The following is a 111389-nucleotide window of genomic DNA, read 5'->3' on the forward strand; positions in this document are numbered from 1 at the left end:
GCCTGCTGGGCCTGATGTGGGTAACCGAAGTGCGGGCACAGGCGTCGTTCAACTATGCGCCGGCCTCCGGCGACCCGGTGGTCGACCGCTACCTTGCCGACATCAACGAATACGCCAGCCGCTATCCCGCCGCATTCGCCGACGAAATGGGCCGCTACTACATGGTGCCGCGGGCCTATGTGGAAGCGATGCAGGAGCAGCCGGACTGGGCGGCAGGCGATATCTACATGGCCTGCGCACTGGCGCAGGTGGCAGGGCAGCCCTGCCGCGCCGTGGTGCGCGAGTGGTCACGCGACCATGCGGGCGGATGGGAAGCGGTAGCCGAGCGCCTGCAGGTGCCGCCGGGCACGCCGCAATTCCGTCGCCTGCGCAAATCACTCGATGACACCTATCGCCGCTGGGAGCGACCCGCGCCGTCTCCCTGACGGACCGTCAGCCGTCGCCTGTTACCGGATCACGGCACCTTGCGCGCATACATGATCAGCAACACCAGATCGTCATCGCCATCCTGCCGGATGCCGTGCGTGCTGCCGGGACGCGTCAGCATGGCGTCGCCGGCTTGTACGACCTGTGCCGTGCCATCCAGCTCGTAGACGCCACGCCCGCTGAGCACGTAGTAGATCTCGTCCTTATGGTGCTGGTGCAGGCCGATGCCGGCGCCCTTGTGAAGCACGCGCTTGCGGAACTCGAACCCCATCGCGGGCGCATCGCGGAAGAAGGGGTAGGCCGTGGTGGTGCCGGCGCCACCGTGCGGGCCGGGCTGCTGGACCGCCAGGTCGCGTTCGTGCACGACCAGCGACGGGTGTGGCTGCGCCTTGCGGTCGGCAAGGGCCGTGGCCGGCGCCCCGCAATCCGTATCGCGCTTCACGTGGGCGCCCAGCGCGGGATCGACCTGCTTCCAGCCTGCCACCACCAGGCACGCCACCATCACCGCACCGCGCGTCTGGAAATGCGTGTCGTCGGTTTGCTGCTGCGCGGGTACGTGCATGAAATACGGCTTGGATGCCTCATCGCCCTGCGCGCGCAGCCAGTCCATGCTCAGCGCGGTCAGGTCGATCAGCGCGACGTGTTCGCGCGCTGCGAGGTCACGCACCGCCTGTGCATACACGCCGTGCGTGTCCAGCAGCTGGCCACGGTCGAACTTGCGGCGCGCCACCGGCGTGACCAGGATCGGCGTTGCCCCTTTCTTCCGCGCCAGCGCTAGATAGCGGCCCAGCCATTCGGGAAAGGCCTTCGCAGGCTCGTTGTAGCGCGTGGGGTCTTCGATCTTGGCGTCGTTGTGGCCGAACTGGATCAGCAGCACGTCGCCGGCACGCATGTCCTTCGCCATGCCGTCGAACCAGCCTTCATCCACGAAGCTGCGCGAACTGCGGCCGCTCCGGGCATGGTTGCGGACGACATAGCCGTCATCCAGGAAGGTCTGCAGCTGCTGGCCCCAGCCTTCACGCGGGGCACGTTCCGGCCCGTACTCGCTGGCGGTCGAATCACCGGCGATGAAGACCTGTCGGGGTGGCGGCGATGCTGCCTGCGCAAGAGTGGAGAAGGCGCAGGCCAGCAGGGCCAGGGACAGCGCGGGTCTGAGCATGCCGACCACCGGTTGTGGAAGAAAGATGACGCGGACCGCAAGGGAGAGGGAGCGCGCGGCCCGCGTCGTTGAAGCGATGGGTCAGCGCGCCAGCCAGCCGCCGTCCACGGGGATGATCGCGCCATTGACGTAGTCCGATGCACGCGAAGACAGGAAGACCGCGGTGCCGCCCAGGTCCGACGGCTCGCCCCAGCGCCCCGCCGGGATGCGGTCCAGGATCGCCTTGTTGCGGTCTTCGTCCGCGCGCAGCTGCGCGGTGTTGTCGGTGGCCATGTAGCCGGGCGCAATGGCGTTGATGTTGATGCCCTTGTTGCCCCACTCGTTGGCCAGCAGGCGCGTGATGCCGGCGATGCCCGACTTGCTGGCCGTGTACGACGGCACGCGGATGCCGCCCTGGAACGACAGCATCGAGGCGATGTTGATGATCTTGCCGCTGCCCTGCGCGATGAAGTGCCTGCCCGCCGCCTGCGACATGAAGAAGGCCGACTTGATGTTGACGTTCATCACGTCGTCCCAGTCCTTCTCGCTGAAATCGACCGCGTCGGCGCGACGGATCAGGCCGGCGTTGTTGACCAGGATGTCCAGCCCGCCCAGGCCGCTGACGGTCTCGGCGACGATGCGCTCCACCGGCTCGATGCTGATCAGGTTGGCGTCGATGTTGATGAAGCGGCGGCCAAGCGCCTTCACCTTGGTTTCGGTTTCGCTGGCCGGCACGATGCCGGCGGCGGCGATGTCCGCACCGGCTTCGGCCAATGCCAGCGCCACGCCCTGGCCCAGGCCGGTGTTGGCACCGGTGACCAGCGCGATCTTGCCTTCGAGACTGAACGGATTGCTTGCCATCGTGGTATTCCCTCGGGTGATGGTGGCGCCGGGTGCAACGTGTGGTGGCGCGGGTGGCGTTGCGGACGCTTACTTGAGCTGGCAGATGTCCAGCACGTGCATGTCGGTGTAGTCCAGGTTCTCGCCGCCCATCGCCCAGATGAAGCAGTAGTTGCTGGTGCCCGATCCCATGTGGATCGACCACGGCGGCGACACGACGGCTTCGTCGTTCTGCACGACGATGTGACGCTGCGCGTCCGGTTCGCCCATGAAGTGGTAGACGCGGTCGTTGTCGGCCAGGTCGAAGTAGAAGTACACCTCGCTGCGGCGGTCGTGCAGGTGCGGCGGCATGGTGTTCCAGACGCTGCCGGTCTTCAGCACGGTCAGGCCCAGCAGCAGCTGCGAGGACTGGCAGGTGGCCGGCACGATGTACTGGTAGATGGTGCGCTCGTTGCTGGTTTCCAGCGCGCCGCGCTCCAGCGCCACCGCATCCTTGATCGCCAGCGCCTTGGTCTCGAAGCGCGCATGCGCCGGCGTGGAGGTCAGGTAGAACTTGGCCGGGTTGGCGGCGTCGTCGGACTCGAACGCCACGTCGGCGCTGCCCATCGCCACGTACAGGCCGTCCTTCGGGCCCAGCGTGTAGACGGTGCCGTCGACGGTGACCTTGCCCGTGCCCTGGCCGACATTGATCACGCCCAGTTCGCGACGCTCCAGGAACGGCTTGCCGGCGGCGGATGCGGGCTCGGTCTGGCGCGGCAGGTCGACCTTCTTCGCCACGGGGGCGGCACCGCCGATCACGAAGCGCTCGTTGTGCGAGTAGTTCAGCTGCACCGTGTCGGCCACGAACAGGCTGCCGATCAGGTAACGGTCGCGCAGCTGGTCGTTGCTGGCGCCGGCCATCATGTCGGGGTGGGTGGCGTGGTAGGTCTTGCAGAACATGGTCAGGCTCCGTGGATGGCGGCGCCGACGGATCGGGCGCAGGCCGGATGGGGTGGGGCGATTCTAATGGCTTTGGTAACCGGTGTCATTTTGCGGTGCGGGATAAGGCTGTGATGGGTGATCGGTGATTTCAGGAAAGCGGCTTGCGCGGGCTTCTGGCGCCGGCCCTTACGAATCGCCCATCACCCATCACCTCACTCCGGCGGCTGCGAGGAGTCACGGATGATCAGGTGCGGGCGGATGCTGGCGGCGGCCAGCGCGGGCGCGCCTTCCGGCTGGATGAGCATGGCGGCGGCGATGCGACCGGTGTCGCGCGTGTGACGCCGCACCGACGTCAGCGACGGCCACAAGCGGGAAGCCAGCGGGCTGTCATCGAAGCCGACCACCGACAACTGGCGCGGAATGCTGATGCCCGCACGCAGGGCCACCTTGTAGACGCCGGCGGCCATTTCGTCGTTGCCGGTGAAGATGGCGGTGGGGCGGTTCTTGCCGGACAACAGTTTCTCCGCCGCCACCACGCCCGATTCGAACGTATAGCCGGCTTCGATGATGCGCGACTTGGGCAGTTCGATGCCGCGCTGGGCGAGCGCATCGACGAAGCCCGACGTGCGTTCGATCGCCGAGCGGTAGGCACTGGGGCCGGTGATCAGGGCGATGTCGGTGTGGCCCAGCGAAAGCAGGTATTCCGCGGCTTCCGCAGCCCCGTTGCGGTCGTGGGTCACCACCATGCGCGAAGGTTCGTCCATCGACACCGAGGCGATGCGGCTGTAGCGGCAGCCGATCTCGGCCAGCATGTCGGCCAGCGCCTGGTCTTCGGAGGCGCGCGGCACCAGCATCACGCCGTGCAGCTTCTGCTGCTGCACGAAGCGGCGCACGCCGTCGATGTAGCCGGGGCTGCGGCTGTCGCACGGATGCACGACCAGCTCGAAGCCGGAGTCGCGCAACGCGTCCAGCGCGCCGTACTGCATGTTGACGATGTACTGGGCGGTCGGGTTGTCGTAGACCATGCCGATCAGGAACGAGCGGCGGAAGGCCAGGCCGCGCGCCATCGGGTCCGGCACGTAGCCCACTTCCCGCATCAGGGCTTCCACCTTGTCGCGGGTGTCCTTACGGACCAGCGGCGAGTGGTTGATGATGCGGGAGACCGTCTTCTTCGAAACGCCCGAGAGCCGCGCGATGTCGTTGATGGTCGCCGCCTTGCCGCCGGTCGGGCGGGGGGCGGGGCTTTCGGGTTTGTTGCGCGCGGGCATGGGGCGGGAACGGCCTTGGACAGGGTGGCGTGACGGGATTCTAGCGGTTGGGGTCAGTCCAGCGCGCGGTAGCGGAAATTACGGAACTGCACCTGCCCTTGGCCCGCGGCATACAGCGACGGCTTCAAGGCCAGGAAGCCACCGGCCACGTTGTGGTGGTACCCCGAGACTTCCATCTGGACCGGATACTTGGTCCAGGCCTTGCCGTCGGTGCTGGTATGGAACGTGACGATATGGCGGTTGTGGGTGACCCGCAGCCACAGCTTCCCGCCCTTGGTGCTGGGTTTGAGGGTGCCGGGGCGTTCCAGTCCGTACCGGTGCATGACGAACTGCTCGCCATTGCTGCCCACGCCCGCGTACAGGCGGTCGTTGTAGAACAGCACGGCGCCGCCCTGCGCGCCCGGTTCGATGTCCATCTCCACTTCGAACTGGTAGGCCAGGTCCGCGGCGATGACGCCCAGCGGAGAGCTGTCGCGCGGCGCACTGCCCTTGCCGCGCAGGCTCAGTACGCCGTCCCCGACGGTGACGCGGGCGGCTTCCGTCGGGCCCGGATCGTAGAAGGCCCACTGCGGCCCGAGCTTGCCGGCGCGGAAATCATCCGACAGCGCCATGCCGTGCTGGCCCAATGACGCGCCCGCCGGCTTGCGCAGCGGCTGGCTCAGGTCGCCGCCCTTGGCAACGAACCAGCCATCGTCGGTCCATTCGATCGGATCCAGCAGCGCCTGCCTGCCCAGTGTCCAGAAATCCCGTTCGTAACCGTGGTAGATCATCCACCACTGGCCCGCCGCGTCTTCCACCAGCGTGGCGTGGCCGCGCGACCACCAGTACTGGTCGCGCGAGGTGGTACGCACGACCGGATTGTTCGGCGCGTTCTGCCACGGCCCGTGGATGGAACGCGAACGCGCGACGATCACCATGTGGCCGGTCGGCGGGCCGGCGGTGCCGCCCACGGCGGTGATCATGTAGTACCAGCCATTGCGGAAGGTGATCTTGGGGCCTTCCTGCGCGTAGCCCTCCACGTCCCACGACTCCGGATAGCGCCAGCCGTCATAGACATGCTTCACCTCGCCCACGGTGCTCAGGCCATCGGCGGCGAGCTGCACGTAGTCGCCGGCACTGAGGAACAGGTAACGCTTGCCGTCCTCGCCGACCGCATGGCCCGGATCGATGTGGCCCGGCAGGCCGATGTCGATCGGTTCGCTCCAGGGCCCGCGGATATCGTCGGCCCACACCACGAAGTTGCTGCGTCGCGGCGATTCCGTACCGCCCACGCGCGCGGGAAAATAGATGTAATAGCGACCCTTGTGCTTGACCAGGTCCGGCGCCCAGATCGAGCCGACGTTGCGGGTGATGGCATGGCCGATCGGTTGCCAGTTGACCAGGTCACGTGAGTGCCACAGTGGCAGGCCGGGGTAGGCGGTGAAGGACGACAGGGTGAGGTAGTAGTCCTCGCCGTCCTTCAGCACGGACGGATCGGGCCGGTCGCCGGCGAGCACGGGATTGAGGAACGTGCCATCGCCAAGGTCGGCCTGGCGCTGATGCTCGATGCCACGTTTCCACGCGGGCGCGGAGGCGCCTTCGGCCGCGCATGCCATGGCAGGGGCCAGCAGCCACAGCGCTGCGAACAAGAACGACTTGATGCCCATCCGGATTCCTCTACTTCGACGACGCGTACTGCGCCTTCCATTGCGGGTATTCCTTCGACAGCAGTCGCTTGGGCCAGCTGCCGTACCACTCGTATCCCGTGCGGCGTTCGCGCGGGATGTCTTCGTAGCGCGCCACGCGCTGGCTGTCGCGGGTCGCCAGCACCACGCTGTTGTCGGCCACGTCGTAGAAACGTGCCCACAGGCCGGTGGCGGCGGGGTCGGCGACCAGGCGACGATCCTTGCTGGTGCTGTGGTGCTGGAACTGCTCCGCCGGCGCCTCGAAGGTCTCGATGCGCCAGCCGGTGATCTCCACCTTGCGCAGCCATGCAACGGCGCCTTCCACCGAAGCCACCACCTCGGCCGACGGCTGCGGGATCGACATCAGGTAGCGCACCACGCCGACCGATTCCTGCGCGGCCATCGAGGGCAATTCGAACTTGCGGCCCTGCGCGGGCTGCAGCGTGCCGTCATCGTACTGGCCAGCCCAACCCGCAAGCTGGTCGCCCTGGCGCACCTGCAGCTTCAACAGACAGGCATCGCCACGCGCCACCGCCTGCTGTACGCGCACGCGCGTCGCGTCGTCCACGAAGGCATAGCGCCGCGTGTCGGTCAGCACCTTGCGCAGCATGCCCAGCACGCCGGCGGTGACGTCATCGGCGATGGTGATGTGCGGGTGATACGACTGCGTGGCGGGCACCGTGTGCGGCCAGCCCCCGCACGCCGGCAGCTGCTGCGCCAGCGTGAAGGCCAGGCCGCGCAGGCTGCCGTCGCGGTAACGCACGTCACCGGTCAGGGCAAACGCGGTGGCCAGGTAATCCAGCTGCGTGTAGATGTTGCGGTTGTCGAAGCTGCCGCCCGACTTGCGCGCCTCGGCCTCGAAACGCGCGCGCTCGGTGGCGTCCAGGATGCGTGCCGGGTCCTGGTTCTCGATCCAGCCGCCGTCCACGCGCTGGTAGAGCAGGATGTTGTCGGCGATCTGCGGCACCTGTTCCGGCGCGTAACGCGGGTAAGCGTCGCCGTGCACGTTGCGCCAGTGGTGGATGGCATCCTCGAAGCCGGAGAGCGATGGCGCTGTCGGGCTCTCCTGCGCCCATGCAGGCGTGCCGGTCGCCATCAACGCGCCGCACAGCAGGAGCGCACGCCGGTTGGCCATCACTTGATCGCCTTTGGCAGCCACAGGGACAGTTCGGGGAACAACGTCACGACCAGGAGCACCGCGAGCCCCGCCAGCCAGAACGGCCAGATGGTCCGCATGCTCTGCGCGATGGTGATCTTGCCGATTGCCGTGCCGATGAAGAGCACCGACCCCACGGGCGGCGTCACCAGACCGATGCCACCGGTCAGCACCAGCACCAGGCCGAAGTGGATCGGATCGATGCCATACGCCCTGGCTACCGGCAGGAAGATGGGCGTGCAGATCAGGATCATCGGGGCCAGATCCATGAACGTGCCCAGCAGCAGCAGGACCAGCACGATCAGCAACAGCACCGTGTACTTGCTGTGGGCGATGGACTGCAAGGCCTCGACGGCGGCGGCAGGCACCTGCAGGTAAGCCAGCAGCCAGCCGAACACGGCCGCCGTCGCGATGACGAACAGGATGACGCCGGTCGTGCGTGCGGCGTGGGTCACGGTGCCCAGGAATTCCTTCAGGTCCAGCTGCCTGTACAGCACGCTGGTCACCAGCAGCGCATACACCACGGCAATTGCCGCGCTCTCCACGGCGGTGAAGATGCCTGCGCGGATACCGAAGAAGATCAGTCCCACCAACCCGAGTCCCGGCAATGCCGATACCAGCCGGAGGAGTACCGCGCGCATGCCGGGAAACACTTCCACGCCATAACCGCGCCGGCAGGCGACGGCCCAGCCGGTGAACATCAGCACGACCGTCATGAGCAGCGCGGGGACGATGCCCGCGGCGAACAGGTCGGCGATGGAAAGCCCGCCGCCCGCCGCGGCCGAGAACAGGATCAGGTTGTGCGACGGCGGCACCAGCAGCGCGACCAGCGCGGCGGTGATGCTGACGTTGACCGCATAGTCCCGGTCATAGCCGCGCTTGATCATCTGCGGGATCATCGTGCCGCCCACGGCCGAGACGTCCGCGATCGCGGAGCCGGACACGCCGCCGAAGAACAGGGAGGACAGGATGCTCACCTGTCCCAGGCCGCCCCGCATGCGGCCGACCAGCGACGCCGCCAGGCTGATGAGCCGTTCGGAAATGCCGCCGCGCAGCATGATCTCGCCCGCGAAGATGAACAACGGAATGGCGATCAACGACGCCGAGCCCGTTCCCGAGGAAATCTGCTGCACCAGCACGATCGAGGGCAGGTCAAGATAAAGCAGCGTTGCCAGGGAAGCCGCGGCCAGCGCATAGGCCACCGGCACGCCGATCAGCAACAGGATGGCGAAGATCGAAAAGAGCAGTGTGATCGCCATGGGTCAGCGTGCCTCGTCGTGGGTCGGCGCCCGCAGCAGCAGGAGCAGGCGATTCAGCGCGAACACCACCATCAGCAGTCCGCCGACCGACAGGGGGAGATAGCCGATGCTTTGTGGCATCGGTGCGCCGGCAATGCGGATGTCCAGGCCATCGAGCAACAGCACCGCGCCCCAATAGGCCATCACGGCGCCGATGGCGGCGACCACCAGCGGCGAAATGGCGTGCAGCAGCGTGCGCATGCGCGGCCCCAGCGCATCGGCCAGCAGGAAGAACCCGAAGTGCCGGTTGGTATGCACCCCCGACGCAGCACCCAGGCTCATGGCCGTGGTCAACAGCAGCACCGTGACCGGCTCTGTCCAGCTGGGAGAATCGTTGATCACGTAACGGGCGATCACCTGCCAGCCCTGGACCACCACCAGACCCAGCAGGGCGGCAACGGCGACGGCGATGGCGGCGTTGGACAGGTACTCCATGCCGCGTTGCAGGGGAGTGGCAGGCAGCGTTGCGGTTTCTTCGGACATCGCAGTGTTCTCAGGCCAGGTCGCGGATACGGCGATACAGGGATTCGATGGCGGGCTCGCGCCGGTACTCGGCAAGCAGGGGTTGCGATGCGTGGGCGAAGGCGGCCAGGTCGGCGGTGTTGCTACGTACGCCGCCCGCCATCACCGCGGCGCGCGCCTTGGCTTCCGATTCGTCCCACAGCGTGCGCATCACGCCTACCGATTGACGCGCGGTTTCCCGTAGCAGTTCGCGATCCCCTGGCAGCAACGCATCCATCGTGCGTTGCGACACCAGCAGTACGTCCGGCGCATACGAATGGTTGGTCTGCGACCAGTACTGTGCGGCTTCGAAGTGGCGGCTGGAGTGGAAGCTCCGGATGTTGTTCTCCGCGCCATCGATCATGCGTGTTTCCAGGCCCGAAAAGACTTCGCCCAGCGACAGCGGCGTGGGATTGGCGCCGAACAGGCGCAGCATGCGGATGAAGATGTCCGATACCGGCACCCGGATCTTCATGCCGTGCAGGTCGGCAGGCGTCTGGATGGGGCGGCGTGCGTTGTAGAAACAGCGTGCGCCGGAATCGTAGATCGCCAGGCCGACCAGGCCACGCCGGGAGAAGCCGTCCAGCACGGCCTTGCCGACGCCCTCGTCCATCGCCCGGCGCATGTGCGCCACCGAATCGAACACGTAGGGCAGGCACAGCGCCTGCGTCAACGGGAAAGCGTTGTTCAGCGCGCCGGAATACACGCGCGTCATGTCGATGGCGCCGAAGCGGGCCATGTCGATGGCTTCCGACTCGCGACCCAACTGGCCCGAGTGGTATTGCCGCAGGGAGACGCGGCCGCCGGTCTCCCGGGCCATCGTCTCGCCTATCCAGCGCACCGCTTCAACGGTGGGGTAGTCCTTGACGTGCACGTCGGTGGCGGTCAGCACGTGCTGGCCCGTGTCTGCCACTACCTTGCTGCCCAGCAACGGTGCGGCGATGGCGGCGCCTACGCTGGCGCCCAGGAAACGACGGCGGTTCATCATGCGGCTGTGCTCATTCCGGTTGCGGTGAAGCGGCCACGGCGCGACACACGATATCGCCATGCCCGTTGAACTGGATGCGCGCGTGCTGGCCCGCGACGATGTCATGGATGCCGGTCGCGTTGCCGGTGGCGATCAGCTCGCCCGCCTTCAGCGGACGGCCGCGTCTGGCCGAGCGCGAGAGGGCGAAGGCGAAGGCGGCGCGCAGGCCACCCGGCAGCGTCGTGGCGCCGCCCTGGCCGACCTGGCGGTCATCGATGAAGGTCTGGCAGGTGAGCGATGTTTCCGCGATCGACGACCAGCGCGGGATCTCCGCACCCATGATCAACCCGTTGTTGTTGCCGAAATCGGACACGACCACGCGCGGACCCAGCTGGTTAATCGTCGCCAGCGGACTGCTGGCCACTTCCATGCCGATGAACAACGTGGAAGGGAAAGCGGCGGCTTCCTCCGGCGTCCAGTCGGTCTTGTCCGCAGGCGCATCGGCCTCCAGGCGCAGCACATACTCGGCCTCGACCGCGCCGAAGCCGCCGGAAAACACGGCGAACTCGTGCTGGCCACCGGTGGTCAACTGCAGCGCACGCGCGAAGATCGGGCCGAGCAGCCGCTCGTCTCCCGAGGCGTCGCGCTTTTCCGGTGCGATGTAACCCACCTTCCAGCCCACCACGCGATCCGGCCAGCGCGCGATCGCGATGTCCTGCACGCGGTAGGCGGTGACCAGGTCGGCGGGAATCTCGCCCGGGAATGCGGGCAGCGCCTGCCCCTGCCGCCGCGCACCGACGAATTGCGCGGCGATGGCCGCCAGTTCGGGCGCTTCCGCTGGGTCGCCGTCAACGGCGCGGTGATCAGTACTCAAGAGGGCTCTCCCCGGACGGGTTTTGTTGCACTGCCGAGTGACAGTGCAGGTTGATGGCCTGTATATGGTAAACCGGTGTCATTGACAATGTGCACTGCCGCAAAATCCATTTCCGGTGTCACGCTTCATCGGTCCACTCCTGGGAGGGAGCCAATGTTCCTTACTGCTTTTCCCCACTCGGCGGCGTCCCGCCGACTGCGCCGTTTCCTGCCCGCGCTGCTGCTGGTGATGGCCGCGTGCGTTGCGCAGGCGGCCGAGACAAGTCCACTGGCGTTCCCCGGTGCCCAGGGTTGGGCGGCGCATACGCCGGGCGGTCGCGGCGGCAAGATCCTCCGCGTGACGACGCTGGCCGCCGAAGGCCCCGGCTCCTTCAAGGAGGCGATCACTGCGAAAGGGCCGCGCACCGTCGTATTCGAGGTCGGCGGCGTCATCGACCTGGGCATGAAGGAGCTGCGCATCAGCGAGCCCTACCTGACCATCGCCGGGCAGACCGCACCGGCGCCCGGCATCACCCTGATCAAGGGCGGCCTGACCATCGCGGCCCATGACGTGGTCGTTCGCCATCTGCGCATCCGGCCGGGCGATGGCGGCCTGCCGAAACGCTCGGGCGACATCGACGCCATCTCGACCGTGCGCGGGGCGCGCGACGTGATCGTCGACCACTGCACGCTGACCTGGGCTACCGACGAAAACCTGTCGGCTTCCAGCACCCGCTTCCATGGCGAGAGCGAAGCCGACTGGATGGCCAATGCCTCGCGCCGCATCACCTTCAGCAACAACATCATCAGCGAAGGCTTGGCCAATTCCATCCATGCCAAGGGCGAGCATTCGAAAGGCTCGCTGATCCACGACCACGTCAACGACATCCTGATCGTCGGCAACCTGTATGCGCACAATTACGAGCGCAGTCCGTTGTTCAAGGGTGGCGCGCGTGGGCATGTGATCAACAACCTGATCTACAACCCGGGCCAGCGGGCGATCCACTACAACCTGATCGCCGAGGAATGGCTGGGGCATCCGTACTCGCGCGGCGCCATGGTCGTGCGCGGCAACGTATTGCGTGCCGGGCGCTCCACCGAACCGCTGGCCTTCGTCATGCTGGGCGGCTCCGGTGACCTCGATCTCTACATGCAGGACAACCTGATGGTGGACCGCATCGGCAAGCCGACCATCGAGTCGACCGGCCGCTACAGCACCGCGCCCGCCCGCATCAACGTGGTGAAGGCCGCGCCGGCGCTGCCGTTCGGCGTCGCCCTGTTGCCTGCCGCGCAGGTGCAGGATGCCGTGATCGCCACCGCCGGCGCCACGCCATGGAATCGTGATGCGCACGACCGACGCCTGGTCGCCGATGTCATCGAAGGCCGCGGTGAAATCATCGACAGCCAGGAACAGGTGGGTGGCTATCCCAAGCTTGCCGAAACCCGCAAGCCGTTCGTCGAAGCGGAATGGAACCTGGACACCATGGAACCGAAATCCGGCCAATACCCGCGCGGCGAACCGCTGCGCTGAATCCCCCATGCAATACCCACCCTGCCCGCCATGGGCAGGGTGCGGCCCGGCGTGCTGCGATACCCTGCCGCATGCGGCCACGCATCGGATGGCCGCGCGACCCAGCGGGTCGATGCCGTCCAACATCACGTCGCACTGAAGAGACACCGTCGCCTCGTCGTGGAACGGCGCTTCGCCGTGCGCACACACGAGCGCAGTGGCACGCAGGCCAGTGGGGTAGGGGGGCTGTGAGAAGGTCGGCATGTCCGGGTCACGGGACAAGGCGCCGGCTCCCGCCCGGGAGAGAGGATCGGGCGGGAGCGGCAGGGAGGGTGCGGCGGCGCAAGGCCGCCGCACCCGAAGCGATCAGAACGTGAAGCGGAAGCCGACGTAATACTGGCGCCCGGTGTGGTGGTAGACCGAGGCACGGTCGCCCACGGAGTCCACGTACTGGTCATTGAACTCGTCGGTCAGGTTGGTGCCTTCGAAGGTCAGCGAGAAGTTGTCGTCCAGCTTGTACGACACCGACAGGTCCACGCTGTAGGCGCTGCGCTTGCCTTCCACATCATTGTTGTTCTGGCCCGGCACGCGCTGCAGGTAGTCGTCGCGGAACGAGGTGGAGACACGCGCGCTGAACTTGTTGTTGTCGTAATACAGCGTGGCGTTGTACGACTTCGGCGACAGGTTGACCAGGTCGTCGGCGATGTAGGTGACCGGGAACGTGCCCGGCACCGCGTAGTCGATGTCCGACTTCACGTAGGTGTAGTTGAGGATGGCGCCGAAATCCTTGAACACGCCGGGCAGGAAGCTGAAGGGTTGCTGGTAGCTGACCTCGAAGCCTTTCAGCGGGCCGCCGGGCGTGTTGATGGGCGTGCGTACGTCGAACTCCACTTCCCAGAAGCTCGGCGGCACCCACTCCAGCGGCAGGCCGGTCTGGTTGTACGGAATGTTCTCGCGCAGCTCCTGGATGTAGGTCTCGATGTCCTTGTAGAACAGCGCGACGGACAGCAGCGACTCTTCGGCGAAGTACCACTCGGCGCTGAAATCGTAGGTGGTCGCGCGGAAGGGATCCAGGTAGGGATTGCCCACGCGGATGTTCGGCGTGCCGGTGGTGGTGACGCCGGCGCCGGGCGACAGGTTGCCCAGCTGCGGGCGCGCCATCACCTTCGCCGCGCCGAAGCGCAGCACCAGGTCGTCGGTGACGTCCCACGCCAGGTTCAACGACGGCAGCCAGTCCTTGTAGTCGTTGGTGACGGTCACCAGCGTGCCGCCGCCCGCCGAGGTGTAGCCGCTCGCTTCGATGTCGGTGGTGGCATAGCGGACACCGACGTTGCCGCGCAGCGGACGCCCGGCCAGGTCGGCATTGAAGTCCAGCTGCAGGTATGCGCCCAGGTCTTCTTCCTCGATCTGGCGATTGTTGCCACGCGCATTGCCGTTGGTGATGCTGGTCAGCGTGAAGTCGCCGCCGGGGACGCCCGTATTGCAGTTGCAGTAGATGTTGAACAGGGTGGCGATGGCGTCGAGGTCGGGGATCACCCACGAAGCCGGCGATGCCCCGTTGAGGCCACGTCCAAAACCGCGGATGCTGGTCGCCACGTCCGCCAGCGTCGTACCCGTCGGAAGTGCCGGCACCGAGGTCTCGCTGCTGCGGCGGAACTCCCACGTGTCCATGTCGAACTTCTTGTACGACAGGCCGCCGCGCAGGGTGAAGGTCTCGTTGATCAGGAAATCCAGGTCGAGCTTGCCGGTGTCGAACGTGTTGTCGACGCCCTGCGGCCGGATGCGAATCTCCGAGCCTGTCGTGTTGGCCGCTGGGCTGCTGATCCAGCGCCAGCTGTTGGGGTTGTTGACGTCCAGGTTGCCGTAGGTGATGACCGGCAGGCGGTCGTTGCCGCGGTAGTCCCAGCTGTAGCCATCCAGATTCTGGATGTCGAAGGTCACCGTGGTCTGCACCGGATTAGTGAACTCGGACTTCGACGTGCCGACCATCGCGTTGAGCTTCAAGCGGTCGGTGATGTCCTGTTCCAGGCTGAGGCTGTACTGGGCGAATTCCGTCGTGAGCTCATCGAAGCGCGACTCGGAACGCACGTCCACATTGTCGAAGACACCGTAGACCAGGTTGCCGCGATCGTTGACCTCGGCCTGCAGCACGTGCGTTTCGTACTTGCCGCCCTGCGCATTGGACCGGCTGAAGGAGATCGTCTCCAGGAAGTCCTCCTGGCGGGTGGCATCCAGCTTGGAATACAGCGCATCGAAACTCAGCAGCGTGCGGTCGGTCGGCTTGAACTGCAGTGACGCCGTCACGCCCAACCGCTCCTGGTCATGGGTCAGGCGACCGTAGCGGGGCAGTCGCGGGTGGAACGTGGTCGCGGCGGACGCCAGCCGGTACGCATCGTTGTTGGAGGGCGTATTGGCGGGGCGGGGATTGCCGGTGGAGCAGTTCAACGCGGTGGTGCCGCGACCGCTGTTGTTGGTGTTGTTCTGCGGCGTGAACCCGACCGGGCTGCAGAAGCCGTTGGTCGCCGGCCCGTTGTCCCAGCGCACGGCGCTGTAGCCCTCTTCGTAGAGGTGGCGTTCGCTGTACGACGCCGACACCAGTGCGCCGAAGCGCCCGTCCGCCCAGGTGTTGCTGATCAGCGTGGAGAAGCGCGGATCCCACTGTTCCGACAACTCGTTGTAGCCCATCTTCGAGGTGACCGTGGCGGTGAACCCCTCGTAGTCGAACGGGCGCGCGGCGCGCAGGTCCACCGTGGCGCCGAGCGAGCCCTCATCGACCTGCGCCGACTGCGTCTTGCGCACCGTCAGCTTGCTGAAGAGTTCCGACGCGAACACGTTGAAGTCGAAACCGCGGCCGCGGTTCGCGCCACCCGAACTGTCGGTGCCGCCCGTGGTGGCGAGTGCTTCCAGCCCGTTGATGCGCACGCGGGTGAAGTCCTGGCCCAGGCCGCGCACGGTGATCGAACGGCCTTCGCCGGCATCACGATCAATGGCGACACCGGGGATGCGCTGCAGCGATTCCGCAAGGTTCAGATCGGGGAACTTGCCGATGTCTTCGGCGACCACCGCATCGATCTGTTCCGCGCTGTAGCGTTTGTCTTCCAGTGCCTTCTCCAGGCTCGCGCGGAACGACGCGACCACTTCCACGCGGTCCAGGTCGGTGACCGGATCCGTGGCTGCTGGCGGGGTGGCGGGTGCCGGGGTTTCCTGGGCCTGCGCATTGAAGTGCAGTGCAAGGCCGATTGAAAACGCGAGCAAGGTAACCGGTGTCTTGCGATGGCTGATACGAGTCTGCATGGCGTCCCCTCCCAAGGGCTCATGTCGCTCTGAGGTGCGGTTTGCGAACTGGCAGGTGTCAGGAATCCCCCGATTCCGATGTGGCGTATCGCCTGGATGACACCGCTGGCCAAAAACGCTAACAGAGTGTGCGGTGCAACAACAAATGCCTGATTCCGCTGGAGAAAATGGCTTGGGGACAATCGCCTTGCGTAACCGATTACATTCGCTTTCAGGCGGCCGATCGGCGACCAACATGGCGCATTTTCCGCCGATATCCACCACGCGGGCGTAGCGCTGATTACTTTCGTTCGTTTGCCACGCGAGCACTGGAAGCGTGCATCCGCTTGCATCGTGCACGACGAAAAAAAAGCCCGGCCAATGGCCGGGCTCCGGAGTGCCGCTGCGGCGTGGCCGCAGCGTATTCCATGGTGCGATCAGAACTTGTAGCGCAGGCCCAGCAGGTACTGGCGACCGGTTTCGCTGTAGTCCAGCGGCAGTTGGCCGGCGGAATTGGTCACCCACGATTCCTGCACCTCGTCGGTCAGGTTGATGCCTTCCAGGCTCAGTTCCAGATTCTCGTTGAGCTTCCAGCGCACGGATGCGTCCACCGTGGTGGTACCGGTCTGGCCGTGCGCATCGAAGCCCGCCTCGGTGCCCGGCACCTGCAGCAGGTAGTCGTCGCGGTTGGTGGCCGAGACGCGGCCGGAGAAACGCTCGCCTTCGTAGTACAGCGTCGCATTCCACGAGTGCTTGGACAGGCCGGTCAGATCGGTCTTGAACGAGTTGGCACCGGTCGAGGTCAGGTACTGGATCTGCGAATCCACGTAGGTGTAGTTCATCTGCACGCCGAGGTTGGCGAACTTGCCCGGCAGGAAGGTGAACGGCTGCGTGTAGTTCGCTTCCAGGCCCGTCAGCTCGCCGCCCGGCGTGTTGAGCGGTGCGGTGAAGGTGAAGTCATCGTTGACGGTGGCGCCGGTGCCATCCAGCAGGCTGGCGGGCAGGCCGCTGGCCGAGTAGGGCTGCACGAAGCGCGTGTTCTGGATGAAGCTCTCGATGTCCTTGTAGAACAGGCCCAAGCCCAGCATCGCGCCTTCGTCGAAGTACCACTCCACGCCCAGGTCGACCGTCTCGGCGCGGATCGGATCCAGGTTCGGATTGCCACCGGTGACCGTGCGTGCCCCACCGCTGACGTTGACGGTCACGCCGGGGGTCAGGAAGCCCAGGCCCGGACGCGTCATGACCTTGGCCGCACCCAGGCGGATCAGCAGGTCCGGCGTGATCTCAGCCACCAGGTTCATCGACGGCAGCGTGTCGCTGTATTCGCGCTCCGCCGTCGCCGCCACAGGCGTGCCGCTGGCGGTCGCGATACCGACGGAGGACTGCTTGGTACGCACGTAACGCACGCCGACGTTGCCTGAGAGCGGGATCGGCCCGAGATCGACCGAGAACTCACCCATCAGGTAGACGCCGCGGTCCTCTTCCTCGACGTTGCGCGTGTTCACGGCGCGCTCGGTCAGGGCAAAGGTGCCCGTGTTGCTGTAGATGTCGAACACGTTGGCGAATGACAGGTAGTTCGGGATCACCCAGGTGCCGGGTGAGCCGTTGACGCTGCTCAGGCTGGCGAGCATGGTCATGTCAGACGGCACGATCGTGCCGCCACCGGGGAACGCGGGCACGGACACTTCCGAGGCGCGGCGCAGCTCGCGTGTCGAGAACGAGTAGTCCTTCGCCTGCACGCCGCCCTTCAGCCGGAAGCCGGGGCTGATGTTCCAGTTGAAATCCAGCTGCCCGATGTCGAAGTCGTTGCGGACGTACTGCGGGCGGAGGCGGATCTCGGCCAGCGTCCAGCCGGTGCCGCTGGTCGGATCGATGCCGTAGTTGAGTACCGGCTTGTACGGGTCGCCGCGGTAGTCGTAGCTGTAGTTGTCGACGTTGTTCTTGTCCATGATGATCGTGGTCTGGATCGGATTCTCATGCTTGGAGCTCGAGGTGCCGACCTTGCCGGACAGTTTGAAGTTGTCGGTGAACTCGTGCTCGCCTTCCAGCCCGATCTGGGTGAAGACCGTGTTCCATTCGTCATGGCGGCTTTCCGAGCGGATGTCGACATCGTCGAACAGCCCGTAGACCAGTGCCCCGTTCTCGACCACGCCATCACGGACGATCGTTTGGGGCTTTCCACTGCCGCCACGGCTGAACGAGATCGCCTCGATGTACTTCTCGTCACGCACGGCGTCGATCTTGGAATACAGCGCGTCCAGCGAGAACTGGGTCCGGTCCGTCGGCTTGAACTGCAGCGAGCCGGTCACGCCCAGGCGCTGCTGGTCATGTTCCATCAGCGTGTAGCGCGGGAAGCGCGGGTGGTTGGTCGTGGCCAGGCGCGCGGGTGCGAAGGGAGAGGCCGGGTTGAAATTGCCGTTGCTGGTGCCACCGGCCCAGCGCCCGCTGCCGCTGCCTTCTTCCAGCGTGCGACGCTCGGAGAACGCGACCGACATCAGCGCGCCCACCTTGCCATCGGCCCAGGTGTTGGAGACCAGGGCGGCAAGGCGCGGATCGGTCTTGCTGCCGATATCGCCATGGGTCAGCTGCGTGCTGGCCGCGAAGGTGAAGCCGTCGTAGTCGAACGGGCGCGCGGTGCGCAGGTCGACCGTGGCGCCCAGCGACCCTTCTTCGACGTCCGCCTGCGCGGTCTTGCGCACGATCAGCTGCGAGAACAGGTCCGAGGCGAAGACGTTGAAGTCGAAACCGCGGCCGCGGTTGGAGCCGCCGTTCTGGTCGGAAGAACCGACGGTGGTCAGCGCTTCCATGCCATTGATGCGCACGCGGGTGAAGTTGGAATCCAGGCCGCGGACGGAGATGTTGCGGCCTTCGCCGGCATCACGGGTGATGACCACGCCCGGGATGCGCTGCAGCGATTCGGCCAGGTTGAGGTCCGGGAACTTGCCGATGTCCTCGGCGACGATGGCATCGACGATGCCGGCCTCGCCACGCTTGATGTCCAGTGCCTTCTCGACGCTGGCGCGGTAGCCGGTGACGCTGACGGTATCCAGCGTATCGACCGGGGCGGGGGTGCTGGCGGGTTCGGTGGCCTGCGCGGGCGCCGTGGCAGCGTCCTGCGCGAACGCAGCGGCATTCATCTGCAGTGCGAGACCGATCGAAACGGCAAGCAAGGTAACCGGTGTCTTCCGGTTGGTATGACGGACTGGCATGTTTTCCCCTCCTCAAGGGACCATGGCCGCTCTCTGGCGACTGATTTGACTGCGAAATCGTGCTGGGGCACCTTCTTCTGTGGGCCAACCGGTAAAATGACACCGCTGGTCAAAACGAACGCTAACAGAGTGTGCGGTGCAGCAACAACTGTCATTCGGACCGGCTTATCGTGTCTCCCGGGACAAGGTGATCGGCCTGTCCGGGGACATCCATTCGGGTCATCACGGGAGCTAGGTCATGGTGGGGAAGGTCATCTGTTTCGGCGAACTGTTGCTGCGCCTGGGCGCGCCGGGTCGCCAGCTGCTGCTGCAGTCGCCCGTGCTGGACGTGCATGTGGGCGGCGCGGAAGCGAATGTCGCGGTGTCGCTTGCCCGCTTCGGCCACCAGGCCGGCATGGTCGGCCTGGTGGCGGACAACGCCCTGGGCGAAGCCGCGCTGGGCGAACTGCGGCGGCACCGCATCGATGTGTCCGGCGTGCAGAGCGCGCCGGGACGCATGGGTCTGTACTTCCTGACACCGGGCGCCATCCAGCGTCCTAGCGAAGTGCTTTATGACCGCGCCGACTCCGCGTTCGCACGCGACGGCGGCGGGAAACACGACTGGCCCGCGCTGCTGCAGGGCGCTGACTGGCTGCACGTGTCCGGCGTGACGCCGGCGCTGGGCCAGCAGGCCGCCGACGGCACGCTGATGGCGGTGCGTGCCGCACGTGCCGCAGGCGTCAAGGTCTCGTTCGATGGCAACTTCCGCCCGAAGTTGTGGGAGGCCTGGGGCGGCGACGCCCCGACCATCCTGCGTGGACTGATGGCCGAAGCGGACGTGCTGTTCGCCAGCCATCGCGACCTGCAGGTGGTGCTGGGCCTGGAGTTCCCCCAGGCCACGCCGCAGGAACGCTTCGCTGCGGGCGCGGCGGCGGCATTCCATGCGTTCCCGCACCTGCGGCAGATGGCCGCCACCGTGCGCGTGCAGCGCAGCGTGGACCATCACGCGCTGTCCGCGATCACCGCGCTGCGCGACGGCTCGCTGCACACGACGCCGGCCTATGAGGTATCGCCGATCGTCGACCGCATCGGCACCGGTGATGCCTTCGCTGCCGGTGTGCTGCACGGTGATCTCACCGGCATGCCGGCGGCGGACGCGCTGCATTTCGGCGTGGCGGCGGCCTGCCTCAAGCATTCCATCCCCGGCGATTTCAATCTGGTGGGCGCGGCCGAAGTGCAGGCCTTCCTTGGGGAAAACAGCTTGGACGTGAAGCGCTGAGCGTCTCTGTCTTTACGCAGTATTTACGGCGGCGGCGCGGGCCGGAATAGCGACTTTACGCGGGGGAAGACCAGACTTTCGCGGTCGGCGGAACTCCTCCCGCCAGGATCGCATCCATGTCTTTCTCGTCGTTCCACCCGCGCAGCGCGTCGCCTGCGCGTCCCGTCGTTTCCGCGGTCGCCACCGGCCTGCTGCTGGCGGTGGCGTGCACCGCGCAGGCCGCGACCTTCAACGGTTCCGGCGCGCTCACCACCGACTATGTCTGGCGCGGCACCTCCCAGACCCAGGGCGACCCGGCCGTGCAGGCCGGCTTCAAGGCCTCGGCCGTCAATGGTCTCTACGGCGCGGTGTGGGGCTCGAATGTCGAGTTCGCACCGGAAACCAAGGCCAGCAGCGAAATCGACGTCACCGTCGGCTGGGGCGGCACGCTGACCGACGACTGGGCGCTCGACGTCAACCTGACCCACTACCGCTACCCGTCCACCACCGTCGACCTCGACTGGACCGAGGCCATCGGCACGCTGACCTGGAAGCAGAACTACTGGGCGCAGCTGGGCTACTCCACCGAAGCATTGGCCACCGACGAAGCCGGCGCCTACGCGCAGCTCGGCGCGAAGCTTCCGCTGGGCGAACAGGTCCGCTTGGAAGCCGCTGCCGGCTACTACTGGCTGGAAGACGCCTACGACGACAGCTACACGCACGCACAGCTGGGCGCCGTGTGGGCATTCAGGGCCCCGTTCGAACTGCGCGTCACCGCGCACGCCACCGACAGCAGCGCCAAGACGCTGTTCCCCGGGCTGGCGGGCTCGCGCGTGGAAGCAGCACTGCAAGCCGCGTTCTGAGCACCGCCATGGTCACCGACTTCCTTCACCTGCTGCTGGCCCTGGTGGGCGTGCTCGCCGGCGCCGGCCTCCTGTTCCTGATGATCACGCGGCGTGCGCGCATGCCGATGGATGACTCCCATGACTGAATTCCTCCTCGTCTTTGCGCTGGCCATCGCGCTGGGTTGGCCACTGGGCCGCTACCTCGCCGCGGTGATGCGCGGTGCGCCGATGCGCGGCGACCGTCTGTTCGGGGTGATCGAGCGCCCCGTCTATCGCATGCTCGGCGTCGATCCGGCGCAGGGCATGGGCTGGAAGGCGTATGCGAAGGCCTTCCTGCTGAGCAACCTGGTGCTGGGCCTGCTGGCCTGGGGCGTCTTCATGACCCAGGCCTGGTTGCCGCTAAACCCCAACGACGCGCCGAACATGCGCTGGGACCTGGCGCTGCACACCATGGTGTCGTTCCTCACCAACACCAACCAGCAGCACTATTCCGGCCAGGCGCAGCTGTCGTACCTGGCGCAGATGACGGGCATCGTCGGCCTGCAGGTGGTCACGCCGATGATGGGCCTGGCGTTGGTGGTGGCGACGTTGCGTGGGCTGTTCGGCGGGCGCGGCAAGGACGCTGTCGGCACCGCGGCGAACAACGAACCCGACGTCGGCAACTACTGGGCCGACGTCATCCGCCCGGCCGTGCGCGTCATGCTGCCGCTGTGCCTGCTGTGGTCGCTGCTGCTGACCTGGCAGGGCGTGCCGTCGACGCTGCAGGGCGGGCCGGTCGCGACGCCGATCGATGCCTCGGCGCAGATGGCCGAACAGAAGATCCCGCTGGGCCCGGTCGCACCGATGGTGGCCATCAAGCAACTGGGCACGAATGGCGGTGGCTGGTACGGCCCCAACAGCGCGGTGCCGCTGGAAAACCCCACGCCGTTCTCCAACCTGCTGGAAACGCTGGCCATCATCCTGATTCCGGTCAGCATCGCCTTCATGGTGGGCGGCTTCACCGGCCGCCGGAAGTTCACCGCGCTCGTTTTCGGCACCATGCTGACGATGTCGCTGGTCTCGACGGGCGCGGCGCTCTGGTCCGAAAGCCTGTCCGGCAGCTCCGGCGACATCGCGCTGATGGAAGGCAAGGAAGTGCGCTTCGGCGCCGCGCCGTCCGCACTGTGGGCCGCCGTCACCACGCAGACATCGAACGGCTCCGTCAATTCCATGCACGACTCGCTGGCACCGCTGACCGGCCTGGTGACGCTCGGCAACATGCTGGTGAACGCCATCTGGGGCGGCATCGGCTGCGGCCTGCAGCAGTTCCTCGTCTACCTGCTGCTCAGCGTGTTCCTCGCCGGCCTGATGACCGGCCGCACGCCGGAACTGTTCGGCCGCAAGATCGAAGCGCACGAAGTGAAGCTGCTGGCCGCGCTGGTGCTGCTGCAGCCGCTGGCGCTGCTGGCCTTCACCGCCATCACGCTGGCCGTACCGTCGCTCACCGGCAACTCCAATCCGTCCTTCCATGGCATCAGCCAGGTGTTCTACGAGTACACCTCGGCGTTCGCCAACAACGGTTCCGGTTTCGAAGGGCTGGGCGATGCGACCTATTGGTGGAACCTCAGCACCACGCTGATGCTGCTGCTCGGCCGCTACCCGGCGCTGATCATCCCGCTGGCCATCGCCGCTTCGCTCGCGCGCAAGCGCGCCACGCCCGAAGGCCCCGGCACCCTCCAGGTGGAAACGCCGACCTTCGCGCTCACCCTGATCGCCGTGGTCGTCATCCTGACCCTGCTGCAGTTCATGCCCGTGCTGGTCCTCGGCCCGATCGCCGACCACCTGGCCCTGAGCGCGCTCTGAGAACATCGACATGACCCCTTCAACCGTTTCCCCGCGCCACGCCCGTGCAACGGCCCTGCTCGACCGCGCAGGTCTCCGCGCCGCCGTCTTCGGTGCCTTCACCAAGCTGGCCCCGCAGCACGCCTTCAAGAACCCGGTCATGGCCGTGGTCTGGCTGGGCACGCTGCTCACCGCCGGCCTGACCCTGGCCGGCACCACCACGCCCGGCATCGGCTGGGCGGTGACCGCGTTGCTGTTCGTCACCGTGCTGTTCGCCAACTTCGCCGAAGCCATCGCCGAAGCGCGCGGCCGCGGCCAGGCCGCCTCGCTGCGGCGGGCCCGCAAGGACCTGGTCGCGCGTCGCGTCGACACGCCCCTCGGCGGTGCGGAACGGCGCATGCCCGCGGCGGACCTGAGGCCCGGCGACTACGTCATCGTCTCGGCGGGCGAACAGATTCCCGCCGACGGCGAGATCATCAGAGGGTTGGCGACGATCAACGAATCCGCGGTCACCGGCGAATCCGCCCCCGTGCTGCGCGAGGCCGGCACCGATCGCAGCGGCGTGATCGGCGGCACCAAGGTGCTGTCCGACGAGATCGTGGTGAAGATCACCGCCGAGCCCGGGCACAGCTTCCTCGACCGCATGATCGCGCTGGTCGAAGGCGCCAACCGGCAGAAGACGCCGAACGAGATCGCGCTGGGCCTGCTGCTCATGACGATGACGCTGACGTTCCTGATCGTCGTGGTCACGCTGCCCTTCATCGCCGGTTTCGTCGGCGCGAAGCTCGACCCGCTGCTGCTCGTCGCGCTGCTGGTCTGCCTCATCCCGACCACCATCGGCGGCCTGCTGCCGGCCATCGGCATCGCCGGCATGAACCGTGCGCTGGCCGCCAACGTGCTGGCCAAGTCGGGCAAGGCGGTGGAAGTGGCCGGCGATGTCGACGTGCTGCTGCTCGACAAGACCGGCACCATCACCCATGGCGACCGCCAGGCCACGCTGTTCCATCCCTTGGCCGGCATCGACCGCGAGCAACTGCGCGATGCGGCCATGCTCGGCTCGTTGGCCGACCCCACGCCCGAGGGCAAGTCGATCGTGAAGCTGGCGCGCGAGCAGGGCGCCACGCTGGCCGATCCCGAACGTGCGCAGTTCGTCGCCTTCACCGCGCAGACCCGCATGTCCGGCGTGGACCTGCCGGACGATGGCCGCGGCCACGCGCGCGTCATCCGCAAGGGTGCGTCGGACGCGATCCTCGCGCACGTGAAGGCGGGCGGCGGCAGCGCGCCGGCCGAACTCACCGCCCGCGTCGAGCAGGTCGCCCGCAACGGTGCTACGCCGCTGGTGGTCAGCGACGGCAACCACGTGCTCGGCGTGGTCGAACTCTCCGACGTGGTCAAGCACGGCATCAAGGAGAAGTTCGCCCACATGCGCGCCATGGGCATCCGCACGGTGATGATCACCGGCGACAACCCGCTGACCGCCGCCGCCATCGCCGCCGAAGCCGGCGTGGACGACTACATCGCCGAGGCGCGTCCCGAGGACAAGCTGGCGCGCATCCGCCAGGAACAGGCCGGCGGCCGCCTGGTCGCCATGGTCGGCGACGGCACCAACGACGCCCCCGCGCTGGCGCAGGCCGACGTCGGCCTGGCGATGAACTCCGGCACGCAGGCGGCGAAGGAGGCCGGCAACATGGTCGACCTGGACTCCGATCCGGCCAAGTTGCTGGAGGTGGTGGAAGTCGGCAAGCAGCAGCTGATCACGCGTGGCGCGCTGACCACGTTTTCGCTGGCCAACGACGTGTCGAAGTATTTCGCGATCCTGCCGGCGCTGTTCGCCGCCGCCATCCCGTCGATGAGCGCGCTCGACGTGATGCAGCTGTCCAGCCCGACGAACGCGGTGCTGGCCGCGTTGATCTTCAACGCCATCATCATCCCGCTGCTGATCCCGCTGGCGTTGCGCGGCGTGCGCTTCCGCCCGGCCGGCGCCACCGCGCTGCTGCGCCGGAACATGCTGGTCTACGGCGTGGGCGGCGTGCTGCTGCCGTTCGCCGCGATCAAGCTCATCGACCTGTTGCTGGCCGCCGTCATTGGCGCCTGAGGAACTCCCATGAACGTTTCAACGACTGCTTCCACCCCGGTATGGCGCGCCTCGCTGGTGCTGGCGCTGGTCACGCTGCTCGGCTTCGGCCTGCTGTACTCGCTGGCCGGCACCGGCCTGGGCCGCATGCTGTTCCCGCACCAGGCCACCGGCAGCCTGATCGAACGCGAGGGCAGGGTGGTCGGCTCGTCGCTGGTCGCCCAGCCGTTCGCCGATGACCGCTACTTCCAGTCGCGCCCGTCCGCCGCAAGCTACGACGTGATGGCGCTGGCCGGCAGCAACCAGGCCCGCACGAATCCGGATCTGCGCCGCCGCATCGACGAGGCACGCGCCGCCGTCGCCGCACGCGAGGGGGTGGCGCCGGCCGACGTGCCCGGCGACCTGGTCACCCAGTCCGGCGGCGGCATTGATCCGCACCTGTCGCCGGCGGCGGTGCGCATCCAGATCGCCCGCGTCGCGCGTGCGCGCGGCATCGAGGCGGCGGAAGTCGAACGCCTCGTCGCCGCGCATACCGAGGCTCCGCAGTTCGGCGTGCTGGGCGCGCCGCGGATCAACGTGCTGGAACTGAATCTGGCGCTGGATGCGCGCTGATCCGCGCGAGGGGATGGCGGTGGGAGCGACGTAGGTCGCGACGACATCGTCGCAGAATCCCTCGCGACTTGCGTCGCTCCCACAGAGCGGGTTTCGTGTTTTGACCCGCTGCAGCCTGCGTAGCCCGGATAAGGCCAGCGGCCGCCTCCGGGGGACCGGGGTGCCGACAGGTCCCGGTGCCCCGGGGGTGCTGTGCTTGCCCGGGCTGCGCCGCTCCACGCAAGTGGAGAGAAGGTGTTTCGTGGCGATGTGGATCGGCAGTTTCCCTCTCCCCGCCTGCGGGGAGAGGGTGCCGAAGGCGGGTGAGGGGGTGGACGGAGCCGCGGTCGTTGGCATTGCAAGGCGGATCGAGTGTCGGGAAACGACACGCACGCACGTGGAGATGCTTCGTGACCGCACAGATCCCAGCCTCCGCTCGCCCCTCATCCGCCCGCTGGGCACCTTCTCCCCACAGGCGGGGAGAAGGCATGGGTGTGCTTGCTACGAGCAAGGGTGATGCGACGAGGAGAATCGCCCTGCTTGCGAGCTTCTTCGGTGAGACAACACAGGAAGAACCCTCGCGCGTGAACCAGAAAGGTGTGGCATCGAGGCAGAAAGGTGAGGTGACGGAGCAGATTTCCCTGGCGTCGAGGTTCAAAGCGTCGGCGACGAGGAAAATTTCCTCGCTCGCGGACCAGAAAGGTGCGGCATCGAGGCGGATATGTGAGACGACGAGGCATATTTCTGCCCACGCAACGTTTTCGGGTGAGTTGACGAGGAAAAAAAGCCCGCCACCGAACCAGAAAGGTGCGACGCCGAGGCAGATAGGTGAGACGACGAAGCACGAAGGTTCTTCATGGAACATGAAAGCCTCACGGCCAAGGAAAATTGCCTTGACGTCGGGGAAAATTTCCTCGGCGGCGATGTCCGGCGCCAAGGGGCGAAGGCGCTGATGCCAACGGCGGCTCCCGGGTCGCGACGGACGTCGCTCGCCCGCCTGCGTTTCTGTTTTCACATAACAGTTGAGAGCACACTATCCCCATGACCGACCCCCGCCATCGCCAGGCCGATGCCCTGATCGACCATCTGCAGCGCGAGCAGGGCGGGCGGCTGACGATCTTCCTGGGCGCGGCGCCGGGGGTGGGCAAGACCTACACCATGCTGTCGCGCGCGCGCGAACTGCGCCGCCAGGGCCGTGACGTGGTGGTGGGCATCGTGGAGACGCACGGCCGGGGCGAGACCGCCGCGCTGACCGAAGGGTTGGACATCCTGCCCCGCAAGCGCGTGGCCTACCAAGGCCGCTGGCTGGAAGAGATGGACCTGGACGCGCTGCTCGCGCGCCGCCCGCAGGTCGCGCTGGTGGACGAGCTGGCGCATCGCAACGCCCCCGGCAGCCGCCACGAGCGCCGCTGGCAGGACGTGATCGAACTGCTCGACGCCGGCATCGACGTGCACACCACGATCAACATCCAGCACCTCGAAAGCCTCAATGATGTCGTCCACCGGATCACCGGCGTGCGCGTCAGCGAAACCGTGCCGGACGCCGTGTTTGATCGCCTGCGCGACATCGTGCTGGTGGACCTGCCACCGCGCGAGCTGATCGAACGGCTGCACCAGGGCAAGGTCTACCTGCCGGAACAGGCCTCGCAGGCGCTGCAGGCGTTCTTTTCGCCGTCCAACCTGATCGCGCTGCGCGAACTGGCCATGCAGACCGCGGCCGACCGCGTCGACGCCGACCTGCGCGAAGACCAGGCGGCACGCGGCCTGCCCGGCATGCCGCTGCGGCGGCGTGTGCTGGTGGCGATCGACGGCCGTGGCCAGTCCGAATACCTGGTGCGCGCCGCGCGCCGCATCGCCGAACGCCGCGATGCGCCGTGGAGCGTGGTGACGGTGCAGGTCTCCGATGCCGTGGACGAGGCCCGCCAGCGCGAGATCGACCAGGCATTCGCGCTGGCGCGCCGGCTGGGTGCGGACACCGATGTGCTGCGCGGCACGCGCATCGCCGATGCGCTGCTCGACCACGCCACCCAGGGCGGCGTTTCCACGCTGGTACTGGGGCGCACGCGCGAGCGGCCGGTGGCGCGCATGTTCAACCGCACGCTGACCCAGCAGCTGCTGCAACGCGGCGCGCACTACGAACTGGTCATCATCAGCACCCCGGAGGCGCGTGCGCGCTCGCGTCGCGGCGGGGCCCGCCTGTCGGAGCTGCTGGGCCGGCACGACCTGGCCTTCGCCGCGGTGGCCTCGGTGCTGGCCGTCGGCGTGGCCGCGCTGGCCGAACGCTGGGTGGGGCTGGACGACCTGTCGATGGTGTTCATCGTGGCGGTGGTGCTGGTGGCCGCGCGCACGCGCATGACCGCCGCGGTGGTGGCCGCGCTGCTGAGCTTCCTGGCCTACAACTTCTTCTTCATCGAGCCGCGCTTCACCTTCAACATCGGCGCGCGCCAGGGCGTGACCACGGTGTTCCTGTTCCTGGTGGCCGCGCTGGTCGCCGGGCGCCTGGCCTCGCGGCTGCGCATGCAGGTGGTCGCGTTGCGCGCGGCGAACGCGCAGGCCATCGCGCTGCAGGCGCTGGCCCGCGACCTGGCCGGCGCGGCGGACCTGGGCCAGGTGCTGGCCGCGGGTCGCAAGGCGCTGGCGCGCGCGTTGTCCGCCGAGGCGTGGCTGCGCGTGCAGGGGCGTGAGGCGCCGGATGGCATCGCGCTGAGCGAGATCGACCGCGCCGCGGCCGACTGGGCGCAGCAGCATGGCCAGCCCACCGGGCGCCACACCGACACGCTGGCCGGCGCGGGACGCTGGTTCCTGCCGCTGCGGGGCGATCGGGGCAGCCTGGGGGTGCTGGGCCTGCGCTTCGACGACGACGTGCGCCTGCTGCCGGAGCAGCGCCGCCTGGCCGAGGCGATGGCCGACGACATCGCCCAGGCGGTCGTGCGCACGCGGCTGGTGGCCGAACTGGAAGACGCGCGCGTCGGGGGCGAGACCGAGCGCCTGCGATCGGCGCTGCTGTCGTCGGTCTCGCACGACCTGCGCTCGCCATTGGCCTCGATGATCGGCTCGGCCAGCAGCCTGGCCAGTTACTGGGACGCGATGGGCGGCGACGACCGGCGCGCGCTGCTGGACACCATCCAGCAGGAAGGCGAGCGGCTGGACCGCTACATCCAGAACCTGCTCGACATGACGCGGCTGGGCCACAGCGGCCTCACCCTCAACCGCGACTGGATCGGCGTGGACGAACTGCTGGGCTCGGCGGTATCGCGCCTGCAGCGTTACCAGCCGGACGTACGCGTGCAGACCACGGTCGCCGCGGACGTGCCGGCGATCTGGGTGCACCCGGCGCTGATCGAGCAGGCGGTGTTCAACGTGCTGGAGAACGCGGCGAAGTTCTCGCCGCCCGGCGAACCGGTGCAGCTCGACGCGAAGCTCGTCGATGGTGCGCTGCGCATCGATGTGCGCGACCGTGGCCCGGGCATTCCGGAAGAGGAACGCGCGCGCATCTTCGACATGTTCTACAGCGTGGAACGTGGCGACCGCGGCCGCCACGGCACCGGGCTTGGCCTGGCGATCTGCCAGGGCATGGTGGGCGCGCATGGCGGCAGCGTGCAGGCGCTGCCGGGGCTGGATGGCCGCGGCACGGTGATCCGGATTACCCTGCCGCTGCTGACGCCCACGCCGCAGGAACCGGTTTGACCTACACCGCACCACCGCCCACTGCTTCCGCGCCGCCGGCGCGCGTGCTGGTCATCGACGACGAACCGCAGATCCGCCGGTTCCTCGACATCAGCCTGCGTGCGCAGGGCTACCGCGTGGCGCTGGCCGACAGTGGGCACGCCGGGCTGGCGGAACTGGCCGCGCACGGCGCCGACCTGGTCGTGCTGGACATCGGCCTGCCCGACCTGGATGGCCATGAGGTGCTGCGCGAACTCCGTCAGTGGTCGCAGGTGCCGGTGATCATGCTGACCGTGCGCAGCGGCGAAGGCGAGAAAGTCGCCGCGCTGGATGGCGGTGCCAACGACTACGTCACCAAGCCGTTCGGCGTGCAGGAACTGATGGCGCGCATCCGCGGCCTGCTGCGCACGCACGCCACCGCGGCCGACGCCGGCATGCCGCGGTTCGACGACGGCCACCTGCATGTGGATCTGGGCCGCCGCGAAGTGACGCTGGACGGCGAACCGGTGGTGCTGAGTCGCAAGGAGTTCGCCCTGCTGGCGCTGCTGCTTCAGCATGCCGGCCGCGTGGTGACGCAACCGCAGATCCTGCGCGAACTGTGGGGCCCCAGCCACCAGCACGACACCCACTACCTGCGCATCCTGGTGGGCAAGCTGCGGCAGAAACTGCATGACGATGCGACGGCGCCGCGGTACATCGCGACGGAGCCGGGGGTTGGGTTGAGGTTCGTCCCCGGCGGCTAGCGACCGCCGCGCCGGACGGGAAGCGAAAGCCGCCACGCTACAATGGCCGCATGACGTCCCCCGCGATTCCCCACGAAGCCCTGCGCCTGTCCGTCGCCCCGATGATGGACTGGACCGATTCGCACTGCCGGGTGTTCCACCGTCAGCTGGCGCCGCATGCGCGGTTGTATACCGAGATGGTGCATGCGCAGGCGGTGATCCATGGGGATCGCGATCGGCTGCTGGGGTTCGACACGGTCGAGCATCCGGTGGCGGTGCAGCTGGGTGGCAGCGAACCGCAGGACCTGGCGCAGGCCGCGCGCATCGCGCAGGACTGGGGCTACGACGAAGTCAATCTCAATGTGGGGTGTCCGTCGGACCGGGTGCAGGCGGGCCGCTTCGGCGCGTGCCTGATGAAGGAGCCCGCGCTGGTCGCCGACTGCGTGGCGGCGATGATCGCCGCCGTCGACGTGCCGGTGACGGTGAAGTGCCGGCTGGGCGTGGACGAACAGGAAGACTATGACCTGTTCCATGCCTTCATCGACCAGGTCTCCGCCGCCGGTTGCCGGGTGTTCTTCGTGCATGCACGCAAGGCCTGGCTGCAGGGCCTGTCGCCGAAGGAGAACCGCGAGATCCCGCCGCTGCGCTACGACTGGGCCTACCGGCTCAAGCGCGAGCGCCCGGAACTGACCGTGGCCATCAACGGTGGCATCACCACGGCGGAACAGGTGCGCGAGCACCTGCAGCACACCGACGGCGCGATGATCGGCCGCACCGCCTACCACGAGCCCTACGAGCTGCACCGCATGGATGTCGCCATGTTCGGCGGCGAGCTGCGCGCGCGCGCCGACCTGCTGCGCGGCTGGCGTCCGTATGTGGAAGCGCAGCTGGGCAGGGGCGTGGCGCTGAAGCACCTGACCCGCCATGTGCTGGGTCTCTTCCATGCGCAGCCGGGCGGCCGCGCCTTCCGCCAGATCCTCAGCGAGGGCGCACACAAGCCCGGCGCCGACTGGTCGCTGGTGGAACGGGCGCTGGATGCCACCTCCCGCGAACTGCGACCGGCTGCCTGAGGCGCGCATGCTGACGCGCGACCCGCAGCAGTTCCTTGCCTGCGCCCGCACGCTGGCGCCGGATTTCGGCCCGGCCACCGCGCGCGCGGCTTTCCTGGTGTCGCCGGATGGCTTCCTGCGGGCCGAGCAGTCGGCGCAGGACAACCACTATATGGCGGACGCGGAGGCCTTCGATGGCGACGCGGCATTGCGCGAACACCACGAGCTGCATCGCGCGCTGGCGGCGCACCTGCCGGTGATCTGCTTCCCCGGCCGCGAAGACACGCCGGATGCGGTGTTTCCGAACAACGTGTTCGCGACCGTGGCGGGCCGGCTGATCGTGGGCCGCATGCGCCACGAGGTGCGTCAGCGCGAGGCGCGGCGACCGGACATCCGTGGTTTTTTCCGCGACGTGCTGGGTTACGCCGAAGTCGACCTCTCAGCACAGCACCATCCTTGCGAGCTGACCGGCGCGCTGGTCATCGACCGCGCACGCGGGCTGGGTTTCTGCGGGCTGTCGGAGCGGTGCGACGAGGCCGGTGCGGCACTGATGCACGCGGCCTTCGGCCTGCGCGCCACGTTGATGTTCGACCTCGCGCCCGGCGAGTACCACACCAATGTGGTGCTGGCGGTGCTTGCCGGTCGCGCGGCACTCGTCTGTGCGGGGGGCTTCGCCGATCCCGCCGTGGTCGACATGCTGGGCGCGCTGTACGGGCCACAGGCGGTGATGCTGTCCGCCGCGGAACATGCCGCCTTCGCCGGCAATGCCATCGCCCTGGCTGGCGACGCGGTCTGGATGAGCCGGCGGGCCGACCAGGCGCTGTCGGCCGCCACCCGCCACGCCCTGGAACACACAGCCGGGCTGCGCGTGCACAGCATGCCCCTGCAGGCCATCGAAGCGGGCGGGGGTTCGCTAAGGTGTTGTGTGGCCGAGGTTTTCTAGCTGTTCAGCAGCCTGAACTGGCGGCATCATGCTGTGGATAAGTTCAGATCGGATTCACTGCGCCGGGCCAAGACTTCGCTTCCATTCCCAGCAGGTGGTTTGGGGCTACGTTCAGTTTCGCGCCCCCAGATCCGTTACGATTCCGTTATGCCGAGCCTTCGTTCATTTTCCCGTTTCATGGTCCTCGCGGGCCTGCTCGCCTGCATGGGGGGCATCGCCACCGTGCACGCCCAGGACGGGCAGGAACGCAGCGATGCACCACCGCCGCGCGACCGCGGTTTCCCGCGTAATGAAGACCGGGGGCACCGCAGCTCGATGTCCGATTCGGTGCGCCGCGTGCGCAACGAAACCGGTGGCCAGGTGCTGAGCGTCGAGCGCATGCAGTACGACGGCCGCGACGTGAACCGGGTCAAGTACGTGGACGAGAATGGCCGCGTGCGCACGATGGATGATGCCGCGGGTGTCCGGCGCAGCGATTCACGCATCCGGCCGTCGCGCGAGTTCCCGCGTTCCCAGCCTGCACGCGGTGATAACCCCTCCCGCCCGTAGTCTTACGTAGAATCCCGGTCGACGTTTTACCGGGTCACGTTGAATAGCCGCGGCACGCGCCGCCTGCATCATCAAGGAGATTCCATGCGTATCCTGCTGGTCGAAGACGAAGCCCCCCTGCGCGAAACCCTGGCCGCGCGCCTGAAGCGCGAAGGCTTTGCGGTGGATGCAGCGCAGGACGGCGAGGAAGGCCTGTACATGGGGCGCGAAGTGCCGTTCGACGTCGGCATCATCGATCTCGGCCTGCCCAAGATGTCGGGCATGGAGCTGATCAAGGCCCTGCGCGACGAGGGCAAGAAGTTTCCGGTGCTGATCCTGACTGCCCGTTCCAGCTGGCAGGACAAGGTGGAAGGCCTGAAGCAGGGCGCCGACGATTACCTGGTCAAGCCTTTCCACGTGGAAGAGCTGCTGGCCCGCGTCAACGCGCTGCTGCGCCGCGCCGCCGGCTGGAGCAAGCCCACGCTGGAGTGCGGACCGGTCGCACTGGACCTGGCGGCGCAGACGGTCAGCGTCAACGGCAGCAATGTCGACCTGACCAGCTACGAGTACAAGGTGCTCGAGTACCTGATGATGCACGCCGGCGAGCTGGTCTCTAAAGCCGACCTTACCGAGCACATCTACCAGCAGGATTTCGACCGCGATTCCAACGTGCTGGAAGTCTTCATCGGCCGCCTGCGCAAGAAGCTGGATCCCGAAGGCGAACTCAAGCCCATCGAGACCGTGCGCGGACGCGGCTACCGCTTCGCCATCCCGCGCACCGGCGACGCCTGATGCGCGGCCCCGGCTGCATTGAACGCTGATGCCCGCGCCGGGTGCCGGCGCGGCGACGCCCTCCCACACCGGGCACGCGCCGGCCGGCCGTGACCGCTTCGACGGCTGGCGCCCGCGCTCGTTGCGCGCGCGCCAGCTGCTTGCCGCGAGCCTGGCCCTGCTGGCCTTCCTCGCACTGGCCGGCTACGCGCTGGACCGCGCCTTCGTGGATACCGCGCAGGACAACCTGCGCCAGCGCCTGAAAAGCTACGCGCTGAAGTACACCGACGACGTCGAGTTCACCCGCAACGGCCTGCTGGTGCCGCCGTACAACACACCCGATCCGCGTTTCGACATGCCCGACAGTGGCCTGTATGCGCAGGTGCTGTTGCCCGGGGGACCCTGGGGTTCCAACTCCACGCTCGGTCCCCGGCTGCCGGAGCCGCCCATGCTCGGCGCCCTGCAGGAATCGTTCGAAGGCCCCTTGCCGATCACCCGCGCCGACGGCACGCCGGCCGAGGTCTATCGCTATGGCGTCGGCTACGTCTGGCCGGGTACCAGCCAGCATGCGGAGATTCCCTACAGCATCTATGTGCTGGAAGACGCGCAGTCGCTGACCACGCAGATCCGCGTGTTCCGCGGCTCGCTGTGGGTCTACCTGGGCGGCGCGGGACTGATCCTGCTGCTGCTGCAGATGCTGGTGCTCCGCTGGAGCCTGCGTCCGTTGCGCCGGGTGATCTCGGAACTGACGCGCGTGCAGCGCGGCGAGCTGTCGGGCATGACCGAGCGCCATCCGCGCGAACTCGAACCGCTGACCGACAGCATCAATGCCTTCATCGAAAGCGAGCGCGAAAACCTGGAGCGCCAGCGCAACACCTTGGCGGACCTGGCGCACAGCCTGAAGACCCCGCTGGCCGTGCTGCGCACCCAGCTTGACCACCAGAACGACCCGACCGAAATGCGCGAGGAGCTGGACGTGCAGCTCAAGCGCATGAACAACCTGGTGTCGTACCAGCTGGCGCGCGCGGCCTCCAGCGGCCACAAGCTGTTCTCCGCGCCGGTGGCGATCGAGCCGCATGCGGAAGAGATCGTGCGCGGGCTGGAGAAGGTCTACGCCGCCAAGGGCGTGCTGTGCGAATTCGAGATCGATCCCCGGGCGCGCTTCCACGGTGAGCCGGGCGACCTGCAGGAGCTGATGGGCAACCTGCTGGAAAATGCCTTCAAGTGGGCGCGTTCGCGCGTGCTGCTGACGGTCAGGCTCGGCGCCACTGCGCCGCAGCGCAGGCCCGGGCTGTACCTGGCGGTGGACGACGACGGCCCCGGCATCGCGGAAGAGGATGTCGCCAAGGTGCTCCAGCGTGGCGTGCGCGGCGACGAGCGCGTGCAGGGCCATGGCATCGGCCTGTCCATCGTGCAGGACCTGATCCGCGACTACCGCGGCGAACTGCAGGTACTGCGTTCGGAAGAACTGGGCGGTGCACGCTTTGAAGTGACGTTGCCGCCGGGCCTGTAGCGGCCAGTACTGCCGCTACGGCGATGGCGCGAAGGGCGAAACCCCGTAGAAGCGGCGAAGGTGGCCCGCGACGATGGGCATCGCGTCGGCAAGCAGGTCCGGTGCGGAAAAGTGGTATTCCGTGGTCACCGCGAAGAATTCCTCCGGCGCCTCCGCGGCATACGGATCGATCGCCGTTTCCGTTTCCAGGTCCACCTGCATGCAGAAGTCGTCGTAGGCGCGCTGGAAGTCGCGCGCCCACTGGCGGTGCCAGTCGCGTGGCAGCGGCGGCGTGCCATCCATTTCGCCGTCCAGCACGTCCAGCTTGTGCGCCATCTCGTGCACGGCCACGCAGAAGCCGGCATCGGGCTCGGCCAGGTCCGCCTGCACGTCCGCCCACGACAGGATCAGCGGGCCCGCACCCCAGGCTTCGCCGGCCAGTTCGTCATCCCATTCGTGCAGCACGCCGGCGGCATCGGTGTGCGTGCGATGCACGCGGAACGCATCGGGGTACACGATCAACTGCGACCAGCCACGCAGGCCACCTTCACCGAACTCCAGCAGCGGCAGGCAGCACAGCGCCGCCAGCTGCACGCGCTGTGCATCGTCCAGCGCCAGGCCGGCGACGGGGGTGATGGTCTTCTGGTGCAGGAAGCGGGCTGTCAGTGCACGCAATGCCTGCGCGCGCGGTGGCGCAAGCCTGTCTACCCACGGCGTCGTCGCACTGGCGGTTTGCCACAGGGCGTCTTCAACGAACGGAGCGGGGCGACGGAACCGTCGCAGCAGCCCTATCACCGGACAAGGAGCGGTTGGATCACGGCCCGTGGTTCAACGGAACATGCCGGGCAGGAAGCTGTGCCACTTCGAGCCGCGGCTGCGCGGCAACGGGGAATCGTCGTCGTCCCCTCCGCCGCGCGAGGTCGACGGCAACCCCGTCGCCTGGCCGGCGTACTTGCTGCGTACGGCCGTGGCGCGTGCGCGGCGGCCCTCGGTGACCGCGGGCACCGCATCGCCGGCACGATCAGGGACGACGCGGTCGGCACTGATCCTGTCCGCGATGTCCTGGCAGGTCGTGGCATTGCCCGGGGCAGTGCGCCCGTTCTGGGCAAGCACGGCGGCCGAGGCACCGAGGAGGAGCAGGGCAAGGCTGGCGCGAAGCATCGGAAGACTCCTGTCTGTCGGGGTACAGCGGCCAGGGAACGCAGCGGACTATAGCGGGAAAGCGCCCCGCAGGGCTGAATGGGCAGGCCTTCTGCGACGAAACGCCCGCAGGCGGCGACGGATCGTGGGGAAGCCCGGCATGGCTGCTGCGGCGCAGCAGGCCTGCGCCCCGGGTTGCGGCAGACTCGTTCCATGCCGACCGTGCCCGAGCGTCCCCTGACCGCCCCCGCCCTGCGCCTGGCGCTGATCGCCGGCGCCCGCCGGGTCATTGCCGCCCGCGACGGTCTGAACCGCATCAACGTGTTCCCGGTGGCCGACGGCGACACCGGCAACAATCTCGCATCCACGCTGGGCAGCGTGCTCAACGGCGCACTCAGCCAGCCCAGCCGCCATGCCGGCGACCTGCTCAAGCGCGTCGGCAACGACGCCATCGATGGCGCACGCGGCAACTCCGGCGCGATCCTGGCGCAGTTCCTCTACGGCGTGGCCGAACACGTCCGCAACCTGCCGGAACTCGACGCGCGCTCGCTGGCGGCGGCCGTCCGCCAAGGTGCCACCAGCGCGCGCCTGGCCCTGGCGCAACCGGTCGAAGGCACCATCCTCAGCGTCATCAGCGCATTCGCCGACGAACTGGAAGCCACCGCGGCCCCGGGTACCGCCTCTGCCGATGCGCGCAGCGGCTTTGCGCGCGCGCTGTTACGCGCGCGGCGCGCCCTGGCCGATACGCCACGACAGATGGCATTGCTGCAACGCGCGGGCGTGGTGGACGCCGGTGCGCAGGGATTCGTCGACCTGCTGGAGGGCATCGCCGAGTTCGTCGAAGGCGGACCGCGCGCGGTGCGCATGCGCGGCAACGTGCCGGCCGCGGCAAACGAAGCCGTCGAGCTGGACGCGCACGGCCACGACATCGATCCGCATCGGCGCTGGTGCACCGAATGCCTGCTGCTGGGCGAAGGGCTTGATCGCGCGCGACTGCGCGCCGCACTGGAAGCCGAGGGCGCCGATTCCATCGTCATCGCGGGCGGACCCACCCGGCTGCGCGTGCACGCGCATACCGGCAGTCCGCAGGCGCTGTTCGATGCATGCGCGCGGCAAGGCCAGGTCGAAGGCATGAAGGCGGACGACATGGTGCGACAGCAGCACAGCGCCAGCCTGCCGCAGAAGCTGGTCATCGTGACGGACAGCGCCGCCGACCTGCCCGATGAGATCGGTGAGCGCTACGGCATCGGCGTGGTGCCGGCCCGCGTGGACCTGGACGGCCGCGATTACCTGGACAAGGTGGGCCTGTCGACGGCGGAGTTCTACCGGCGCATGGCCGTGTCGAAGCAGTTGCCGCGCACCAGCCAGCCGCCGCCGGGGGATTTCCGCCGGCAGTTCGAGTTGTCGCTGGCACACCATGCGCGCGTGATGTACGTGGGCCTGTCGCGGGCCCTGTCGGGCACGCTGCAGTCGGGCGAACACGCCGCCGCGCGTGACGAAGGCCGGCGCGTGCACGTGTTCGACACCATCAACGCCGCCTGCGGACAGGCACTGCTGGTCTGGCGCGCGGCCGAGCTGGCGGAACAGGGACGCAGTGAAGCCGACGTGGTCGCCGAACTGGAACGCCTGCGCCCGCTGACACGCATGTGGGCCACCGCGCCGGATATTTCCCATGCGGTGCGCGGCGGTCGCATTCCGCGCTGGGCCGCCCCCATCGCGCGCTTCACCGCGCTGACGCCGATGGCACGCATGAATGCCGAAGGCCGCATGGCGGTGGCGGGCGTGCTGTTCACCCGTGAGCGGGCGCCGGAAGCGTTCGCGCGGCGGGTGGCCGGCAAGCTGGCGGCAGGCACGCGCTGGCGCGTGATCGTGGGGCATTGCGATGCGCGACCGCAGGCCGAACGCCTGCTGGCCGCGTTGCGCCAGCGTGTGTCCATCCACGAGGACCATCTGGTCGAAACCGGTGCGGCGATCGGTGCACATGCAGGGCCCGGTGCATTGATCGTGGCGGTGCAGCCGGCACCGGAAGGCTGAGGCGCGCGCGGCCTGGCCCATAATGGCGCCATGCCGACCACGCTCGTCCTGCTGCTCTTCGCCTACCTGCTGGGTTCCGTCTCCGGCAGCCTGCTGCTGGGCCGGTTCCGTGGCGTCGACATCCGTACCCGGGGCAGTGGCAATGCCGGCGGCACGAATGCGTTGCGCACGCTGGGCTGGAAGTTCGCGCTGGGCGTGGTGGTCATCGACATCGGCAAGGGGGTGCTGGCCACCTGGCTGGCGTTGACGTTCGCGCCGGCGGACGGCCCCTGGGCACCACGCGCGCTGGGTTTCGCGGCGGCATTCGTGGCGGCGATGGGCCATGTATGGCCGTTGTGGCACGGCTTCCGCGGCGGCAAGGGGGTCGGCACCTTGCTGGGCGGCCTGGTGGTGTTGTGGCCGCTGGCGTTGCTGCCGCTGTTCCTCGTGTGGGTCTGCGTGCTGGTGGCCAGCGGGTATGTCGGGCTGGCCTCCATCATCGCCACCGCATGCCTGGTTCCGTTGGCCGTGTGGACGAAGGTGGACCTGCCAGCCCAGGTGTTTTCCGTCGCGGCCCCGCTGCTGGTGGTCTTCACCCATCGCGCCAACGTGCGGCGCCTGCTTGCCGGCACCGAGTCGCGTTTCGAGCGCGTGCGCTTCTGGCGCCGTCGCGCATGAGCGGGGAGCGCGAACTGCTGCAGCGGCTGATCGAGGGGCCGGTCTCCGGGGATGCGCTGGCGCGTGATGCCGGATTGACGCGCGCCGCGATGTGGAAGCGCATCGAGGCGCTTCGCGACGGCGGCGTGCAGATCGAGGCACGTCCGGGACGGGGCTACGCGCTTGCGACGCCGATTGAACTGCTGGACCCGGCCGACATCCGCGCACGCATCGATGCGGCCGCGCGCGTTCACCTGGCTCGACTCGATGTCGCGTGGTCGCTGGATTCGACCAACAGCGAACTGCTGCGCCGCGCCGCGCCCGATGCCGGGGTCGCGGTGCTGCTGGCGGAACAGCAGACCGTCGGCCGTGGCCGGCGGGGACGGCAGTGGGCCTCCCCGATGGCGACCAACCTGTACGTCTCGTTCTCCCGGCAATTCTCGGGAGGCCTGGCGCGACTGGGTGGCCTGAGTCTGGTGGCCGGCATCGCCGTTGCCGAGGCCCTGCACCAGGCCGGCTATCCGCAGGTGGCGTTGAAGTGGCCGAACGACCTGGTGGTGGATGGACGCAAACTGGGTGGCGTGCTGGTGGAAGGGGGGGGCGAGCACGGAGGGCCGGTGCGCGCGGTCGTGGGCATCGGCGTGAATGTCCGCATGCCTGCCACGACGGCCGCGCAGATCGACCAGCCCTGGGTGGATCTGGCGACGCTGTCACCGGCTGCGCTGTCGCGCAATGCGATCGCGGCACAGCTGGTGTCCGCGCTGCTGCCGGCGCTGGACCAATTCGACCGCGACGGACTGGCGCCCTTCCTGCCGCGCTTCGCCGCGCTGGATGCGCTAGCCGGGTGCGACGTTACGTTGCATGCCACCGCGGGCGGCGAAACACATGGCATGGCGGAAGGCATCGGCGGTGACGGGGCGCTGCGCGTGCGCGTCGGCGATGCCATGCAGTACGTGCATGCAGGGGAAGTGAGCGTGAGGACTCCATGAGCCACTGGCTGTTCGATCTGGGAAATTCGCGACTGAAGTTCGCCCACCTGCGCGAGGACGGCTCGCTGGGCGAGGTGGTCGCACTGGACCATGGCGACCGTGATCTGGTCGCTGCACTGGAGACGGCACTGCCGTCCCGCGGGGAACTTGCAGCGGCATCGGCCTGCCTGGCCAGTGTTGCTTCGCCGGCGTTGACCGCGGGCGTGGTGGACGCACTGACCACGCGCTTCGCCTGCATTTCCCTGGCACGCACGCAATCGGCGATGGCGGGCGTGCGGATCGCCTATGCCGCACCGGAACGCCTGGGGGTGGACCGCTTCCTCGCGTTGCTGGCGGCGCATGCGCGTGCGCGCCACGCGTGGCTGGTGGTGGGCGTGGGGACCGCAGTGACCATCGACCTGCTGGCGGCGGATGGCCAGCATCGGGGTGGGCGCATCGGCCCTTCTCCCCGATTGATGCGGGACGCGCTGCATCGCGCCGCCGTGCAGCTTCCGGCGAGCGGCGGCGACTACCTGGAGTTCGCGACCGATACGGCCGACGCGCTCGCATCCGGTTGCGAGGGCGCGGCGGCAGGTCTGATCGAGCGCAGCCTGCAGCAGGCGCGCACGCAATTGGGCGAGACGCCAGCGCTGCTGCTGCATGGGGGCGGGGCCGCCGCACTGCAGTCCCTGTTGCCGGAAAGCGTGATGGCGTCCGCGCTGGTGCTGGAAGGGCTCGCGCTCTGGGCCCGCGCCGGTATCCGCGCATGAAGGCCTGTGGCTAGAATCCCCGCATGCTGATCCGCGCCTTGATTGTCCTGTTGATCGTGTTGAACCTCGGGGTCGCCGCCTGGTGGCTGACACGGCAGGAACCACTGCCCCCGCCTCCGCCGGAACTCCCTTCGGGCGTCGCCCGCCTGCAACTGGTGGACGAGCCAGCGCCGGCCACTGCTGCCTCCACCCCATCGACCGGTGCGGTAGCCGAGCCGTCGGCACCGGCGTCGCTTCCCGCCGGCAGTGTGGAGCCCGCCCGATGCTTCAGCCTGGGGCCTTTCACCAGTGAGGCCAGCGCCATCCTGGCGCAGAACGGCTTGCAGCCGCAGTTGCTGCGCGCGCGGTTGCGCGAGGTGCCAGCGCCCAGCGCCAGCGGCTACGAGGTGCTGATGCCGCCCGCACCCAGCCGCGAGGAAGCGCAGGCGACGGCCGCGCGGATCGGTGCGGCCGGCTTCGACGATTTCCTGGTGATCAACCAAGGAGAAAACACCCACGGCATCGCGTTGGGCCGCTATCGCAGCCGCGAGGCGGCGGAACGCCGCCAGTCCGCGTTGCAGGCCGCGGGATTCCCGGCACGGCTGGCGCCGGTGGGCCGCATCGCCGCACCGCGCCTTCGCAGTGGTGGATCGATGCGGGCGTCGCCGAGGGCGTGGATCTCGCGGGATTGGCGCGCACGGCCTCCACCGGCAGCCCGCTCGCGCTGGAATGCACGGCACTGCGGTAGAATTGCCGTTGCGCCGGCCACCGCCGGTCCGCCTCGTGCCGCTTTAGCTCAGCTGGTAGAGCAACCGCCTTGTAAGCGGTAGGTCATCCGTTCGATTCGGATAAGCGGCACCATTTCCCTCCCGTGCTGCAACGCCATAACGTCATCACCTTGGCGGGGATAGACTGCCGGTCCTGTTTCCGCATCTGGACCTGCCATGAGTCGTGCGTTTCCTCCCGTTTCCCTGATCGGCGTACCCACGGACGTGGGTGCGGGCCACCGCGGTGCGCGCATGGGACCGGATGCGCTGCGTATCGCCGGCCTGGGCGAGGCGCTGGCGGCGCGCGGCGTGGACGTGGTGGACACGGGCAACGTGGATGGCCCGCGCAATCCCTGGACCGATCCGGTGAAGGGCTACCGCCACCTGGATGAAGTCGTGGCCTGGAACCGCGCCGTCATGGAGGCGACTGCCGCCGAGCTGCAGAAGGGCCGGCTGCCGATCATGATGGGCGGCGACCATTGCCTGGCGGTCGGTTCCATCACCGCGGTCGCGCGCCACTGCCGACAAGCCGGCAAGAAGCTGCGGGTGCTCTGGCTGGACGCGCATTCGGACTTCAACACCAGCGACGTGACGCCTTCCGGCAACATCCACGGCATGCCGGTGGCATGCCTGTGCGGCATCGGGCCGGAGGCACTGACCCGGCTGGGCGGCGACGCACCGGCCATCACGCCGGCCATGGTCCGGCAGATCGGCATCCGTTCCGTGGATCCGGAAGAGAAGAAGCTCATCAAGGACCACGCAGTCGATGTCTACGACATGCGCTACATCGACGAGGTCGGCATGAAGCGCACGCTGGAAGCCGCGCTGGAAGGCCTGGATGCCGACACCCACCTGCATGTCAGCTTCGACGTCGACTTCCTGGACCCCAGCATCGCGCCGGGCGTGGGCACCACGGTGCCGGGTGGCCCCAACTACCGCGAGGCGCAGCTGGTGATGGAAATGATCGCCGATACGCGCCTGATGGGCTCGCTGGACATCGTGGAACTGAACCCCGTGCTGGACCGCCGCAACCGGACCGCCAAGCTGACGGTGGACCTGGTGGAAAGCCTGTTCGGCAAGTCCACGCTGATGCGTGACTGAACGGGTCCCCGGGGGTTTCACGCGTTCTATACGTCGCGCCGTCGAAGGTGGTGCCACCCGCCACCGCAGCGTCTCCCGTACCTTGCGGCGGCCCATTCCAGACGAGGAGCGACACATGAAGCGTACGATGGCCCTGTTGATGTTGGCGATGTTTTCCACTGCCGTTCTGTCGGGCTGCAACACCATGGCCGGTGCCGGCCAGGATGTGCAGAAGGTCGGCGAAAAGGTCGAAGACAAGGCCCAGGACTGCAAGGACGGCAAGTGCTGATGCGCTTCACCCGCTGAGCACCCTCCGTGGTGTGAGCTGAAGGAAGGGCCGGGCGACCGGCCCTTCCTGCTTTCCGGTGCCTTGGTCAGGCGCCAGCCAGCGTGCTTAAATCAGACTGTTGGGGTGGGAAGCAGGACGGACCTCGCCGGTCCGGGATGCCTTCCCGGCAATGGGAACCGTCCACAGGAGTCGTGTATGAAGCGTGTCGTCGCATTGATGTTGTTGTCCCTGTTCTCCATCGGCGTGCTGTCCGGCTGCAACACCGTCAAGGGGTTCGGCAAGGACGTGCAGAAGGTGGGCGAAAAGGTCGAGGATTCTTCGGGCAAGTAAGTCCGGAGATGCCAGGGCATGAAGAACGGGCCGCCGGAATGCGGCCCGTTTTTCTTTGCGGAAGGCGGACAGCAAGTTGATACCAACTTGGCGCGATAGAGGTGGCTGCGCGAAGAGCATGCACGCATTCATCCGTGCGAACGGATCCTCATGCCACTGAACGATTCAGCATTTCCTAATGGCGTGTTGACGCGCGCTTGATCGGATGGGAACGCATCGCCTGCGATGCTGTTCCCGCGGCGCCCCCTGCCGCTCAATTAGCGAGGAAATACCATGAATCAGGACATCATCGCCGGCAACTGGAAGCAGCTGAAGGGCAAGATGCAGGCCAAATGGGGCGACCTGACCGACGACGATTTCAAGGTCGCGCAGGGCAATGCCGAATACCTCGAAGGCAAGTTGCAGGAACGCTACGGCTACGACCGCGACCGCGCGCACAGCGAAGTCGAGGACTTCCAGCGCACGCTGCGCTCCGACAGCAGCTTCAGGCACTGATCGAAGGAATCAGCGACACCACGCGGGCCGTCCTTGGGGCGGCCCGCTTCTAGTTGTGACGGCGGAACCTGCGCGCTGACCTTGCAGCTCGCGCCCGACCTTAGCGGTAACCCGGCGGATCGGCGACGAACCCATCCGGGAAGGCACGCGGCGATGTCTCCCGCCAGTGGGGCCCCTGATGGCGTGGCAGCACGCCCATCGCGACCAGACGGCGGCGTTCGTCATAGCGCAGTTCGCTGACCTGCTCCGGCTGCCGGCTCGCGCGCTGGAAGCCGGTGTGCGTGGTGGGCGCCCATTCGCGCTGGCCGTGGCCTGTGCCGATGCTCTGCTGCCGCGCTGTGCTGTCCGCCATGGCTTCACTCGCGGCGGCCGCCGGCGCGCCCGCTTCGCTGCGACGCTTCTCCGCATGGGGACGCGTGATCGGGGGCGGCGAATATCGTGGCCCGTGGTGGTAGGGCGCCTGGCGGAACACGGCAACACCGATCACGCCCACGTTGCGGGGACGTCCCGTGCGCGCGGCGTAACTATCGCCCAGATCGGTGAAGACGAACTGGGCCACGTCATCCATCGACTTCCGCCAACCGGAAATCTCGGTGCTCTGCCACGGCTCCAGCACGTACCCTGCCTGGCTTGGATGCGCGGTCTGCCCGGTGATCGCGTTCACGCCATCCACCGACAGCACCACCAGCACGCGTTCGCCGGTGGTGTTGGCCAGGCGAACGCTGTAGCGATGCCCGGGGGTTCCCGCCACCCAGGTGTCGCCGCGGTGCGGGTGGCGGGGCAGCCATTCGCCGGTGTCGCGGTCGACCACGCTGACGTCCACCAGCGGACGGGCGTCGAGAGGTACGCACGCGGCCAGCAGGCCGAGCAGCGCGAAAGAGGCAAGGATTCGTTGCAGCATGGCCGTTCTCCGGGTTGGGACGATGCCAGAAACGGGCGAGCCGGCAATGCGGGGTCGTGGGTTGCCGGACGGCGCCGCCCCGGTTCATGCGGCAGACGGGATCGGCGCCTGCGACGCCGTGTCGCAGGGGCGCCGGCAGCAGTCGATGGCCCCAGCCGGTAGACTGGCGGTCTTTCCGCATTCCCTGCCGCACACGCATGACCACCCGCATCCTGACCGGCATCACCACTTCCGGCACGCCCCACCTGGGCAACTATGTCGGCGCGATCCGCCCGGCCGTGGCGGCCAGCCGCGCCGCCGGCGTGGAGAGCTTCTATTTCCTGGCCGACTACCATGCGCTGATCAAGGTGCAGGAGCCCGCGCGCGTGCAGCGCTCCACGCTGGAGATCGCCGCGACGTGGCTGGCCTGCGGGCTGGAGCCGGACAAGGTGTGGTTCTACCGCCAGAGCGACATTCCCGAGATCCCGGAGCTGACCTGGCTGCTGACCTGCGTGGCCGGCAAGGGCATCCTCAACCGCGCGCATGCCTACAAGGCGGCCGTGGACAAGAACCGCGCCGACGGCGAGGACGATGACGCGGGCATCACCGCGGGCCTCTTCATGTACCCGGTGCTGATGGCGGCGGACATCCTGATCTTCAACGCCGACAAGGTGCCGGTGGGGCGCGACCAGATCCAGCACATCGAGATGGCGCGCGACTTCGGCCAGCGCTTCAACCATCTGTTCGGCAAGGAGTACTTCGCGCTGCCGGAAGCGGCCATCGAAGAGAACGTGGCGACCTTGCCCGGCCTGGATGGCCGCAAGATGAGCAAGAGCTACGACAACACGATCCCGCTGTTCGCGCCCCGCAACGAGCTGAAGAAGCTCATCGCCTCCATCGTCACCGACTCGAAGGCGCCGGGTGAGGCGAAGGACGCGGATGGCTCGCACGTCTTCCAGCTGTACCAGGCTTTCGCCTCGCAGGAAGAAACCAGCCGCATGCGCCAGGCCTTCGCCGACGGCATCGGCTGGGGTGACGCCAAGCAGGCGTTGTTCGACCGCATCGATGCCGAGGTCGCGCCGCTGCGCGAGAAGTACGAAGCATTGATGGCCAGGCCAGCCGAGATCGAGGCGATCCTGCGCGACGGCGCGCAGCGGCTGCGTGCGCGCTATGCCACGCCCTTCGTCGCCGAGTTGCGCCACGCCGTCGGCCTGCGCGATCTCTCGCAGCAGGCCACGGTGGAGAAGGCGAGCGCCGGCAAGGCCGCGCTACCGCAGTTCAAGCAGTACCGCGAGACCGACGGGCGCTTCTACTTCAAGCTGGTCGATGCGGACGGCAACGTACTGGTGCAGAGCAACGGGTTCGACTCCCCGAAGGATGCGGGCAAGCTGATCGGCGTGCTGAAACAGGCCGAACATGCCGATGCGATGGCAACGCCGGAGATCGTCCTGCAGGTGCCGGCCGACGAGGTGCTGTCGGCGCTGGCCGCACTGCGCGAGGTCGATGCCTGATGCCGTACCTCGCCGTCATCCTTTTCCTGCCGTGGTTCCTGCTGCTGGGGTCGCTGTTCTGGCTGTTCCCGCGCCAGCCCCGCAACGCACGTCGCAAGGCCTTCGATATCGCCACGCTCGCCGTCGCCTTCGTGCTGAGTTTCGTCGGCATGCAGTGGGGCTATGCGCTGGGCCTGGCGGACGCGGGCACCGGTGCGATCTGGAAGCAGGTACTGGCTACCTTGGTGGCCTACGGTGCCTTCCTGTTCGTGCTGACGATGGCCGTGCCGCTGCGTGGCTGGTGGCTGTCGCGCCGTTGAGGCCGCCCCCGCGGCGCGCATCCGACCAAAGACGGGTCGTGCGGTATGCGTGGCCCGCATAGAATCGGGTATCCGCAGCGACGAGGCCACCGGATGAACGCGCACGGCATCCACACCATCGATACCGCTTTCCAGCGTGACCATTTCGATGCGGCGTACCTGATCGTCGAGAACGGGCGTGGTGCCTTCGTCGATTGCGGCACCAACCACTCGGTACCGCATCTCATGGCCGCGTTGCAGGCGGCGGGATTGCAACCCGCCGATGTCGACTGGCTGATCGTCACCCACGTGCACCTGGATCATGCCGGCGGCGCCGGCCTGCTGATGCAGCAGCTGCCGACGGCCACGCTGGTGGCGCACCCGCGCGCCGCGCCGCATCTGGTGGATCCCGCCAAGCTGATCGCCGGCGCGACCGCCGTGTATGGCGAAGCGGAAATGCAGCGCAGCTACGGCCAGATCCTGCCGGTGCCCGAGGCGCGCGTGCGCGTGATGCAGGATCGCGAGGTCATCGCGCTGGCGGGGCGGCGGCTGGAATGCATCGATACGCCGGGCCACGCGCGCCACCACCATTGCATCTGGGATGAACGCAGCCGCAGCTGGTTCACCGGCGACACCTTCGGCCTGTCCTACCGGGAGCTGGATGGTCCGCAGGGTGCATACATCCTGCCCACCTCCACGCCCGTGCAGTTCGAGCCGGAGGCCCTGAAAGCCAGCATCACGCGGATGCTGACGTACGCGCCCGATGCGATGTACCTGACGCATTACGGGCGTGTGGGCGACGTCACGCGCCTGGCGCAGGCGCTGCATGAGCAGATCGATGCGATGGTGGCCATCGCGGATGCCTGCGACGGTCGTCCCGATCGCCACCGCTGCCTGGTCACAGGGCTGACGGCGCTGTACCTGGAACGCGCGCATGCGCTTGGCGTGCCGCAATCCGACGAGGACGTGCAGCGGATACTGGCGATGGATATCGAGCTGAACGCACAGGGCCTGGGCGTGTGGCTGGATCGCGGCCGGCCCTGAGCGGCGTCACCTTCTTTCTGACGGTGGGGGCGACGTGAGTCGCGACAGCGGACGGTAGATCCTCCTGCACAGCCCACCATCCAGGCGCGATCGCGTCTCACGTCGCCCCGGCGGGAATCCCGTAGACTCCCGCCGTCATGTCGAGTGAAGCAGGCTGTGCGATGAAATACGCGATTCCGTTGCTGTGGATGTCCTTGTACGGGTTGCCTGCAGCGGCCGCCGACCTGCCGGGTGGCGGCATCAGCGCGGAGCATCTTTCGCGCCATGTGCAGGTGCTGGCCTCGGATGCGTTCGAGGGCCGCGCACCGGCCACGCCGGGCGAAGAGAAGACGGTCGCCTATCTGATCGACGCACTGAAGACCGCGGGCGTCCAGCCCGGCGGCGACAATGGCGGATGGACGCAGGCGGTGCCGTTGGTGCGCGCGCAGGTCGAGGGTCCGGTACAGGCGACGCTGCGCGTGGGTGGCAAGTCGCAGTCGCTGGTGAATGGCGAAGACCTGGTGCTGCAGAGCCTGGTGCCGGTGGAGCGCGTGCAGGTGGAGGCGGCACCGCTGGTGTTCGTCGGCTATGGCGTGAGCGCGCCCGAGCGCGGCTGGGATGATTACAAGGGCGCCGACCTGCGCGGCAAGATCGCGGTGGTGCTGGTCAACGACCCGGATTTCGAGACACCGCAGCCGGGTGCGTTCGATGGGCGCGCAGTGACGTATTACGGCCGGTGGACCTACAAGTACGAGGAGCTTGCGCGACAGGGCGCCACCGGCGTGCTGATCGTGCACGAGACCGCGCCGGCCGCGTACGGCTGGGCCACGGTGAAGAGTTCGGGGCTTTCTCCGTTGTTCGATATCCCGCGCAAGGATGCGGCGCGCCATCACACGCTGCTGCGCGGATGGATGCAGCGCGAACTGGCGGTGTCGCTGTTCCAGCGCGCTGGCCTGGATTTCGAGGCCGAGAAGAAGAAGGCGCAGACCGCGCAGTTCAAGCCCGTGCCGCTGGGCGACGCGACGCTGTCGGCGGCCTTCGGCGTGAAGCGCGACCAGGTGGTCACGCACAACGTCATCGGCAAGCTGGAAGGCACCGAACGGCCGGACGAGACGGTCATCTATTCCGCGCACTGGGATGCGTTCGGCGTGGGCCAGCCGGCCGCTGACGGCGATCGCATCCGCCATGGCGCCGTGGACAACGCCACCGGCGTGGCCGCGGTGCTGGAACTGGCGCGCGTGTTCGCCGCCGGACCTCGCCCCCGGCGCAGCCTGCTGTTCATGGCGTTGACGGCGGAAGAGAAGGGGCTGCAGGGGGCCACCTACTTCGCCGCCAATCCGTCGGTTTCGCTGGACAAAACGGCCGCTGTCATCAACATCGAGATGCTGAGCCCGGACGGCCCGAACCGCGACATTGCCTCGTGGGGCAACGGTCGTGTCTCGCTGGAGCAGGACCTGAAGCGCGTGGCCGAAGCGCGCGGACGCACGTATTCGCCCGACCCCAACCTGGAAGCGGGTTTCTTCTACCGCGCGGACCACTTCGCGTTCGCGCGCGTCGGCGTGCCGGCGATCACCGCCGGGGCCGGCCTGGACCGTCGCGACGGTGGGCTGCAGCGCGGCAAGGCGCTGCGCGACACCTACTTCGCCAACTGCTACCACCAGCCGTGCGATGCATGGACGCCGGCGTGGAATGCCACCGGGCAGGCACAGGACGTGACGTTGCTGTACGACCTGGGCCACGGCATCGCCAACGACGCGGGCTGGCCCGAGTGGCAGGAGGGGTCGGAGTTCAAGGCGGTGCGCGAACAAAGCGAGGCTGCGCGGCGGTTGCCACGGAACTGACGATTACGGCCGCTCTCTTCGCCGCGGATGCCGCGCGTGAAGGCTTCGCCTTTACGCGGCGCGGCACGGGGAACGGTAAGCTGGGCGCCCGAAGGAGCAGGACACCCCATGGAAACGCTGGTTTCACTGGTCTATCGCAGCCGGGCGACGCGCCCGCTCGACACGGGTGATATGGATGCCCTGCTGCTCGATGCCCGCGCGAACAACCAGATGGTGGACGTGACCGGTGCGCTGCTCCATCACGGGCAGGCCTTCCTCCAGTATCTGGAGGGGCCGTCGCATGGCGTGGCGCATGTCTTCGCCCGCATCCAGCGCGCAAACCAGCACGCAGGGATCGAAACGCTGCAGCACGGTCCCACGCCCCTCCGTCATTTCCAGCGTTGGCACATGGGCTTCGCGCGGGCACCGGACAGCCTGCTGCAGAAACTGAGCCACGAACAATGGACGCGCACCGTGCCCTGGCTCGAGGACGAAGAAGCAGCATCGCCCGGCCTGGGACACCTGCTGGCATTCTGGAACCAGGCCACGCATACCGCCGCCTGACGTCGTCGCCGGGTCACGCCCAGCGGTTCGGTTTCCCGCGCTTGCTCGATTCGTCCATCGGCACCACGCAGAAGCGGTGGCCGGTGGGGGCTTCCATCACCCACCAGCGGTCGCGCACGTGCTGGATGCGCTTGGCGCCCAGCGCTTCCAGGCGGGCCACCTCGGCCTCGATGTCGTCGGTCTCGATGTCCAGGTGCAGGCGTGATGCGTGCGCCACCTTCTGCACCTCGATGTGCAGCCCGCCGGGGCCGGGTTCGAACTTGTCGTAGATGCCCAGACCGCCGTCGTCGGGATGGGTGACCTTCAACCCGAGCGCGGCGCTCCAGAACGCGGAAGCGGCGGGCAGGTCGTCGACCTGGCTGTCGATGATGAAACCGGCAAGGCGGCTGCGATGGGCCATGGTGTGCTCCGGGCAGTGGAAAGGTGCGGTCAGTCCCAGACGTTGGGTTCGGCGGCGCCGGCACGGTCACGCAGGCGCACGATGCAGAAACGGTGCCCTGTCGGGGCTTCCATCACCCACCAGCGCTTGACGAAGCCGATGCGCTTCGCGCCCAGCGCTTCGAGGCGGTCCGCTTCGGCATCGATATCATCGCTTTCGATGTCCAGGTGCACGCGCGAGGCATGGCTGACGCGCTGGACTTCGACATGCAGGCCGCCCGGTGCGTTTTCCAGTTCGGCGTAGCGTGCCTCACCGTCCTCGTAGGTCTCGCCCTGCGCCAGGCCGAGTGCGCGGCTCCAGAACGTGGCGGCGGCATCGTGGTCATCACCCTGGCAGTCGATGATGAAACCCGCCAATCGGCTGCGATGGGTCATGGGACACCTTGCGGGCGGGTGTCACCCGCCGTTCTCCGGATGCATCCAGCATAGCCGTGCCTGCGGTCAGCGCGCAGGCGACGGCGCCCGCGATCACGCCGGCAGGGCGAGATCGTCGATCAAGGCCTTCAGGAAGCGCGCGGCTTCGCCACCCGTGCAGGCCCGGTGGTCGAAGGTCACCGACAGCGGGACCACCTTGTGCGATTCGAACCCGCCCATCACCGGGGTGACCTGGTGGCGCGCGCGGCCCGCGGCCACGATGGCCACGCACGGCGGCACCACCACGGGCGTCGCGTAACGCCCGGCGAACATGCCGAAGTTGGACAGCGAAATGGTGTAGCCGCTCAGCTCCGAGGCGGGAATGCTGCGGTCGGCCACCTGCGTGCGCAGCCGGTTGATGCCTTCGCGCACGCCTTGTGCGTCCATGATGTCGGCATTACGCAGCGCCGGCACGAACAGGCCGTCGTCGGTGTCCACGGCGACGCCGATGTCCACCTGCGGGTGCAGCGTGCGGGTGAGCTTGTCGCCGTCGAACCACGCGTTCATCGCGGGCACCGCCTTGCAGGCGCGCACGATGGCGCGCACCAGGCGCACGGTCATGTCGTTGCCGGGCTGCCAGGCATGCACGTCGGCGTCGTCGCTCAACGTGGTGGGCACCACCTTGGCATGCGCGTCGGCCATCACCCGCGCCATGTTGCGGCGGACGCCCTTGAGCTGTTCCGGCTGGCCGCTGGCGGATACGCCCGGGGGCTGTGTGCGCATCGGCTTGCCGGAGGCCGACAGCGCGGTGCGCTGTGGCGCCACGGCCGACGCGGTGTCAGCGTTCGCCGCGCGCACCGACACCTGCGCACTGGACACACCGGCGCGCGCAGAACCCTGGGCTGCCGCCTGTTTCACGTCCTGCATCGTCACCGCGCCGTCGGCACCGGTGGCGCGCACGCGGGTCAGGTCCACGCCCAGCTTTTTCGCCGTCGCGCGCACCGCCGGCATCGCCTTGATGCCGCCGACTGCGACCGCCTGCTCGGTGTGGATGGCGTTGGAAGACTGCATGGCGCCGACCACGGTGCCGGCGTCATCGCGTTCGGTCTCGGCCTTGGCGGGCGTGGCCTCGACGGCCACCGCCGACACCGGTGCCGCGGTGTCCTTCGGCGGTCCGTGGTGGTGGCCGGTGTCCTGGCCTTCCGCGCGCTGCGGCAGGGTGGGGTCGGGTTCGAACACGGCCAACATGCTGCCGGTGACGACCACGTCACCCGCGCCACCCGCGAGCCTCACCACCTTGCCGGAGACAGGCGAAGGCACTTCGACGACGGCCTTGGCGGTTTCCATCGACACCAGCGGTTCGTCGAGCCGGATCACGTCGCCCTCCTTGACGAACCATTCGACGATGGTCGCGTCCGGGAGGCCTTCACCCAGGTCGGGAAGATGGAAGGTCTTGCTGTCGCTCATGCGGGTTTCTCTTCTGAAGGCGGTTCTGTAGGGGATTCTGCGGGAGGGGATGCCGTGAAGGGTTCCAGGTTGCGCGCGGGGATCCAGCCGGTGGTGCCCAGGACATTCTCGGCCCACCACCAGTGCGCGATCTCGTGGTGCAGCACCAGCACTTCGCCGGCCTCCGCATCCAGCTCGCGCGTGTCGTAATCGTCACGGGCTCTGGCCGCGCCACGTTCGGCATCGAACATCGCCGCCGGCATCCAGCCGCCCAGTCCGCTGGCCAACGTGGCCCAGACGAAATGCGGCCAGTCGATGTCGCGGTCGCCCAGCGTCACCGTGTCGCCGGCCACGACGCGGATGGCCGGGCGGTCCGGCGCGCGGTGCGTCACGATGACCCGCGCGCGTTTCATCACCCGTTGGCCAGTGCGCGCTTGGCCGCCGCGACGATCTTGTCGACGCTGGGCAGGTACTTCATCTCCAGGCGGAACAGCGGGATGTGGGTGTCGAAGCCGGTCACGCGCTCGACCGGCGAGAGCAGGTCGTACATCGAATGTTCGGCCAGGCGCGCGGCGATCTCGGCGCCGAAGCCCGCGGTGCGCGGCGCTTCGTGCACGATCACGCAGCGCCCGGTCTTGCTGACCGACTCGGCGATGGTGTCGAAGTCCAGCGGCTTGAGCGTGGCCACGTCGATCACTTCCGCGCTGATACCGTCGGCGGCCAGCTTGTCCGCCGCTTCCAGCGTTTCCTTGACCTGCGCACCCCAGGTGACCAAGGTCACGTCGGTGCCGTCGCGCAACACGAAGCACACGTCCAGCGGCAGCGCTTCGCCGTCGTCGGCCACCACTTCCTTGTACTGGCGGTAGATGCGCTTGGGCTCCATGTAGATGACCGGATCCGGATCGCGGATCGCCGCCAGCAACAGACCGTAGGCGCGCTGCGGCGAGGACGGCATCACCACGCGCAGGCCGGGCACGTTGGTGAAGATGGATTCGTTGGCTTCGGAATGGTGTTCCGGCGCGCGGATGCCGCCACCCCACGGCACGCGCAGCACCATCGGGCAGTGCAGACGGCCGCGCGTGCGGTAGCGCATGCGCGCGGCATGGCAGATGATGTGGTCGACCATCGGATAGACGAAACCGTCGAACTGCGCTTCGGCCACCGGCTTCATGCCCTGCACGGCCAGGCCGACGGTAAGGCCGGCGATGGTGGTCTCGTCCAGCGGCGTGTCCAGCACGCGGTCGGCGCCGAAGCGCTGCTGCAGGCCGGCGGTGGCGCGGAACACGCCACCGTTCACGCCCACGTCCTCGCCCAGCACCATCACGGTGTCATCGTGCGCGATCTCCCAGGCCAGCGCCTGGGTGATGGCCTCGATCAGGGTGATGGCGGTCGGGGTGGCGACGGCATCGGTGGCCTTGTGGGTTGCCACGGTCTTGTTCTCCATCACGGCACTCATGAGCGGCCCTCCGCGGCCAGCGCGGCGGCGCGCTGCTGCAGCAGTTCCGGTGGCGGATCGGCGTAGAGATAGTCGAACATCGCTTCGACCGGCTGCACCGGCGTATTGAGGTAGGCGTTGACTTCCTCGTCCACGCGCAGGCCGCATTCTTCCTTCCAGGCGGCTTCCTCGGTTTCGCTCCATGCGCCCTGCGCGGTCAGCCAGGTGCGCAGGCGCGTCACCGGTTCCCGCTCCCAGCCTGCCTTCACTTCGGCATCGTCGCGGTAGCGGCGCGCATCGTCCGCGGTCGTATGGTCGGACAGGCGATAGGTGACGAACTCGATCACCGTGCCGCCCTGGCCCTTGCGGGCGCGCTCGGCGGCGCGGCGCATGCCTTCCAGCACGGCGATCAGGTCGTTGCCGTCCACCTGCAGGCAGTGCAGCCCGCCCGCCAGGCCTTTCTGCGCGAGCGTCTGCGCGCCGGTCTGCGCCTTGCGCGGCACGGAAATGGCCCAGCCGTTGTTGATCACGCACAGCACCAGCGGCAGTTCGTACGCACCGGCGGAATTGAGCGCGGCGTAGAAGTCCGTCTTCGACGAACCGCCATCGCCACAGGTGGTCACCGCCATGTAAGGCTGCTTGCGCAGCTTGAATGCCAGCGCCGCCCCGGCCGCATGCAGGCACTGGGTGGAGATCGGCACGCTCCAGGCGAAGTCGTGCCTGGCCACCTTGAAGTCGTTGCCGCGTTCGTCACCGCCCCAGTACATCAGCACGTCACGCGGCTCCACGCCGCGCATGAACTGCGCGCCGTACTCGCGGTAACTGGGGGCGAAGACGTCTTCCGGCTTCATCGACGCGCCGATGCCGACGTGGGTGGCCTCGTGGCCCAGGCAACTGGCATAGGTGCCCAGCTTGCCGGTGCGCTGCAGCGCGATGGCCTTGGTGTCGAAGGTGCGCACGAACAGCATCTGCTTGAACAGCTCGCGCAGGCGCGGGATGTCGCGCCCGGATTCGGGCAGGTCGTTGCGCACGAGGGTGCCGTCCGGCCCCAGGTACTGCAGGTATTCGATCTCGAAGGTTGCGGCGATGGTCATCGGGTACGGTTCGCTTGTCGGCCGTCGGAAATGGTTTCAGATGTAATTTTAGGGAATGCCGGCGTCGCAGCCTTCGTGCATTGCAGCAAGACGATGGCGCATGGCATACCCGTCCACGGGAAAATGGCGTGAAAACAGACGCTTGCCATGTGTCGTGCGGTGTCAGCGCCGCGGACGTGAACAGGGCAGGGAGCGTGATGCGCATCCCGCGCTGCGCCGTGGGCACGCGCGGAAACGAACAAGGGCGCGGATGACCGCGCCCTTGTCGACCGCATCCTGCGGTGGACGTTCAGCGGATGCGCTGTGTCAGCCGGTCGCGGTTGTTGCCTGCGTCCGGGTCGGGCGTGTTGCTGCTGACGACGGCTTCGAACTCGAACATCGTCCCGCGTTTGGGCTTGCCAGGTACCACCATGGCGAACGCCAGGGTCTGCACGCTGCGCGGCATCGCGCCGCGACGCGTGCATTCCGCCGTCGATCCCTCGGGAGTGTCGCGTACCCGCGTGCAGCTCCAGCCCGTGGGTGCGGCGACGGCGGCGTAGCTGGCATCCACGTTGCTGGTCAGTACCACCTTGACCTGTTCGGCTGCATCCGGCCCGGCATTGCGCACCGGGACCAGCAGCGTCGCCATGGTGCCGCGGCGCAGCGGCAGCGCGCCGCCCAGCAGTTGCACCGACAGGTCCGCCTTGCTGACCGGCAGTGCCGCCACGTCGATGGCCACCGCCGTGGTGTTGTCGGCGTTGGCCGGGTCCAGCACCGGCGAGTTCGCCGATACACCCAGCCCCAGCGTGGCGCCGGCCGTGCTGGCGGGGACGATGGCGTCGACGGCGAACAGGGCGTCCGCATTGACGGCCAGCGATGGGGTGGTGCAGGTGATGCGGGTGGTGCCTGCCGACTGTGCAGGTGCGTCGCAGGTCCAGCCCGGCGCGATGGTCGTCATCACCGGCAGCAGTTCCGCCGCGAACACGAACGCCACCGCGGCCGGCGCGGCATTGCCCGGACCGGCGTTGCGCACCGTGGCGGTGTAACGCACGGTATCGCCGACGCTGGCGCTGCTGCGGTCGGCCGAGGCCACCACCGACAGGTCGGCGCGGGCGAAGCCGGGCACGCGGATGCTCAGGCGCACCGGGTCGTGGTCGGACGAGCGTACCGGGATGGTCGCATCGCCGAAGTTGTCCACGCCGAAGTCCGCGTTGATGCGCGCGTGGTCCACGCGCAGCGCCGCGTCCATCACCAGCGCCTCGTTGACCAGCACGTGGTCCAGCGTCTGCGCATTGCCCTCGAAAACGTACGAGTAGCGTTGCGCGGGATCGGCGATCAGCTGCGATCCGTCCACCAGCGGCGTGGTCAGCGGACTGTCGATGAAGGTCAGCACCTGGTCCGCGGGCGCTTCGTCGCCGCGGATCACGCCCATCACGTCAACGTAGCCGTCGTTGAACTCGAAGGCGTTGAAGTCGCCGACCAGCACGATCTTCTCGCCCGGGTTCGCCACCTGCATCTGCTCCACCAGGCCGGCCAGGTAGGCCGCCTGCACGCCGCGCTTCACCCGGACGCGTTCGCCACCGGTGGCCCAGCCGCTGCTGCCGGGCAGGGTGTCGTTGATGTCGTTGAGCGAACGCAGGTGGTTGACGATGACGGTGACGGGGTAGCTGCTGCTGGCGTCCTGGTGCACGCGGGCGCGCAGGCGCAGCGGCGGACGATCGTTCAACAGGCTGGTGCTGCCATCCGGGTTGTCCAGCGTGGTGGTCTTGCCGAACTGCGCCACGTCCAGCACTTCGACGCGGGCGACGCCGCCGGCGGTGGCGCGTGTGCTGACCAGGAAACCCACGTTGATGCCGCCGACGTCGTTGCCGGGCTCCAGGTACGGGACATAGCCGGGACGGCGGGCGCAGGTGGCGTCGATGCGCTCGGACAGCAACTGCAGCACGCGCAGGTTTTCAACTTCCACCACGCCCAGGATGTCGGGCGCCTTCAGCGAGTCGCAGATCGCCAGCGAAGCCTTGGCAAGACGCTTGTCCAGCGCCTGCGGCGTCAGCGTCACCGCACCGTTGCTGTCGTTGATCTCGTCGAACAGCCGCAGCAGGTTGAAGCTGCCGATGGTGACTTCGTCGTAACGCGCGTCTTCGACGGCGCGCGGCGCGATGCCGCCACTGACCGACGGCGGCGTGGCCGTGTCGGGCAGCAACGCCCAGGTGCCCGCGAAGTAATCCAGCGCACCGACCAGGCCGGCCACGTTGGCGCCGGTGTCCACCGGGATCGGGAGTGCACCCACCTGGCCGCGGCTGCGCACCATCAGGCGTTCCTGGTTGGTGTCGAAGCGCGGCGGGTTCTTGCCCGCGGGGATCGGCGTGACATCCAGTACGCCGATGCCGGTTTCGCGGAACGGGCGCGCCACGTCCGGCAGTGCGACGTGGAAGACGCCATCGGTGGAAGCATTGGCGTCGTTCTCGTCGATGCTGCCACCCGACGGCGCGATCACCACCGCCCGGGCCACGCTGACGCGCATGCCTTCCAACCGTTCCAGCGTGCCGGGCAGCGCGCCGGCGCCGAGGTCGGCGGCGGTCAGTTCGACCGATGCCGGCAGGGCCACGCCGGTTTCCAGCAGTTCCACGCTCGGCGTGACGATCTCGGTGATCGCCAGCTGGTGCGGGTTGGAGGAGGGCGTGAACTCGTCCACGGTGCCGGTGACGCGCACGCGGTTGCCCACGGCGGCCGTGGCCGGGGGCGCGCTGCTGGTGAAGACGAAGATGCCTTCCGACGTGGCGGGGTTGCCGTCATCGTTGGCGGCCTGCAGGAAGAAGCCGTTGTTGAACTTCAACGCGGTGACGATGCCTTCGGTGACCACGCGCTTGCCGTCATGCGGCGACAGCAGGCCAATGCCCTGGATCTGCGCGATGGTCAGCGCCAGCGGCGGATCCGGCGGATCCGGCGGCGCGGCGCCGCTGTTGCGCGGGTTCGGCGCACCGACGGCGAAGTCGGCGCCGTTGACGTTGGTGTCGATGCTGCCGTCGCCATTGCGCAGCGCGGCGGTGGTGTTGCTGAGCGTGGCGGTCGGCACGTTGCCTTCGGAACAGTTGGCCGCGCTGCCGAAGCCGACGAAGTCGGCGACATTCGCATCGGCGGTGGGGCAGGTGCCGGTCAGCGCGGTGGTGCTGCGGCTCAACGCGACCTTGCCCGCCGTGCCCGCCATGGCGATCGTGCCCGTGGCGTCGGGCGTGGGAAGGTCGACGGTGCCGCCGGCGCCCTGCGCCTGCTGGATCAGATAGAAGCCGCCGGCCGGGATGGTCCCGCTCAGGTTGGTGCGGCTCCAGGTGCTGCCGGCGGACGAGGCGTACTGCACGCTCCAGCCGCCCAGGTCGACGGCGGTCGGCCCGTTGTTGCGCAGTTCGATGAAGTCATTCCTGAGGGTGGCGCCCGAGTTTCCGCCGCCGCCATAGACCTGGCTGATGACGACCTGCGCGTGCGCCGATGTGGCCGCAAGCAGGCTCGCCAGGGAAAAGAGCAAGGCCGCGATGCGGCCGCGTGGCATTTCCATGGAACAGACTCTCCCTCTGTGGTGTGGACGCCGCCCCCTGTCGATGGCGAACCCGCCACCGGCCGACGCACTGTAGCCGAAGGGTCGGCCCGGTGCATTGCAGGGCCATGACATACGTGGCGGTTTTTGTTGGGCTTTGCCGGCAAGCAGGAAGCCCGCCGAGCGCAATCGGTTACGCTTCGGCCATTGCTGCGACCGCAGCGCTCCCCCGAACCGCCTGATGCCTGTCGAGAAGAACGAACGCCCGCTGGAAGCCGGCATCCACACCGATCTTTCTGGCCGGATGAGCTACGGCGGCTACCTGCGGCTGGACCAGCTGCTGTCCGCGCAGCAGCCGGTGTCGGACCCGATGCACCACGACGAGATGCTGTTCATCGTGCAGCACCAGGTGTCCGAGCTGTGGATGAAGCTGATGATCCACGAGCTGCGCGCGGCCATCGACTTCCTGCAGCGCGACCAGGTCTGGCAATGCCGCAAGGTGCTGGCGCGCAGCAAGCAGGTGCTGCGCCAGCTGACCGAGCAATGGTCGGTGCTGGAAACGCTGACGCCTTCGGAATACATGGGCTTCCGCGACCTGCTGGGCCCGTCCTCCGGCTTCCAGTCGCTGCAGTACCGCACCATCGAGTTTCTGCTGGGCAACAAGAACGCCGCCATGCTCAAGGTGTTCTCGCACGACCCGGCGGGGCACGCGGGACTGGAAGCGGTGCTGGACGCGCCCAGCCTGTACGACGAATTCCTGAAGTACCTGGCGCGCTTCGGCCACGCCATCCCCGCGCAGCACCTGCAACGCGACTGGCGGCAGGCGCATGCGTCCGACGCGGCGCTGCTGCCGGTGTTCGAAGCCATCTACGAGGACACCGACCGCTACTGGCGCGAGTATTCGCTTTGCGAAGACCTGGTGGACCTGGAAACGCAGTTCCAGCTGTGGCGCTTCCGCCACATGCGCACGGTGATGCGCATCATCGGTTTCAAGCGCGGCACCGGGGGCTCCAGTGGCGTGGGCTTCCTGCGGCAGGCGCTGGAACTGACCTTCTTCCCGGAATTGTTCGAGGTGCGCACCACCATCGACGGCCAGCCGGGGTCTTCGCAGGCCTATTGAGGCCGCCCTGTTCAGCCCGGGAAATCCCGGCGAATTCAGCGGGTTACCGGGTGGCCGCCCTGCGCCGGACGCCAGCACAACGATGTTTCAGCCATTTGACGCGGCCCCGGCGGGTCGGTAATCCTCCCGGGTCCCGTGCGTTTCGCACGGTCTTGTCATTCCTGAATCATTTGAAGGGGGAGCCCGCATGAGCGGAGCCGTCGATACGCAAACGCCGGGGCACGTGCCCGAATACGCCCAGGTCATGGGCCACCCGCGTCCGCTCTGGATGCTGTTCATGACCGAGTTCTGGGAACGCTTCGCCTTCTACGGCATCCGCTGGGCGCTGGTGCTGTACATCGTCGCGCAGTTCCATGGCGGCAGCGGCACGGGCGAAGCCCCGGCCAACCAGATCTACGGCGCCTACCTGGCGCTGGTGTATGCCGCGGCGATCTTCGGCGGCTACGTGGCGGACCGCGTGATCGGCTATCAGCGCTCCATCCTGGTGGGCGCGGTGATCATGGCAGCGGGTCTGTTCATGATCGCGGTGCCCGACGAGAACATCTTCCAGCTGGGCCTGGCCACGATCATCGCCGGCAACGGCCTGTTCAAGCCCAACATCTCGACGATGGTCGGCAAGCTCTACACCGTCACCGACGAACGTCGCGATTCCGGCTTCACCCTGTTCTACATGGGCATCAACCTGGGTGCGATGGTCTCGCCGCTGCTGACCGGCTGGTTGGCCGAGAAGGTCTTCGGCGCGGAAGGCATGCCGGCGTACAAGGTGGTGTTCATCACCTCGGGCATCGGCATGCTGGTGAGCCTGGTGTGGTTCTGGTTCGGTCGCACCCAGCTCAAGGGCGTGGGCGCGCCGCCTGCCGGCGGTGAAGGCAAGGGTCGCGTGCTGATGACCGCGATCGGCGCGGTGCTGGCCATCCCGGTCATCTACTTCCTGCTGCGCCTTGGCGCGAGCACGCTGCAGTGGGTGCTGACGGCGATGTTCGTCGGCCTGGGCATCCTGTTGCTGGTGGAAGGCATCCGCAACGGACCCAAGCAGCGCGACATGGTCATCGCCATGCTGATCATCTTCGCGTTCAACGTGCTGTTCTGGTGTTTCTTCGAACAGGCGGGCAGCTCCTTCAGCTTCCTGGCGGACAAGATCGTCAACCGCGATTTCGGCGGCTGGATCTTCCCGGTGGGCTGGTTCCAGTCCGTCAACTCGGTGGCCATCATCACGCTGGCGCCGATCATGGCGTGGCTGTGGGTGAAGATGGGACGCGCCAATCCGTCGATCCCGCGCAAGTTCGGCCTGGGCCTGATCTTCAATGGCCTGGCGTTCCTGCTGCTGATGTTCGCGCTGTCCACGCTGGTGGACGGCTTCGGCAAGATCCCGTTCTGGACGCTGTTCGCGGTGTACTGGATCCAGTCCATCGGTGAGCTGTGCCTGTCGCCGATCGGCCTGTCGATGGTCACCAAGCTGGCACCGCTGCGCCTGGTCGGCTTCGGCATGGGTGGCTGGTTCCTGTCCACCGGCATCGGCAACAACCTGTCCGGCATCTTCGCCAGCCACGTGAGTGGCGAGGGCGGCATGAACGTGCAGTCGGCGCTGTCCGGTTACACCTTCGGCTTCTGGGCGCTGGTGATCCCGGGCGTGCTGCTGTTCCTGATCGCGCCGCTGATCCAGAAGCTGATGCACGGCGTGAAGTGACGCCAGGCGTCCCGGCACCGGCCGGGATTCACAGGAAAAACGGCGGCCCATGGCCGCCGTTTTTCGTTGCAGATGGGCGCGTCAGCCCTCGATGCGCTTGACGCCTTCCCCGGCCAGCTTGTCGATCAGCTGGTCCAGCATCGCGCGCTCTTCACTGGTGAGCGGCTCCAGCATGCGCTGGTGGTATTCGATGACCATCGGCGCAACCTCGTCGTAGACGCGGTAGCCCTCGTCGGTCAGCGCCAGCACCGAGCGGCGGCGGTCGTCGCCGTGGATCTCGCGCTGGATCAGCGCGCGTTCCAGCAGGCGGGCCACCGCCCGGCTGACTGCCACCTTGTCCATCGCGGTACGCGTGGCGACCTCACCCGCGGACAGGCCCGGGAAGCGCCCCAGCACCGCCATCACCCGCCATTCGGTGATGGCCAGGCCGAAGCGACGGTGGTATTCCCGGGAGATCGCGCTGCTGATCCGGTTGGACAGCACGCTGAGCCGGTAGGAGAAAAGCCGGTCGAGGTCGAATTCGGCATGGAGGGCGGGGCTGGCTGGCTGGCTCATGCTGCGTTGCTACTTGTGGTTGGTTTCAATTGAAACTATAAAGGGAGGCGCGACATCCGTTCGCTGTGCCGGCTTCCCGGCGGACCGCCCACGATTGTAGGAGAACCTCCATGAGCGCATATCCCCAGCAGGGCATGCAAGCCGTCACCTTCGACAACCCGATGGGCATCGACGGCTTCGAGTTCGTCGAGTTTGCCGCACCGGCAGGCCAGGCCGGCCACCTGCACGATTATTTCGCCAAGCTCGGTTTCGTCCAGGTCGCGCGCCACAAGACCCGCGCCATCAGCACGTACCGGCAGGGCGACTGCACGTTCCTGATCAACGAAGACCCCGACTCCTTCGCGGCGCGTTTCGCCGCCGAGCACGGCCCCAGCGCCTGCGGTTTCGCGATCCGCGTCAACAAGCTGGCCGAATGGGCCCGCGTGCAGGCGCTGAAGAACGGTGCCGAATCGTTCGAGACCGCCGACGAACTGACCAAGGCCGTGGCCGCCCCGGTCATCAAGGGCATCGGTGGCTGCATGCTGTACATCGTCGACCGCTACGACGACAAGGGCACCATCCACGACCCGGACTACGAGTACCTGCCGGGTGTGGACCTGCTGCCGAAGGGCTTCGGCCTGACCTTCATCGACCACCTGACCCACAACCTCTACCACGGCAACATGGCCAAGTGGGCGGACTACTACGAGCGGCTGTTCAACTTCCGCGAGATCCGCTATTTCGACATCAAGGGCGCGAAAACCGGCCTGCTCTCCAAGGCGATGACGGCGCCGGACGGCATGGTGCGCATCCCGCTGAACGAGTCCAGCGATCCGAAATCGCAGATCAACGAATACCTGGACGCCTACAAGGGTGAAGGCATCCAGCACATCGCCTGCTTCACCGACGACATCTACACCACGGTGGAAAAGATGCGCGAAGCCGGCGTCGCCTTCCTGGATACGCCCGAGACCTACTTCGAAGTGATCGACCAGCGCATCCCCGACCATGGCGAGGACGTCGCGCGTCTGGCCAAGAATGGCATCCTGATCGATGCCGACGTGGAGACCAAGCAGCGCAAGCTGTTGCAGATCTTCACCCAGAATGCGCTGGGCCCGATCTTCTTCGAGATCATCCAGCGCAAGGGCAACGAAGGCTTCGGCGAGGGCAACTTCCAGGCGCTGTTCGAGAGCATCGAACGCGACCAGATGAAGCGCGGGGTGCTGTAGGCTCGTGCCTGAAGCCCCTCTCCCGGCGGGAGAGGGGGTTGGGGTGAGGGGCAGGAGCATCACGATGACGAACCACCGCAGACCTCCCATGGCGACCCGATCCCTCGATCGTGCGCGGGAACTGCGCGGCGGTTCGACGGATGCAGAGCGCAAGCTCTGGTCTGTCCTGCGTGGAGGCAACATCGACGGGCTGAAATTCCGCCGACAGCATCCCATCCCGCCCTACACGGTCGACTTCTGCTGTTTGTCGGCCGATCTGGTGGTTGAAGTCGACGGATCGCAACACTCGGAAGAATCTGATCGCGCGCGGACCCGGTTTCTTGAGTCGAAGGGTTTCACTGTCCTGCGCTTCTGGGACAACGACGTACTGATGCAGATTGAAGCGGTGGTCGAGGCGATCTGCCGGACCGTCTCACCATCGCCCCTTACCCCAACCCCTCTCCCGTCGGGAGAGGGGCTTTAAAGGCATTCGAGAATGAAGACCTCCACAGACTACGGTTACATGACCGGCTTCGCCAACCACTTCGCCACCGAGGCGATCCCCGGCACGCTGCCGGAGGGCCGCAACTCGCCGCAGCGCGTGGCGCATGGGCTGTATGCCGAACAGTTGAGCGGCACCGCGTTCACCGCGCCGCGCAGCGAGAACCGGCGCAGCTGGCTGTACCGCATCCGTCCGGCGGCGATGCACGGTACGTTCGCCCCGTACGGGCAGCAGCGGCTGCACAGCGACTTCAGCGCAGGCCCGGTATCGCCCGACCAGATGCGCTGGTCGCCGCTGCCGGTGCCGGAGGCGCCGACGGACTTCGTCGATGGCCTGTACACGATGGCCGGCAACGGGGCGCCGGAAGCCATGCATGGCGTGGGCATCCACCTGTACGCGGCCAACCGGTCCATGCAAGGCCGCTACTTCTACGATGCCGATGGCGAATTGCTGATCGTGCCCCAGCAGGGGCGGCTGCACATCGCGACCGAACTGGGCGTGCTGGACATCGAACCGCAGCAGATCGCGGTGATCCCGCGGGGCGTGCGTTTCCGCGTCGACCTGCCGGACGGGGCCTCACGCGGTTATGTGTGCGAGAACTTCGGCGCACCGCTGCGCCTGCCTGACCTGGGGCCGATCGGCTCCAACGGCCTGGCCAATCCGCGCGACTTCGAGACGCCGGTCGCCGCCTACGAAGACCTTGAAGGCGCGTTCGAACTGGTGGCGAAATTCCAGGGCCACCTGTGGCGCGCCGACATCGGGCATTCGCCGCTGGACGTGGTGGGCTGGCATGGCAATTACGCGCCGTACCGTTACGACCTGCGCCGTTTCAACACGATCGGCTCGATCAGCCACGACCACCCGGATCCGTCGATCTTCCTGGTGCTGACCTCGCCCAGCGATACGCCGGGCGTGGGCAACATGGATTTCGTGATCTTCCCGCCGCGCTGGCTGGTGGCGCAGGACACCTTCCGGCCGCCGTGGTTCCACCGCAACATCGCCAGTGAATTCATGGGGCTCATCCATGGCGTCTACGATGCCAAGGCCGAAGGCTTCGCGCCCGGCGGTGCCTCCCTGCACAACTGCATGACCGGCCATGGCCCGGACGCGGCGACCTTCGAGAAAGCGTCGGCCGCCGACCTGTCGAAGCCCGACGTCATCACCGGCACGATGGCCTTCATGTTCGAGACGCGAGCGGTGATCCGGCCCACGGCACAAGCCGTCCAGGCCGCGCACCGGCAGCGCGATTACCAGGCCTGCTGGTCGGGCCTGCGCAAGCACTTCGTGCCGCCGGCCGGCTGAGCGGCGCACGCGGCGTTCAATCGAGCGCCGCTTCGGTTTCCGCCGGCGCGCTCGCACCCAACGCGTGCAGGTATTCCTGCGGCAGCACCTCGCCCAGGCGTTCGCGGATGCGGTGTGCCAGCGAGACCGCGACACGCGACTGCAGGAACTGCAGCGCCGCGGCCAGTGCCGACACCGTGGTGGCGTCATCGGGACAGGACTGCAGCTGCCGGCGATAGGCGGCGGCCTCGTCGTCGCGTTGCAGTTCCAGCATGCCGGCCAGATAGACGCGCGCGGCAACCAGCGAGCGGCGGGGCGTGCTGGGGGGCGCCTTCGGTTCCGGCGGCGCGGGGGCGGGTGCAGGGATGGTGCCGGTCAGGTAGCCGCCTTCTTCAAGACGCTGCAGCAGCGTCGCCGCGTCGGCGCCCAGCATGCCGACCAGTTCCGCCACATCGCGCTGGCCGTCGCACAGGATCAGTGCACGGCGTTCGCGCATGCCCAGCGAGCCGCGATGCGACTGCAGCGTCTGTCGGGCCAGGTCGGTCTTTTGCGGTCGCATGGGGGCGTGCCAGCGGGATCGGCCGCCCACGCTAGCGGCAGCGGATGAAACCCCGGTGACAGGCCGCAACATGGGGGCGGGCCGCTTCGCAAAGGGTTAACGCCGTGTCGTTAGTCTTCCCGGTTACCCCTACGGAGAGATGCCCATGAAGTCGATGCTGCCGATGGTGTTGGTGATGACCAGTGCGTTGCTCGTGACCGCGTGCAAGCAGCCGGAGGCGCCGGTGGAACCGGTGACCGCCCCGCTGTCCACGGCCGCCAGTTCGCCGGTCGCCGCCACGCCTGCGCCGGCACCGGCGGCCACGGACACCGCCGCTCCGGCCGGTCCGGTCAGCCAGGCCAGCTTCCTGGGCTACGGCGACATGAAGCTGGGCAGCACCATCGAGGAGGCGCGCACCGCGTGGGGCGGCGAATTGAACGGGGCACCGATGGAAGGCACCACCTGCCATTACCTGTGGCCGAAATGGATCAGCCGTCCTTCCGAATTCGCTTTCATGATGGAAGAAGGCAAGTTCGTCCGCTACGACGTCGGCACCGACAAGGAAACCGCACCCGGTGGCGGCAAGGTCGGCATGAGCGCCGACGAGTTGAAGAAGCTCTACGGCGATGCGCTGAAGTCAGCGCCGCACAAGTACACGCAGGGTGGCCAGTACCTGTCGCTCGACGCGGGCGACGTGGCGCCGACGCGGCTGGTGTTCGAAGCCGATGCCGTGGGCAAGATCACGTCGTGGCGGGTCGGCCTGTCGCCCCAGGTGGACTACGTGGAAGGCTGCTCCTGAGCCGATCCGCCGTTGGCGACCAGGCAGGGCGCTGGCCCTGCCGTCGCACGCGGGCATAGAATCGCCGCACACCACACGGGAAGGGGACGGCGATGACGGAAGCCTGGGGATACTTCGCACTGGGCCTGCTGCTGCTGGCGTTGGGCGGCGATTCCATCGTCAAGGGCGCATCCGGGCTGGCGCAGCGCGTCGGCGCCTCGCCGTTCGTGGCGGGCCTGCTGCTGATCGCCTTCGGCACCTCGCTGCCCGAGCTCGCGGTCAACGCGCGCGCGGCCTGGGTGGGCGCGCAGGAACTGGCGCTGGGCAATGCGGTGGGCAGCAACATCGTCAACCTCGGCCTGACCCTGGGGCTGGCCGCGCTGGTGGCGCCGGTGCTGATCCGCATGCGCGTGCTGTCGCCGCTACTGGTGCTGCTGGCGGTGGCGACGCTGGCGCTGATCGTGTTCGGCCTGGACGGCGTGGTCAGCCGGGGCGAGGGCGCCGCATTGCTGCTGGGTTTCGTGGCGATGCTGGCGTTCGTGCTGGCGCGCGCACCGCGTGAGTCGCAGGAGATCCGTGCCGAAGTCGAAGCGTTCGCCAACACCCGCGTGGTGTTGTGGATGAACCTGCTGCGCTTCGTGGTGGCCGCGGTCCTGCTGTATTACGGCGCACGCTACGTGGTGCAGGGTGCACCGATGATCGGCGCGCACTGGGGTCTGTCGCCGCTGCTGACCGGCCTGCTGCCCGTCGCGATCGGCACGGCGCTGCCGGAAGTGGCGGCGGCGGTGATGGCCGCGCGGCGCGGGCAGGGCGACATGGTGGCCGGGCATGTCATCGGCTCGAGCCTGTTCAATCTGCTGGTCGTGGTCGGTGGCATGGCGGCCTTCCGGCCGTTGCCGCTTCCGGAGTCGTTCGTGCGGCTGGAACTTCCCGCCGCCATCGCCTTCGTGCTGGTGCTGTATCCCATGTTGCGTGGCGACCTGAAGGTCAGTCGCGCCGAGGGCGGGATCCTCGTGGCGGCGTTCGTCGGCTGGGTGCTGCTGGAGATCGCGCTGCTGCGCTGATCGCAACGTCGTGTGGCCTTGATCGCCCGATGCGGGCAGGGAGGCGTGCGGGCCTGTTAAACTCGGGCATTGCTCGCGAATGACGAATTCCCTGCAACGCAAGGCGGTTGATGATCCCTTTCCTTGAAATCCTGCTGGCCCTGCCGTTCGTGTTGGCGCTGGTGGTGGCGTTGGCGCGCGGCGTATCGCGTGGCACGACAGCCTGGCTGGCGGCGTCCGCGCCGGTGCTGGGCCTGCTGATCCTGGCCTGGCTGACGCCTGCCGTGCTGGCCGACCACACGGTCCGGGGCGAGCATGCATGGCTGCCGCAGATCGGCCTGGCCTTCTCGTTGCGGCTCGACGGGCTGGCATGGATGTTCGCCGGCATGGTGCTGGCCATCGGTGCGCTGGTGGTGATGTACGCGCACTACTACCTGGGCCGCAACGACAGCGCGCCACGCTTCTACGCCTACCTGCTGCTGTTCATGGGCGCGATGCTGGGCATGGTGCTGGCGGGCAACCTGCTGCTGCTGGTGGTGTTCTGGGAACTGACCAGCATCAGCTCGTTCCTGCTGATCGGGTTCTGGTCGCACCAGAAGGAAGCGCGCGAAGGCGCACGCATGGCGCTGGTCATCACGGGGGGCGGCGGGCTGGCCCTGCTGGGTGGCGTGGTGCTGATCGGTCGCATCGTGGGCAGCTACGAGATCGATGCGGTCTACGCGGCCGCCGACCAGATCCGCGCGAGCGCGCTCTACCCGTGGGCGTTGGTCCTGGTGCTGGCGGGCGTGTTCACCAAGAGCGCGCAGTTCCCGTTCCACTTCTGGCTGCCGCATGCGATGGCGGCGCCCACGCCGGTGTCGGCCTACCTGCATTCGGCGACGATGGTGAAGGCGGGCGTATTCCTGCTGGCACGGCTGCATCCCGCGCTGGCCGGCACGGATCTGTTCTTCTACGTGGTCAGCACGGTGGGCGCGCTGACGTTGCTGATCGGCGCGTGGAACGCGATCTTCCAGCACGACCTGAAGGGCATGCTGGCGTATTCCACCATCTCGCACCTGGGGCTGATCACGCTGCTGTTCGGCCTGTCCAAGCCGATGGCGGTGGTGGCGGCGCTGTTCCACATCCTCAACCACGCCACGTTCAAGGCGTCGTTGTTCATGGCCGCGGGCATCATCGACCACGAGACCGGCACCCGCGACATCCGCCGGCTGGGCAACCTGCGTCGTTCGATGCCGTTCACCAGCGCGCTGGCGATCATCGCGTCGCTCGCGATGGCCGGCATTCCGCTGCTCAACGGCTTCCTGTCGAAAGAGATGTTCTTCGCCGAAGCGCTGGAGATCGACCAGCAGGGCCCCGTGCGCGTGGCGATGATCGTCGCCGCCTTCCTGGCCGGCGTGTTCGGCGTGGCGTACAGCCTTCGCTTCGTCTACGAGACGTTCTTCGGCACGGGGCCGCGCGCGCTGGACCGCGTTCCGCATGAGCCGCCGCGCTGGATGAAGATTCCGGTGGAAGTGCTGGTGGTGGCGTGCCTGGCGGTAGGCGTCGTGCCGGCCTGGACCATCGCGCCCGCGCTGCACGCCGCCGCGCTGTCGTTGCTGGGCGAGCGCATGCCGGCGTACAGCCTGGCGGTGTGGCACGGCTTCAACCTGCCGCTGCTGATGAGCGTGGGCGGCATGATCGGTGGCGTCGCGCTGTATTTCGGCTTGCGCAGGTTGCTGGACCTGCATGCGCTGATGCGGCGATCGGTCGGGCGTGCGCTCTTCCAGTTCAACCTGGAGGCGGCCTTCCGGTTGGCGGCGCGCTTCACCGGCATGTTGGCCAACGGCAGCCAGCAGCGCAGCCTCGTGTGGCTGGTGGTGGCCGCGCTGGTGGCGGGAACGCTGCCGTTCGCGGCCGACCTTCGCCTCCCCACGCCTCGACTGCATGCGATGCCGGCCTTCGGCTGGCTGCTCTGGCTGGGCCTGGTGGCCGCCACGGTCATGACCGTCGTGCTGTACCGGCAGCGCCTGCTGGCAGTGATCGTGGTCGGCGTGGCCGGGCTGATGGTGAGCCTGGCGTTCGCATTCCTGTCGGCGCCGGACCTGGCACTGACGCAGCTGCTGGTGGAAATGGTGACGCTGGCGCTGATCCTGCTGGCGATGAACTACCTGCCTTCCGCATCACCGGTCGAACGCAGCACCCTGCGTCGCGTCCGCGATGCCGCCATCGCACTGGTGGCGGGCACGGGGGTGGCGGTGCTGGCCTATGCGGTGATGACCCGGCCGGCCGACACGATCGCCGGCGAGCTGCTGGCGCGGTCGTTGCCGGAGGCTTACGGCAGCAACGTGGTCAACGTGATCCTGGTGGACTTCCGTGGCTTCGATACCTTCGGCGAGATCACCGTGTTCGGCATCGCCGCGCTGGTGGTGCACGCGCTGCTGCGAAAGGTACGGATGGCGCCGGAGAAGCGCATGCCCGGCGGTCCGGTGGACCTGCCGGTGCCTGCCGACCTGACCCAGCTGCTGTTCCCGATGGCGCTGACGGTGTCCGTTTACCTGTTCCTGCGCGGGCACAACGCACCCGGCGGCGGCTTCATCGCCGGTCTCGTGCTGGCGGTCCCGTTGCTGATGCAGTACGTGGTGCAGGGCGCGGCGTCGGTGGAATCGCGCTTCGGTTTCAACTACGTGGCCTGCATCGGCATCGGCCTGCTCGCGGCCGGGATCACCGGCGTGGTGCCGATGCTGTCCGGCCTGCCGTTCCTGACCAGTGGCCATGCCGAACCGGTGCTGCCGTGGATCGGCGAGGTCGCGCTGGCCAGCGCCATCGGCTTCGACATCGGCGTGTACCTGGTGGTCTTCGGTGGGGCCATGCTCATCCTGTCCATGATGGGCACCATCGAACCCGCCCGCCGTCGCGCGTCGCGTCGCGGCACCATCGATCCGGCGAAGCGTTCGCCCCTGACCGCGGAGCTGCGCTGATGGAAATCGCACTGGCCAGCGCCATCGGCATCCTGACCGCCGCCGGCATCTACCTGCTGCTGCGCGCGCGCAGCTTCGACGTCATTCTCGGCCTGACGCTGCTTTCCTACGCCACCAACCTGCTGATCTTTTCCGGTGGTCGCCTGTCGGTGGGGCGTGCCCCGGTGCTGCGCGATGGCGTGCCGGCCACGCTGCAGAACTACATCGATCCGCTCCCCCAGGCGCTGGTGCTGACCGCGATCGTCATCGCTTTCGCGATGACGGCGGTGACCATCGTGGTCGCGATGCGCAGCCGTTCGGACAACCATAGCGACCACGTCGACGCCAGGCTGGACGCCGAACCCTTGCCGACACCCCCGGATGGACGGGAAGCGCATCGGCAGGAGGACGCGGCGTGACGCACCTGCCTGTCCTGCCGGTCCTGCTGCCGCTGTTCACCGGTGCGCTGATCCTGCTGCTGGAGCGTCGCGGCCGTGGCGTGCAGCGTGCGTTGTCGGGCGCGGGGATGGTGGCTCTGCTGGTGGTGGTCTGGCTGCTGCTGTCGCGGGCGTCGGCCGGTGAAGTGCCGGTCTATCTGCTGGGCGACTGGCCGGCCCGTCTGGGCATCGCGCTGGTCGCGGACCGGCTGGCCGTGCTGATGCTGGTGGCCAGCAACCTGCTGGCGGCGGCATGTCTGCTGTACGCCAGTGCCGGCTGGGACCGTCGTGCACCGCACTTCCATGCGCTGTTCCAGTTCCAGCTGATGGGCCTGAATGGCGCTTTCCTGACCGGCGACGTGTTCAACCTGTTCGTGTTCTTCGAGGTCATGCTGATCGCGTCGTACGGCCTGATGCTCAGTGGCGGGCGCGATGAGCGCATGCGCGCGGGCCTGCATTACGTCACCTTCAACATCGCGGCGTCCACGTTGTTCCTGATTTCCCTCGGCCTGCTGTACGGGCTGCTGGGGACCTTGAACATGGCCGAGATGGCATTGCGCATCGGCAGCCTGCCCGCGGAGAACGTGCGGCTGGTGCAGGCGGCCGGCGGCCTGATGCTGGTGGTCTTCTGTGCGAAGGCGGCCCTGCTGCCGTTGTACTTCTGGCTGCCCGATGCGTACGCACGCACCCCTGCGGCGGTGGCGGCGCTGTTCGCCATCATGACCAAGGTGGGCCTGTATGCCGTGCTGCGGGTCGGCACGCTGCTGTTCGGCAGTGCGGCCGGTGCACTGGCTGGCTTCGCGTGGGACGGCCTGCTCTACCTGGGGCTGGCCACGCTGCTGCTCGCCGCGCTCGGCGTGCTGGCGGCGGTGCGGCTGCGCATGATGGTGGCGTACCTGGTGCTGGTGTCGGCGGCCACGCTGTTCATCGCATTCTCGCTGGACAGCGCGAACGCGATCGGCGCGGGCCTGTACTACCTGGTGCACAGCACGCTGGTGGGCGCCGCGCTGTTCCTGATCGCCGACCTGATCGGCCGCCGGCGTGGCGAGGCAGGCGACCGCCTCGACCTGGTCGCGCCGATGCCGCGCAGGACCGGGTTGGGCATCCTGTTCCTGCTGGCGGCGATTTCCGTGGCCGGGCTGCCGCCGCTGCCGGGCTTCCTGGGCAAGGTCATGCTGATGCAGGTGGTGCCGCCGGGGCGCACCGCGCTGGTGTGGACGGTGCTGCTGCTGAGCAGTTTCATGGTGCTGGTGGGGCTGGCGCGTGCGGGCAGCCGCATCTTCTGGCGGATCGACGAGGTGTCGGTGCTCGAGCCCGCGCCCATCCGCCGGATCGAGACGGCGGCCGTCGTCGTGCTGCTGGCGCTGGGCGTGGTGCTGATGGTCAGGGCCGACACGGTGATGGGCTACGTGCAGGCCGCGGCGAAGCAGCTGAGGGAACCCGCCGCGGCGATCGAACACGTGCGCGGTACCACGCCGGTGAAGCGGAGCCCATCGCCATGAGTTCGTTCGCACGCAAGCTGTTCCCGTCGGTGCCGTTCGCCGTGCTGATCTTCCTGTTCTGGCTGCTGATGGCCGACAGCGTGACACCGGGCAACCTGGTGATGGCGGCGCTGCTCGGCGTGGTGGTGCCCCTCTTCGGCGCACGCCTGGACCGCGAGTTCGCCCGCATCGGCACGTTGAAGCCGGTGCCGCGCATGCTGTGGGTGGTGGCGTGGGACATCGTGCTGTCCAACGTGGAGGTGGCGCGCCGCATCCTGGGCCCCGAATCCGCGATCACGCCGGGCTTCATCTGGGTGCCGCTGGACATCCGCAACATCCACGGCATCGCGGTGCTGACCAGCATCATCACGCTGACGCCGGGGACGGTCTCGGCGGAACTGTCGCCTGACCGCCGCTACCTGCTGGTGCACTGCTTCAACCTGAAGGACGCGCAGGCGACGATCGATGAGATCAAGCGTCGCTACGAGGCCCCGCTGATGGAGATATTCCCATGATCGAGTACGCGATCACCGGTTCGATGATGGTGGTGGGCGTGTCCATGCTGATGGCGCTGTACCGCGTGCTGCGTGGCCCCACCGTCCCCGACCGCATCCTGGCGCTGGACACGCTGAACATCGCGGCCATCGCGGAGCTGATGCTGTTCGGCATGCACCTGGGCACCGCGATCTATTTCGAGGCGGCCCTGATCATCGCGCTGCTGGGTTTCGTCAGCACGGTGGTACTGAGCAAGTACGTGATCCGGCGGGATATCGTGGAATGAACCTGGTGATCGAGATCATGCTGGTGGCGTTGCTGGCGGTGGCCAGCTTCTTCATCTTCGTCGGTTCCCTGGGCCTGCTGAAGCTGAAGGATTTCTTCAAGCGCCTGCATGGGCCCACCAAGGCCAGCACGCTGGGCGTGGGCTGCGTGCTGATCGCATCGATCGGCTACCACGCCTACACCGGTACCGACCCGCAGCCGCGCGAGCTGCTGATCACCGCGTTCGTCTTCATCACGGCGCCGATCAGCGCGCACCTCATGGCGAAGGCCGCGCTGTCGCTGATGATGGAAGACCGCCCGTCGCTGCCCGAAACGACGGACACGCCCGGCACCGACACGCGCGACGCCGGCCGGGAGCCTTGAGTTGACGCGTACCGCACTGGTCTTCGGCGGCACCGGGCAGATCGGTGCGCCGCTGTTGCCGCTTCTGCACGACGCGGGCTGGCAGGTGGTGGCCGTCTCGCGCGAGCCAAGGCCCGATCAGCCGGGCGTACGCTGGCTGACCGGAGGCTTTGACCACTGCGACGATCTGCCAACGCACGTGGATGCGATCTTCAGCCTGGGACCGCTGGATCGCTTCGCCGCGTGGTATGCGCGTGGCGACGTGCAGACGCCGCGCGTGATCGCGTTCGGATCGACCAGTGTCGATACCAAGATCGCTTCGGCAGACGCCTACGAACGCGACCTGGTCCACCGCCTGCAGGCGGGCGAGGCGTCGGTGCTGGCGACGGCCCGCGAACGCGGTGCCGCGGCGACGCTGTTGCGGCCCACGCTGGTCTACGGCGCGGGGCGCGACCAGACGCTGACGCGCATCGCGGCCATTGCCGGGAAGCTGGGGTTCTTCGTGTTGCCGGGCGGCGCCACCGGACGGCGCCAGCCCGTGCATGTCGAAGACCTGGCCAGCGCGGCCTTGGCGGTGGTGGATGCGCAGGCGACCGCGGGACGTGCATACGCTTTGCCCGGTGGCGAAACCTTGTCGTACCGGGACATGGTTGCCCGCACCCTGGCGGCGATGGCGCCACCGGCGCGGCTGATCGAAGTGCCGTCGGCAGTGTTCCGTGGTGCGCTTTGGCTGGCGCGGCTGGCAGGCCGCATGGGCGGCCTGAGCGATGCCGCGATCGATCGCATGCGGCAGGACCTGGTGTTCGACGCGGCGCCGGCGCGCACCGATTTCGGCTACGCGCCGCGCCCTTTCACGCCCGACGCGCATGCGCTGGGCAGCACGCGTGCGTCGTGAAACGCGACGCTCAGTATTTCCAGCCCATCTTCCGGTAGAACTTGCTGAGCACCCATGCCGGGCCGATCAGCAGGTAGGTGAGGTCGGTCAGGAAGCTGGGCTTCTTGCCCTCGATCTTGTGGCCGATGAACTGCGCGATCCACGCGACCACGAACACGCCCAGCGCCAGGAAGAACAGGTTCTGGATGCCGAGCGCGGCCTCCAGCCAGCGGGTCAGCCACGCCATGACGATGAAGATGGCCAGCATGCCGAAGCCCAGCGGGCGCGACAGCTTGTAGTAGTACATCCACGCGCCGAACATCGCCAGCGCGGCCCAGGCGCCGGACTTGATCCAGGTGCCGAACACGGGGATGCACCACAGCAGCGCGATCACCGTCCACAGGATGGCGGGCACGGCGAACACGTGGATCAGCTGGTTGGTGTCGTTGCGATGGTCGCCGGAGTAACTGGCGAACCAGCGGTCGACCGGGCGTTGCGCGGTTGCGTTCATTCATCCCTCCCGAGGATGGCAATGCGGCAGGGTATGGAGCATACCCCAGCCCGGCCGGACGTGTCGGGCCGGCGGTCAAGCCGCGCGTATTCAGTGTGCGGCGGTCGTGGAGAACAGCTGGATCACGGCCACGCCGGCGACGATCAGCCCCATGCCCAGGATGGCCGGCAGGTCCAGCGGCTGTTTCAGCACCAGCCAGCCCACCAGGCCGATCAGCACGATGCCCGCGCCCGACCAGATCGCGTATGCCACGCCGACCGGCACACTCTTCAGTACCAGCGACAGGAAATAGAACGCGGTGACGTAACCGGCGGCCACGATGAGCGAGGGCAGGGGGCGTGTGAAGCCCTCCGAGGCCTTCAGTGCGCTGGTGGCGATGACTTCGGCCACGATGGCGATGCCCAGATACAGGTAGCCGGTGTTCATGGTGCGGGCCTCGACGCTACGGGGTGGGCCGCGATGCTACTGCATCGTGGGGTGAACCCTGCCCGGATCCATTGACGCCGGTGCGCTTGCCCATGCCGATGCGCTGTGCGCACGCAGGATGGCTTCGCTGGCGTGGCACCGGGCTCCCGGTGCCACGCCAGCGACGTGCGTGTCAGTCGACCACGATGCCGGCGAGCTTCTGCAAGGCTTCGGCGTATTTGGCGCGGGTGCGTTCGATGACCTCGGCAGGCAGTGCGGGGCCGGGCGCGGTCTTGTCCCAGTCCAGCGTTTCCAGATAGTCGCGCACGAACTGCTTGTCGTAGCTGGGCGGGCTGGTGCCCACCTGGTATTCATCGGCCGGCCAGTAGCGCGACGAATCCGGCGTCAGCATCTCGTCCATGATGTACAGGCGGCCGTCTTCGTCGGTGCCGAACTCGAACTTGGTATCCGCCAGCAGGATGCCGCGTTCGGCGGCATAGTCCGCGGCAAAGCGGTAGATGCGCAGGGTGGCGTCACGCACCCGCTCGGCCAGTTCGGCGCCGACGGTCTTCACCATGGCGTCGAAATCGATGTTCTCGTCGTGGTCGCCGACGGCGGCCTTGGTCGACGGGGTGAAGATCGGCTCGGCCAGCTGTTCGGCCTGGCGCAGGCCGTCGGGCAGTTCGATGCCGCTGACCTTGCCGGTGCGCTGGTAGTCCTTCCAGCCACTGCCGATCAGGTAACCGCGTGCGATGGCCTCCACCGGGACGGGCTTCAGCTTCTTGGTCACCACCGCGCGCTTGGCGTACAACGTCGCATCGACGCCGGCGGGCAGCACGCTGGCCACGTCGATGCCGGTCAGGTGGTTGGGCAGCAGGTGTGCGGTCTTGGCGAACCAGAAGTTCGAGATCTGGCAGAGCATCTCGCCCTTGCCGGGAATCGGATCGGGCAGCACCACGTCGAACGCGCTGAGGCGATCGGTGGCGACCATCAGCAGGTAGTCACCGGTGAAGGACGAGGCGGGATCGACGGGCAGGCGGTCGCGGGGCAGGTCGAACACATCGCGGACCTTGCCGCGGTGGCGCAGCGTCAGACCGGGCAGATCGGATTGGAGCAACGTCGTGGGCACAAACACTCCTTGGGGAGTCCGGAAACCATCGAGGTACAGCGGCATCCTCGGGGGACCGGCAGGCCGGTCGTCCCGTGCCCCGGGGCGGCCGTTCTTCCGCCATGGCGGGGCCAGGTACCGGACCGGGCCGCGTAGTGTACGGCGCTTGGGGCCGTCGTGTGCCGTAAAATGCCCCGATTGCTGAAGAAGGCGGGCCGGATGAAGCGTTGGTACGGGAAACTGCTGGGATTCGTGGCCGGCTGGCTGCTGATGCGTCATCCCTTGGGCGGCCTGGTGGGACTGATCATCGGCCATGCCTTCGACGAGGACTGGTTCAAGCTCAGCCGCGACAACCCGTATCGCGTGTTCAACCTGACCAGTGACGCCAGCGATGCCGAGATCGACCAGGCGTACCGTCGCCTGATTTCCCAGTACCACCCCGACAAGATGGCAGGCGCGGCGGACGACCTGCGCCGCCAGGCCGAACTGAAGGCGGGCGAGATCAACGCCGCCTACGACCGCATCAAGACCCTGCGCAAACGCTGAGAGCCCCCATGTCCAACTGCATCATCGCCCCGTCCATCCTCTCCGCCGATTTCGCCCGCCTGGGCGAGGAAGTGGACAACGTGCTGAAGGCGGGCGCCGACTGGGTGCACTTCGACGTGATGGACAACCACTACGTCCCCAACCTGACAATCGGCCCGATGGTCTGCAGTGCGCTGCGCAAGCATGGCGTCACCGCGCCCATCGACGTGCACCTGATGGTGGAGCCCGTAGACCGCATCGTGCCGGATTTCGCCGAGGCCGGCGCCAGCATCATCAGCTTCCACCCGGAAGCCTCCAGGCACGTGCACCGCACCATCCAGCTGATCAAGTCGCACGGGTGCAAGGCAGGCCTGGTGCTGAATCCGGGCACGCCGGTCGACGTGCTGGACTGGGTGCTGGAAGAACTCGACCTGGTGCTGCTGATGTCGGTGAACCCCGGCTTCGGCGGCCAGGCGTTCATTCCGTCGGCACTGGACAAGCTGCGTGCCGTGCGCAGCAGGATCGACGCGACCGGCAAGGACATCCGCCTGGAGATCGATGGTGGCGTGAAGGCAGACAACATCGGCCGGATCGCGGCAGCGGGCGCGGACGCGTTCGTCGCGGGTTCGGCGATCTTCAATGCGCCGGACTACGCGGATGTCATCGGCCGCATGCGCCAGGCCGTCGCGGAAGCGCGCGGTGCCTGAAAAGCAGAAGGGCGATGGCCTGCGCCACCGCCCCGGAACATTGGAGGCTGATCCCGCCTCCGCCCGTCATCCCTGCTATGGCCTTCCACGCTACGGATGGTCTGTGACGGGAAGATGACGATGCGGTAGTCGTTGGTTGTGGGAGCGACGCAAGTCGCGAGCTTTCCAGCCAGCCAGCGCGATCGCATCAGCGGCCCAGGGATCTCGAGGACGATGTTCGCGACTCACGTCGCTCCCACAGTCGACCGGGTATGCTCAGGCGACCTGCAAGGAACCCCCATGCCCCCACCCCGCTGGCGCCTGATCCTCAACGGAAAATCCGCCGGCGATGACGACCTGCGCGAGGCAGTAGGCGCCTTGCGCGAGGCGGGCATCGCACTCGACGTGCGGGTCACCTGGGAAGGCGGCGACGCCCAACGCTACGTGGACGAAGCCCTCCGCGATGGCGTGGACACCGTGGTCGCTGCCGGCGGCGACGGCACGCTCAGCGAAGTGGCCACCGCGCTGGCGCAACGGGCCGAACTGGCCGCGCAGCTGCCTTCGCTGGGGCTGGTGCCGCTGGGCACGGCCAACGATTTCGCCAGCGCCGCCGGCCTCCCCGACACACCCCTCGAAGCCCTGCAGCGGATCCGCGACAGCAGGGCCGTGCCGATGGACCTGCTGCGCATCGACGCCGACGACGACACGCACTGGTGCGCCAACCTCGCCAGCGGCGGGTTCGGTACCGAGGTGACCGTGGAAACCGATGAGGGCCTGAAGAAGATGCTGGGTGGCCTGGCGTACCTGATCACCGGCATCGCCAAGCTTGGCCGCATCGAGCCGCTAACCGCACGCGTGAACGGGCCGGATTTCAGCTGGCAGGGCGACTTCATCGCATTGGGGCTCGGCAACGGCCGGCAGGCCGGTGGCGGCCAGGCCTTGTGTCCGGACGCAGTGGCGGATGATGGCCTGCTCGACCTTACCCTCGTGCGCGAGCTGTCGGGAGAGGTGGCGTCCACCATCGGCACGCTGGTCAAGGACGGCAAGCACGCAGCGCTGGATCGTGTCGCGGTGCGTGCGCGACTGCCCTGGGTGGAACTGGTCGCCGATGAGCCGCTGACGCTCAATCTGGATGGTGAACCGGTGGCGTCGCGTCGTTTCCGGGTGAGCTGCGTGCCGGGCCGCATCCGCATGCATCTGCCCCCGGAGTCACCGCTGCTGACCCCCCGGTAGGGCGAGGGCTGCACGGCCGCCGGGCGAGGAGCGGCAGCGTGCGGCGCACGCCCGTATCTGCGCCCCGGCAGGCTGGCCCGTCCGCCCGGCCATCGGGTAAAGTACGGCCGTGTCCCACCATACGATCCCGCTTTCCAGACATTCCGCTCGCCGTTGCTGGCGATGGTGGCCCGTTGCCGTCGCCCACCCCGCACCCGCGCCCCGGAAGGAAAGCCCGCTTGATCTCGCACGACCAGTTCCAGCAGCACGCTGCTGAAGGCCACACACGTATTCCCGTTGTCCGTGAGGTGCTGTCCGACCTGGACACGCCGCTTTCGGTCTACCTGAAACTCGCCGACGCCCCGCACACCTACCTGTTCGAATCGGTGGAAGGGGGTGAGCGTTTCGGCCGCTACTCCATCATCGGCCTGCCGGTGCGACGCGTGGCGACCTTCCGCGGGCACACGCTGCAGGTCCACGACAACGGGCAGTTGGTCGAGACACGCGAAGTGCAGGACCCCTTCGCCGAGGTCGAGGCGCTGCGCGCCGCGTATTCCGTGCCCCGCCTGGAAGGCCTGCCGGGTTTCACCGGGGGACTGGTGGGCTGGTTCGGGTTCGAGTGCATCGGCTACATCGAGCCGCGATTGGCGAAGGGCGAGAAACCCGACGAGCTGGAGACCCCCGACATCCTGCTGATGCAGTCGGAGGAAGTCGCCGTCTTCGACAACCTGAAGGGCCGTCTTTACCTGATCGTGCATGCCGACCCCCGCGAGCCCGATGCGTGGGAGCACGCGCAGGCGCGCCTGGACGAACTGACCCGCAAGCTGCGCCAGCCCGGTTCGTACCCCACGCCGATCACCCGCGACGTGCTGGACGAAAGCCACTTCGTGTCCGGCTTCACCCATGACGGTTTCATCGCGGCGGTGGAGAAATCCAAGGAATACATCCGCGCCGGCGACATTTTCCAGGTCGTGCTGAGCCAGCGCCTGAGCGTGCCGTTCAACGCGCGGCCGGTGGATGTCTACCGCGCGCTGCGGGCATTGAATCCCTCGCCGTACATGTACTTCCTGGATGTGGGCGACGTGCAGGTGGTAGGTTCGTCGCCCGAAATCCTGGTACGCCTGGAGCAGGGCGACGTCACCGTGCGCCCCATCGCCGGCACGCGTCCGCGCGGCAGGACGCACGACGAAGATCTTGCGCTGGAGGCCGAACTGCTGGCCGACCCGAAGGAGCGCGCCGAGCACCTGATGCTGATCGACCTGGGCCGCAACGACGCTGGGCGTGTATCGGAAGCCGGCACCGTGCAGGTGGGCGAGCAGTTCGTCATCGAGCGCTACAGCCACGTCATGCACATCGTCAGCGAGGTCACCGGCAGGCTGCTGCCCGGCCTGAGCTACGCCGACGTGCTGCGCGCGACATTCCCTGCCGGTACCGTCAGCGGCGCACCGAAGATCCGCGCGCTGGAAGTGATCCGCGAGCTGGAACCGATCAAGCGGAATGTCTATGCCGGCAGCATCGGCTACATCGGCTGGCATGGCGATGCCGATACCGCCATCGCCATCCGCACCGCCGTCATCAAGGACGGTCGCCTGCATGTGCAGGCCGGTGCCGGCATCGTCTACGACTCCGATCCCGAGAAGGAATGGGACGAGACGATGAACAAGGGCCGTGCGCTGTTCCGCGCGGTGGCGGAAGCGGCGAAGGGGTTGTGATGCAAATTGGCACCGACAACGCCAGGATCAGCCTGCGCAACGACTACAGCGAGGGCGCGCACCCGCGCCTGCTGCAGGCACTGGCCGTGGCCAGCGCCGAAACCAATCGCGGCTACGGCATGGACACCCACAGTGCGCGTGCCGCGGCGCTGATCCGTGACCGCCTTGGCCGGGACGCCGACGTGCATTTCCTCGCTGGCGGCACCCAGACCAACATGGTCGCGCTGGCGGCTTTCCTGCGCCCTCATGAAGCCGTGATCGCACCGGCAAGCGGCCACATCGCCACCCACGAAGCCGGCGCCATCGAAGCCAGTGGTCACAAGGTGCTGACCGTTCCCACTGCGGACGGCAAGCTGACTCCCGCGTCGGTCCAGTCCTGCGTGGAGGGCCACCACAGCGAACATATGGTGAAGCCGCGTCTGGTCTATATCTCCAATACGACCGAATGGGGCACGGTCTACCGTGCCGCGGAACTGCAGGCGCTGGGCGCGTTCTGCCGCAGCCGGGACCTTCTGCTCTACGTCGACGGTGCGCGCCTCGGATCGGCGCTGACGACGCCGGGCAATAACGTGGATCTTGCGATCCTGTCGAAGGAGGCCGATGCCTTCTACATCGGCGGCACCAAGAACGGCGCGCTGCTGGGCGAAGCCCTTGTGATCGTGAACGCTGCGCTGCGTGCCGACTTCCGCCACGTCATCAAGCAGCGCGGTGCCATGCTGGCCAAAGGCATGGTGGTCGGCGCGCAGTTCGAAGCGCTGTTCGATGACGGCCTTTACTTCGTGCTGGCGACACATGCGAACGTCATGGCTGCTCGCCTGCGCGACGTCCTGCAGCAGGTCGGTGTGCCGCTGGCTGTGGACTCGCCGAGCAATCAGCTGTTTCCGGTGCTGCCTGACTCGGTCGTCGAGCGTCTGCAGCAGCACGTGGAGTTTGAGGTATGGGAGCGGCGGGGTGATGGCACCACGGTGATCCGGTTGATGACGTCGTGGGCGACCCCCCAATCTGCCATCGATGCGTTCTCCGCGATCTTTCCCGCGCTTTTCCAGGACGGCCAGGCCGTGATGGCTGCCTCGCAGGCACAAGGAGCCTGACCCATGCTGTTGATGATCGACAACTACGACAGCTTCACCTACAACCTGGTGCAGTACCTGCAGTCGCTGGGTGCCGAGGTGAAGGTGGTGCGCAACGATGCGCTGACCGTCGACGAGATCGCGAAGCTCGCACCCGAGCGCATCGTCATTTCGCCCGGTCCCTGCACGCCGAATGAAGCGGGCGTATCGCTTGAGATCATCGAACGCCTGGGTGCCAGCACGCCGATCCTGGGCGTCTGCCTGGGCCACCAGAGCCTCGGCCAGGCCTACGGCGGCAACGTCATCCGCGCCGGGCAGATCATGCATGGCAAGACCTCACGCATCCGCCATGAAGGCAAGGGCGTCTTCGCCGGTCTTCCGGATGCCTACGAGGCTACCCGCTACCACTCGCTGGTGGTCGAGCGAAGCAGCCTGCCCGACGCGCTGGAGATCACCGCGTGGACGGAGAACCCCGACGGCAGCTTCGAGGAGATCATGGGCTTGCGGCACCGGGAGTATCCGGTGGAAGGCGTGCAGTTCCATCCCGAATCCATCCTCACCGAGCATGGCCACGCCCTGCTGAAGAACTTCCTAGAACGATGACGCTGCGCTTTATGGGAGCGACGTCGGTCGCGAACACCCGAACCACGGAATCCAGTCGCGACTCACGTCGCTCCCACGGGAACTCCCTATGCCACTGACCCCCCAAGAAGCCCTGCAGCGCACCATCGAGCATCGCGAGATCTTCCACGACGAGATGGTCGATCTGATGCGCCAGATCATGCGCGGCGACGTGTCGCCGACCATGACATCGGCCATCCTGACCGGCCTCCGCGTCAAGAAGGAAACCGTCGGTGAAATCGCCGGCGCCGCCACCGTGATGCGGGAGTTCTCGCGTACCGTCGACGTGGCCGACCGCACGCACCTGGTCGACATCGTCGGCACCGGTGGCGATGGGTCGCATACCTTCAACATTTCCACGTGCTCGATGTTCGTCGCCGCGGCGGCGGGCGCGCGCATCGCAAAGCACGGCAACCGCAGTGTGTCGTCCAAGTCCGGCAGCGCGGACGTACTGGAGGCGCTGGGCGCCAACATCGAACTGCAGCCGGAGCAGGTGGCGCAGTCCATTGCGCAGGCAGGCATCGGCTTCATGTTCGCCCCCGTGCATCACCCGGCGATGAAGGTGGTCGCACCAGTGCGCCGTGAAATGGGCGTGCGCACCATCTTCAACATCCTCGGTCCGCTGACCAATCCGGCCGGCGCGCCCGGCATCCTGATGGGCGTGTTCCATCCCGACCTGGTCGGCATCCAAGCCCGCGTGCTGCAGGAGCTGGGCGCCGATCGCGCGCTGGTGGTGTGGGGCCGCGACGGCATGGACGAACTCTCGCTCGGTGCCGGTACCCTGGTGGGTGAGCTGCGCGATGGACAGGTGCGGGAATACGAATTGCACCCGGAGGACTTCGGTATCGCCATGTCGGCCAGCCGCAACCTGCGCGTGGCCGATGCCGCGGAATCCAAGACCATGTTGCTGGGCGTGCTGGACAACAAGCCCGGCCCCGCCCGCGAGATCGTCGTGCTGAACGCCGGCGCGGCCCTGTATGTGGCCGGCGTGGCGGAGAGCATCGAGGACGGCATCGCCCTTTCGCGCGACGCCATCGCCAGCGGCAAGGCACTGGAGCGCCTGCAGCAGTTCGTCGCCACCACGCAGGCCCTGGGCCTGCCACGCAAGGAGGCATGACATGGCCGGCGGAGGATTCGCGGCGCTGCCCAAGCCGCCCTATTACGCAGTGATCTTCTCCTCGCAGCGTAATGCCGACGACGACGCCGGCTATGGTGCGATGGCGGAGCGGATGGTGGAACTGGCGGCACAGCAGCCGGGTTTCCTGGGCGTGGAGTCCACGCGCGGCGCCGACGGCTTCGGCATCACCGTGGCGTACTGGGACAGCGAGGCCTCCATCCGCGCCTGGCGGCAGCATGCCGAACATACCGCCGCCCGCGAGCAGGGGCGGCGTGACTGGTACGACCATTTCGAGCTCCGGGTGGCGAAGGTCGAGCGGGCATACGGCTGGGACCGCGCCGACACCCTGTAGGGGCTTTTACCTGCCGGAGCGCGGAGCACGCGACCGTGGCAGGGCGCGTCCTTGTCCCCGGCGGATGCGACAATACGACGCCCGCCCACCCGTGCGGGACACGACACAAGGTTTCGATGAGCGACATCCTCACCACCATCCTCGCCCGCAAGGCGGAAGAAGTTGCCGCACGCAGCGCCCGGGTTTCGCTGGCGGACCTGCGCGCGCTGGTCGACGACGCACCACCGACGCGGGGGTTCGCCGATGCGCTGAATGCGATGGTCGCGCAGGGTGATCCGGCGGTGATCGCCGAAGTGAAGAAGGCCAGCCCGTCCAAGGGCGTGATCCGCCAGGATTTCCGTCCGGCCGATATCGCGGTGAGCTACGAGTTCGGCGGCGCAGCCTGCCTGTCGGTGCTCACCGACGTGGATTTCTTCCAGGGCGCCGACGATTACCTGAAGCAGGCACGCGAGGCATGCACGTTGCCGGTGCTGCGCAAGGACTTCACCGTCGACCCGTACCAGGTGTACGAGGCGCGCGTGCTGGGCGCGGATTGCATTCTGTTGATCGTCGCCGCGCTGGACGATGCACGGCTGGTGGACCTGTCCGGGCTGGCCATGCAGCTGGGCATGGACGTGCTGGTGGAAGTGCACGATATCGACGAACTGGAGCGGGCCCTGCAGGTACCCGTGCCGCTGGTGGGCATCAACAACCGCAACCTGCGCACGTTCGACGTCTCGCTGGAGACCACGCTGGCAATGAAGGATGCCGTGCCGAAGGACCGCCTGCTGGTGACCGAGAGCGGCATCCTGGTGCCGCAGGACGTGGCCACGATGCGTGCCGCCGGCGTCAACGCCTTCCTGGTGGGCGAGACGTTCATGCGGGCCGAGGAGCCGGGCGAGGCCCTGCGTCAGCTATTCTTTGCCGCATGAGCACGCCTGCCTACCCGATCCCACGCGCGGAAGCGCCGCTGGTGGTGTTCGACTTCGACCACACGCTGTACGACGGCGATTCCGGCGGCCACCTGGTCAAATGGCTGATCAAGCGCAACCCGCTGCGCATGCTGGTGGCGCTGGCCGCGACGGTGGTGCTGGGGCCGATGGTGGCCTTTCTGCCCACGCGGCGCCGCGGCATCTCCGGCTACATCTGGATCGGCACGTTCGGCCTGCATGGCAGAAGGAGTTTCGATGCGCTGATCGACCAGTACGTGGCCACGCATCGCGAGGAAGTGCAGGGACGCCTGCTGCCGCAGGCGCTGGACGTCTTCCGCGACCACCGGGCCACCGGTGACCGGGTGGTCGTGGCTACCGGTGCACCGCCGGAACTGGCGCGCGCGATCCTGAGCTTCGTGGCGCACGAGGACGTGCCGGTGATCGGCACCGCCGTGGGCCCGCGCCTGGGCGCCGTGGTCGCCACGCGTCACTGCCACAGTGAAGAGAAGATGCGCATGCTGCGCGAACGCGGTTACGGTGATATCGCGGTGGCGTACTCGGACAGCAGTGCCGACCTGCCGCTGCTGAAAGCGGCGCATGCTCCCGTGGTGGTGAATCCCAAGCCGTCGCGCGTGGCGATGTTCCGCCGCGTGCTGCCGCCAGGCACGCCCATCCTCAACTGGGGCTGCAAGGAGCGGGGCGGCACACCCGTCGCGTAGCCGGGCGAGCAGGAGCCCGCCCTGGAGTCACAGCCTTTCCGGCGCGTTCCAGTCCCGGATCAGGTCGGCGAATTCGATCTCGGCGAAGTCCTGGTACTCACCGGCGTCGTAGAAACGCCCGTAGCAGTTCTTGCAGCTCTCGAACCAGATGTGCGGCTGCTGCGGGTCGACCATGCGGATCAGGTCCCAGTTGCCGATGCACACCGGGCATTTGATGCGGTCCACCTTGTTGCATTCCTCGCCGTGGGCCGGATCACCGGTATCGATCTCCTCGGCCCGGTGCTTCAGCGTCTCGTGCGCCATCATCTCGAACCAGAGGCCTTTGCATCGCGTGCAGCGGTGAGCGCTCGCTTCGGGTTCCACGATCAGTTCCATCGTGCCATGGCATTTCGGGCATTGCATGGGGGTTTCTCGGCTGGGATGGCGTAAGAATTCTACCCCTTAACCCGACCCTGTCGGGACATCCCCATGTCAGATCCGCAGCGGGTCGACCACAACTTTCGGCAGCAACCGACGGGTGAAGTAGCTGTCCTCATAGTAGCGGACCTTCCGGCAGAGGGCACGCTGACCAAGTATTTCCACCTCGACGAATTCAGCGTGCGCAACGGGCAGCGCGTTGAAGCCGGGCAGCAGGTCGGCACCATGGGACGCACCGGCAATACCCCGGCCCAAGGCGATACGCACCTGCATTTCGAGATGTGGCGCGATGGTCGGCAGGTCGATCCGCTGCCGCATCTGCATGGCGCCGAACGCGATGCCGCCGTTCCCGCACGGACGGGGTCGCCGGAGGTGCTGCGCGATGGCTCATCGGGTGCCTCAGTGCGCGAGTTGCAGCAGCAACTCAACAAGCTGGGCTATCGCGGCGCCGATGGTCATCCGCTGGAAACCATGTCAGGCAAGTTCGGTCCGCAGACCGAGCACGCCTTGCGGGCATTCCAGGCGGATCGTGGGCTCAAGGTGGATGGCGAGTACGGTGACCGCTCCCGCGAGGCGTTGAGGGTGGCCACGCGCGATGCGACGCGCGAGACGACTTCCGCGGAGACCACACCCCATAATGCACGGGGCGAGGATGCGCAGCGCTCGTTCGTTGACCGCATGTTTGCCGCGATGCACGGGGGCGACGATCGGGCCATGCGACAGGCACTGGATGACTACCTCAAGACGCCTGCCGGCCAGGGATGGCAGCAGAAGGAGCAGCCCGTCGCCGACCACCAGGTCGCGCAGCCGCGTGACCAGTCGGGTGTTTCGCGCTGACGGCGCGATCAAGCGCATGGGCCGGGATACCGGCCCATGCGCTACGAAGCGGTAGCGAGGCTGCTCGGGCGCGCTTGCTCAGGTCAGCCAGGCGCGTCCGATCTGGTACAGGCTGATGCACAGCACCAGTACGCCGACCACCTTCAGCACGATGCGCTCGGACACGTGCCGTACGAACCAGGCGGCCAGAGGCGCGGCGATGGCGCCGCCGATCAGCAGGCCCAGCACGATTTCCAGGTGTTGCAGGCCGATGGTCTTCAGGAATGTCAGTGACACCACCAGCGTGATGACGAACTCCGAGGCGCTGACAGTGCCGATGGTGGTGCGCGCCTGGCCACCGCGCGCCAGCAGCGTGGAGGTGGCCAGCGGACCCCACCCACCGCCGCCGGTGGCATCCAGCAGGCCGGCGACGAAGCCCAGCATCGGCACGCGCTTCACCTCCTTGCGCGGCATCCAGCGCCCGAACGACCGGACCAGGATCAGGATCGCCAGCGCCAGCAGGTAGAGATAGACGAACGGACGGATCGCGTCGCCGGGCAGCCGCGTGAGGACATAGGCGCCAATGGCCCCGCCGATGGAGCCTGAAAGCGTCAGGCGCCAGAACAGGCGTTTGTCGATATTGCGGAAATAGGCGTGCGAGGCACCCGACACGCCGGTGGTGACGACTTCGGCCGCGTGCACGCTGGCGCTGACCGCAGCCGGCGGCAGGCCCATGCTCAGCAGGATTGATGAACAGACCAGACCGAACGCCATGCCGAGTGCGCCATCCACCAACTGGGCACCCAGGCCGATCAGGATGAACCAGTAGAACTCGTTGCCAAACTCCATCCCGATGGTTCCGCCCGGTGTGGGATGCCGTGGGTCATCGCGTGAGGATACAGGCTGCCAGGGTTCAGGCCTCGCCGAGCGCCTTGCTGAAGCGCAGCGAGGTCTCGGCGAACCCGCACGCCCGGTAGAACGCATGTGCCTCGCTGCGATGCAGGGCCGTGGTCAGTTCCAGGCGCGCGCAACCGGCATGACGCGCACGCGCGGTGGCGTGGTGCAGCAGTTGCCGGCCGATGCCACGACGTTGCGCATCCGGCGCCACCACTAAGGTAGTGATCCGGCAGATGGGGGCGCCCAGAGGCAGGTAGTAGAGAAAGTGCAGGCCCAGCAGGCCGCAGGCGCGTCCTTCCTGGCGTGCCAGCACCAGTACCTGGGAGGCATCGGCGGACAACGCATGGACGCGGTCGCCGGCGTCGCCGGGCGTGCAGGGATACCCCAGGTGGGTCAACAGCCACGCGACGTCATCGGCGTCGCCGGGCTGGGCATTGCGAAGGTCGAGCAGGTCAGCGGCGGGAATGCCGGCGGCGGCGGGCCTCAAGGGACCAGCCGCACGCCCCATCCGCTCAGCGGGTGCCGTACAGCACGACCGTCTTGCCGCGGGCGTGCAGCGAGCCGTCAGCCTGCAGCTTCTTCAGCACGCGGCCGGCCATCTCGCGGGAGCAGCCCACCAGGCGGGCCAGTTCCTGCCGCGACACGCGCAGCTGCGTGCCCTGCGGGTGGCTCATGGCCTCCGGCTCGCGGGCCAGATCGTGCAGGGTGCGGACGATGCGGTCGGTGACGTCCAGGAATGCCAGGCGGCTGGCCTTCCTGCTGGTATCCAGCAGGCGGCGGGACAACTGCGCGCCGATCGCGTACAGCAGCTTGGGGGCGTCGGCGGACAGCGAGCCCAGGAACAGCTGGTGGAGGCGTTCGTAGCTGACTTCTGCAAGCTCGCACTGGGTGCGGGTGCGCAGGATCACTTCACGGCGGTCGGACTCGATGAACAGGCCCATCTCGCCGACGAACTCGCCATTGCCGAAGTAGCCGAGCACCAGCTCACGCTCATCGTCTTCCTCGGTGATGATGCTGACCGAGCCACTGACCACGTAATAAAGGGTGCCGGCGGGGTCCCCTGGGCGGAATACGTCCGCACGGGCGGGGTAACGCCTCCGGTGGCTATGTGCCAGGAAGCGGTCGATCGCGGCGGAATCCGGCGTCAGGGGACTGGCGGCGGGACGAGCGGGGGCTGATAGGGGGATGCCTGGGCTCATGATCGTGGTGGCGTCGAATTCGGGAAGCTTAGTCCGAATACGTAGCCGACGGCAAACGCAGGCCATGCAAGGGGTGGGCCAGTCCGGCGCCGGCCGGCCGACGACCGGTGCCGGACATTCCGCTGTCACCCCGTATGCCGCATAATTCCGGCCCCCATCCGCTTCCCCCAGAGGGACCCCCGCCGTGGTTAAACCACTGCCGCGCCTCAGGCTGCAAGGCTTCAACAACCTTACCAAGGCGCTGAGCTTCAATATCTATGACGTGTGCTACGCCGTCTCCGAGGACGAGCGCCAGCGCTACATCGAATACATCGACGAGGAGTACAACGCCGATCGCCTGACCCAGATCCTGACGGATGTGGCGGAGATCATCGGCGCCAACATCCTGAACGTCGCGCGCCAGGATTACGATCCCCAGGGCGCCTCGGTGACCATCCTCATTTCCGAGGAGCCGGTGATCGACAAGAAGCAGGCGGGCAAGGAAATCATTTCCGACGCCGTGGTGGCCCACATGGACAAGAGCCACATCACCGTCCATACCTACCCGGAAACCCACCCGCAGCACGGCATCGCGACGTTCCGCGCGGACATCGACGTGGCCACCTGCGGCGTCATTTCGCCGCTGAAGGCGCTCAACTACCTGATCGAAAGCCTGGAATCCGACATCGTCATCATGGATTACCGGGTACGCGGCTTCACCCGCGACGTGAAGGGCAAGAAGCACTACATCGACCACAAGATCAACTCGATCCAGAACTTCCTGGCCAACAACATCAAGTCGCGCTACGAGATGTTCGACGTCAACGTCTACCAGGAGAACATCTTCCACACGAAGATGCACCTGAAGGACTTCGACCTGGACCAGTACCTGTTCGAAGAGAAAGCCAAGAACCTGTCGTTCAAGGAGCGCATGAAGATCGAAGCGCTGCTCAAGCGCGAGATCGAAGAATTGTTCCACGGCCGCAACCTGTCCGAGTGACGGGTGGCCTGCCGCCGTGCCGGGTCACATTCGGTTCGGGTGCGCGGGATTAGGCTGGCACCACAATCCTGGCGGGACGACCCGCCCGCGGCGCGAGCCGCGTATCAGGACCGACGGCGGTCCGGAACGAACGTTCCGGGCCGTTTCGCGTTTTGGCCCGGGCAAACCCTGTGGAGGTGGCGTATGGCGTGGGTATATCTGGTGTTGGCAGGCGTGCTGGAAGTGGTCTGGGCGGTCGGCCTGAAGTTTTCCGAGGGCTTCACCCGCCCGCTTCCCAGCGTGATCACGGCAGTCGCCACGGTGGCCAGCTTCTGGTTGCTGGCGGTGTCGCTGAAGCACATTCCGCTGGGCACGGGCTACGCCGTATGGGTGGGCATCGGCGCCGTGGGCACCACGTTCGTCGGCATGTGGCTGTTCAAGGAGCCCGCCACCGTAGCGCGGCTGGTCTGCGTGGGGTTGATCGTGGCCGGCATCATCGGCCTGAAGCTGACGTCGACCTCATAGGGCCGGAGGCGCCGCCCGGCAATGGTCGGCGCTCTACAGGCGGTAAGCGACCGCCTTCATCAGCTGGGAAGCGCCCTTCATGAGGGACGGGATGGGGGCCGGCAGTTCCCGTGCGCCCGCCTCGCGTGCATGTTCGGCGTGCCGGGCCTCGTCGGCCTTCATGACGGTGAGGATCTCGCGGCTGCGCAGATCGGCGGGGGGCAGGGTCTCCAGGTGCTCATCCAGATGGGCTTCCACCTGGCGCTCGGTTTCCACCACGAAGCCCAGACTCCAGTCATCCCCGCGCAAGGCCGCCAGGGCGCCCAGGGCATAACCGCCGGCGTACCACAGCGGGTTGAACAGGCTGGGGCGGCTGTCCAGTTCGCGCAGGCGGTCGGCGCACCAGGCCAGGTGGTCGGTCTCCTCCTGGGCGGCGTCCAGCAGGTGGGCGCGGGTGGTGGCGTCCCGCGCGACCGCGGCCTGGCCGAAGTAGAGGCCCTGCGCGCACACCTCGCCCACGTGGTTGATCCGCATCAGGCCCGCGGCGTGGCGCATTTCGCCGGCATCCAGTTGGACTTCCGGGGTATCGCCGGCCGGATTTGCCCGGTGTGCCGGGGGATTGCCGAAAACCGTGTCCAGCCCGCGCTGGGCTTCCACCAGCCAGTGGTCCAGCGGAGAGAATGTCCGAGTCCGTGTGCTCATGCCCGCCATTGTGCCGCCTCGCGTCCCCGGCGTCAGGTGGGGACGGCCGGGCTTGCAAGTGCGGGACCGGATCCGTAGAATGCCGCCCCTCACGTTGCACCCTTCACATCGCGTGGCAAAGTTCCGCCGGTTCAACCGCGGAATCCGCCCGACCAACACAGAGTTTGTCATGACCACCTTTACCGCCAAGTCCGAGACCGTCCAGCGCGACTGGTTCCTCGTTGACGCCACCGGCAAGACGCTCGGCCGTCTGTCCACCGAACTGGCCCGCCGCCTGCGTGGCAAGCACAAGCCCGTCTACACCCCTCACGTTGATACCGGCGACTACCTGGTCGTCATCAACGCCGAGAAGATCGCCGTGACCGGCAACAAGCTGGCGGACAAGAAGTATCACCGCTTCACCGGCTACATCGGCAACCTGAAGACCGAGACCCTGGCGCAGGCCCTGGAACGTCATCCGGAACGCGTCATCGAGACCGCCGTCAAGGGCATGCTGCCGAAGGGCCCGCTGGGCCGCGACATGTACCGCAAGCTGAAGGTCTACGCTGGCCCCAACCATCCGCACGCCGCTCAGCAGCCGCAGGTCCTGGACATCTAATCATGGCTATCACTCAGAACTACGGCACCGGCCGTCGCAAGTCCTCCACTGCCCGCGTGTTCCTGCGCAAGGGCACCGGCAACATCACGGTCAACGATCGTCCGCTGGACGAATTCTTCGGCCGAGAGACCGCGCGCATGATCGTGCGCCAGCCGCTGGAGCTGACCAAGAACACCGAAAGCTTCGACATCAAGGTCACCACGACCGGCGGCGGCACCACCGGCCAGGCCGGCGCCATCCGCCTGGGCATCGCCCGCGCGCTGGTGGAGTATGATGAAACCCTGAAGTCGGAACTGCGCAAGGCAGGCTTCATGACCCGTGACGCCCGCGAAGTCGAGCGCAAGAAGGTCGGTCTGCACAAGGCACGTCGTGCCACGCAGTTCTCGAAGCGCTAATATAGGCTTCACTGGTTATACAGCCCCGTCGCCAAGCGGTAAGGCACCTGACTCTGACTCAGGCATTCGGTGGTTCGAATCCATCCGGGGCTGCCAACTTGACGTCCACTGGACATCCGCCAAAGCCCGCCTCGTGCGGGTTTTTGCGTTGAAGGGTCATGCCGATGGTTGCCACGTTCCAACCTCCTTTCTCTTCGCCTGAGCAGGTGCTGCCGCGCATCGGCGAGCGGGGCTATGCCGTGCTAGCGCCGGATGCCGTCGGCCGCCTGTGCGGCTTCGCACCGGGCGACCTGCAGGCCCTGTGGCCCAGTTGGGACCGGCTGGCGCCCGATGAATACCTGAAGGACGGCGGACGCTACCGCCGCCGCCGCCACTCCTGTTTCGTGATCGAGGGCGGTGTGCTCCGGCAGTCCCCGCACCGCGCCCACTGGCAATCGCTGGATTACAACGCGCTGCACGGCGGCATGGAGCGCTGGTTCCAGCCCATCGAACCTGCCGTGGTCGCGCAGCCGGTCTGGCAGGCGCTGCTGGTGTCGATGGGCCAATGGTGCTCGACGTTGAAAGGGGAGCGCGCGTGGTACGTGGAAGCGCACCAGTTCCGCATCGACACCACCGACGGCATCGGCCGTCCCACACCCGAAGGCGCGCACCGTGACGGCGTGGATTTCGTGGCGGTGATGCTGATCGACCGGGCCGGCATCAAGGGCGGCGAGACGCGGGTGTTCGAAGCGACCGGCCCGGATGGGCAGCGCTTCACGCTGGAAGCGCCGGGGTCGCTGATCTTCCTTGACGATGCGCGGGTGATCCACGAGTCCACGCCCATCCAGCCCGCCGCCGACACGGGCCATCGCGATACGCTGGTGCTGACATACCGGGCAGGCGGCTTCCAGGGCGACCCGGGACACCGATGATCGGTGGGTGGCTGACGCAGGAGTCGTCCATCTAGTTACAATTGAAACCATGGCGCATGGGCGCTGGCATTCTGGAGTTCCGATGAAGCTTGGTTCGCTGAAAGAAGGCGGTCGTGACGGCACCCTGATCGTGGTGTCCCGTGATCTGGCCCGCGCCGTGCGCGCCACCGGCATTGCCGCCACGCTGCAGCAGGCGCTGGAAGACTGGTCCAACCTGGCGCCGCGCCTCAACGCGCTGTCGGAGTCGCTCAATGAAGGCAGCGCCGACGGCGTCTTCGACGTGGACATGCAGGCGCTCGCCGCGCCGCTGCCGCGCGCCTATGAATTCGTCGACGGCAGCGCGTACCTGCCGCACGTGGAGCGCGTGCGCCGCGCCCGCAATGCCGAAGTGCCGGCGAGCTTCTACACCGATCCGCTGATGTACCAGGCCACCAGCGCGGCCTTCTACGGGCCGCGCGACCCGGTGCGCGTGGTCAGCGAGGACTACGGCATCGATCTGGAAGCCGAACTGGTCGTCATCACCGACGACGTGCCGATGGCGGTCACGCCCGGACAGGCGGCCGGCCACATCCAGCTGATCGGACTGGTCAACGACGTGTCGCTGCGCAACCTGATTCCGCCGGAACTGGCCAAGGGGTTCGGCTTCCTGCAATCCAAGCCGCGCTCGGCGCTGTCGCCGGTCTTCGTGACGCCCGACGAGCTGGGCGAGGCCTGGCGCGACAACAAGGTGCACCTGCCGCTGCTGACGCACATCAACGGCGAGTGGTTCGGAGCGCCGGAAGCCGGCGTGGACATGCAGTTCGACTTTTCCCAGCTGGTGGCGCATGCCGCCCGCACCCGTCCGCTGTCGGCAGGCACCATCGTCGGCTCCGGCACCATCGCCAACGAGGACACCTCCAAGGGCGCGTCGTGCTTCGCCGAGAAGCGCACGGTCGAGACCCTGCGCGATGGCAAGCCGTCCACGCCCTTCATGAAGTTCGGCGACGTCGTCCGCATTGAAATGCAGGACCGTGACGGACATTCCATTTTTGGTGTGATCGAGCAACGGATCGAGCGCCAGCCCTTGCCTTGATGGGGGGCCGGGTCCCAGTCTGAACGGATGGAGACCGAGGCACGGACATGGATGACACTCACACGCTTGGAATGACGCAATCCGCGGGGAGCGGCTTGCATGGCTGAACAACTGCGGTTGTATTCCTACTGGCGCTCGAGCGCCGCCTACCGCGTGCGCATCGGGTTGAACCTCAAGGGCCTGGCGTACGAAACCGTGCCCGTCCACCTGGTACGCGACGGGGGCCAGCAGCACAAACCCGACTACGTCGCGAAGAACCCGCAGCACATGGTGCCCACGCTGCAGCATGGCGTACGGGTGATCCGGCAGTCGCTCGCCATCTTGGAATACCTGGACGAAGCATGGCCGTCGCCGCGGCTGCTGCCGATGACGGCCCGCGACCGCGCCCGCGTGCGCGCGCTGGCGCAGATGGTGGCGTCGGACATCCATCCGCTGAACAACCTGCGCGTGCTGCAGTACTTCGACACTACGTGGAACGTGCCGCAGGCCGAGCGCGACGACTGGATCAAGCACTGGATCGTCGAGGGGTTCACCGCGATGGAGACACTGCTGGCGGGCGATTCCGCCACCGGCAGCTATTGCCACGGGCAAACGCCGGGACTGGCGGACTGCTGCCTGGTGCCGCAGGTCTTCAATGCGCGCCGGTTTGGCGTGGAGGTGGAGGATTTCCCCACCATTGCCCGCATCGAGCAGGCCTGCCTGGCGCTGCCGGCGTTCGACCAGGCGCGTCCCGAGAAGCAACCCGACGCGCAGGCGTGAACGAAAACGGGCGGGGATGTCCCCGCCCGTCGCAACGGTCCCGCAGGTGGGTCGTACTCAGCCGAAGCCGTGGGTGATCCGCGGCGAGCTTCCCGAGCTGTCGTAATCGGCGTAAGGGTCATGCTCGCCCTTGCTGCCTTCGGACAGGCGGAACTTCAGCGCCAGGCCATCGCGCGAATCGGCGGCGCGCAGCGCTTCCTCCTGCTCGATCTGGCCTTCCTTGACCATGCGGAACAGGCACTGGTCGAAGGTTTCCATGCCTTCCTCCAGCGATTCCTCCATGGCCTGTTTCATCTCGTGCACCTGGCCGCGGCGCAACAGGTCGCGGATCATCGGCGTGTTGATCAGCACCTCGGCCGCCGGCAGCCGGCGCCCGTCGATGCCCTTCACCAGGCGCTGCGACACCACGGCGCGCAGGTTCAGCGCCAGGTTCATCAGTACGTTCTTGTGCGCGCTTTCGGGGAAGAAGTTGAGGATGCGCTCTATGGTCTGGTCGGCGTTGTTCGAGTGCAGCGTCGCCAGGCACAGGTGACCGGTCTCGGCGAAGGCGATGGCGGCTTCCATCGTGGTGGCGTCAAGGATTTCGCCGATCAGGATGACGTCCGGCGCCTCGCGCATCGCGTTCTTCAGCGCGTTGTGGAAGGCGTGGGTATCCAGGCCCACTTCACGCTGGTTGACGATGGATTGCTTGTGCCGGTGCAGGTACTCGATGGGGTCCTCGATGGTGAGGATGTGCCCCGTGCTGGTGCTGTTGCGGTAGTCGATCATCGACGCCAGCGAGGTGGACTTGCCCGAGCCGGTGGAGCCGACCAGCAGCACCAGCCCGCGCGGGGTCATGATGATGTCCTTCAGCACCTGCGGCAGGTTCAGTTCCTCGATCGAGGGGATCACGCTGCGGATCGCACGGATCACCATGCCGACTTCGCCGCGCTGCTTGAACACGTTGACGCGGAAGCGGCCGGCGTCCTGCAGGGCAATGGCCATGTTGAGCTCCAGTTCGCGCTCGAACACGGGCACCTGGCCCTCGTCCATCAGCGAATAGGCGATCTTCTTGACCATGCCGGGCGGCAGCCCGGTGTTGCCCAAGGGATAGAGTTTGCCTTCAATCTTGATGTAGACCGGCGCCCCGGTCGTAAGGAACATGTCCGAGGCGTTCTTCTCGGTCATCAGCTTCAGGAAATAGCCGATGTCCATGTGCAATGCTCCCCACGATACGCGGCACCACGTTGCAACGGCGCCAAAGGCTTCCGACAATGGCCGCGCGCACCCCTCAACGCCACGGCACCCCAATGACTGTTAGCTTCGCACACTTCCGCTTCTTCCTGCATGTGATGGCCACCGCAGTAGTGCTATCGGCCATCGGGTCAGCGCCACTGCGCGCCCAGGTCGCGATGACGCCCGAACTGGAAGCGGCCGTGCAGGCCGTGCAGCGTGCCGACCAGGCCGATGCGGACCAGTACGCGCCCGAACCCCTCAACGCCGCCCGCCAGGCGCTCGCCCAGGCGCAGGCCGCGCACGCGGGGCGCGAAAAGAAGCTGGCGGCCGACCTGGCGCTGCGGGCCACGGTGGATGCGGACCTGGCGCGCGCGCGCAGCCAGGAAGCCGTGGCGGCCGCCGAAGTCCAGCAGCGCCGCGCGGAGATCGCCGAGCTGCAACGCACGCTGGGCGGGGAGGGCGGTCGATGAGCGCCCGTCATCTGGCACTGGCGGTGCTGTTCTCGGTGGCCGTGGCGCCGGCCTGGGCGGCGGACAATCCGCTGGTGGTGCAGTTGAACCAGCGGCTGTCCGCGCTGCAGGCCGATCCGGCACTGGCCGATCTGGCGTCCTACGAGAAGTTGCAGGCGCAGCACGCCATTGCGGCGTTTGACGACGCCCGCCGGAGCCAACGCGACACCGCGCAGTACATCGCCGAGCGCCGGGTGGAGATCGCCGAAGTGGCCGCCCGTGCGCAAGCGGCGCGCCGCGAGGCCGACCGCCTGGACCGCACCCGCAGCGAGCTGCTGGTGGAAGCCAGCCGCCGTGAGGCCGAGCGCGCCCGTCGCGAGGCCGAGCGCCTGCGGGTACAGGCCCAGATCCAGGCCGAAGAAGCCGAACGCCTGCGACTGGCCGCCGAAGCCGAGACGATCGCCCGCCAGGAGGCCGAGAGCACGCTGGATACGGTGGCCGGCCAGCAGGCCAACCGCCTGAGTGCGGCCCGCCAGCGCGAACTGAAACTGGCGCGCGAAGAGGCGGAACTGATGTCCGGTGCCAAGCTGCCCGCCTCCAGGTTCGACAGCCGGGGCGAGGTCTTCACTCTGGGGTCGGACAGTTTCGCGGCCGGCTCGGCGAAGTTGTCGGGTGGTGGTTCGTCCAGTGCCAGCGCGCTGGCGGCGTACCTGCAGGCCAACCCGAAGGCGAAGGCGCGCATCGACGGGTATGGCGACAGCCAGACCCCGGGCCAGCGGCGCGCCGACGCGGTGCGCGACGCGCTGACGGCCGGTGGCGTGGCCCGCAACCGGCTGCAGAGCAGTGGCAAGGGGACGGGTACCCGCAGCAAGGCCGTGGAACTGGTCATCACGCACTGATTTCCCTTTATTTAATAAAAGCTTGCCCCCGGGCGCCCCGGCTCCCGACGCCTGGACGGGAGACGGTCTTCACATGGCTGTCCCTGGTCGATAGGGCGGTTGCTCCGGCCCTTGCCGGTCCGGTTTTCGAGGAGTAGGGTCGTATACCCAAGCGGCCTCCCGTCGCTTGGCTCACCGGAGAATCGCGCCGATGACGCCCGTACCCATCCCGCAGGAGACCGCCGCAGGCAACCAGGCTGCAGCGGGCATTCCGGTGGGAAGTGCCCGCGACACCCGCAAGATGCTCCGCTCCCAAGCCAACGCCCCGTGCCTGTGAAGGCCGGGGCGTTCGTATTTCCGCTGAAGGAGGTAACGACCATGTTCGAAGGACAACCGCAGACCGAAATCGACGCACTCATCAAGGCCGATCCGGAGTTCAAGCAGCTGTACCAGCGCCACCGCGAGCTGGACAAGAAGGTCACCGACGCCGAACTGGGCGTGCTGCCCATCGACGACACCCTGCTGGGCCAGATGAAGCGCGAGAAGCTCCACGCCAAGGAGCGATTGCTCCGGATCTACGACGCCAAGCCGCACTAGCCTCCCCCAGGACGCTTTCATTGCCGCGGGCGGCGGCGACTCCCTCGTCTGTCGTCGCCGTCCGCGTCACCCAGATGCGATAATCCGGGCCACATTTCAGACCCGGGCGCACGGCCAGCATGGCGATCCACTCTTCCGTACTCGACCTGATCGGCGACACGCCGATCGTCAAGACCCAGCGCCTGGACACCGGCGTCTGCGAGCTCTACCTGAAGCTGGAAAGCGCCAACCCCGGCGGCTCCATCAAGGACCGCATCGGACTGTCGATGATCGGGGCGGCCGAGAAGCGGGGCGACCTGAAGCCCGGCGCCACGCTGGTGGAAGGGACGGCAGGCAACACCGGCATCGGCTTGGCGCTGGTGGCCCAGCAGAAGGGCTACAAGCTGCTGCTGGTGGTCCCGGACAAGATGAGCCGGGAGAAGATCTTCAACCTGAAGGCCATGGGCGCCGAGGTCATCCTGACCCGCTCCGACGTGGCCAAGGGACATCCCGAGTACTACCAGGACCTGGCCGAGCGCATCGCGCGCGAGACGCCCGGGGCCTACTTCATCAACCAGTTCGGCAACCCCGACAACCCGGCCGCGCACGAATTCGGCACCGGTCCGGAGATCCTGCGCCAGATGGACGGCCAGCTGGACGCCATCGTGTTCGGCTGCGGCAGCTCCGGCACCATGACCGGCCTCTCGCGCTGCTTTGCCGAGCATTCGCCAGGCACCGAGCTGGTGCTGGCCGACCCCGTGGGCTCCATCCTCACCCAGTACATCAACGAAGGCACGCTGAGCGAAAAGTCCGGCAGCTGGCTGGTCGAAGGCATCGGCGAGGACTTCCTGCCGCAGATCTCCGATTTCACCCGGGTGAAGAAGGCCTATTCGATCAGCGACCGCGAAAGCTTCCTGACGGCGCGCGAACTGTTGGCCAAGGAGGGCGTGCTGGGCGGTTCCTCCACCGGCACGCTGCTGGCCGCGGCCTTGAAGTACTGCCGGGAACAGACCACGCCGAAGAAGGTGCTGGTGTTCGTCTGCGATACGGGCAACAAGTACCTGTCCAAGATGTACAACGACTACTGGATGCTGGACAACGGTTTCATCGACCGGCCCCAGTACGGCGACCTGCGCGACCTGATCCTGCGGCCCTACAGCCAGCGCGACACCGTTGTGGTCAGCCCCACCGACCTGCTCACGACCGCCTACCAGCGCATGAAGCTGTACGACGTCTCGCAGCTGCCGGTGATGGAAGGCGACCGGCTGGCGGGCATCGTCGACGAGAGCGATGTGCTGCTGCATGTCTACGGCGACGAGGCCAGGTTCCGCGACCCGGTCTCGACCGCCATGGTCAGCAAGCTGGACCGGCTGGACGTGCGCTCGCCCATCGAAGCCCTGCTGCCGGTCTTCGACCGGGGCCAGGTGGCCATCATCACCGACGGTGACGCCTTCCTGGGCCTGATCACCCGCATTGACCTGCTGAACTATCTGAGACGCCGCGCACAGTAAGCCCTTCGGCGCTTCCCGCGTAGCGGCGGGAACGGCGTGTCATGGACAGTGCATTAAGGCGCAGCTGGTAAACTTGCCGGCTGTTCAAGGAAACGAATATGTCGCAGAACCATTCCGATGCCAGTGGGCAGGCCGACGGCTTCGCGCTGGGCACCCTGGCCATCCACGGCGGCCAGGCGCCCGACCCCACCACCGGGGCCGTGATGCCGCCGATCTACGCCACGTCGACATACGCGCAGAGCAGCCCGGGTGTGCACCAGGGCTTCGAGTACTCCCGCACCCACAATCCCACGCGTTTCGCCTACGAACGCTGCGTGGCGGCGCTGGAGGGCGGTACCCGGGGCTTCGCGTTCGCCTCCGGCATGGCCGCGACATCGACCGTGCTGGAACTGCTGGACAGCGGCAGCCACGTCGTCGCCATGGACGATATCTACGGCGGCAGTTACCGGCTGTTCGAACGCGTGCGCAAGCGCAGCGCCGGCCTGGACTTCAGTTTCGTCGACCTGACCGACCTGGCGGCATTCGAGGCCGCGATCCGTCCCGAAACACGGCTGGTATGGGTGGAAACCCCCACCAACCCCATGCTGAAGATCGTCGACATCGCCGCCATCTGCGACATCGCGCACAAGCGCGGCCTGCGGGTGGTCGTCGACAACACCTTCGCCTCGCCCATCCTGCAGCGCCCGCTGCTGTTGGGCGCCGATATCGTCATGCATTCGGCCACCAAATACCTCAACGGCCACTCCGACATGGTCGGCGGCATGGTGGTGGTGGGCGACGACGCGGAACTTGCCGAGCAGATGGCCTTCCTGCAGAACTCGATCGGCGCCGTTCAAGGCCCGTTCGACAGCTTCCTGGCGCTGCGTGGCCTGAAGACCCTGCACCTGCGCATGAAAGCGCACTGCGAAAACGCGCTCGCGCTGGCGCAGTGGCTGGAGACGCATCCGGCGGTCGAAAAGGTCATCTACCCGGGCCTGCCATCCCACCCCCAGCACGACCTGGCCAAGCGCCAGATGCAGCGCTTCGGCGGCATCATCTCCATCGTGCTGAAGGGTGGCTTCGAAGCCGCACGCAAGCTCTGCGAGAACACCACCTTGTTCACCCTGGCCGAATCCCTGGGCGGCGTGGAAAGCCTGATCAACCATCCGGCGGTGATGACGCATGCGTCGATTCCGGTGGAGCGGCGGGAGAAGTTGGGGATCAGTGATGGGTTGGTGCGGTTGAGTGTGGGGGTGGAAGACAAGGAGGATCTCCTTTCCGACCTCTCGCTGGGACTGGCTTGATCGATGAAGCAAAACCCTGGTAACTCGAAAGTTGAAAGAGTCAGTGCCGCGATGATGGCGTTGCCCGCATCCCTTGCCGGACATATGCCCTTGATCCTCGAGCTCAGCAAGCGCGACATCCAGGGGCGTTACCGTGGGGCCAGTTTCGGCTTGCTATGGTCGCTGATAAGCCCTTTTCTCATGTTGATGATCTACACCTTTGCATTCGGCACCGTCATGAAGGGCAAGTGGCCGCAGATCGAAGGCGGGCAAACGCATTTCGCGATAATTCTGTTCGCCGGGCTGATCGTCCACGGTTTTTTTGCTGAGTGCCTCAACAAATCCGTTGGGCTGGTGACGTCCAACCCCAACTTCGTGAAGCGGGTGATATTCCCTCTCGAGATCCTGCCGTGGCCGATGGTGCTCTCGGCGCTTTTCCATGTGGCGATGAACTTGATCGTTTTTCTGGTATTGCGTCTGGTCATGGATGGAGCGTTCACCTGGACGGTCGTGTTGTTCCCGTTGATCTTGTTGCCGCTGGTTACACTAGTGATGGGAGTGTCCTGGTTCATGGCGGCCACCGGCGTGTATTTCCGGGACATCAGCCAGGTTACCGGTCCCATTTCCATGGCAATGCTGTTTCTTTCGTCGGCGATGATGCCCATAGACAGTGTCCCCGAATCCTATCGGTGGGTGTTCGAGATCAACCCCCTGTCCTTCATCATCGATCAGTCGCGTGAAGTGCTGTTGTGGGGTGGAATGCCAGACTGGGGTGGCTTGGCGATCTACATGCTCGGTAGTGTCGGCGTGTTCCTGCTGGGATATGCGTGGTTCATCCTGACGCGCAGGGGTTTCGCAGATGTCATCTGAACTGGCCATCCGAGCACGTTCCCTGGTCAAATCCTTTCCCATCTACAGCAAGCCTCATCATCGCCTGCTGCAGATGTTCAGCGGTTCCGCCAGAAAACGATGGTGCGACGAGTTCGTCGCCCTCCGTGGCGTAGACATAGAGGTGCGCTGTGGGGAGACTGTCGGCATCGTGGGGCGCAATGGCTCCGGGAAATCGACCTTGCTGCAGGTGATCTGCGGCACGTTGGTACCCAACGAGGGGGAAGTACAGGTCAATGGGCGGGTTGCCGCGCTTCTCGAATTGGGGGCTGGTTTCAATCCGGAATTCACTGGTCGGGAGAATATCTACCTCAACGGCAGCATTCTGGGCCTTACGCGTGAAGAAGTGCACGAGCGCTTCGACGATATCGTCGATTTCTCCGAGATCGGCGAGTTCATCGATCAGCCCGTAAAGACTTACTCAAGTGGCATGTACGTTCGCTTGGCATTCGCTGTGGCTATCAATGTCACTCCTGACATCCTGATCGTGGACGAGGCGTTGTCGGTGGGTGACGAGGCGTTCCAGCGCAAATGTTTCTCCAGAATAGAGTCCATTCGCGCCGCGGGAGCCACGGTGCTCTTCGTTTCGCATTCGGCGGGAACAGTGGTGGAACTGTGCGATAGAGCAATATTGCTGGATCACGGCGAGGTGCTGGCGGTCGGGTCTCCAAAAGAGATCATTTCACAGTACCAGCGCCTGCTGTACGCCCCGGCGGACAAGGTGGCATCAATACGTCAGCAGATCGTGAGCGGCCAGAAGCTGGTGGGCTCTCCGGAAGTGGATGTTGTCGAAACTGATCTCACGGAGGTGGTGGAACCGGAGAGCGAAGCGTCGCTCGAAGCATACTGGGATGAAGGGCTTCGTCCGACCAGTACGATCGCGTACGAAAGCCGGGGCGCTGAGATCATGGGTCCGTGCATTGAAACGATCTCCGGACGCCGAGTGAATGTCCTTGCCCCAAAGGAGGAGTACGTTTACACCTACCGGGTCAGGTTCGACCAGGGGGTCGCTGGCGTGCGCTGCGGGATGATGATCAAGAGCATAACGGGTATTGAGGTGGGGGGTGCCGCAACCGCGACGATCCACGATCCGCTTCCGTGGATGGACGCGGGCACTGAAATACTGGTCCGATTTCGTTTCCGCTGCCTGCTCGCGTCGGGCACTTACTTCCTGAATGCTGGTGTGCTGGGCATGATGGAGGGACTGGAGACGTATCTTGATCGGAGGATCGATGTGGCCATGTTCCGTGTAATGCCTCGAGAGTCGAGCTTGGCCACGGGGCTGGTGGATCTGGACGTTTCGTCACAGATAATCGCGTCTGACGCGTAGTCCGGGGAAGAATATGTCGACAGCGATTATCATCGCGGGTATGCATCGCAGCGGAACTTCCGCCACCACGGGTGCGCTCAGGTTGGCTGGCGTATCGTTGGGTGAGGTGCTGGAACCGGCTCCTGACAATCCGAAAGGTTACTTTGAGAACCAGCGGGCTGTTGAGATTCACGAGCGACTGCTCGCCGCGCTCGGCAGCAGTTGGGATGATGTGCAGGCGTTGCCGGAAAACTGGCAGCAAAGCGACGCTGCCACTGTCGCCAAACAGGCGATAGGGCAACTCATCGACAATGAGTTCGCAGATGCGCAACTGTGGGCTGTCAAGGACCCGCGCATTTGCCGGTTCATCCCTTTGTGGCGTGAAGTCCTTGAGGCGCGCGGCATCAGCGTCGCGGTGCTGTTTGTAGTGCGCCATCCCGATGAGGTTGCGGCCTCCATAAGTGCGCGCGATGGCTGGCTGGCTCCGTTGGGAAAGTTGCTATGGATGCGCCATGTTTTCGAGGCGGAGGGGTCGACCCGCGACCTGCCGCGGACGGTGCTCAGCTACGAGAGCTTGCTCCAACGACCGGATACCGCGCTGAGATTGGCGCTGCAGCGCTTGAGCTTGGAAACGACTTTCGAGCCTGAGAGCGAGTGGCGAGAGAATCTCACTGAGTTCATTGATAAGCGGGACCGGCACCATTCCCGCGATGGTCTAGGTGAAGTCAATGATGAGTTCTCGGGTCTCCTCGATGCGGTGTACGAAGAGATGAGGGTGCTCGAGGCCAAAGGGGGCGACTGGGAAAGGTTCGAGTCGCTTGCGTCTAGCACTTACGCGTCGCTGGGCGGCTGGGGACCGTACGTGTCCGCGGTGGCCGCGAAGGCGTCGAAGCACCGTACGCAGGCCTCCGCGCTGGAGATCGAGCTCATCGAGACCCGGAGCAAGCTTAATGCCCAAGTGAAATGGTCCGAGGGCGCAGTTGTCCGACAGGATGAACTTAGGCTGCAGCTTGAGCGTACCGATGCGAAGGCCAAGGACGTCATGGCCGACATGATGGCTTCCCTTGGGGTGCAAGTTACGGCTTTGCGGGAGGCGATTTCTACGGTAAGCGAAGATCGTCGCCGGGTTGCCGAGGAGCGTGATGCTCTGCTGGTCCACCGTGATGCGTTGAATGCGGATTACGTCATGAGCATCGAGAATATCAATCGCGTAATCCAGGACTGTGTCGCTAACATCGGTCGACTGGAGGAAAGCAATGCATCTCTCGTTCGCTCCATCAACAGCGAGCGGGCACAGTGGATGGACGAGCGTGAGGTATGGGCTGCAGAGCGCAGCAGGCTCGCCGAACGGCGCGAAGAGACCGAGTCGGAGCTAAGTAGGCTGAAGAGCGAACTGGAAAGTCAGCAAGCCTTCGGTGCACGACTGGCCTTGGAGCTCAGCGAGTTCCAAGGCGCGAGGATAGCCCTGCTGCAAAGAAACGCGGAACTGGGCGAAGCAGTCAAGACACTGACCTCGGACATCCATGAAGTGGGTTTTCGTAATGTCCAGCTCAATGAGGAGCTGCGTGACATGTCGGTTCGCATGGAAGTAATCAATCGCTCACTGTCGTGGCGACTGACGAAGCCGCTCCGAAGCCTTGGCGCCGTTGTGCGACGCTGGTTCGGAACCGACAACACCACCAACTAATCTACAGACCAGGCATTGGACACACGGCAATGATCTATTACACCTCAATATGCTCCAACTATCTCCCGAAGGCGATGGCGCTGGCCGAATCGCTCAAGCGGCACAACAGGGACGCCACGTTCGTCCTTTGCCTGGTGGAGCGGGAGATTCCGGATGTGGCAAAGGGTTTCCCGCATTTCGACGAAATCGTTCTCGCCAAGGATGCAGGTTGGGAGAATTTCGATACGTTCATCTTTCGCCACGCCATTGTGGAAGCATCCACCGCAGTGAAGCCGCGCTTCATGCAGTACCTGATGGAGCGATTCACCGATAGCGACAAGTTCGTGTATCTGGATCCTGATGTCCTGGTCTACGGAGATTTTGTCGAGCTGCGTAGCCTGTTGGATGACAACTCCATAGTGCTGGCGCCGCACCTGCTGCGTCCTGGCAATATCGACATGGAAATCAGCTCGCTGGCACACGGAAGCTACAACCTGGGGTTTCTGGCCGTTAGCAGAAGCGAAAACGCCCGTTCCTTCGTCAGCTGGTGGGCCGAGCGTCTGTTTCTCTTCTGTTATGACGACAAGGCGAGGGGGATCTTCACTGACCAGAAATGGATTGACTTGGCTCCTAGCTTCTTCGATGTGCACATCCTGAAGCATCATGGCTACGATTTCGCAACCTGGTCGCTGCTGGGGAGCGATCTGCACGCTGCCGGAGACGCCTACGTCGTGAATGGCGATCCCCTGCGCTTCATTCATTTCTCAGGCTTGGATTCTGGGACGATCGACAAGGCCATCGGTTGGTGGCTCACGGATGAAAACAAGTCCTGCTTCGTCGATCTTTACGAGGAGTACAAGCACAGGCTGGAGGCGAATGGACAGTCGGAATTGGGGAAGATGCCGTGGTCATACGCGAACTACGACGACGGCAAGTTAATCGCCACGACCACGCGCATTGCATTCCGCGATCCGGAGCTGTGGCACAAATTCCCGTCGCCATTCTCGGCCAGTGATGCGGAGATCAGCCCGAGGGCTGCGGAACCCGTTTTGCGCACCCATGAAGTGGATCAGGGCGGCGCCCAGAAGCTGAGCATCATCGACCGTTTTGCTCGCTCCGTCGTGGAAATCGGATTCAGGCCTTCGGTCCTGAAGGCTCTTCGCAAGCTAGTAAGCGTTTGACGCAGCGTAGCTGCAATTGAACGAAGCTGTTGAAAGGGGGTGTTGTGTCCAAGGTCTCGATTGTTATTCCGTGTTTCAACGCCGGCGCATTGCTTGCCGAAGCGATCGATTCCGCATTGAAGCAGACGTACCCCGATCTCGAGATCGTGGTGGTCGACGATGGTTCGACCGATGCGCTGACGCGGGAAATGCTCGACCATGCGAGCTGGCCGAGGACCCGCATCATCAGGCAGGAGAACGCCGGGCCCGCAGTAGCCAGGAACAGGGCAATTGAAGCGAGCGTCGGCGATTTCATCCTGCCGCTCGACGCAGATGACACTATCGAGCCGACCTATGTAGAGAAGGCCGTGGCGGCGATGAACGCCGATCCGAATGTGGGTATCGTGTACTGCAGGGCGATGAGATTCGGCAGCGAGAGTGGGCCCTGGAATCTTCCGCCTTACAACCTGCGCGAGCTGGTGATAGATAACGTTATTTTCGTCACCAGCCTGTTCCGTCGAGCGGATTGGATCCGAGTGGGAGGCTTCAATCAGTCGCTGCGGTTGGGCGTGGAGGACTACGAGTTCTGGGTTAAGATTGTAGGCCTTGGACGTGATGTCGTGCAGTTGGATGAGTACCTGTTCAACTACCGTATCCAGCAGACGTCGCGCACCAGCAACTTCTCCGCTGACCGTGCTGCGATGGTTGCCACCTATGCGCATATATTCCGAGACAATATCGGATTCTATGCGAAGAACGCAGAGTTTATATTCGAGCATCGCTTCGGGCTTTACGATGAACTGGTCCGGTATCGCGCGCGTTACGGCAATCTGGATCTGTTTTTCGCACGGCATCCCTGGATTCACCGCCTCGCCAAGAAGCTCGGTAGGCTCGTGGGACTGATCTAGCGAGTGTGTACGTTCCGTTGATGATCTTGATCGGCGCGCGGGATATGACCGTTCGCGCCACTGAGTAACCTTGAGGCAATCATTGCTATGTCAAACAAACTGCTTGGATCTTCGCTTCTGGTTGCGGCCATTTTCTCTGTCGCGGGCTGTCGCGACAGAGCTGCGCCGGAAAATACGTCGTCAAAAACCGCGGCCGAGAGCGCGACGGCAACGCCCGAGCCCGCGCCGCCTTCGAACGCGGTGGATGAGGCCAAGACGGCTGCCATGGATGACGCCCGCCTGGCTACGGCAGCCTGGACCCGACATGCCTGCAGTCTGGACATGATCGACAATGGTCCGCCCGAAGGGAGCCTGGACAAGGGTATGCCCCACCTGTTCCAGGGCTTCGTGCTCGATCAGAACGGCACCGCGGCAGGCGATTTCACGGTGGTCTTCAAGGGCGAGAAGAGCTTCGGTATTCCCGTCTCGACGGGGAAGAATCGCCAGGATGTCGCGGACTTCTTTAAGAATCCTTCGCTTGCCAGCGCCGGATTCGAGTTCACGAGCACACTTTCACCGATCCCCTCGGGCGACTACAAGGTGCTGTTTCTGATCGATCGTGGCGCCGAGTTGTTCTTCTGCGAAGCGGGAAAGCAGATTTCGGTCAAGTAACGCACGCAGGGCTGGCCCATAAGCTTGTTGTGGCGCGCACGCGCCACGTAACCCCGAGATAGGACCGTGATGTCGAAATATCGCGCCAGTGTGCTGTTGATTGCGTTGCTGTTCGCGACCCTTCTCGCGGCCATCCACTCGCCAGGACAGATCTCTGTTGACAGTGGTATTGCCTTGTACGAGGGCATCGTGGGGCGTGCGGTGGGTTGGGGGCCGACCTTCTTTGCCGCCGTTCTCGCTTGGTTGGGGGGTGGCATCCTTGGTGCGAGCATCTTTGTCGCACTCAATTGTCTGGTTACCTACGGTCTGCTGGCCGCGCTGCTGACCGTCGGGGTGAGTGCGGGCAAAGTACCTGTATGGCGGATGTGCATTGCCGTGCTGCTGGCGGCCAATCCGTTGTTCATGTTCTACGTCGGCATCATCTGGAAAGACGTGATGCTGGCGTCGACCGCGGCATCGGCCGTGGGTCTACTGCTGTTCTCGTTGCGAATGGAGAGGCGCAGTGCGCTTCTTGCTCTGTTCGCCTCCACAATATGCATTGCCATGCTGCCGTTGCTCAGGCAGCAGGGGATACTGTTGGCAGTGCCGCTTGCGGTGATGTGTGCCTGGGTGATAGCCAGGCGCTTCGAGGGTTCGATGGGCGTACGCGCTGGGCTGATGGTCGCCTCTCTGGTGCTGACCCTGACAATGAGTGCGGCTTTGTCCAAAGCCGCGGCTCTGCGCGTGACCTCGCTGCCTGCGAGCCCGGTGTCAGTCGGCTTTCTGACAATCCGCGCCTACGACATCGTTGGCATGGTCGCGTATGCGGAGCCTGGCGATTCATCCGCCTGGACGGGCGCCAGCCCCGTTGCGATCCAGAAGATGAAGACCGGCTATAGCCCGCAACGCATAGATACGTTGTGGCACGACGCTGATGTGCGCGGTTATATCAATAGTATGAGCGCTGAGCAGTCAGCGCAGGTCTGGCGGAACGGCATAAAGCAGGATCCTCAGGCCTATCTCACCCATCGCGCTCGAGCCTTTGAGGCGCTGATAGGTGCGGGCCCCATGACGGGTTGCGTTCCTGCTTACTGGGGCGTGGCGGCGGTACCGGAGCATCTTTCCGCCTTAGGGGTCGCCGAAGAAATGGATCCACGAGATCGCTTCATCGGCGGAGAAGTAAAGCTGTTTGAACCCACAATGGTTTTCAGGCATTGGTGGTACGCGGCGCTTCTGCTGATAGCTACCGTTCTGTTGCTCCGTGGCTCTCATTCGACGGAACGATGGATTCTGAGAGTGGCCGCACTTGTCGCGTGGCTTTATCTGGGTTCTTTCGTGCCGACAACGATTGCGTGTGATTTCCGCTACCTGTACCCGGTCAGCTTCCTGTCCACGCTGATCTGCATCTACATGCTGGTGCACCCTCAAGGCAGGCAGGCCGTCAAGGGCGAGGTTGCAACAAGTGCTCAGTGAAGCATGCCTCCCCGGATTCCCGCATGCGGACGCAAACAATAAAGTCGATCGGTGCCAGAATGATTGAGTCACAGCGAATAGCGATAGTCATTCCCTGTTACAAGGTGCGCAGGCACGTACTCGATGTGATCGCGGCGGTTGGCAGCGAGGTAAGCGCGATTTATTGCGTGGACGATGCGTGTCCCGACAAGAGCGGTGATTTCATCGAAGAGAATTGCCGCGACGCGCGGGTGCGGGTGATTAGGCACCAAGTGAACCAGGGGGTGGGTGGCGCAACACTGACTGGTTACCAGCTGGCGGTCAGCGACGGTGCTGCAGTGGTCGTGAAGGTGGATGGTGATGGGCAGATGGATCCGGCCCTGCTGCCATTGTTTGTCGCGCCCATACTTCGCGGGGAGGCTGACTACTGCAAGGGCAATCGATTCTGGGATATGGGCGAGATCCGCCAGATGCCGTGGCTCCGCCGTGTCGGGAATCTCGCGCTGTCCTTCATGGCGAAGGCCTCAACGGGATACTGGGACATATTCGATCCGACGAACGGCTACACTGCCATTCACGCGAACGTCGTAACCAAGCTGCCTGTAGATTCAATCAGCAAGCGATATTTTTTCGAGACCGACATCCTGTTTCGTCTTAATACCATCAGGGCAGTCGTCATTGATGTTCCCATGGACGCGAAGTATGGAGACGAGGTCAGCAGCCTGAAAATCTCGAGTGTGCTGGGGGAGTTCGCGCTGAAGCACGCGAGAAACTTCGGGAAGCGAATTCTTTACAGATACTACCTGCGAGATCTTTCAATCGCGTCGCTGGAGTTGCTCGCTTCCGTCGCGCTGTTGGGAGCTGGTCTGATCTATGGAGGAGTGCACTGGTGGATGGCGCAGAGTACAGGCCAGCCGGCCGCCGTTGGGACGGTCGTATTGCCGGCATTGGCCATTATCAGTGGGTTGCAATTCCTCCTGGCATTCCTTGGTTATGATATTGCGAGTGTCCCGCGCAGGCCGATCCATCCGTCCTTGATTCCCACTCATCGGCCGGAATTGGCAGCTTCTGTATCCGCAACGCCATGAGGTATGCATGGATTTCCGTCCTACCCAGACAGCGCATGATCGGCTCGCAACCTATGCCGGCCTTTTCCAGAAATGTTTTCCCGGCGCGTCGTCGCTTACGCCCGACTATCTGAGTTGGCTGTATGCCGACAATCCCGCGGGTGACGTGGTCGGATTCGACGCGTGGGATGGCGATAACCTGGCTGCCCACTACGTGTGCGTTCCGGCAAATGCAACCGTGAATGGGCGTCTTTCTCGGGTTCTTTTGTCGCTCAATACCGCCACCCATCCTGACTATCAGGGCAAGGGGCTGTTTACGAAGCTGGCGGAGGCCACCTATCAGCGAGGGGCAGGCGACGGATTCGATGGCGTTTACGGCGTGGCGAATGCCAACTCCACGCCAGGATTCGTTCGCAAACTCGGATTTGAGCTCGTGTCGCCTCTGGATGCGCGGATCGGGCTGGGCTCGATAACCCGTGCGGATGCCCGGACAGCCACTCCCAGCTTCGAGCGAGTCTGGGATCCCGAGAGTCTGGCTTGGCGAGTGGCCAATCCCGCCCGTCCTTACCGGCTGGTTCGCTGCGGGACGGGAAAGATAGGGGCGGAGGCTGCCACGGGAAAGCCTGGCCTCGTTGCCTGGGCGGAGCTCCTGCAGCAGACGGCAGGGCAGCCATCGCTTGCGGGGGCTTCATTAGCGATGCGTCTGCACCTGGGGCTGCGGCCGCGCCGGGAGTCGCGTGCAGGCGTATGGATCGATGTGCCGAGTCGCTTCCGAGCCAGTCCGCTCAATCTGATATTCCGGCCACTGGTAGATGTCTCGGAGAGGATCGACAAGGACAACATCAGTTTGGGGCAGCTTGATTTCGATGCCTTCTGACCGGAGCGCCGTACTGCTCGCCGTGTTCGCTCATCCGGACGATGAGTTTGCGATCTTTCCATGGATCGAGCATGCGGTGCGCGAGGGCATCGAGGTACATGCTGTATGGTTGACCGACGGTGGCTGGGGTGGGCAGGACATCGTGCGCCGGCAGCAGGAAAGCGTGGGTGTGCTAAAGGCGTTGGGCGTCAAGCGCGAGAACATGCACTTCGAGGGTGCTAGGTTGGAAATCGCCGATGGCGATCTCTATCGCTCTCTTGAGCCTGTTACCGACGCGATTCTGACGTTGGCGAGACGTCTCGGGCGAGTTGAGGTGATGGCGCCGGCGTGGGAGGGCGGGCACCAGGACCACGACGCGGCCCACCTTGTCGGACTGTCACTCATTCAGGCGACCGGGGCTACGGGCTGGGAATATAGCCTCTACAACGGCTATCGATTGCCAGGTCCCATGTTCAATGTTCTCTCGCCGATACCCAGGCAAGATGAGGTGCAGACCCTCAGGACGAGTCTGCGGCAACGACTTGAATGCATTTTCAGATGCTTGCGCTTTCGTTCGCAGTGGAAGAGCTTTCTCGGATTGCTTCCGCTCTACACATGGAAACTGCTTCGTGCGGATGCCTTTGTGCGAAGGCCTATTCGGCCTGAGCTGACATCGAGCCGGCCGCACGCAGGTGCATTGCTCTACGAGAGGCGAACAGGGCTCTCGTGGGACGCTTTCGCCGCGGAGACCGCTGCATTCCGTGCCGCGCGAGGTCCAAGCGAACCGGGGCCTCCGCCCGACTGACGCGCCAGCGGTTCATCGGTAGATCCACAGTTTGGAGACGATGAACCCGAGGCCCGCCAGCACAATGTCGATGACCGGTTTCGCCATGCGAGCGCCCTCAATGCCGGCAACCTGTTCGACAGCCCATACCGCTGCGGTGCTGAGGCATGTCATCGCGATCCAGGAAATCAAATACTTGATCGCCTGGGCGACGCCAAGCTTTGTATCCGCTGTCCGAGCAAACGTGAGCTGCCCATTCAGCCAAAACCCCAAGGAGGCGCCGACTACGCGGCCGCATAGATTCGCCGGGATTACATCCATTCCTAGCTCGGTAAGCGCAACGAAGCAAGCCCAGTCCGTGCAGATCTGCACAACACCGATGATGGCGTACAGCAGGATCTGACGCACGATTCGCTGCCGTCCCTTGTCGGAGAAGGCCATGGTGTTAACGCGTCCTAGCACCGTGGGTCAGATGGCCTTTTCCAACTCAGGCAGCAACTGGAACAAATCCCCCACCAACCCGATGTCCGCGATCTCAAAGATCGGCGATTCCGGGTCCTTGTTGATGGCGACGATCGTGCCGGCGTCCTTGATGCCGGTCAGGTGCTGGATGGCGCCGGAGATGCCGACGGCGACGTACAGTTCCGGGGCGATGATCTTGCCGGTCTGGCCGACCTGCAGTTCGTTCGGCACGTAACCGGCATCGACCGCGGCACGCGAGGCGCCGACGGCGGCGCCCAGCTTGTCGGCCAGCGCATAGATGACCTTGAAGTTCTCGGCCGAGCCGACGCCGCGACCACCGGAGACGACGCGCTTGGCGCTCTGCAGGTCGGGGCGATCGGACTTGCCGGCGGCCAAGCCCACATAACGCGTGTGCGACGGCAGGACGGCATCGACGCGGGTGGCTTCGACCGGCGCGTTGCCACCCTTGGCGGCTTCCGGCCACGAGGCCGTGCGCACGGTGGCGACGACGGTCTGGTCGGCCGGGGTTTCGACAGTGATGATCGCGTTGCCCGCGTAGATCGGGCGCTTGAAGGTGTGCGTGCCTTCCACGGCCATCAGGTCGGAGACCTGGTTGACGCCGAGCAAGGCGGCCACGCAGGGCAGCAGATCTTTGCCGAACGTGGTCGACGGTGCGAACACGTGGGTGTAGCCGGCTGCGAGCGTGGCGATCTGGGGTGCCAGCACCTGCGCGATGGCATTCGCGTTGGCGGCGTTGGCGACGGTCAGCACCTTGGCGACGCCGGCGATCTGCGCGGCTTCGGCGGCGACGGCCGACGGATCGGCGGCCAGCACGACGACGTCGATGGCATCGGCCTTCACCGCGGCGGCGGCGCTGACGGTCTTGGCGGTGGAAGCGTTGAGCTTGCCGTCCAGGTGTTCAGCGATGACGAGAACCTTGGCCTGCATGTTGTTCGACATCAGAGCAACCCCTTCTGCTTGAGTGCGGCGACCA

General features: G+C 66.6%; 112 protein-coding genes and 2 tRNA genes (2 of these 114 only partly in view). 78 read left to right on the forward strand and 36 right to left on the reverse strand.

The window, feature by feature from the left end:
* Nucleotides 1-425, forward strand: partial view of a hypothetical protein gene (locus tag OVA13_RS16360; RefSeq protein ID WP_267791515.1) — the 3' portion only. 37 nt of this gene lie to the left of the window's left edge; the window shows 425 of its 462 coding nt (coding positions 38-462); its start codon lies beyond the left edge, outside the window; the stop codon is at nucleotides 423-425.
* A 29-nt stretch (nucleotides 426-454) separates the two neighbouring features.
* Here the strand turns inward: OVA13_RS16360 and OVA13_RS16365 are convergent, their stop codons facing one another.
* The 10 genes from OVA13_RS16365 to OVA13_RS16410 form a co-directional block, all read right to left on the reverse strand.
* Nucleotides 455-1612, reverse strand: coding sequence for a cupin domain-containing protein (locus OVA13_RS16365; protein WP_267793557.1), 1158 nt, complete (start codon nucleotides 1610-1612; stop codon nucleotides 455-457).
* Between the two features lie 54 nt (nucleotides 1613-1666).
* Nucleotides 1667-2425 (reverse strand): 2-dehydro-3-deoxy-D-gluconate 5-dehydrogenase KduD, encoded by a 759-nt coding sequence (gene kduD, locus OVA13_RS16370; RefSeq protein ID WP_267791516.1) that lies wholly within the window; start codon nucleotides 2423-2425, stop codon nucleotides 1667-1669.
* Nucleotides 2426-2494: 69 nt separating this feature from the next.
* On the reverse strand, nucleotides 2495-3349 hold the full coding sequence (gene kduI / locus OVA13_RS16375; RefSeq protein ID WP_267793558.1) for a 5-dehydro-4-deoxy-D-glucuronate isomerase: 855 nt from the start codon (nucleotides 3347-3349) through the stop codon (nucleotides 2495-2497).
* Nucleotides 3350-3537: 188 nt separating this feature from the next.
* Nucleotides 3538-4593, reverse strand: a complete 1056-nt coding sequence (locus tag OVA13_RS16380) for a LacI family DNA-binding transcriptional regulator (RefSeq protein WP_267791517.1) — start codon at nucleotides 4591-4593, stop codon at nucleotides 3538-3540.
* Between the two features lie 53 nt (nucleotides 4594-4646).
* Nucleotides 4647-6188, reverse strand: a complete 1542-nt coding sequence (locus tag OVA13_RS16385) for a family 43 glycosylhydrolase (protein ID WP_267793559.1) — start codon at nucleotides 6186-6188, stop codon at nucleotides 4647-4649.
* Nucleotides 6189-6249: 61 nt separating this feature from the next.
* The gene (pelA, locus tag OVA13_RS16390) at nucleotides 6250-7392 is read right to left on the reverse strand and encodes a pectate lyase (RefSeq protein ID WP_267791518.1); all 1143 of its coding nucleotides are present in this window, start codon (nucleotides 7390-7392) and stop codon (nucleotides 6250-6252) included.
* Nucleotides 7392-8672, reverse strand: coding sequence for a TRAP transporter large permease (locus OVA13_RS16395; RefSeq protein WP_267791519.1), 1281 nt, complete (start codon nucleotides 8670-8672; stop codon nucleotides 7392-7394). The genes pelA and OVA13_RS16395 overlap by 1 nt, the downstream gene beginning before the upstream one ends.
* 3 nt (nucleotides 8673-8675) lie before the next feature.
* Nucleotides 8676-9194: a TRAP transporter small permease gene (locus OVA13_RS16400; RefSeq protein WP_267791520.1), complete on the reverse strand. Its 519-nt coding sequence runs from the start codon at nucleotides 9192-9194 to the stop codon at nucleotides 8676-8678.
* Nucleotides 9195-9204: 10 nt separating this feature from the next.
* Nucleotides 9205-10200 carry a TRAP transporter substrate-binding protein gene (locus OVA13_RS16405; RefSeq protein ID WP_267791521.1) on the reverse strand — a complete coding sequence of 332 codons (996 nt, stop codon included), beginning with the start codon at nucleotides 10198-10200 and terminating at the stop codon, nucleotides 9205-9207.
* Between the two features lie 10 nt (nucleotides 10201-10210).
* The gene (locus tag OVA13_RS16410; protein WP_267791522.1) at nucleotides 10211-11053 is read right to left on the reverse strand and encodes a 2-keto-4-pentenoate hydratase; all 843 of its coding nucleotides are present in this window, start codon (nucleotides 11051-11053) and stop codon (nucleotides 10211-10213) included.
* Nucleotides 11054-11206: 153 nt separating this feature from the next.
* On the opposite strand from OVA13_RS16410, the gene OVA13_RS16415 reads away from it, so the two are divergent.
* The gene (locus OVA13_RS16415; RefSeq protein WP_267791523.1) at nucleotides 11207-12562 is read left to right on the forward strand and encodes a pectate lyase family protein; all 1356 of its coding nucleotides are present in this window, start codon (nucleotides 11207-11209) and stop codon (nucleotides 12560-12562) included.
* A 345-nt stretch (nucleotides 12563-12907) separates the two neighbouring features.
* On the opposite strand, the gene OVA13_RS16420 is transcribed toward OVA13_RS16415, so the two are convergent.
* Both OVA13_RS16420 and OVA13_RS16425 read right to left on the reverse strand, forming a co-directional pair.
* The gene (locus OVA13_RS16420) at nucleotides 12908-15835 is read right to left on the reverse strand and encodes a TonB-dependent receptor (protein ID WP_267791524.1); all 2928 of its coding nucleotides are present in this window, start codon (nucleotides 15833-15835) and stop codon (nucleotides 12908-12910) included.
* Nucleotides 15836-16251: 416 nt separating this feature from the next.
* Nucleotides 16252-19023 carry a TonB-dependent receptor gene (locus OVA13_RS16425; protein WP_267791525.1) on the reverse strand — a complete coding sequence of 924 codons (2772 nt, stop codon included), beginning with the start codon at nucleotides 19021-19023 and terminating at the stop codon, nucleotides 16252-16254.
* 238 nt (nucleotides 19024-19261) lie between these two features.
* On the opposite strand from OVA13_RS16425, the gene OVA13_RS16430 reads away from it, so the two are divergent.
* The 13 genes from OVA13_RS16430 to OVA13_RS16490 all read left to right on the forward strand — a co-directional run bounded on the left by OVA13_RS16430 (nucleotide 19262) and on the right by OVA13_RS16490 (nucleotide 34783).
* Nucleotides 19262-20281 (forward strand): sugar kinase, encoded by a 1020-nt coding sequence (locus OVA13_RS16430; protein WP_267791526.1) that lies wholly within the window; start codon nucleotides 19262-19264, stop codon nucleotides 20279-20281.
* A gap of 116 nt (nucleotides 20282-20397) precedes the next feature.
* Nucleotides 20398-21123, forward strand: coding sequence for a TorF family putative porin (locus OVA13_RS16435; RefSeq protein ID WP_267791527.1), 726 nt, complete (start codon nucleotides 20398-20400; stop codon nucleotides 21121-21123).
* Between the two features lie 120 nt (nucleotides 21124-21243).
* On the forward strand, nucleotides 21244-22947 hold the full coding sequence (gene kdpA / locus OVA13_RS16440) for a potassium-transporting ATPase subunit KdpA (protein ID WP_267791528.1): 1704 nt from the start codon (nucleotides 21244-21246) through the stop codon (nucleotides 22945-22947).
* A gap of 10 nt (nucleotides 22948-22957) precedes the next feature.
* Complete coding sequence (gene kdpB / locus OVA13_RS16445) at nucleotides 22958-25021, forward strand: potassium-transporting ATPase subunit KdpB (protein WP_267791529.1); 2064 nt, start codon at nucleotides 22958-22960, stop codon at nucleotides 25019-25021.
* 9 nt (nucleotides 25022-25030) lie between these two features.
* Nucleotides 25031-25612 carry a potassium-transporting ATPase subunit KdpC gene (gene kdpC, locus OVA13_RS16450; protein WP_267791530.1) on the forward strand — a complete coding sequence of 194 codons (582 nt, stop codon included), beginning with the start codon at nucleotides 25031-25033 and terminating at the stop codon, nucleotides 25610-25612.
* A 467-nt stretch (nucleotides 25613-26079) separates the two neighbouring features.
* Nucleotides 26080-26544: a hypothetical protein gene (locus OVA13_RS16455; RefSeq protein ID WP_267791531.1), complete on the forward strand. Its 465-nt coding sequence runs from the start codon at nucleotides 26080-26082 to the stop codon at nucleotides 26542-26544.
* A gap of 88 nt (nucleotides 26545-26632) precedes the next feature.
* A complete protein-coding gene (locus tag OVA13_RS16460) occupies nucleotides 26633-29278 on the forward strand; it encodes an ATP-binding protein (RefSeq protein WP_267791532.1) in 2646 nt (881 codons plus the stop codon).
* Nucleotides 29275-30000 carry a response regulator gene (locus OVA13_RS16465; RefSeq protein ID WP_267791533.1) on the forward strand — a complete coding sequence of 242 codons (726 nt, stop codon included), beginning with the start codon at nucleotides 29275-29277 and terminating at the stop codon, nucleotides 29998-30000. The genes OVA13_RS16460 and OVA13_RS16465 overlap by 4 nt, the downstream gene beginning before the upstream one ends.
* A 50-nt stretch (nucleotides 30001-30050) precedes the next feature.
* Nucleotides 30051-31049, forward strand: a complete 999-nt coding sequence (dusA, locus tag OVA13_RS16470; protein WP_267791534.1) for a tRNA dihydrouridine(20/20a) synthase DusA — start codon at nucleotides 30051-30053, stop codon at nucleotides 31047-31049.
* A 7-nt stretch (nucleotides 31050-31056) separates the two neighbouring features.
* Nucleotides 31057-31971: an arginine deiminase-related protein gene (locus OVA13_RS16475; RefSeq protein ID WP_267791535.1), complete on the forward strand. Its 915-nt coding sequence runs from the start codon at nucleotides 31057-31059 to the stop codon at nucleotides 31969-31971.
* 147 nt (nucleotides 31972-32118) lie between these two features.
* Nucleotides 32119-32520, forward strand: coding sequence for a PepSY domain-containing protein (locus tag OVA13_RS16480; protein WP_267791536.1), 402 nt, complete (start codon nucleotides 32119-32121; stop codon nucleotides 32518-32520).
* 84 nt (nucleotides 32521-32604) lie between these two features.
* Complete coding sequence (locus OVA13_RS16485) at nucleotides 32605-33291, forward strand: response regulator transcription factor (protein WP_267791537.1); 687 nt, start codon at nucleotides 32605-32607, stop codon at nucleotides 33289-33291.
* 28 nt (nucleotides 33292-33319) lie between these two features.
* Entirely contained in the window at nucleotides 33320-34783 is a 1464-nt protein-coding gene (locus tag OVA13_RS16490) for an ATP-binding protein (RefSeq protein WP_267791538.1), read from the forward strand.
* 15 nt (nucleotides 34784-34798) lie between these two features.
* On the opposite strand, the gene OVA13_RS16495 is transcribed toward OVA13_RS16490, so the two are convergent.
* Entirely contained in the window at nucleotides 34799-35545 is a 747-nt protein-coding gene (locus OVA13_RS16495) for a M90 family metallopeptidase (RefSeq protein WP_267793560.1), read from the reverse strand.
* A gap of 45 nt (nucleotides 35546-35590) precedes the next feature.
* A complete protein-coding gene (locus OVA13_RS16500) occupies nucleotides 35591-35923 on the reverse strand; it encodes a hypothetical protein (protein WP_267791539.1) in 333 nt (110 codons plus the stop codon).
* Between the two features lie 192 nt (nucleotides 35924-36115).
* Here OVA13_RS16500 and OVA13_RS16505 point away from each other — a divergent pair, with 192 nt between their 5' ends.
* From OVA13_RS16505 to OVA13_RS16545, 9 genes are all read left to right on the forward strand, one after another.
* A complete protein-coding gene (locus OVA13_RS16505; protein WP_267791540.1) occupies nucleotides 36116-37936 on the forward strand; it encodes a DegV family protein in 1821 nt (606 codons plus the stop codon).
* A 30-nt stretch (nucleotides 37937-37966) separates the two neighbouring features.
* Nucleotides 37967-38593: a glycerol-3-phosphate 1-O-acyltransferase PlsY gene (gene plsY, locus OVA13_RS16510; protein ID WP_267791541.1), complete on the forward strand. Its 627-nt coding sequence runs from the start codon at nucleotides 37967-37969 to the stop codon at nucleotides 38591-38593.
* A complete protein-coding gene (birA, locus tag OVA13_RS16515; protein WP_267791542.1) occupies nucleotides 38590-39561 on the forward strand; it encodes a bifunctional biotin--[acetyl-CoA-carboxylase] ligase/biotin operon repressor BirA in 972 nt (323 codons plus the stop codon). Before plsY ends, birA begins: the two co-directional genes overlap by 4 nt.
* The gene (locus OVA13_RS16520) at nucleotides 39558-40310 is read left to right on the forward strand and encodes a type III pantothenate kinase (protein ID WP_267791543.1); all 753 of its coding nucleotides are present in this window, start codon (nucleotides 39558-39560) and stop codon (nucleotides 40308-40310) included. Before birA ends, OVA13_RS16520 begins: the two co-directional genes overlap by 4 nt.
* 764 nt (nucleotides 40311-41074) lie before the next feature.
* Nucleotides 41075-41150, forward strand: a tRNA-Thr gene (locus OVA13_RS16525).
* A gap of 83 nt (nucleotides 41151-41233) precedes the next feature.
* Nucleotides 41234-42157 (forward strand): arginase, encoded by a 924-nt coding sequence (rocF, locus tag OVA13_RS16530; protein WP_267791544.1) that lies wholly within the window; start codon nucleotides 41234-41236, stop codon nucleotides 42155-42157.
* A 115-nt stretch (nucleotides 42158-42272) separates the two neighbouring features.
* Nucleotides 42273-42425 carry an entericidin A/B family lipoprotein gene (locus tag OVA13_RS16535; RefSeq protein ID WP_267791545.1) on the forward strand — a complete coding sequence of 51 codons (153 nt, stop codon included), beginning with the start codon at nucleotides 42273-42275 and terminating at the stop codon, nucleotides 42423-42425.
* Nucleotides 42426-42620: 195 nt separating this feature from the next.
* Nucleotides 42621-42755, forward strand: a complete 135-nt coding sequence (locus OVA13_RS16540; RefSeq protein ID WP_267791546.1) for an entericidin A/B family lipoprotein — start codon at nucleotides 42621-42623, stop codon at nucleotides 42753-42755.
* Between the two features lie 273 nt (nucleotides 42756-43028).
* Nucleotides 43029-43250, forward strand: coding sequence for a CsbD family protein (locus OVA13_RS16545; RefSeq protein WP_267791547.1), 222 nt, complete (start codon nucleotides 43029-43031; stop codon nucleotides 43248-43250).
* A gap of 100 nt (nucleotides 43251-43350) precedes the next feature.
* On the opposite strand, the gene OVA13_RS16550 is transcribed toward OVA13_RS16545, so the two are convergent.
* On the reverse strand, nucleotides 43351-44151 hold the full coding sequence (locus tag OVA13_RS16550; protein WP_267791548.1) for a hypothetical protein: 801 nt from the start codon (nucleotides 44149-44151) through the stop codon (nucleotides 43351-43353).
* A gap of 197 nt (nucleotides 44152-44348) precedes the next feature.
* Between OVA13_RS16550 and OVA13_RS16555 the strand changes: the two genes are divergently transcribed.
* The 5 genes from OVA13_RS16555 (at nucleotide 44349) to OVA13_RS16575 (ending at nucleotide 49326) form a co-directional block, all read left to right on the forward strand.
* Nucleotides 44349-45641 carry a tryptophan--tRNA ligase gene (locus OVA13_RS16555; RefSeq protein ID WP_267791549.1) on the forward strand — a complete coding sequence of 431 codons (1293 nt, stop codon included), beginning with the start codon at nucleotides 44349-44351 and terminating at the stop codon, nucleotides 45639-45641.
* On the forward strand, nucleotides 45641-45940 hold the full coding sequence (locus OVA13_RS16560; protein ID WP_267791550.1) for a hypothetical protein: 300 nt from the start codon (nucleotides 45641-45643) through the stop codon (nucleotides 45938-45940). Before OVA13_RS16555 ends, OVA13_RS16560 begins: the two co-directional genes overlap by 1 nt.
* A gap of 93 nt (nucleotides 45941-46033) precedes the next feature.
* The gene (locus OVA13_RS16565; RefSeq protein ID WP_267791551.1) at nucleotides 46034-46963 is read left to right on the forward strand and encodes an MBL fold metallo-hydrolase; all 930 of its coding nucleotides are present in this window, start codon (nucleotides 46034-46036) and stop codon (nucleotides 46961-46963) included.
* Between the two features lie 161 nt (nucleotides 46964-47124).
* On the forward strand, nucleotides 47125-48783 hold the full coding sequence (locus OVA13_RS16570) for a M28 family metallopeptidase (protein WP_267791552.1): 1659 nt from the start codon (nucleotides 47125-47127) through the stop codon (nucleotides 48781-48783).
* A 108-nt stretch (nucleotides 48784-48891) separates the two neighbouring features.
* Nucleotides 48892-49326 carry a BLUF domain-containing protein gene (locus OVA13_RS16575; RefSeq protein WP_267791553.1) on the forward strand — a complete coding sequence of 145 codons (435 nt, stop codon included), beginning with the start codon at nucleotides 48892-48894 and terminating at the stop codon, nucleotides 49324-49326.
* 13 nt (nucleotides 49327-49339) lie between these two features.
* On the opposite strand, the gene OVA13_RS16580 is transcribed toward OVA13_RS16575, so the two are convergent.
* The 7 genes from OVA13_RS16580 to OVA13_RS16610 form a co-directional block, all read right to left on the reverse strand.
* Nucleotides 49340-49726, reverse strand: a complete 387-nt coding sequence (locus OVA13_RS16580) for a VOC family protein (protein WP_267791554.1) — start codon at nucleotides 49724-49726, stop codon at nucleotides 49340-49342.
* 29 nt (nucleotides 49727-49755) lie between these two features.
* Nucleotides 49756-50139 carry a VOC family protein gene (locus tag OVA13_RS16585; protein ID WP_267791555.1) on the reverse strand — a complete coding sequence of 128 codons (384 nt, stop codon included), beginning with the start codon at nucleotides 50137-50139 and terminating at the stop codon, nucleotides 49756-49758.
* A 93-nt stretch (nucleotides 50140-50232) separates the two neighbouring features.
* Nucleotides 50233-51585 carry a dihydrolipoamide acetyltransferase family protein gene (locus tag OVA13_RS16590; protein ID WP_267791556.1) on the reverse strand — a complete coding sequence of 451 codons (1353 nt, stop codon included), beginning with the start codon at nucleotides 51583-51585 and terminating at the stop codon, nucleotides 50233-50235.
* On the reverse strand, nucleotides 51582-51977 hold the full coding sequence (locus OVA13_RS16595; RefSeq protein WP_267791557.1) for an SH3 domain-containing protein: 396 nt from the start codon (nucleotides 51975-51977) through the stop codon (nucleotides 51582-51584). Before OVA13_RS16595 ends, OVA13_RS16590 begins: the two co-directional genes overlap by 4 nt.
* Complete coding sequence (locus OVA13_RS16600; RefSeq protein ID WP_267793561.1) at nucleotides 51977-53008, reverse strand: alpha-ketoacid dehydrogenase subunit beta; 1032 nt, start codon at nucleotides 53006-53008, stop codon at nucleotides 51977-51979. The genes OVA13_RS16595 and OVA13_RS16600 overlap by 1 nt, the downstream gene beginning before the upstream one ends.
* Before the next feature lie 8 nt (nucleotides 53009-53016).
* Entirely contained in the window at nucleotides 53017-54093 is a 1077-nt protein-coding gene (gene pdhA, locus OVA13_RS16605; RefSeq protein ID WP_267791558.1) for a pyruvate dehydrogenase (acetyl-transferring) E1 component subunit alpha, read from the reverse strand.
* Nucleotides 54094-54382: 289 nt separating this feature from the next.
* Nucleotides 54383-57625, reverse strand: coding sequence for a lamin tail domain-containing protein (locus OVA13_RS16610; protein ID WP_267791559.1), 3243 nt, complete (start codon nucleotides 57623-57625; stop codon nucleotides 54383-54385).
* A 220-nt stretch (nucleotides 57626-57845) separates the two neighbouring features.
* Here OVA13_RS16610 and OVA13_RS16615 point away from each other — a divergent pair, with 220 nt between their 5' ends.
* Both OVA13_RS16615 and OVA13_RS16620 read left to right on the forward strand, forming a co-directional pair.
* Entirely contained in the window at nucleotides 57846-58724 is an 879-nt protein-coding gene (locus OVA13_RS16615) for a tryptophan 2,3-dioxygenase (protein ID WP_267791560.1), read from the forward strand.
* A 187-nt stretch (nucleotides 58725-58911) separates the two neighbouring features.
* Nucleotides 58912-60411 carry a peptide MFS transporter gene (locus OVA13_RS16620; protein WP_267791561.1) on the forward strand — a complete coding sequence of 500 codons (1500 nt, stop codon included), beginning with the start codon at nucleotides 58912-58914 and terminating at the stop codon, nucleotides 60409-60411.
* Between the two features lie 81 nt (nucleotides 60412-60492).
* Here the strand turns inward: OVA13_RS16620 and OVA13_RS16625 are convergent, their stop codons facing one another.
* Nucleotides 60493-60966 carry a MarR family winged helix-turn-helix transcriptional regulator gene (locus OVA13_RS16625; RefSeq protein ID WP_267791562.1) on the reverse strand — a complete coding sequence of 158 codons (474 nt, stop codon included), beginning with the start codon at nucleotides 60964-60966 and terminating at the stop codon, nucleotides 60493-60495.
* A 110-nt stretch (nucleotides 60967-61076) separates the two neighbouring features.
* Between OVA13_RS16625 and hppD the strand changes: the two genes are divergently transcribed.
* The 3 genes from hppD to hmgA all read left to right on the forward strand — a co-directional run bounded on the left by hppD (nucleotide 61077) and on the right by hmgA (nucleotide 63957).
* Nucleotides 61077-62174: a 4-hydroxyphenylpyruvate dioxygenase gene (hppD, locus tag OVA13_RS16630; RefSeq protein WP_267791563.1), complete on the forward strand. Its 1098-nt coding sequence runs from the start codon at nucleotides 61077-61079 to the stop codon at nucleotides 62172-62174.
* Nucleotides 62175-62262: 88 nt separating this feature from the next.
* Nucleotides 62263-62637, forward strand: a complete 375-nt coding sequence (locus tag OVA13_RS16635; protein WP_267791564.1) for an endonuclease domain-containing protein — start codon at nucleotides 62263-62265, stop codon at nucleotides 62635-62637.
* 12 nt (nucleotides 62638-62649) lie between these two features.
* Nucleotides 62650-63957, forward strand: coding sequence for a homogentisate 1,2-dioxygenase (gene hmgA, locus OVA13_RS16640; RefSeq protein WP_267791565.1), 1308 nt, complete (start codon nucleotides 62650-62652; stop codon nucleotides 63955-63957).
* A gap of 16 nt (nucleotides 63958-63973) precedes the next feature.
* On the opposite strand, the gene OVA13_RS16645 is transcribed toward hmgA, so the two are convergent.
* The gene (locus tag OVA13_RS16645; RefSeq protein WP_267791566.1) at nucleotides 63974-64495 is read right to left on the reverse strand and encodes a hypothetical protein; all 522 of its coding nucleotides are present in this window, start codon (nucleotides 64493-64495) and stop codon (nucleotides 63974-63976) included.
* Nucleotides 64496-64640: 145 nt separating this feature from the next.
* Between OVA13_RS16645 and OVA13_RS16650 the strand changes: the two genes are divergently transcribed.
* The 9 genes from OVA13_RS16650 (at nucleotide 64641) to OVA13_RS16690 (ending at nucleotide 73166) form a co-directional block, all read left to right on the forward strand.
* Nucleotides 64641-65273, forward strand: a complete 633-nt coding sequence (locus tag OVA13_RS16650; protein WP_267791567.1) for a lectin — start codon at nucleotides 64641-64643, stop codon at nucleotides 65271-65273.
* A 92-nt stretch (nucleotides 65274-65365) separates the two neighbouring features.
* Nucleotides 65366-66316: a calcium/sodium antiporter gene (locus OVA13_RS16655; RefSeq protein ID WP_267791568.1), complete on the forward strand. Its 951-nt coding sequence runs from the start codon at nucleotides 65366-65368 to the stop codon at nucleotides 66314-66316.
* Nucleotides 66317-66426: 110 nt separating this feature from the next.
* On the forward strand, nucleotides 66427-69252 hold the full coding sequence (locus OVA13_RS16660) for a monovalent cation/H+ antiporter subunit A (protein WP_267791569.1): 2826 nt from the start codon (nucleotides 66427-66429) through the stop codon (nucleotides 69250-69252).
* Nucleotides 69252-69650 carry a Na+/H+ antiporter subunit C gene (locus tag OVA13_RS16665; RefSeq protein WP_267791570.1) on the forward strand — a complete coding sequence of 133 codons (399 nt, stop codon included), beginning with the start codon at nucleotides 69252-69254 and terminating at the stop codon, nucleotides 69648-69650. Before OVA13_RS16660 ends, OVA13_RS16665 begins: the two co-directional genes overlap by 1 nt.
* Nucleotides 69647-71170: a monovalent cation/H+ antiporter subunit D gene (locus OVA13_RS16670; protein ID WP_267791571.1), complete on the forward strand. Its 1524-nt coding sequence runs from the start codon at nucleotides 69647-69649 to the stop codon at nucleotides 71168-71170. The genes OVA13_RS16665 and OVA13_RS16670 overlap by 4 nt, the downstream gene beginning before the upstream one ends.
* Nucleotides 71167-71664, forward strand: a complete 498-nt coding sequence (locus OVA13_RS16675; RefSeq protein ID WP_267791572.1) for a Na+/H+ antiporter subunit E — start codon at nucleotides 71167-71169, stop codon at nucleotides 71662-71664. The genes OVA13_RS16670 and OVA13_RS16675 overlap by 4 nt, the downstream gene beginning before the upstream one ends.
* A complete protein-coding gene (locus OVA13_RS16680) occupies nucleotides 71661-71930 on the forward strand; it encodes a K+/H+ antiporter subunit F (RefSeq protein ID WP_267791573.1) in 270 nt (89 codons plus the stop codon). The genes OVA13_RS16675 and OVA13_RS16680 overlap by 4 nt, the downstream gene beginning before the upstream one ends.
* Complete coding sequence (locus tag OVA13_RS16685) at nucleotides 71927-72292, forward strand: Na+/H+ antiporter subunit G (RefSeq protein WP_267791574.1); 366 nt, start codon at nucleotides 71927-71929, stop codon at nucleotides 72290-72292. Before OVA13_RS16680 ends, OVA13_RS16685 begins: the two co-directional genes overlap by 4 nt.
* Nucleotide 72293: 1 nt before the next feature.
* Nucleotides 72294-73166 (forward strand): NAD-dependent epimerase/dehydratase family protein, encoded by an 873-nt coding sequence (locus OVA13_RS16690; protein WP_267791575.1) that lies wholly within the window; start codon nucleotides 72294-72296, stop codon nucleotides 73164-73166.
* Between the two features lie 10 nt (nucleotides 73167-73176).
* Here the strand turns inward: OVA13_RS16690 and OVA13_RS16695 are convergent, their stop codons facing one another.
* The 3 genes from OVA13_RS16695 to OVA13_RS16705 all read right to left on the reverse strand — a co-directional run bounded on the left by OVA13_RS16695 (nucleotide 73177) and on the right by OVA13_RS16705 (nucleotide 75190).
* Nucleotides 73177-73656 carry an Mpo1 family 2-hydroxy fatty acid dioxygenase gene (locus OVA13_RS16695; protein ID WP_267791576.1) on the reverse strand — a complete coding sequence of 160 codons (480 nt, stop codon included), beginning with the start codon at nucleotides 73654-73656 and terminating at the stop codon, nucleotides 73177-73179.
* A 90-nt stretch (nucleotides 73657-73746) separates the two neighbouring features.
* Nucleotides 73747-74082, reverse strand: a complete 336-nt coding sequence (locus tag OVA13_RS16700; RefSeq protein ID WP_267791577.1) for a DMT family transporter — start codon at nucleotides 74080-74082, stop codon at nucleotides 73747-73749.
* Between the two features lie 172 nt (nucleotides 74083-74254).
* Nucleotides 74255-75190 carry a phosphoribosylaminoimidazolesuccinocarboxamide synthase gene (locus OVA13_RS16705; RefSeq protein WP_267791578.1) on the reverse strand — a complete coding sequence of 312 codons (936 nt, stop codon included), beginning with the start codon at nucleotides 75188-75190 and terminating at the stop codon, nucleotides 74255-74257.
* 198 nt (nucleotides 75191-75388) lie between these two features.
* Here OVA13_RS16705 and OVA13_RS16710 point away from each other — a divergent pair, with 198 nt between their 5' ends.
* The 10 genes from OVA13_RS16710 (at nucleotide 75389) to OVA13_RS16755 (ending at nucleotide 84094) form a co-directional block, all read left to right on the forward strand.
* Nucleotides 75389-75715 carry a J domain-containing protein gene (locus tag OVA13_RS16710; protein ID WP_267791579.1) on the forward strand — a complete coding sequence of 109 codons (327 nt, stop codon included), beginning with the start codon at nucleotides 75389-75391 and terminating at the stop codon, nucleotides 75713-75715.
* A gap of 8 nt (nucleotides 75716-75723) precedes the next feature.
* Nucleotides 75724-76401: a ribulose-phosphate 3-epimerase gene (gene rpe / locus OVA13_RS16715; protein WP_267791580.1), complete on the forward strand. Its 678-nt coding sequence runs from the start codon at nucleotides 75724-75726 to the stop codon at nucleotides 76399-76401.
* A gap of 279 nt (nucleotides 76402-76680) precedes the next feature.
* A complete protein-coding gene (yegS, locus tag OVA13_RS16720) occupies nucleotides 76681-77613 on the forward strand; it encodes a lipid kinase YegS (RefSeq protein WP_267791581.1) in 933 nt (310 codons plus the stop codon).
* A 218-nt stretch (nucleotides 77614-77831) separates the two neighbouring features.
* Nucleotides 77832-79304, forward strand: coding sequence for an anthranilate synthase component I (gene trpE / locus OVA13_RS16725; RefSeq protein WP_267791582.1), 1473 nt, complete (start codon nucleotides 77832-77834; stop codon nucleotides 79302-79304).
* Nucleotides 79304-80395 (forward strand): threonine aldolase family protein, encoded by a 1092-nt coding sequence (locus OVA13_RS16730; RefSeq protein WP_267793562.1) that lies wholly within the window; start codon nucleotides 79304-79306, stop codon nucleotides 80393-80395. Before trpE ends, OVA13_RS16730 begins: the two co-directional genes overlap by 1 nt.
* Before the next feature lie 3 nt (nucleotides 80396-80398).
* Nucleotides 80399-80977, forward strand: coding sequence for an anthranilate synthase component II (locus tag OVA13_RS16735; RefSeq protein ID WP_267791583.1), 579 nt, complete (start codon nucleotides 80399-80401; stop codon nucleotides 80975-80977).
* A gap of 88 nt (nucleotides 80978-81065) precedes the next feature.
* Entirely contained in the window at nucleotides 81066-82112 is a 1047-nt protein-coding gene (gene trpD, locus OVA13_RS16740) for an anthranilate phosphoribosyltransferase (protein ID WP_267791584.1), read from the forward strand.
* Between the two features lies 1 nt (nucleotide 82113).
* Complete coding sequence (locus tag OVA13_RS16745) at nucleotides 82114-82464, forward strand: antibiotic biosynthesis monooxygenase family protein (RefSeq protein WP_267791585.1); 351 nt, start codon at nucleotides 82114-82116, stop codon at nucleotides 82462-82464.
* A gap of 116 nt (nucleotides 82465-82580) precedes the next feature.
* A complete protein-coding gene (trpC, locus tag OVA13_RS16750; RefSeq protein ID WP_267791586.1) occupies nucleotides 82581-83375 on the forward strand; it encodes an indole-3-glycerol phosphate synthase TrpC in 795 nt (264 codons plus the stop codon).
* Entirely contained in the window at nucleotides 83372-84094 is a 723-nt protein-coding gene (locus OVA13_RS16755) for a haloacid dehalogenase-like hydrolase (protein WP_267791587.1), read from the forward strand. Before trpC ends, OVA13_RS16755 begins: the two co-directional genes overlap by 4 nt.
* 27 nt (nucleotides 84095-84121) lie before the next feature.
* Here OVA13_RS16755 and OVA13_RS16760 read toward each other — a convergent pair whose 3' ends face one another.
* On the reverse strand, nucleotides 84122-84496 hold the full coding sequence (locus tag OVA13_RS16760) for a zf-TFIIB domain-containing protein (RefSeq protein ID WP_267791588.1): 375 nt from the start codon (nucleotides 84494-84496) through the stop codon (nucleotides 84122-84124).
* Nucleotides 84497-84562: 66 nt separating this feature from the next.
* Here OVA13_RS16760 and OVA13_RS16765 point away from each other — a divergent pair, with 66 nt between their 5' ends.
* Nucleotides 84563-85348 (forward strand): peptidoglycan-binding M23 family metallopeptidase, encoded by a 786-nt coding sequence (locus OVA13_RS16765; RefSeq protein ID WP_267791589.1) that lies wholly within the window; start codon nucleotides 84563-84565, stop codon nucleotides 85346-85348.
* Between the two features lie 78 nt (nucleotides 85349-85426).
* Here the strand turns inward: OVA13_RS16765 and OVA13_RS16770 are convergent, their stop codons facing one another.
* The 3 genes from OVA13_RS16770 to crp form a co-directional block, all read right to left on the reverse strand.
* Complete coding sequence (locus OVA13_RS16770) at nucleotides 85427-86176, reverse strand: sulfite exporter TauE/SafE family protein (RefSeq protein WP_267791590.1); 750 nt, start codon at nucleotides 86174-86176, stop codon at nucleotides 85427-85429.
* Between the two features lie 64 nt (nucleotides 86177-86240).
* Entirely contained in the window at nucleotides 86241-86711 is a 471-nt protein-coding gene (locus OVA13_RS16775) for a GNAT family N-acetyltransferase (protein WP_267791591.1), read from the reverse strand.
* Between the two features lie 25 nt (nucleotides 86712-86736).
* Nucleotides 86737-87423: a cAMP-activated global transcriptional regulator CRP gene (crp, locus tag OVA13_RS16780; RefSeq protein WP_267791592.1), complete on the reverse strand. Its 687-nt coding sequence runs from the start codon at nucleotides 87421-87423 to the stop codon at nucleotides 86737-86739.
* A gap of 184 nt (nucleotides 87424-87607) precedes the next feature.
* On the opposite strand from crp, the gene speD reads away from it, so the two are divergent.
* Together speD and OVA13_RS16790 are read left to right on the forward strand one after the other, a co-directional pair.
* On the forward strand, nucleotides 87608-88402 hold the full coding sequence (gene speD / locus OVA13_RS16785; RefSeq protein ID WP_141455567.1) for an adenosylmethionine decarboxylase: 795 nt from the start codon (nucleotides 87608-87610) through the stop codon (nucleotides 88400-88402).
* 183 nt (nucleotides 88403-88585) lie between these two features.
* Nucleotides 88586-88906 carry a quaternary ammonium compound efflux SMR transporter SugE gene (locus OVA13_RS16790; protein ID WP_267791593.1) on the forward strand — a complete coding sequence of 107 codons (321 nt, stop codon included), beginning with the start codon at nucleotides 88586-88588 and terminating at the stop codon, nucleotides 88904-88906.
* A 33-nt stretch (nucleotides 88907-88939) separates the two neighbouring features.
* On the opposite strand, the gene coq7 is transcribed toward OVA13_RS16790, so the two are convergent.
* Complete coding sequence (coq7, locus tag OVA13_RS16795; protein ID WP_267791594.1) at nucleotides 88940-89596, reverse strand: 2-polyprenyl-3-methyl-6-methoxy-1,4-benzoquinone monooxygenase; 657 nt, start codon at nucleotides 89594-89596, stop codon at nucleotides 88940-88942.
* Between the two features lie 160 nt (nucleotides 89597-89756).
* On the opposite strand from coq7, the gene rplM reads away from it, so the two are divergent.
* From rplM to maiA, 6 genes are all read left to right on the forward strand, one after another.
* Complete coding sequence (gene rplM, locus OVA13_RS16800) at nucleotides 89757-90185, forward strand: 50S ribosomal protein L13 (protein WP_267791595.1); 429 nt, start codon at nucleotides 89757-89759, stop codon at nucleotides 90183-90185.
* Between the two features lie 2 nt (nucleotides 90186-90187).
* Nucleotides 90188-90580 carry a 30S ribosomal protein S9 gene (rpsI, locus tag OVA13_RS16805; protein ID WP_267791596.1) on the forward strand — a complete coding sequence of 131 codons (393 nt, stop codon included), beginning with the start codon at nucleotides 90188-90190 and terminating at the stop codon, nucleotides 90578-90580.
* A gap of 21 nt (nucleotides 90581-90601) precedes the next feature.
* Nucleotides 90602-90676, forward strand: a tRNA-Gln gene (locus tag OVA13_RS16810).
* A 68-nt stretch (nucleotides 90677-90744) separates the two neighbouring features.
* Complete coding sequence (locus tag OVA13_RS16815) at nucleotides 90745-91491, forward strand: 2OG-Fe dioxygenase family protein (protein WP_267791597.1); 747 nt, start codon at nucleotides 90745-90747, stop codon at nucleotides 91489-91491.
* 82 nt (nucleotides 91492-91573) lie between these two features.
* Nucleotides 91574-92563 (forward strand): fumarylacetoacetate hydrolase family protein, encoded by a 990-nt coding sequence (locus OVA13_RS16820; protein ID WP_267791598.1) that lies wholly within the window; start codon nucleotides 91574-91576, stop codon nucleotides 92561-92563.
* Between the two features lie 99 nt (nucleotides 92564-92662).
* Nucleotides 92663-93322 carry a maleylacetoacetate isomerase gene (maiA, locus tag OVA13_RS16825; protein ID WP_267791599.1) on the forward strand — a complete coding sequence of 220 codons (660 nt, stop codon included), beginning with the start codon at nucleotides 92663-92665 and terminating at the stop codon, nucleotides 93320-93322.
* A gap of 57 nt (nucleotides 93323-93379) precedes the next feature.
* Here maiA and OVA13_RS16830 read toward each other — a convergent pair whose 3' ends face one another.
* Nucleotides 93380-94516, reverse strand: a complete 1137-nt coding sequence (locus tag OVA13_RS16830; protein ID WP_267791600.1) for a PilT/PilU family type 4a pilus ATPase — start codon at nucleotides 94514-94516, stop codon at nucleotides 93380-93382.
* 95 nt (nucleotides 94517-94611) lie between these two features.
* On the opposite strand from OVA13_RS16830, the gene OVA13_RS16835 reads away from it, so the two are divergent.
* The 16 genes from OVA13_RS16835 (at nucleotide 94612) to OVA13_RS16910 (ending at nucleotide 109954) form a co-directional block, all read left to right on the forward strand.
* Nucleotides 94612-95007 (forward strand): DUF4398 domain-containing protein, encoded by a 396-nt coding sequence (locus tag OVA13_RS16835; RefSeq protein WP_267791601.1) that lies wholly within the window; start codon nucleotides 94612-94614, stop codon nucleotides 95005-95007.
* Entirely contained in the window at nucleotides 95004-95885 is an 882-nt protein-coding gene (locus tag OVA13_RS16840; protein WP_267791602.1) for an OmpA family protein, read from the forward strand. The genes OVA13_RS16835 and OVA13_RS16840 overlap by 4 nt, the downstream gene beginning before the upstream one ends.
* Before the next feature lie 190 nt (nucleotides 95886-96075).
* A complete protein-coding gene (locus OVA13_RS16845) occupies nucleotides 96076-96201 on the forward strand; it encodes a hypothetical protein (protein ID WP_267791603.1) in 126 nt (41 codons plus the stop codon).
* 41 nt (nucleotides 96202-96242) lie between these two features.
* A complete protein-coding gene (locus OVA13_RS16850; protein ID WP_267791604.1) occupies nucleotides 96243-96461 on the forward strand; it encodes an HP1242/YdcH family protein in 219 nt (72 codons plus the stop codon).
* Between the two features lie 119 nt (nucleotides 96462-96580).
* Complete coding sequence (locus OVA13_RS16855; RefSeq protein ID WP_267791605.1) at nucleotides 96581-97951, forward strand: pyridoxal-phosphate dependent enzyme; 1371 nt, start codon at nucleotides 96581-96583, stop codon at nucleotides 97949-97951.
* Nucleotides 97952-98049: 98 nt separating this feature from the next.
* A complete protein-coding gene (locus OVA13_RS16860) occupies nucleotides 98050-99234 on the forward strand; it encodes a cystathionine gamma-synthase (protein WP_267791606.1) in 1185 nt (394 codons plus the stop codon).
* 3 nt (nucleotides 99235-99237) lie between these two features.
* The gene (locus tag OVA13_RS16865) at nucleotides 99238-100083 is read left to right on the forward strand and encodes an ABC transporter permease (protein WP_267791607.1); all 846 of its coding nucleotides are present in this window, start codon (nucleotides 99238-99240) and stop codon (nucleotides 100081-100083) included.
* Entirely contained in the window at nucleotides 100073-101431 is a 1359-nt protein-coding gene (locus OVA13_RS16870) for an ABC transporter ATP-binding protein (RefSeq protein ID WP_267791608.1), read from the forward strand. Before OVA13_RS16865 ends, OVA13_RS16870 begins: the two co-directional genes overlap by 11 nt.
* 13 nt (nucleotides 101432-101444) lie before the next feature.
* Nucleotides 101445-103097, forward strand: coding sequence for a hypothetical protein (locus OVA13_RS16875; RefSeq protein ID WP_267791609.1), 1653 nt, complete (start codon nucleotides 101445-101447; stop codon nucleotides 103095-103097).
* 29 nt (nucleotides 103098-103126) lie between these two features.
* The gene (locus tag OVA13_RS16880; RefSeq protein WP_267791610.1) at nucleotides 103127-104257 is read left to right on the forward strand and encodes a glycosyltransferase family protein; all 1131 of its coding nucleotides are present in this window, start codon (nucleotides 103127-103129) and stop codon (nucleotides 104255-104257) included.
* 44 nt (nucleotides 104258-104301) lie between these two features.
* Nucleotides 104302-105144 (forward strand): glycosyltransferase family A protein, encoded by an 843-nt coding sequence (locus OVA13_RS16885; RefSeq protein ID WP_267791611.1) that lies wholly within the window; start codon nucleotides 104302-104304, stop codon nucleotides 105142-105144.
* 87 nt (nucleotides 105145-105231) lie between these two features.
* Nucleotides 105232-105795, forward strand: a complete 564-nt coding sequence (locus OVA13_RS16890) for a hypothetical protein (RefSeq protein WP_267791612.1) — start codon at nucleotides 105232-105234, stop codon at nucleotides 105793-105795.
* Nucleotides 105796-105864: 69 nt separating this feature from the next.
* Complete coding sequence (locus tag OVA13_RS16895) at nucleotides 105865-107247, forward strand: hypothetical protein (RefSeq protein ID WP_267791613.1); 1383 nt, start codon at nucleotides 105865-105867, stop codon at nucleotides 107245-107247.
* A gap of 23 nt (nucleotides 107248-107270) precedes the next feature.
* Nucleotides 107271-108314 carry a glycosyltransferase family 2 protein gene (locus tag OVA13_RS16900; RefSeq protein WP_267791614.1) on the forward strand — a complete coding sequence of 348 codons (1044 nt, stop codon included), beginning with the start codon at nucleotides 107271-107273 and terminating at the stop codon, nucleotides 108312-108314.
* Between the two features lie 7 nt (nucleotides 108315-108321).
* A complete protein-coding gene (locus OVA13_RS16905; RefSeq protein WP_267791615.1) occupies nucleotides 108322-109170 on the forward strand; it encodes a GNAT family N-acetyltransferase in 849 nt (282 codons plus the stop codon).
* Nucleotides 109160-109954, forward strand: a complete 795-nt coding sequence (locus tag OVA13_RS16910; RefSeq protein ID WP_267791616.1) for a PIG-L deacetylase family protein — start codon at nucleotides 109160-109162, stop codon at nucleotides 109952-109954. Before OVA13_RS16905 ends, OVA13_RS16910 begins: the two co-directional genes overlap by 11 nt.
* A 12-nt stretch (nucleotides 109955-109966) precedes the next feature.
* Here the strand turns inward: OVA13_RS16910 and OVA13_RS16915 are convergent, their stop codons facing one another.
* The 3 genes in view from OVA13_RS16915 to OVA13_RS16925 are tightly spaced (at most 27 nt apart) and all read right to left on the reverse strand, a layout consistent with a single transcriptional unit that may run on beyond the window.
* Entirely contained in the window at nucleotides 109967-110374 is a 408-nt protein-coding gene (locus tag OVA13_RS16915) for a GtrA family protein (RefSeq protein ID WP_267791617.1), read from the reverse strand.
* A 27-nt stretch (nucleotides 110375-110401) separates the two neighbouring features.
* Nucleotides 110402-111355: an electron transfer flavoprotein subunit alpha/FixB family protein gene (locus OVA13_RS16920; protein WP_267791618.1), complete on the reverse strand. Its 954-nt coding sequence runs from the start codon at nucleotides 111353-111355 to the stop codon at nucleotides 110402-110404.
* Nucleotides 111355-111389, reverse strand: the 3' portion of a protein-coding gene (locus OVA13_RS16925) for an electron transfer flavoprotein subunit beta/FixA family protein (protein ID WP_267791619.1). It continues 712 nt past the right edge of the window; the window shows 35 of its 747 coding nt (coding positions 713-747); its start codon lies off the right edge, out of view; the stop codon is at nucleotides 111355-111357. Before OVA13_RS16925 ends, OVA13_RS16920 begins: the two co-directional genes overlap by 1 nt.

The sequence above is a fragment of the Pseudoxanthomonas sp. SL93 genome, from assembly GCF_026625825.1.
GTDB lineage: Bacteria > Pseudomonadota > Gammaproteobacteria > Xanthomonadales > Xanthomonadaceae > Pseudoxanthomonas_A.

Excerpts from the sequence above, each read along its gene's own strand:
- OVA13_RS16555 (WP_267791549.1), top strand. The coding sequence starts at position 44,349 with ATGACCACCCGCATCCTGACCGGCATCACCACTTCCGGCACGCCCCAC.
- OVA13_RS16710 (WP_267791579.1), top strand. The coding sequence starts at position 75,389 with ATGAAGCGTTGGTACGGGAAACTGCTGGGATTCGTGGCCGGCTGGCTG.
- OVA13_RS16520 (WP_267791543.1), top strand. The coding sequence starts at position 39,558 with ATGAGCCACTGGCTGTTCGATCTGGGAAATTCGCGACTGAAGTTCGCC.
- OVA13_RS16625 (WP_267791562.1), bottom strand. The coding sequence starts at position 60,966 with ATGAGCCAGCCAGCCAGCCCCGCCCTCCATGCCGAATTCGACCTCGAC.
- OVA13_RS16385 (WP_267793559.1), bottom strand. The coding sequence starts at position 6,188 with ATGGCATGCGCGGCCGAAGGCGCCTCCGCGCCCGCGTGGAAACGTGGC.
- OVA13_RS16540 (WP_267791546.1), top strand. The coding sequence starts at position 42,621 with ATGAAGCGTGTCGTCGCATTGATGTTGTTGTCCCTGTTCTCCATCGGC.
- OVA13_RS16570 (WP_267791552.1), top strand. The coding sequence starts at position 47,125 with ATGAAATACGCGATTCCGTTGCTGTGGATGTCCTTGTACGGGTTGCCT.
- OVA13_RS16910 (WP_267791616.1), top strand. The coding sequence starts at position 109,160 with ATGCCTTCTGACCGGAGCGCCGTACTGCTCGCCGTGTTCGCTCATCCG.
- OVA13_RS16870 (WP_267791608.1), top strand. The coding sequence starts at position 100,073 with ATGTCATCTGAACTGGCCATCCGAGCACGTTCCCTGGTCAAATCCTTT.
- OVA13_RS16875 (WP_267791609.1), top strand. The coding sequence starts at position 101,445 with ATGTCGACAGCGATTATCATCGCGGGTATGCATCGCAGCGGAACTTCC.
- OVA13_RS16770 (WP_267791590.1), bottom strand. The coding sequence starts at position 86,176 with ATGGAGTTTGGCAACGAGTTCTACTGGTTCATCCTGATCGGCCTGGGT.
- pelA (WP_267791518.1), bottom strand. The coding sequence starts at position 7,392 with ATGGCCAACCGGCGTGCGCTCCTGCTGTGCGGCGCGTTGATGGCGACC.
- OVA13_RS16485 (WP_267791537.1), top strand. The coding sequence starts at position 32,605 with ATGCGTATCCTGCTGGTCGAAGACGAAGCCCCCCTGCGCGAAACCCTG.
- rpsI (WP_267791596.1), top strand. The coding sequence starts at position 90,188 with ATGGCTATCACTCAGAACTACGGCACCGGCCGTCGCAAGTCCTCCACT.
- pdhA (WP_267791558.1), bottom strand. The coding sequence starts at position 54,093 with ATGACCATCGCCGCAACCTTCGAGATCGAATACCTGCAGTACCTGGGG.
- OVA13_RS16665 (WP_267791570.1), top strand. The coding sequence starts at position 69,252 with ATGGAAATCGCACTGGCCAGCGCCATCGGCATCCTGACCGCCGCCGGC.
- OVA13_RS16880 (WP_267791610.1), top strand. The coding sequence starts at position 103,127 with ATGATCTATTACACCTCAATATGCTCCAACTATCTCCCGAAGGCGATG.
- OVA13_RS16420 (WP_267791524.1), bottom strand. The coding sequence starts at position 15,835 with ATGCAGACTCGTATCAGCCATCGCAAGACACCGGTTACCTTGCTCGCG.
- OVA13_RS16430 (WP_267791526.1), top strand. The coding sequence starts at position 19,262 with ATGGTGGGGAAGGTCATCTGTTTCGGCGAACTGTTGCTGCGCCTGGGC.
- OVA13_RS16790 (WP_267791593.1), top strand. The coding sequence starts at position 88,586 with ATGGCGTGGGTATATCTGGTGTTGGCAGGCGTGCTGGAAGTGGTCTGG.
- hppD (WP_267791563.1), top strand. The coding sequence starts at position 61,077 with ATGAGCGCATATCCCCAGCAGGGCATGCAAGCCGTCACCTTCGACAAC.
- OVA13_RS16600 (WP_267793561.1), bottom strand. The coding sequence starts at position 53,008 with ATGGAGAACAAGACCGTGGCAACCCACAAGGCCACCGATGCCGTCGCC.
- OVA13_RS16415 (WP_267791523.1), top strand. The coding sequence starts at position 11,207 with ATGTTCCTTACTGCTTTTCCCCACTCGGCGGCGTCCCGCCGACTGCGC.
- OVA13_RS16865 (WP_267791607.1), top strand. The coding sequence starts at position 99,238 with ATGAAGCAAAACCCTGGTAACTCGAAAGTTGAAAGAGTCAGTGCCGCG.
- kduD (WP_267791516.1), bottom strand. The coding sequence starts at position 2,425 with ATGGCAAGCAATCCGTTCAGTCTCGAAGGCAAGATCGCGCTGGTCACC.
- OVA13_RS16700 (WP_267791577.1), bottom strand. The coding sequence starts at position 74,082 with ATGAACACCGGCTACCTGTATCTGGGCATCGCCATCGTGGCCGAAGTC.
- kdpA (WP_267791528.1), top strand. The coding sequence starts at position 21,244 with ATGACTGAATTCCTCCTCGTCTTTGCGCTGGCCATCGCGCTGGGTTGG.
- OVA13_RS16560 (WP_267791550.1), top strand. The coding sequence starts at position 45,641 with ATGCCGTACCTCGCCGTCATCCTTTTCCTGCCGTGGTTCCTGCTGCTG.
- maiA (WP_267791599.1), top strand. The coding sequence starts at position 92,663 with ATGGCTGAACAACTGCGGTTGTATTCCTACTGGCGCTCGAGCGCCGCC.
- OVA13_RS16845 (WP_267791603.1), top strand. The coding sequence starts at position 96,076 with ATGACGCCCGTACCCATCCCGCAGGAGACCGCCGCAGGCAACCAGGCT.
- crp (WP_267791592.1), bottom strand. The coding sequence starts at position 87,423 with ATGAGCCCAGGCATCCCCCTATCAGCCCCCGCTCGTCCCGCCGCCAGT.
- plsY (WP_267791541.1), top strand. The coding sequence starts at position 37,967 with ATGCCGACCACGCTCGTCCTGCTGCTCTTCGCCTACCTGCTGGGTTCC.
- OVA13_RS16380 (WP_267791517.1), bottom strand. The coding sequence starts at position 4,593 with ATGCCCGCGCGCAACAAACCCGAAAGCCCCGCCCCCCGCCCGACCGGC.
- OVA13_RS16695 (WP_267791576.1), bottom strand. The coding sequence starts at position 73,656 with ATGAACGCAACCGCGCAACGCCCGGTCGACCGCTGGTTCGCCAGTTAC.
- OVA13_RS16840 (WP_267791602.1), top strand. The coding sequence starts at position 95,004 with ATGAGCGCCCGTCATCTGGCACTGGCGGTGCTGTTCTCGGTGGCCGTG.
- trpD (WP_267791584.1), top strand. The coding sequence starts at position 81,066 with ATGCCACTGACCCCCCAAGAAGCCCTGCAGCGCACCATCGAGCATCGC.
- hmgA (WP_267791565.1), top strand. The coding sequence starts at position 62,650 with ATGAAGACCTCCACAGACTACGGTTACATGACCGGCTTCGCCAACCAC.
- OVA13_RS16490 (WP_267791538.1), top strand. The coding sequence starts at position 33,320 with ATGCCCGCGCCGGGTGCCGGCGCGGCGACGCCCTCCCACACCGGGCAC.
- OVA13_RS16920 (WP_267791618.1), bottom strand. The coding sequence starts at position 111,355 with ATGTCGAACAACATGCAGGCCAAGGTTCTCGTCATCGCTGAACACCTG.
- OVA13_RS16595 (WP_267791557.1), bottom strand. The coding sequence starts at position 51,977 with ATGAAACGCGCGCGGGTCATCGTGACGCACCGCGCGCCGGACCGCCCG.
- OVA13_RS16685 (WP_267791574.1), top strand. The coding sequence starts at position 71,927 with ATGAACCTGGTGATCGAGATCATGCTGGTGGCGTTGCTGGCGGTGGCC.
- OVA13_RS16915 (WP_267791617.1), bottom strand. The coding sequence starts at position 110,374 with ATGGCCTTCTCCGACAAGGGACGGCAGCGAATCGTGCGTCAGATCCTG.
- OVA13_RS16900 (WP_267791614.1), top strand. The coding sequence starts at position 107,271 with ATGCGGACGCAAACAATAAAGTCGATCGGTGCCAGAATGATTGAGTCA.
- rpe (WP_267791580.1), top strand. The coding sequence starts at position 75,724 with ATGTCCAACTGCATCATCGCCCCGTCCATCCTCTCCGCCGATTTCGCC.
- OVA13_RS16460 (WP_267791532.1), top strand. The coding sequence starts at position 26,633 with ATGACCGACCCCCGCCATCGCCAGGCCGATGCCCTGATCGACCATCTG.
- OVA13_RS16650 (WP_267791567.1), top strand. The coding sequence starts at position 64,641 with ATGAAGTCGATGCTGCCGATGGTGTTGGTGATGACCAGTGCGTTGCTC.
- OVA13_RS16850 (WP_267791604.1), top strand. The coding sequence starts at position 96,243 with ATGTTCGAAGGACAACCGCAGACCGAAATCGACGCACTCATCAAGGCC.
- yegS (WP_267791581.1), top strand. The coding sequence starts at position 76,681 with ATGCCCCCACCCCGCTGGCGCCTGATCCTCAACGGAAAATCCGCCGGC.
- OVA13_RS16535 (WP_267791545.1), top strand. The coding sequence starts at position 42,273 with ATGAAGCGTACGATGGCCCTGTTGATGTTGGCGATGTTTTCCACTGCC.
- OVA13_RS16585 (WP_267791555.1), bottom strand. The coding sequence starts at position 50,139 with ATGACCCATCGCAGCCGATTGGCGGGTTTCATCATCGACTGCCAGGGT.
- OVA13_RS16735 (WP_267791583.1), top strand. The coding sequence starts at position 80,399 with ATGCTGTTGATGATCGACAACTACGACAGCTTCACCTACAACCTGGTG.
- OVA13_RS16455 (WP_267791531.1), top strand. The coding sequence starts at position 26,080 with ATGGGTGTGCTTGCTACGAGCAAGGGTGATGCGACGAGGAGAATCGCC.
- OVA13_RS16660 (WP_267791569.1), top strand. The coding sequence starts at position 66,427 with ATGATCCCTTTCCTTGAAATCCTGCTGGCCCTGCCGTTCGTGTTGGCG.
- birA (WP_267791542.1), top strand. The coding sequence starts at position 38,590 with ATGAGCGGGGAGCGCGAACTGCTGCAGCGGCTGATCGAGGGGCCGGTC.
- OVA13_RS16890 (WP_267791612.1), top strand. The coding sequence starts at position 105,232 with ATGTCAAACAAACTGCTTGGATCTTCGCTTCTGGTTGCGGCCATTTTC.
- OVA13_RS16820 (WP_267791598.1), top strand. The coding sequence starts at position 91,574 with ATGAAGCTTGGTTCGCTGAAAGAAGGCGGTCGTGACGGCACCCTGATC.
- kdpC (WP_267791530.1), top strand. The coding sequence starts at position 25,031 with ATGAACGTTTCAACGACTGCTTCCACCCCGGTATGGCGCGCCTCGCTG.
- OVA13_RS16765 (WP_267791589.1), top strand. The coding sequence starts at position 84,563 with ATGTCAGATCCGCAGCGGGTCGACCACAACTTTCGGCAGCAACCGACG.
- OVA13_RS16395 (WP_267791519.1), bottom strand. The coding sequence starts at position 8,672 with ATGGCGATCACACTGCTCTTTTCGATCTTCGCCATCCTGTTGCTGATC.
- OVA13_RS16860 (WP_267791606.1), top strand. The coding sequence starts at position 98,050 with ATGTCGCAGAACCATTCCGATGCCAGTGGGCAGGCCGACGGCTTCGCG.
- OVA13_RS16830 (WP_267791600.1), bottom strand. The coding sequence starts at position 94,516 with ATGGACATCGGCTATTTCCTGAAGCTGATGACCGAGAAGAACGCCTCG.
- OVA13_RS16590 (WP_267791556.1), bottom strand. The coding sequence starts at position 51,585 with ATGAGCGACAGCAAGACCTTCCATCTTCCCGACCTGGGTGAAGGCCTC.
- OVA13_RS16575 (WP_267791553.1), top strand. The coding sequence starts at position 48,892 with ATGGAAACGCTGGTTTCACTGGTCTATCGCAGCCGGGCGACGCGCCCG.
- OVA13_RS16745 (WP_267791585.1), top strand. The coding sequence starts at position 82,114 with ATGGCCGGCGGAGGATTCGCGGCGCTGCCCAAGCCGCCCTATTACGCA.
- OVA13_RS16425 (WP_267791525.1), bottom strand. The coding sequence starts at position 19,023 with ATGCCAGTCCGTCATACCAACCGGAAGACACCGGTTACCTTGCTTGCC.
- OVA13_RS16905 (WP_267791615.1), top strand. The coding sequence starts at position 108,322 with ATGGATTTCCGTCCTACCCAGACAGCGCATGATCGGCTCGCAACCTAT.
- OVA13_RS16610 (WP_267791559.1), bottom strand. The coding sequence starts at position 57,625 with ATGGAAATGCCACGCGGCCGCATCGCGGCCTTGCTCTTTTCCCTGGCG.
- OVA13_RS16655 (WP_267791568.1), top strand. The coding sequence starts at position 65,366 with ATGACGGAAGCCTGGGGATACTTCGCACTGGGCCTGCTGCTGCTGGCG.
- kdpB (WP_267791529.1), top strand. The coding sequence starts at position 22,958 with ATGACCCCTTCAACCGTTTCCCCGCGCCACGCCCGTGCAACGGCCCTG.
- OVA13_RS16645 (WP_267791566.1), bottom strand. The coding sequence starts at position 64,495 with ATGCGACCGCAAAAGACCGACCTGGCCCGACAGACGCTGCAGTCGCAT.
- OVA13_RS16435 (WP_267791527.1), top strand. The coding sequence starts at position 20,398 with ATGTCTTTCTCGTCGTTCCACCCGCGCAGCGCGTCGCCTGCGCGTCCC.
- OVA13_RS16565 (WP_267791551.1), top strand. The coding sequence starts at position 46,034 with ATGAACGCGCACGGCATCCACACCATCGATACCGCTTTCCAGCGTGAC.
- OVA13_RS16755 (WP_267791587.1), top strand. The coding sequence starts at position 83,372 with ATGAGCACGCCTGCCTACCCGATCCCACGCGCGGAAGCGCCGCTGGTG.
- trpC (WP_267791586.1), top strand. The coding sequence starts at position 82,581 with ATGAGCGACATCCTCACCACCATCCTCGCCCGCAAGGCGGAAGAAGTT.
- OVA13_RS16400 (WP_267791520.1), bottom strand. The coding sequence starts at position 9,194 with ATGTCCGAAGAAACCGCAACGCTGCCTGCCACTCCCCTGCAACGCGGC.
- OVA13_RS16545 (WP_267791547.1), top strand. The coding sequence starts at position 43,029 with ATGAATCAGGACATCATCGCCGGCAACTGGAAGCAGCTGAAGGGCAAG.
- OVA13_RS16855 (WP_267791605.1), top strand. The coding sequence starts at position 96,581 with ATGGCGATCCACTCTTCCGTACTCGACCTGATCGGCGACACGCCGATC.
- OVA13_RS16895 (WP_267791613.1), top strand. The coding sequence starts at position 105,865 with ATGTCGAAATATCGCGCCAGTGTGCTGTTGATTGCGTTGCTGTTCGCG.
- OVA13_RS16635 (WP_267791564.1), top strand. The coding sequence starts at position 62,263 with ATGGCGACCCGATCCCTCGATCGTGCGCGGGAACTGCGCGGCGGTTCG.
- OVA13_RS16580 (WP_267791554.1), bottom strand. The coding sequence starts at position 49,726 with ATGGCCCATCGCAGCCGCCTTGCCGGTTTCATCATCGACAGCCAGGTC.
- OVA13_RS16500 (WP_267791539.1), bottom strand. The coding sequence starts at position 35,923 with ATGCTTCGCGCCAGCCTTGCCCTGCTCCTCCTCGGTGCCTCGGCCGCC.
- OVA13_RS16730 (WP_267793562.1), top strand. The coding sequence starts at position 79,304 with ATGCAAATTGGCACCGACAACGCCAGGATCAGCCTGCGCAACGACTAC.
- rocF (WP_267791544.1), top strand. The coding sequence starts at position 41,234 with ATGAGTCGTGCGTTTCCTCCCGTTTCCCTGATCGGCGTACCCACGGAC.
- coq7 (WP_267791594.1), bottom strand. The coding sequence starts at position 89,596 with ATGGCGGGCATGAGCACACGGACTCGGACATTCTCTCCGCTGGACCAC.
- OVA13_RS16815 (WP_267791597.1), top strand. The coding sequence starts at position 90,745 with ATGGTTGCCACGTTCCAACCTCCTTTCTCTTCGCCTGAGCAGGTGCTG.
- OVA13_RS16675 (WP_267791572.1), top strand. The coding sequence starts at position 71,167 with ATGAGTTCGTTCGCACGCAAGCTGTTCCCGTCGGTGCCGTTCGCCGTG.
- OVA13_RS16480 (WP_267791536.1), top strand. The coding sequence starts at position 32,119 with ATGCCGAGCCTTCGTTCATTTTCCCGTTTCATGGTCCTCGCGGGCCTG.
- OVA13_RS16475 (WP_267791535.1), top strand. The coding sequence starts at position 31,057 with ATGCTGACGCGCGACCCGCAGCAGTTCCTTGCCTGCGCCCGCACGCTG.
- OVA13_RS16760 (WP_267791588.1), bottom strand. The coding sequence starts at position 84,496 with ATGCAATGCCCGAAATGCCATGGCACGATGGAACTGATCGTGGAACCC.
- dusA (WP_267791534.1), top strand. The coding sequence starts at position 30,051 with ATGACGTCCCCCGCGATTCCCCACGAAGCCCTGCGCCTGTCCGTCGCC.
- rplM (WP_267791595.1), top strand. The coding sequence starts at position 89,757 with ATGACCACCTTTACCGCCAAGTCCGAGACCGTCCAGCGCGACTGGTTC.
- OVA13_RS16835 (WP_267791601.1), top strand. The coding sequence starts at position 94,612 with ATGACTGTTAGCTTCGCACACTTCCGCTTCTTCCTGCATGTGATGGCC.
- OVA13_RS16505 (WP_267791540.1), top strand. The coding sequence starts at position 36,116 with ATGCCGACCGTGCCCGAGCGTCCCCTGACCGCCCCCGCCCTGCGCCTG.
- OVA13_RS16620 (WP_267791561.1), top strand. The coding sequence starts at position 58,912 with ATGAGCGGAGCCGTCGATACGCAAACGCCGGGGCACGTGCCCGAATAC.
- OVA13_RS16550 (WP_267791548.1), bottom strand. The coding sequence starts at position 44,151 with ATGCTGCAACGAATCCTTGCCTCTTTCGCGCTGCTCGGCCTGCTGGCC.
- OVA13_RS16680 (WP_267791573.1), top strand. The coding sequence starts at position 71,661 with ATGATCGAGTACGCGATCACCGGTTCGATGATGGTGGTGGGCGTGTCC.
- OVA13_RS16615 (WP_267791560.1), top strand. The coding sequence starts at position 57,846 with ATGCCTGTCGAGAAGAACGAACGCCCGCTGGAAGCCGGCATCCACACC.
- OVA13_RS16405 (WP_267791521.1), bottom strand. The coding sequence starts at position 10,200 with ATGATGAACCGCCGTCGTTTCCTGGGCGCCAGCGTAGGCGCCGCCATC.